Origin of the sequence: Janthinobacterium sp. ROICE36 (assembly GCF_002869965.1) — a bacterium.
GTDB lineage: Bacteria > Pseudomonadota > Gammaproteobacteria > Burkholderiales > Burkholderiaceae_D > Janthinobacterium.
On record NZ_PEBS01000005.1, the window covers coordinates 1 to 115,343 of the forward strand.

Consider the following 115,343-nt stretch of genomic DNA (forward strand, 5'->3'; position numbering starts at 1 on the left):
ATATTACTCACCCGTTCGCCACTCGCCACCAGAGCAAGCTCCGTGCTGCCGTTCGACTTGCATGTGTAAGGCATGCCGCCAGCGTTCAATCTGAGCCAGGATCAAACTCTTCAGTTTAATCTCTGTTTAATGTCATTTCTGACAGGTCGGACAGTATCACTACCATCCAAATCTTTTGCATTGCAAAAGATTTGCTCACTCAAAAAACTGACAGGCTACTTCCGAAGAAGTATCCTATTTCATTATTTCTTGTGAACATTTGATATTTTAAGCTTTACAGCAATCCGAAGATCGCTGCTGCACTTACATCAAATGCCCACACTTATCGACTGTTAATTGTTAAAGAACGGTATTCGGTGCTGCTTATTTACTGCTCTCGCGCTATGGACAAAGCGTTGTGTTTGTCAGCTGCGAAGAAGGAAGAGTATGAAGCTTTTTCAGCATTTCGTCAACCTTCTTTTTTACCCGCCTCACTCGGCATTTGCATGCATCGTTCAGCGAGGGGGCGAATTATAGCCCTGCCACGCACGCCCTGCAAGGGCTATTTTGATGCCACAGGCTTTCCTCACCGCCCAGCAAGCCTTGCCTTCACTTCAAGCGCCTTTTTGTGCAGCCTGTCGCAATCGACTGGCGTAGTTCGTGGTCTTTCGGCACAGTGGCAACATCAGACTCTGACGCTACTCAACAAGGGTTAAACTTGCCCGCTGCGTCGATTAACTCTTGTACTTGAAAGTGCCCCCCATGCTTCCGATTTCCAGCCTGCCCCACTTGTTGAAAACCATCCTCGCTTGGTTGCAACGGGCATTCGACGCGACGACGACCTGGGTTACCCAACTGTCCTGGTGGAAATTTTTCCTGTTCGCGGCGCTGGCCCTGATCGCCGGCTCCATTTTGCAAGATGAGCTGTTCTCGTCCAGCCAGGAGGAAGAAGTTGTCATCAAGTCGCATAAACGCAGCAGCAAAGGTTCGGGGGATACCAATATCCTGATCGACGATACCGGCATCCATTTCAACCCCCGCAACAGCAAGAACCGGCGCAGCAGCACAGCCGACGCCGCCAGTGATACGGCCGATGCCGCCGAGGCGGACGAGCAGGCAAAAGCGGTGCCGCCGACACCGCCCGAACCGCCGGCCGCCCCCGCCAAGCCCAGCTATCCGGTGACCACCAATGCATCAGGGGAAGAAGTCCATATTGGGTTGCCGCCGCAAATCGGTGAAGAGTTGTCGAACGCCATAGAAGAAGCGGTCGATGATGCGGCAGAACAAAAAGTGTCGCGCTACCATCAGCAAGCCTCGACCTGGTTCAAGAGCTTTGTCTCGCTGTTGGTATTGGCCCTGTTCGCCATGAAGGCGCTGGTCGGCGGCAAGAAACGCGCCGAAGCGGAGACCGTCACGGCAAACGAGGCTGCCGAGCGCGAATCCATGCAGCGCCAACTCAGCGAAGCGAAGATGCAGATGATGCAAGCGCAAGTCGAGCCACACTTCCTGTTCAACACACTTGCCTCCGTCGAGCACCTGATCCAGGTCGATCCGCCGCGCGCGGCCAAGATGCAGCGCAGCCTGATCCAGTATCTGCGCGCCGTGCTGCCGCAAATGCGCGACAACGCCCTGATTACCAACCTGGGCCGCGAAGCGGACATGGTGCAAGCGTACTTGAACTTGCTGAAGATGCGCATGGAAGAACGCCTGACCGTCGATTTCCAGATTCCCGACGGCCTGCGCAGCGCCGCCTTCCCGCCCATGATGCTGCAATCGATGGTGGAAAATGCCATCAAGCATGGCCTGGAAGTCAAACCGGAAGGCGGCACCCTACGCATCGTGGCCGAAGTGGCGCACAGCAAGCTGCGCGTCATCGTCACCGATGACGGCCTGGGCTTTGGCGTGGTGCCCAGCGATGGCACGGGACTGGGTTTGCCCACCATCCGCGAGCGCCTGAAACTGCTGCATGGCGACCAGGGCAGCCTGACCATCACACCCAACCAGCCTAGCGGTGTGTGCGCCGTGATCGAAGTGCCATATCAGCTGTCTAAATAAGACAGTTGATAAAAACGCTAAATCATTGAATAATCAATCTTCGCCTGTTCACACTTGAGACCTATGCCTACCGCTATTATTGCCGACGACGAAAGACTGATGCGCGACCAGTTGCGCCTGCGCCTGGGACAGGCCTGGCCTGAACTGGAAATCATCGGCGAAGCCAAGAATGGCGACGAAGCGATCGAACTGGTGGAGCAGCTCAAGCCTGACTTTGCTTTCCTCGATATCCGCATGCCAGGCAAGACGGGCATGGAAGCGGCGCAAGTGATAGGCAGCAAGACCCATATCGTCTTTGTCACGGCCTACGATACCCACGCCGTCGAAGCCTTTGAGCAGGGCGCCGTCGATTATGTGCTCAAGCCGCCCGAGCATGAGCGCTTGCTGGTGACGGTGGAGCGTCTGAAAATGCACTTGAACAAGCCGGCCCTGGACGTCAACAGCAGCGTCACGGCCATGCTGTCGCAGCTGGCGGAGAAAATAACAGCCAAGCCCACCTATTTGCAATGGATACAGGCCAGCATCGGCCAGGACTTGCGCATGATCCCCGTAGAAGAGATTTTATTTTTCCGCTCTGACGAGAAATACACCTGCGTGCAGACAGCCAAGTATGAGGCGCTGATCCGCAAGCCCGTGCGCGACCTGGCCGAAGAGCTCGATCCATCATTATTCTGGCAAATCCACCGCGCCACTCTGGTCAACGTGAATGCCATCGAAGGCGTGACACGCGATATCCGCGGCCGTCACCTGGTGCTCATCAAAGGAAAATCCGACAAGCTCGAAGTGAGCCGCAGCTTCTTGCACCTGTTCAAGCAAATGTAAGTCACTCGCCGCCGCCGGCCCAGGCCGGCACGGCGTATAGCTCTCTTCTTTCTCCTTCCTGCGCCACATCAAGCCGCGCCTCCCCAGCAGGCATAGGCTATATCAAGTCCCGCCCGCCATTCCTGCCCTGCATTCGTTCACGTTCGCAAGGAGAACCCATGCCCGACCGAGGCAGTCCCACGCTGCTGCGTATCCTGCCGTTGGGCATGGCAGCGGCGCTATTGCTGTGCTTGTTTCCTCCGCTGAAGGCCCGCCGACAACGGCAGGCGCGTGGTCAGGCCATTATCGACAGCGCCAGCGACGCCATCATCAGCATCGACAGCGGGCAACTCATCCTGCACGCGAACGCGGCGGCAGCCAGATTATTCGACGACACGCCAGCCGGCATGCGCGGCATGCGCCTGGGCCACTACATCCTGCGCGACTTGCGCACCCTGGACAGCCTGGGCAACCACGAGGGCGATCCGCCGTTTGGCGACATCAGCCAGGAGCTGCGCCTGACAGGCCGGCGCGCCACCGATTACACATTGACGGGACGGCGCAGCGATGGCGCCATGTTTCCCCTCGAAGGTTCGCTCTCCAGCATGCAGGAGGATGGCCAGAGCGTATTTACCGTCATCGTGCGCGACATCAGTGTGCGCCAGCAAATGCATGAACAGCTGGCCCGCTCCTTTTCACAATTGCGTGAATTGTCGAGCGCGCTGCAATCCATCCGCGAAGAAGAGCGCAAGCATATCGCGCGCGAACTGCATGACGACCTGGGGCAGTTGCTGGCCACCCTGCGCGTCGACCTGACCCTGGTGCGCCAGCACACGGACACGACCCCGCCCCTGCAGTCCCTGCTGCACAGCATGGACGGCTTGCTGGTGACGGCGATCACTTCGCTGCGGCGCATCGCCAGCAACCTGCGCCCGCGCGCGCTCGATGAAGGGGGATTGTATTTTGCACTACAGAAGCTGCGCCACGATTTCCTGCAGCGCCGGGCCGTGCATTTTGAGTTAATGGCCGACGAGGCCGACCTGGTGCTCGACGATGCGCGCAGCACGGCCATCTACCGCATCGTGCAAGAAGCGCTGACGAATATCGCCCGCCATGCCGAGGCGAACCACATTACCATCGCCCTGCACCGCATCGACTCTTCGCTGGCGATCACCATCCAGGATGACGGCTGCGGCATTGCCGAACACGACCTGGAAAAAGCCACGGCCCTGGGACTGCTGGGCATGCGCGAACGGGTGTGGGGCTTGAATGGCAGCATCCATATCGGCGCCGATAGCAAACTGAGCGGCACACGCATCGACATCTCGCTACCCATGCAGGCAGAGGCGGCTACCGCGGCGCACCAATAAAAAAGGCGCCCGCAGGCGCCCTTGTCATCCATCACATCAACTGATGCTTAGAATTTGTGTGCGATACCAACTTGGTACGAGGTCAGCGACTTGACGCGCTCGCGGCCAGCGTAAGCGTACACGTCGGTGCGCTTCGACAGGTGGTAGTCGTAGCCGACGCCGAATTCCTTGATGGTGTCCTGATCCTTGACCTTGTTGTTGCTTTGCTCTTGCTTGCCATACGACACTTTGGCATCGCCGCCGCCAACTGTATAGTTCAGGCCGATCAGGTAGGACTTGTATTCGCCGCTGGTAACCACCTTGGTGTCGCCTTTCGAGTAAGCTGCCGTGATCTTGGCTGGTCCGAATTTATAGCCGCCACCGATGGACCACAGGTCAGCCTTGGCTGCCGTTGCCGTTGCTTGCACGGCCTTTTCGTAGCCGGCGTGCAAGCTGATCGGGCCATTGTCGTACGTTGCCAGACCGATCACGCCAGCATCAGCGCTGTTGACTTCGCTCAACACGTATTGCAGGCTGCCCACGAAACCTTCAAAGCTTGGGCTGTTGTAGGTCACGGCATTGTTGACGCGCGAGGTGCCGACGCCCGAACGCAGCAGGGCTTCATTGTTCTTGCCGACCACGCCATAGGTGTTGAAAGGGTCAACGCGGGCGATGGTGCCATCCACCAGATTCTTGGTGCGGCCCAGGATGGCGGTACCGAAAGCGCCTTTCAAGCCCACATAAGCTTGACGGTCGAACAACACGCCTTTTTGCGCGCCGGTGTCGGCCAGGAATTCACTTTCCAGATTGAAAATTGCGGACAGGCCGCCACCCAGATCTTCCGTGCCCTTGAAACCGAGGCGCGACGCATTGTTTTCGCGTTCCATGGTCGGCTGGCCAGTGGTCTTGGCGATACCGAGGTCAACCAGACCATACACGGTGACGTTCGATTGTGCTTGCGCCGTAGCTGCTGCGAAGGTGCCGATGATCAATGCTGCCAGAGTAATTTTTTTCACTTGAGATTCTCTACATTAGGTTGGACAAGTTGAGCTGCTGCTGAGCTGCTGAGCTGCTGAACCGAATCATGCCCACGAAATACTTCAACAATATGACATCGACAAGATGTTGCTTTTTGGCACGATAGCGTGTTACATAAAAACAACAGGCAAAAAAAAACCGCCCGAGGGCGGTTGATGTTGCCGTTCCGGCCTTACTTCAGGCGGCAGCTCAGCAGCCAGTAATACTCCAGGCGTTTCATACGGATTTCGCGGGCCGAGTGGGCAAATTTCTTGCGCAGATGGCTATCCGACGGGAAATTCTTCAGCACTTCATAGCGCTCGCCCCCATCCGTCGTGCGGAACTGGTGGGTATTGCCTTCCAGGTCAGTGCGCGCGATGACGGTACTGCTGCCATCGACATAGGAATTGTCGATCAGCACCAGCAGGATGTCCTTGCCCAGCTTGCTGCGCAATTGCTTCAGGTATTTACCCTGGTCTTCGCGCTTGACGTGCGACCACCAGAAACCGGCGAACACGGCCGTGAACTTGCCCAGCAAGTCATCGGGCAAATTGAACGCATCGAGCTTGGCGAAGCTAACGTTGTCGGGCAAGTCGCGGGCCTGGACCAACGCCAGCATTTCATCGTTGATATCGGTGGCCAGCACGGACTCGGCCGACTCGGCAACCACGTCCGTCCAGTAACCGGTACCACAGGCCAGTTCCAGCACGGTGTGGCCTTCCAGCACGTCGGCGACCTTGTCGCGCAACACTTCCAGGTCTTCCTGGCGTTCGGGCTTGTCATAAACGCGCTCGTACTGCTGCGCGATGGTGGCGTAATATTTGGCAAGCTGATCGGTAATCATTGTTTCTTCTCTTCTTAAATAATCTTGGCCAGGCACATCGCCAGGCCGTGTCATGCATTGTTATAGTTCGTAGTGCTCTTTCTCACCGCTCATTGCCTGCTCGATGAGCTTGCGATTCAAGGTCGGCGTCAGCAACTCGATAAAGGTATAGATATAGCTGCGCAAATACGCACCCTGCTTGACGGCCACGCGCGACACATTCATGCCGAACAAATGGCCGACAGGGATGGAACGCAAGCCTTTATCGCGCTCGGCATCGAAGGCCATACCCGCTATGATACCAATTCCCATGCCCAACTCGACATAAGTCTTGATGACATCGGCATCGATGGCTTCCAGCAAGATGTCCGGTTTCAGGCCACGCATCACGAAAGCATGGTCGATCTTGTTGCGTCCGGCAAACGCACTGTCATAGGTAATCAGGGGGAAAGCGGCGATTTCTTCCAGGGTCACGGACTTCGACTTGAGCAGCGGATGGTCGACCGGCACCACCACCACGTGCTCCCATTGATAGCAAGGCAAGGTAATCAAGCCATCGATGGCGGCGATCGATTCCGTGGCAATGGCCAGATCGGCCTGGTCGCGCTGCACCATCTCGGCGATCTGGCGCGGGTTGCCTTGCAGCAATGATAATCTGACCTTGGGGAACTTCAGCATGAACGCTTGCACGACCTTGGGCAAGGTGTAGCGCGCCTGCGTATGCGTGGTGGCAATGGTAAAGCTGCCGCTGTCCTGCGCCGCGAATTCCTTGCCGATGCGTTTCATGCTGTCGATTTCCTGCATGATCAGCTCGACCGATTCCAGCACCAGGCGGCCCGGCTCCGTCAAGCCGCGGATGCGCTTGCCGTGGCGCGTGAAAATATCCACGCCCAGCTCTTCCTCCAGCTCGATGATGGCTTTCGACACGCCAGGTTGCGAGGTGAACAAGGCCTTGGCGGCGTCCGTCAGGTTATAGTTCTGCCGGACCGCTTCGCGCACGAAGCGCAGTTGATGGAGATTCATTGCTGGTTTGCCCTAGATTGCCGTGATTTGCCGAATTTCCGCCCCACCCATGATTTTGCGTTCATGCATATACGCATATCGCATATAAGCAAATGCGTACTTAGTAGTTTGGAATAAACACTAAGTTTATTACTATTGCGGGTACTTTGGGGGTGCAAGCATGACTTTGTCTTATATAGTCTCAGGATTTGCCGTAGGATTACTCGTAGGAATGACCGGCGTGGGCGGCGGCTCGCTGATGACACCGTTGCTGACCCTGCTGTTTGGCGTGCCACCCTCCATCGCGGTGGGCACCGACCTGGCTTTCGCTTCGATCACCAAGAGCGCCGGCACCCTCACGCACCGCCTGCGCGGCACCATCCGCTGGGATATCGTCAAGCGCCTGTGCATCGGCGCCCTGCCCGCCGCCGTCGTGGCCACCCTGGCGCTCAAATCGTTCGGTACCCTGTCGCCGCAAATCGGCCAGATCATCCGTTACTCGATCGCCGCCTCCGTACTGCTGACCGTCGTGGCGTTGATCTTCAAGGGCAGCATGTTGGCTTGGATTAATGCACACCCAGAGAAACAATTACAAGGCAACAAGCTTACCGCCGCCACCATCATCGCCGGCGCCGTGCTGGGCGTGCTGGTAACGGTCTCGTCAATCGGCGCCGGCGCCATCGGCGCCACCCTGCTGGTGATGCTGTATCCACGCATGAGCTCGGCCGAAGTGGCGGGCACCGACATCGCCTACGCCGTGCCCCTGACGGCCATCGCCGCCCTGGGCCACTGGTGGCTCGGTTCCATCCACTGGGAATTGCTGGCCTCGCTGCTGGTCGGTTCCCTGCCCGGCATCACGCTCGGCTCCTGGGTGGCCCGCTCCGTGCCGGAAAAGTTTTTAAGAGTGCTGCTGGCGGTGACCTTGACCGGCGTGGCAATAAAGCTAATCTATTAAAGACAAGAGCAGTATCAAGAACATCATCCCCGGCAATCTTCCAGTACCCCGGCTTTTTTAGGAATTGATATGTACCATTACGATCAGTACGACCACCTCATCATCAAAGAGCGCATCGCCCAGTACCGAGACCAGGTTGCGCGCCGTATCGCCAATGAACTGACGGAAGAGGAATTCATCCCGCTGCGCCTGCAAAACGGCCTGTACATGCAACGCCACGCCTACATGCTGCGCATCGCCGTGCCGTACGGCTTGCTGTCGGCCAAGCAGATGCGCATGTTCGCGCACATCGCGCGCAAATATGACCGCGGCTATGGCCACTTCACCACGCGCCAGAACATCCAGTTCAATTGGATCGAGCTGGAGCAAACGCCCGACATCTTGACGGACTTGGCGTCGGTGGAAATGCACGCGATCCAGACTTCCGGCAACTGTATCCGTAATACAACATCTGACCCCTACGCCGGCGTCGCCGCCGATGAAATCATCGATCCGCGCCCGTACGCGGAAGTGTTGCGCCAGTGGAGCACCTTCCACCCCGAGTTCATCGCCCTGCCGCGTAAATTCAAGGTCGCCATCAATGGCGCCGAGGAAGACCGCGCCGCCATCGCCGTGCACGATATCGGCTTGACAGCCGTGCGCAACGCCGCTGGCGAAGTGGGCTTCAAGGTAATGGCGGGCGGCGGCATGGGCCGCACGCCGATTCTGGGCAGCGTGGTGCGCGAATTTTTACCGTGGCAACACTTGCTGACGTACATACAGGCCATCATGCGCGTATACAACCTGCATGGCCGCCGCGACAACAAATACAAGGCGCGCATCAAGATCTTGCTCAAAGCCATAGGCGTGGAAGAATTCACGCGGCAGGTGGAAGCGGAGTGGGTGGACTTGAAGGACGGTCCGGAAACATTGAGCGCCGAGGAAATGCAGCGCGTGGCGGACTTTTTCAATCCGCCCGCCTATCTTGCCCTGCCGGAACTCGACTACCAGGCAGAGCACGCGGACAACAAGGCCTATGTGAACTGGCTGGCGCGCAACGTCAAGCCGCACCAGCGCCCCGGCTACGTGGCCGTGGTGCTGTCGCTGAAGAAAACGGGCGTGCCGCCGGGCGACGCGACGGCCGAGCAGATCGACTTCGTGGCCGAGCTGGCCGACCGCTACAGCTTTGGCGAATTGCGCGTGACGCATGAACAAAACCTGGTGCTGGCCGACGTCGAGCAATCGAAACTGTTCAGACTGTGGCAGGAAGCCAAGGCGCATGGTCTGGCTACGCCGAACATCGGTTTGCTGACCGACATGATCTGCTGCCCGGGCGGCGATTTCTGCTCGCTGGCGAACGCCAAGTCGCTGCCGATCGCGGCCGCTATTGCGGAACGCTTCGACAGCATCGACTTCCAGCACGACATCGGCGAAATCGAGCTGAATATTTCCGGCTGCATCAATGCCTGCGGCCACCATCACGTGGGCAGTATCGGCATCCTCGGCGTCGACAAGGATGGCAGCGAATGGTATCAAGTGTCGATTGGTGGCGCGCAGGGCAACAATGCCGCCATCGGCAAGATCATCGGACCATCGTTCTCTTCCCTGCAGATGCCTGAAGTCATCGGCCGCCTGCTGCACGTCTACGTGCGCGACCGCCATGAAGGCGAACGCTTCGTCGATACGGCCCAGCGCCTGGGGCTGGCACCGTTCAAGGAACATGTGTATGCAACGCCGATCACGATCGGCAACCTGGTGGGAGAAGACGAATATGTTTGAATTACGCGAAGAAATCATCAAGAACGCCGCCGTGGTGCCAAATAGCTGGGGCTTGCTGCGCCTCGATGAAGACGACACGCCGGAAACGGTGGTCGTGCCCGCCGGCAAGGTCATCGTGCCCCTGCCCGTGTGGCAAGCCCAGCGCGACACCCTGGCCGCCCGCCTGCCCGACATCGGCGTCTGGCTGGCCAGCGACGAGCGCCCGGAAGACCTGGCGGCCGACGTGGCGCAGCTGTCCGTCATCGGCGTGGATTTCCCGAAATTCACCGATGGCCGCGGCTATTCCATCGCCTTCAACCTGCGCGCCCGCCTGGGTTTCCAGGGTGAATTGCGCGCCATCGGCGACGTGCTGCGCGACCAGTTGTTTTCCATGCACAGGGTAGGCTTTGACGCGTATGCCACCCGGCCCGACCGCAGCATCCATGACGCTCTGAAAGGTTTATCGGTCTTTTCGGAAACCTACCAGGCGTCGTGGGATCAAAAATCGCCGCTGTTCCGCCGCCACCAGCGCGAAGGCCAGAATCCTGACCTCGACAACGCGGCTGGCATCTGAGGAAGCGTCATGAACGATCTGACTACTTTAATTGACGCCACCGAGCAAACGCTGACACGCATCGCCGCGGACTTTTCGCCGGCCGTGTTCGCGTCCAGCCTGGCAGCCGAAGACATGGTGCTGACTGACATGATTCTCAAGGCAAAGCTGCCCATCAGCATCTTTTCCCTGGAAACAGGTCGGCTGCACCAGGAAACCCTGGCCGTGCTCGACAAGGTCAAGGTCCGCTACGACCACGACATCACCCTGTACCGCCCGCAGCCGGAGGCGGTGGCCGCCTATGTAGAGCAGAATGGCCTCAACGCGTTCTACAACAGCGTCGAGATGCGCCGCGAATGCTGCCGTCTCCGCAAGGTCGAACCGCTGGGCCGCGCCCTGGCCGGCAACAAGGCCTGGATCACGGGCCAACGCCGCGCCCAGTCCACCACGCGCGCCGAGCTGCACGTGCAGGAAGACGACGCGGCACACGCGATGACGAAATTTAATCCGCTGGCCGACTGGTCCGAGCAGGATGTGTGGGACTATATCCGTGCCAACGACGTGCCCTATAACGCGCTGCACGATCAGGGCTACCCATCCATCGGCTGCGAACCGTGCACGCGGGCCGTCCAGCCGGGCGAAGATGTGCGCGCCGGACGCTGGTGGTGGGAAAACCCGGATTCCAAGGAATGCGGCCTGCACATGGTGGACGGCAAATTGATACGCATCAAATCCGTGGCAGCTTGAACAGACACAACAGACTCAGCAGAACAAGAAAGCACCTCATATGAGCAATATTTTGAACCAGCGTCACCTCGACAGCCTTGAATCGGAAGCCATCCACATCATGCGCGAAGTGGCGGCCGAATCGGCCAACCCTGCGCTGCTGTTTTCCGGCGGCAAGGATTCCGTCGTCCTGCTGCGTTTGGCCGAGAAAGCCTTCCGTCCAGGCAAGTTCCCATTTCCCCTCGTGCATATCGACACGGGCCACAATTTTCCGGAAGTCATCGCTTTCCGTGACAAGAAAGTGGCCGAGCTGGGCGAACGCCTGATCATCGGCTCCGTGGAAGACTCGATCCAGCGCGGCACGGTGCGCCTGCGCAACCCCGCCACGGATTCGCGCAACGCGGCGCAAGCCGTGACCTTGCTGGAAACCATTGCTGAATACAAATTCGACGCCTGCATCGGCGGCGCCCGCCGCGATGAAGAGAAGGCCCGCGCCAAGGAACGCATCTTCTCGTTCCGCGACGAATTCGGCGCCTGGGACCCGAAAGCCCAGCGTCCCGAGCTGTGGGACTTGTATAACACGCGTGTGCATCCCGGTGAAAACATGCGCGTCTTCCCCATCTCGAACTGGACCGAACTGGATGTGTGGCAATACATCGCCCGTGAACAATTGGAATTGCCGCCGATCTACTTCGCCCACGAGCGCCAGGTGATCCCGCGCAATGGCTTGCTGGTGCCGCTGACGGATCTGACGCCGCCACGCGAAGGCGAGACGGTGGAAACGCAAGTCGTGCGCTTCCGCACGGTGGGCGATATCTCGTGCACCTGCCCGGTGTCGTCCGATGCGGCGACGGTCGACGCCATCATCGCCGAAACGGCAATCACGCAAATCACGGAACGGGGCGCCACCCGCATGGATGACCAGACTTCCGAAGCCTCGATGGAAAAACGCAAGAAAGCAGGGTATTTCTAATGAACGCAGCACTCCAGAACACCACTCTCACCGATAGCGTTGAACGCGGCATGTTGCGCTTTATCACGGCCGGTTCCGTCGATGATGGCAAGAGCACCCTGATCGGCCGTTTGCTGTTCGACAGCAAGGGCATCTTCGCCGACCAGCTCGACGCCATGTCGCGCTCCAAACACAAGCGCACGGTGGGCGACACGGTCGACCTGTCCTTGCTGACGGATGGCCTGGAAGCAGAACGCGAGCAAGGCATCACCATCGACGTGGCTTACCGTTACTTCGCCACGCCGAAACGCAAGTTCATCATCGCCGACACGCCGGGCCACGAGCAATACACGCGCAACATGGTCACGGGGGCCTCGACGGCCGACGCCGTCATCATCCTGATCGACGTGTCGAAAGTCAAACTCGGCGACGATGGCAGCGTGGAATTGCTGATCCAGACCAAACGCCATTCGACGATTGCCCACTTGCTGCAGATCGAGCACGTAGTCGTCGCCGTCAACAAGATGGACCTGGTCGATTACGATGAAACGGTGTACAAGCGCATCGTGGCAGCCTACCGCGAATTCGCCCAGTCGCTGGGCTTGAAGGACATCACGCCGATCCCGCTGTCCGCCTTGACGGGCGACAATGTTGTCGAACGCGGCGACAAGCTGGGCTGGTACACGGGCCCGACCCTGATCGAACTGCTTGAGTCCTTGTCCGTCTACGATGAATCGCACGACACGCCCTTCCGCTTCCCGGTACAGCTGGTGGCGCGCCACAACGGCCACGAAGCGAACGACTTCCGCGGCTACATGGGTCGCATCGAGGCGGGCAAGGTCAGCATCGGCGACACCCTGGTAGTGCAGCCCTCGGGCCAGACGGCAACAGTGAAGGATATCGTCACCCTGGACGGTTCGCTGCCAACGGCCGTGGTAGGCCAATCCGTGACCCTGCTGCTCAATGAATACCTCGATATTTCGCGTGGCGACTTGCTGGCCGGAGCGGACCGCCCCGCCACCCTGCTGAAACAGGTGGTGGCCGACGTGTGCTGGCTGTCGGAAGACCCGCTGTATCTGCGCCGCAAGTACTGGATCAAGCACGGCACCAGGCAGACGGCCGCAAAAGTGACGGCAATTGAATCGATTCTCGATATCAATACGCAGCAGCGCCATCCGGCCGAAGGTTTGAAGCTCAACGATATCGCGCGCATCAGCCTGAACGTGCAGCAGGCGCTGGCGGCCGACGCGTATGCCGATATCCGCGCCACCGGTGCGTTTATCCTGATCGATGAAGTCACCCACCAGACCGTCGCCGCGGGCATGGTTCGGCTGTAACCCGCGTCTCGACTGAGGAAGGCAAGCACCATGAACAACTCCCCATCTCTGCCCGGCAAGGTTTACCTGATCGGCGCCGGACCCGGCGCGCAAGACCTGATGACCTTGCGCGGCGCGCGCCTGCTGGCGCAAGCGGACGTCGTGCTGCACGATGCGCTGGTCACCGAAGAGATGCTGGAGCTGTGCCCCCAGGCGCAAAAGATTCTTGTAGGCAAGCGCTGCGGCCAGTTGTCGACGGCGCAAGCTTTCATCAACAAGCAATTGGTCGACAATGCGCGCAAGCACGCCATCGTGGTACGCCTGAAAGGGGGCGACCCCATGCTGTTTGGCCGCGCCGACGAGGAACTGCGCGCGCTGGAAGAAGCGGGCATCGCCGTCGAAGTGGTGCCCGGCATTACCACGGCGCTGGCTGCCGCGGCGGCCACACAGCAACCGCTGACCAAACGGAGCGTGTCGCGCAGCGTGGCTTTCTTTACCTCCAGCACGGCGCCGGGCGAACCCGAGCAGACGCGCATTCCCGACTGCGATACCTTGGTGCAATACATGGGCGGACGCGAAGCCATCACCACGGCGCAGCGCCTGCTGGTCCAGGGCCGCCGTGCCGACACCCCGGTGGTGGTGATTGAAAACTGCAGCCGCCCGGAACAGCGCATCGTGCGCCTGACGCTGAGCGCCCTGGCGCATGGCTTGGGCGACACCCACGGCCCTGTGCTGGTGATGCTGGGCGACGCCATGGCCGCGCGCGCGCACCAGGCCATCGACGAAACGGCTGCCATTCTGGCGCGCCATGCCTGAATAAACACACCGCATTTTACCGACTTTAAAGTCAGTAACCGACGTCTTCGGAAGAAACATGATACGATGCTCGCGCATCTTTTCTCGAGAAGTTATTGCGTAATAGCAATGAAAATCACGCTACACCCCGCCATAGCGCTTGCCGTGCGGCTTCCCCGCTGAAGGAAACCGCGCAGCAGTCTCCCCGAAAAAAGCTGCGCCCGCAGGCTGCAATACCGCGCCGCGCAACTTTAGCCGTCACGATCTAACCATGAATTTCACTTCCATGCGCGAAGCCCTGACTTCGCTCAGCCGCAGCAATGTCGGCGTCGCCGGTGCCGTGCTGTTAAGCATGCTCGCCTCCATCGCCCTGTGGACGGTGTTCCCGAATATCGACGATGAAAACCATTTATTGGAATGGCTGCAGGCGCTGTTCCTGGCCCTGGCCTGCACGGTGCACGGCGTGCGCGCATGGCAAGAGCCCGATCGCCAGTGCTTGCGTTTCCTCATGCATGCCGGCTTGTCGGCCCTGCTGTTCGGCTTCCTGCTGCGCGAACTCGATATCGACCAATTCGGCACGGCGCCCGCCTGGGCTCAGGCTGAAAAAGCCTTGCGCGTGGTGGAGTTGCTGATCCTGATACGCCTGCTGATCTTTTTCGCGCCGCGCGCCCGCAAGGTGTTTGCCCATGCGCCGCAAATTTTCAGCATGCGCATCACCATCCTAACGGCCATCGGCGGCTTGCTGATGGTCGCTGGCTGGCCTTTCGACAAGAAGGTCTTTCACGGCATGCCGGACGCTTACGCGCTGCTGGGCGAAGAAGTGCTGGAACTGGGCGCCTATTTTCTGCTGTTCCTCGCGTCGCTGTCCGACAGCACGGCTGCCGCGCGCATCAGCCTGGCGCCCCGGAAGAAACAGGTCTAAGCACCTTCAAAGGAAGATGGCAGCGGCAGCAGCCGCTGCAAGGTAGCAGCCACGCGCAGCAGGCGCGGATCGTCATCGTCGGCCTCGTCGCAGGTGTCATTGATACAGAAAAACGGCAAGCTGCCGAAACGCGCCGCCAGCTCCTCGAGCTGGTGCGGCGCCTGCGCATCGCCGCTGGCGATATGCAGCGGATCGAGCATGCGTGCCCGCGCCATTCCCTGATGCACCATCCAGCGCGGTACCAGGTCGGGCAGCAATGCCGGCACCTGCCAGGAGCGAAACACTGTCGCGCGCACGCCGGCAAACATGGCCGGCGCCAACCCTTCCAGTGCATGCAGCGCGCTTTTCAGCATGGGCCGCGGCGCATGCGCATACAGGCGCGGTGCATGCCGGTAATCGGCGTATTGCGCCGACAGCCATAGCCGCGACAGGGTGGCGCAATTGACGGGCGCTGCCACGTCGGCGCGCAAGCCCTGCAAATCGGGCTGCAGCGCACTCTCCGTGAAAACACTCAAACGCCGCTCCCCTTCCCCGCCAAACCAGAATGCGGGCTCGAACGGCGCGCCAAAAAATACGTCGTCGTTCAGATACAGGAAGCGTTCGGACAAGCCGGGAATATGGTGCAGATACGATTCGATATGGCCGGAGTCGAACACGGGCAGGGATGCCCCGGGCATCAGGCTGGCGTGGTCGATCACCGTCAGGCGCGGTGAAGCGCACAGCCAGGCAGGCACCTGGCGGTCCGTCAGCAGATAGACCTGGCCGTGGCCGGGGAAGAAGCGCTCCAGCGCGCGCAGGTTGTAGCGCAGTTCGCCGTTGTCGCGGTAGCGCCCCGCCACGTTGCCATGCAGGGCCAGCTGGCCGGGATGCGCCTGCTCCCAGGCGGCATACGCCTGCTGCCGGCGCGCCTGCCACGCCGGGTCGGCGCCATCGACCCACAGGTAGACGATGTCGATGCGCGCCGCAGGCATCGCGCTGGCGGCGCCGTTCAAGTGCTAGGGTTAGGGCTGGAGCCTGGTGCCGCCACGCAGTAATCGGCGATGGCGGCGAGCACGCTGGCGTTCTCGCCCACCGCCTCGACCACCTTCAGGCGCAATGACGGATGCTGCTGGCGCAGCTCTTCCAGCAAGAGCGGCAAGTCGCGCAGCACATGCCCGCCCTGCCCCAGGAACACCGGTACCACCGTGACGTCCAGGGTGGCGCCGGCGGGCAGCTCGGCCAGCAAGGTCGCCACCAGTTCGGGCAGGCGCGGCGTCATCAGCTCCAGGAAGGACAGGTGCACGCTGGTGCCGGGCATGCGCGTCTGCGTCAGATCGCGCAGGCGCTCGAAGGGCGCGGCCCACGATGCGGCGCGCGCGCCATGGGCAAACAAGATCAGCGCCTGTTTCACGTTCGTCTCCATCAGTGCCGCTCCACCCACCACAGGGCGCCCAGCGCCAGCAGCAGATACAGGGTGCTCGGCGCCACCGCCGTCAGGAAGGCTGGCCAGGTGCTGAGCAGCCCAAGATGGGAAAACAGGGTATTGACCAGCATGAAGCTCACGCCGATCATGATGCCGATGAAGATCTTCAGGCTGATGCCGCCGCTGCGCGTGTGCATGTAGGCGAACGGCAGCGCCAGCGCCATCAGCACGAAAATGGCCAGCGGATCGATCAGCTTTTTCCAGAAGGCGATGCGAAAACGCTCGGTCTCCTGCTTGTTCTCGGCCAGGTGGCGCGTGTACACGGCCAGTTCGCTGGCCGACATGCGCTCGGGATCGGAAGCCGACACTGTCAGGATCTTCGGCGTCACTTCGGACGTCATGTCCTTGCTGGCGCTCTGTACCGTGCGCACCAGGCTCGTTTCCTGTCCAAAGTAGTTCGCCAGCTTCGGTTCGAAGCCGGGCGAGGTCGTCGCGCTGTTCGAGAACGAGGTTTCCGTCACGTCGGTCAGGCGCCAGATATTATTGCCCTGATATGTCGCCCCCTTGGCCACGGTCAGGGTGCGCAAACGCATATCGGTATCAAATTCATACAGCTTGACGTTTTTCAGCTGGCCGTCCGGACGCGCTTCACCCACATTGAAAAAGCGCGAACCGGTGACGGTGCCCGTCAGGCCGTCGCTCTTGACCATGTCCTTGGTCCACAGGCCGGAGCGAAATTCGCTCGACACGGCCGCGCCGCGCGACGTCAGCTTGAGGCGTTCGGCCAGCGGCTCGGTGCGCGGCGTAATCAGTTCACCGAAGATGAAGGTGATGACCACGAAGACGATACCGATGCGGAACAGGAAACCGGCCGCCATCGCCGTCGACATGCTCGATGCGCGCATGATGGTAAATTCGGAACTGGCCGCAAACTGCGCCATCGTGTAGATCGTGCCGATCAGCGCCGCGATCGGCATCACCTCGTACACATGCCCCGGCACCAGCACCAGCACATACAGGAAGGCATACTGGATGGTATAGCCGTTGCGGCCCACCTTGGGCAGCTCGCCCGTCAGGTCGATGAAGGCTTGCAGTGCCAGGAAGGCCAGCAGCACGAACAGCACCGCCTGGAATATCGAGACCGCAAAATAGCGCTGTAGAATCTTCATTTCGATGCCGCTTTACTTGGTTTGCCGGCGCGGCGCGCGCGCTTGAAGGACGCCAGCAGGACCAGCGGATGATAGCGGTGATTCACATTCAGGCGCCACGCAAACAGCGCCACCACGGCCAGCGCCGCCAGCAGGTGCAGCGGCCACCAGGCCAGGCCGAATGTCAAACGCCCCTGTTTCACGCTCGCTTCGACGACCTTGATCAGGTTGCTATATGTAAAGAAAATCAGCAGGGCCACGATCAGGTTGGCCGAACTGCCGGCACGCGGATTGACGAAGCCCAGCGGAATGGCCAGCAGGATCAGCATCAAGGCGATCAGCGGCGCACTGACGCGCCACAGCAATTCGGCCATGGTGTAGGGATTCGGCTCGGCGACCAGCGCCATGGTGCTCATGGCGCGCACGCCCAGTTCCGCGCCCAGTTCCTGCTGCTTGCTCTCGATGCGCATGATGTACTGCTCGAATTCCATGGTCTGGAAGTCCGCCTGCGTCGGCACGCCCTGGTAGCGGCGGCCGCTCTTGAGCACCAGGAAGCGTTCACCCTTGGCGTCGGTATTGATCACGCCTTCTTTGGCGACGACGACGACGGCGCTGCCTTTTTCATCGACGGTATTGACGAAGACGTTCTGCACCACATTCTTCTCGCCGCTGACACCCTCGACGAAGAAAATGCGGTTGCTGCCGGCCGATTCGCGGAACTGGCCCGGCGTGACTTTTTGCAGGTCTTCGCGCTTTTCAAAGCGCGCCACGTATTCATCGCTTTTCTTTTGCGCCCACGGCGTGGCGTACAGGCTCAGAACGCCGGTGGCCAGCACCAGCGGCAGACCGAAGCTCAGGACCGGCCAGATCCAGCGCGACAGGCTCAGGCCGGAAGCGAACCACACCACCATCTCCGATTCCCTGTAGCTGCGGGTAACGACCATCAGCACCGAAATGAAACCGGTGAGGATGATGATGGTGGGTAGCTGCATCAGGGCGGAAAAAACCATCAGCGACATGACGTCGGCCGACGCAATCTTGCCGCCCGCCGCCTTGCCGAGAATGCCGATCAGCATCCAGGTGAGCAGGATGCTGAACAAAACAGTGAAGGTGGCCCCGGCGGCACTAGCCAATTCACGTCGAAGGGCGCGTTGAAAGATCATTCGGAGTTTATAATTCGGGTCAGTTAGTTGAGTAACACGTTACTAGTAAATGAAAACGGAGAACCAAATGGACTTTAGCATAAAAGCATTCGATACCAAGAGCACCCTCGGCACGGCCAAAAGCGGATGCATCGCGGTTGCGGTATTCGAAAACAAAAAACTGTCGCCAGCGGCAAAATCGCTGGACAGCAAGGGTGCGATTTCGGCTGCGCTGAAGTCCGGCGACATCAGCGGCAAGCCTGGCAGCACCTTGCTGCTGCGCGCAGTCGATGGCGTCGCCGCCGAACGTGTTCTGCTGGTAGGCATGGGCAGCGATGAAACTGTCAGCGAAAAAAGCTTCGCTACCGGTGTACAAGCGGCCCTCAAGGCTTTCGGCTCGCTGGGCACTGCGGACGCCATTATCGCATTACCGCTGACGGAAGTGAAAGAGCGCGACGTAAATTGGGCAATCCGTTGCGTGGTGCAGGCCGCACATGACGGCGAATACCGCTGCGACTCGCAAAAAAGCAAAAAAGATCCGGCGCCAGCAGGCGTGCGCAAGATCGCCCTGGCGGCTCCAGCAACGGCAGCCACGCGCGGCGCGCTGGCGCAAGCCATCGCCATTGCCAATGGCTCCGACCTGACGCGCAAGCTGGGCGACCTGCCGGCGAACGTCGCCAATCCGACCTACCTGGCCAACACGGCCAAGCAGCTGGCCAAGGATTACAAGTTCGAAGTCGAAATCCTGGATCGCAAACAGCTCGAAGCGCTGAAAATGGGCAGCTTCCTGTCCGTCACCAACGGCAGCGAGCAACCGCCGAAATTCATCGTCCTGAAACACATGGGCGGCAAGGCCAAGGATGCGCCAGTGGTCCTGGTCGGCAAGGGCATCACCTTCGACACGGGCGGCATTTCGATCAAGGCCGGTCCTGGCATGGATGAAATGAAGTACGACATGTGCGGCGCCGCCTCGGTACTGGGCACTTTCCGCGCCATCGGCGAAATGAATCTGAAGCTGAACGTCATCGGCGTCATCGCCGCCTGCGAAAACATGCCGTCGGGCCGCGCCACCAAGCCGGGCGACATCGTCACCTCGATGAACGGCCTGACTATCGAAGTGCTGAACACCGACGCCGAAGGCCGTCTGGTGCTGTGCGACGCGCTCACCTACGCCGAACGCTTCAAGCCGGCAGCCGTGGTCGATATCGCCACCCTGACGGGCGCTTGCGTGGTCGCCCTGGGCCACCACAACAGCGGCCTGTTTACGCGCAGCGATGCGGCGCATGACCAGCTGGCCAATGAATTGCTGGCAGCGGGCAAACAGTCCAGCGACACGGCATGGCGCATGCCGATCGAAGAGGCGTACAACGAGCAGTTGAAGTCGAACTTCGCCGATCTGGCCAACATCGGCACGCCAGGCGGCGGCTCGGTCACGGCAGCGGCGTTCCTGGAAAACTTCACCAAGAAGTACACCTGGGCGCATCTGGACATCGCCGGCACGGCATGGAAATCGGGCGGCGCAAAAGGCGCGACCGGTCGTCCCGTCCCCCTGCTGACGACGTTCCTCATCAACCGCGTATAAGTTAACGCCTGCCGGTAGCGCCTGCGCTATCGGCATCGCGAAGCAAAAAAACCGCCATGGTCGCAAGACCTGGCGGTTTTTTCATGCGTGGCGTATGCCTCAGTAGACGACGGGAGTGGGCAAAGGAGATGGCGCCACCTTCGGCTGCACCACCGTCACGGGCACGGCGGCCGGGGGCTGTTTTACAGCGACGGGCGTGGGAGGCGGCGCTAGGCGCGCCGGGTCCTGCATGACGATGGTCAAAATCGACGGGTAGTCAAAGCCCGCACCCGTGTTGCGGTCGACGAAATAGCCGACTCCCAGGGTCAGGATGACATTGCCCCAGATGCTGCCATTGAGTTTGGGATCGATGTGGTCGTCCGTTGCGATGGCGGGCGAACCGTGCTTCCGGCAATCGACTGTCAAAGGCTCCTGGCTCTTGCGGATGGTGATGCGCCCCGGCGTGGTAACAAACCACTTGCCCACGTCGTTGCTGAGGATGCAGCCGGCGCCGTTCAGCTCGCGGTTATCCTGTATGGTTTGCACCAGCACCATCTGCTCGGTGTTGCCAGTCAACGTGGCGCAGCCGCCCAGGCCAAACAGCAGCAGCGTCCTGGCGGCAAGGGCGACAGACGATGGCACGTGCATGGCTGGCTCGCTTAACGGACGGGAATCGGCTGGTCGCCGGGCACGGCGACGGCGGTAACGCTGTTTTTCGGACTGCCCTCGATCAGGCGGTCGGAATACACGAGGTAGACCAGCGCATTGCGCTTGCTGTCGACCATGCGCACCACGCGCACATGCTTGAAGAAGATCGAGGCACGCTCGGTAAACACTTCTTCCTGGCGCGGCAGCTTGCCTTTGAATTGCAGCGGCCCCACCTGGCGGCAAGCCACAGCAGCATCGGACTTGTCTTCGGCCAGGCCGACAGCGCCCTTGATGCCGCCCGTCTTGGCGCGCGACAGGTAGCAACTGACGCCGGCGACACGGGGATCGTCGTAGGCTTCGACGACGATCTTGTGGTCAGGGCCGATCAGTTTGAACACCGTGTCGACCGAACCGATGGTTTCGGCATGCACCGCAGTGCAGGCAAAGCCCAGCACCAAAGCGGCAGGCAGCAATTGACGCATGAAATAATCCCGGGCACGCACGTAGGCGGCCATCAGTTGATGGGAGCGAAACGCTGGACCATGACGCCTTCGACTTCGATCAGTTGAAAGAACACGTCTTTCGGTCGGGTCCAGATGGAACCGTCCGCAGCGCGATACACGATCATCGGCGTCAGATCCGATTCCAGCGTGGCTTCGCACACCAGTTCATAAATGCCGCCCTTGTAGTGCCGATAACGCATCGCCATCCCCTCAAGCCGTTGAATCTTCGCTCTTGTCGTCGGCCAGTGCCTTCTGCTTCATCTTCAGGCCCTGGATCACTTTCAGTATGCCTTCCATGCCGGCAGCGCCATCGGCGCCGCCGAAGGCGTCGAGCACTTCATTGAGCACCTTGTTGCGCACGATCGCTTCATCGGAGGATATTTCCAGCGCGCGCTGGGCTTTCGCCGCCTTTTCGGCCGCGCTCACGCGCGGCTTGGCCGCCGTCTTGCCATGCGTCAGAGCTGCCTGCCAGATAACCCAGCGGCGCTGGGTCTCGAAAATCAGGTACTCATCCGGTTTGTCTTCTCTTCGCCGCACAATGTGGCCGTCACGCTGCGCCCACGCTTCAAATGCAGTTCGCATTTTCTTCCTTTGCAAATGCTACGCGCAAGTCTCACTATTAAAACTGCAACATTTCAAAATAGTACCATCTATTGATGTCGCAAAACAGTCTCATAGATATAGTACTGCAATTTATATAACAAGTCTGGCGGCGCCAAGAACGGAATTGACGCTCCGCCCCGGGCACAGTGGTCATGTAATCGGAATAGCAATTACAACTAATTACAACTGCTTCCTGTTCGGTTCTTAACTTGGCTGTCACAAAGCCGTGTGACACAGTTGTTACATTGTGCCATTTTAGTAGTTTTTATCGCGTTTTAGCGAGAAACTTTACACCTTAGTGCCGTTAAATGGCGAGACGCAGCCTGCCACGCCAGCCACTTATGCGAAATCAAACATAGGGATTGATCAATCATACACAAAAACATAATATTCATGCGCCACGATTGGTTAAATATAAATACTTTATTAACACTCCTTTTCCCTGCAAGAAAATAAAGCATATGCTCGGCAAGCGGGGAGCAGGACGCCGGCGACACGCATGCGGTAAGATTCGCGCCTATCGCCACCTATTCAAGCAAGGAATTTTCCCATGAAACTCGCCACCTGGAACGTCAACTCGCTCAAAGTGCGCCTGCCGCAAGTGCTGCAGTGGCTGACAGACAACCCGGTCGACATACTCTGCCTGCAAGAGACCAAGCTCACGGATGACAAATTCCCCGTCGCCGAGATCGAGGCGGCCGGCTACCAGGTAGTCTTCAGCGGCCAGAAGACCTACAACGGCGTGGCCATCCTGTCGAAGCTGCCGATCACCGACGTGGTGAAGAACAATCCCCGCTATGAAGATGCGCAGCAGCGCATCCTGGCCGCCACCATAGGCGGCGTGCGCGTCGTCTGCGCCTACGTGCCGAACGGTCAGAGCGTCGACTCGGACAAGTACGAATACAAGCTCGGCTGGCTGTCCGCCCTGCACGACTGGCTGGCCGAAGAAGCGCTGCAGCACCCGCAACTGGCCGTCGTGGGCGACTACAATATCGCGCCCGACGACCGCGACGTGCACGATCCTGTCGCCTGGGCCGGCCAGGTGCTGGTCTCGGACAAGGAACGCGCCGCCCTGCAGCGCTTGTTCGACATCGGCCTGACGGACGCCTTCCGCCTGTTCGAGCAGGCGGAAAAATCGTTCAGCTGGTGGGATTACCGCCAACTGGGCTTCCGCCTGAACAAAGGCTTGCGCATCGACCATATCCTGCTCTCGCCAGCCCTGGCGGCACGCTGCACGGCCTGCGTGATCGATCGCGTACCCCGCAAGTGGGAACAGCCGTCCGATCATGCGCCCGTCATCGCCACCATCGACTAAGCAGGCAACCGTTCCAGCAGCGATTGCGCATTTGCAGCTGGTACCGGCGCGGAAAACAGATAGCCCTGCGCATAGCGGCAGCCGTTCGCCTGCAGCAGGGCGAACTGCTCTTCCGTCTCCACCCCCTCGGCCACGGTCGACAATTGCAGGCTGTCGGCCAGCGCGATGATGGCCGCCACGATGGCGCGGTCTTCCGCGCTGTGTTCCAGGTCCTTGACGAAGGCACGGTCGATCTTGACCTTTTTCACGGGGAAGCGCTTCAGGTAGGCCAGGCTGGAATAGCCGGTGCCGAAATCGTCGATCGACAGGCGCAGGCCCATGCCATTGATCTGCCGCAAAATCTCCAGGGTATGCTCGCCGTGCTGCATCAGCGCCGTCTCGGTGATTTCGAATTCCAGCAGCACCGGATCGATGCCCGTTTCACGCACCACGGCGCCGATCGCCGCCACCAGGCCCTTGTGCATGAACTGGCGCGGCGACAGGTTCACCGCCAAGGGCACGGGCTGCAAGCCCTGGCGCTGCCAGGCCATGCTTTGCTCGCACGCCTTGCGCATGACCCATTCGCCCACCGGTACGATCAAGCCGTTTTCCTCCATGATGGGAATGAAGCGGTCAGGCAGCACCAGGCCATGGCCGGGACGGCGCCAGCGCAGCAGCACTTCCATGCCATGCAGGCGGCGCGTGGCGATATCGATGATGGGCTGGTAAAACAGTTCGAACTGCTGCAGCGCCAGCGCCGTGCGCAAGCTGCTTTCCAGGTCGAAGTGCAGGGCCGCCGCCTGGTTCATCGTCTGCGTGAAGAACTGATAATTATTGCGGCCACTGCCTTTGGCGTGGTACATGGCCGCATCGGCATGGCGCATCAGCGTGTCGACATCGCCGCCATCGTCCGGATACACGCAGATGCCGATCGACGGCGTGACGTGCAGCACATGGCCATCGAGCGGGAAGGCGGGCGTCAGTGCCTCGATGATCTTCTCGGCCACGCGCGACGCTTCGTCGGTGTCGCGAATGCCGGGCACCAGCACGACGAATTCATCGCCGCCCAAACGCGCCACCGTGTCGCTGGCGCGCACCGCGCGACAGAGCCGGCCGGCCACTTCCTTGAGCAGCAAATCGCCCGTCATGTGGCCCAGCGAATCGTTGATGGTCTTGAAGCGGTCCAGATCGATGAACATCACGGCCAGCTTGCGCCCGGAGCGCTGCGAGGACAGCATGGCCCGCTCCAGGCGGTCCGACAGCAGCGCGCGGTTCGGCAAGCCCGTCAGGTTGTCGTGGTAGGCCATGTGATGCACCCGCGCCTCGGCCTGGCGCCGCTCGGCGATCTCGCCCTGCAGCAGCAAATTGGCGCCGGCCAGTTCGGCCGTGCGCTCGTGCACGCGCAGTTCCAGTTCGTCGCGCGCACGGCGCACAGCCTCGGCCGCCTCGCGGCGCGCCGTCACGTCATCGACCAGCCACACGGAACGACCATGCACATGCGCCAGGTCAAACGGCCGGCCGGACAGGCGCGCCCAGAAGCGGCTGCCATCCTTGCGCACCAGCTGGTATTCCGACATGTGCACGCGGCCCGCGCCAAAATCGCGCGCCGTCTCGCCGCGCGCCGCTTTCCACGCCGCCGCGTCAGGATACAGGGCCTGCACCGACAGGCCGTTGATCTCGCCGGGGCCATAGCCGAAAAGCTCTTCCATCTTGCTATTGGCACGCAAATTGTAGCCGTCCTCCACCACCGAGATGCCCAGCACGGCGCTGTCGAGGATGGCCTGGTTTTCCAGCAGCGCATTGCGCAAGGATTCTTCGGCGCGCTTCGCTTCCGTGCGGTCCTCGATGATCCAGATGGTGCCTGCAGCGGGATCGTCCGGATTGACCACATAGGCGATCAGCTGCGCCCACAAGGTGCTGCCGTCGCGGCGCATCATTTCCACTTCCGTCTGGAACGGCTTGGCCACCGACAGGAAGGGGAAGGCTGCCGCGCCCAGCAACTCGTAGGACTGCTGCGACACGTACAGCGCGCGCCCGGGCAGGCCCAGCGCCTCGTCGCCGCGGTAGCCGAACATCGCGGCAAAGCCCAGGTTGTAGCGCGTGATCAGGCGGTTCTTGGTATACAAGATGCTCACCGAGGCATTCGTCATGATGGCCGCCACTTCCATCTGCGCCTGGCGACTGTCCGTGACGTCTTCGATTATCCAGATGGTGCCCTGTTCGTTGTGCGTCTGGTCGACGGCCTTGGCCCGAATGCGACACCAGAACAGGCTGCCATCGCGGCGGCGGAACAGCACTTCATCCTGCTCATACGGCAAACCCTGCCCCAGCAGTGGCGTGGCTTGCATGCCAAACTCTGCGTAGGCAGCAGGCGAGGGAAACAGCTCGGCAGCGGGCAAGCCCGTCATCTCTTCCTGCGCGTAGCCGAACATTTCGGCGAAGCGGGGATTGCAACGCAAGACCAGGCGCGAACGAGAAAACAGGATGCCAACGGACGCATTGTCGAGGATGGCCTGCTGCTCCAGCATCAGCTGGCGCGTGGCTTCCTCGGCCGCCTTCTGCGCGCTGCGGTCGTCAAAGAGCCAGATCGTGTCGCGCAGCCCGCGGTCGGTCTGGCTCTCGGGGTTCAGTACATAACCATACGCCAGCGCCCAGAAAGTGGAGCCGTCGCGGCGGCGCATCTCCATCTCGCCCTGGAACGGCTGGCCGCGCCGCAGCAGGGGCGACGCTTGCCGCACCACGTTTTCATACGCCGCGCGCGACGGGTACAGGTCTGCGACAGCCAGGCCCACGCCGCTGTCGCCATCAAAGCCGAAGCATTCTGCAAAGCGGCGGTTGTAGCGCAGCACACCCTTGTCGCGCTGAAAACCGATGGCCAGCGGCGCGTTGTCCATCACGGCCTGCATTTCCAGCATGGCGCGGCGCAGCTGGTCTTCATCGCGCCGATGGTCGCTGATATCTTCGATAATCCATACCGTGCCGTCATGCGTATTCAAGGGATCGACGGCGCGCCCGTGCAGCCGGCTCCAGAACAGCGTGCCGTCCTGGCGCCGCAATTCCAGTTCGGTGCGGTACGGCTTGCCCTTCGAGAGCAGTGGCGCCGCCTCCAGCCCCAGGAGGCGGCAATGCTCGGCAGAACGGTACAGCACCGCGCCCGGCATGCCCGTCAACTGGTGGCGCGCATAGCCGAGCATCTCGGCGGCGCGGATATTGCACTCCTCGATGAAGCCGCCCTTGGAAAACATGATGCCGACGGCAGCGCTTTCCAGGATGGCCTGCTGTTCCAGCAAGGTCTTGCGCAAGGCTTGCTGGTCGCGCTGCTGCACGCTGATGTCGGCAAACACCAGCGTCGCGCCCGGCAAGCCATCGCCCACCGGCAGCGGCTTGGCCCATACCTGCACGGCGATGGCGGCATCGATTCCCTCCAGACTGCTGTCCCAGTGCCGTTCGCGCCCGGCCGCACCCAGCGCGCCACGCAGCATGCTGGCACTCGACGCGCGGTAGGCGTCCGTAAAACAGTCGGCCAGCAGCCGGCCCGACACATCCCTGCCCAGCAAGGCGCTCAAGGCGCCATTCACCGCGACCACCATGCCGCAAGCATCGCAGGCGCAGGCGGGCAAGGCGATCAGCTGCAAGGCATCGGCGATGAAATCGGGACTGGTCGGTACGCGGTTCATGGACACCATGGGTCGGTTGTTAGCGGTCGGAATGCACCTGAGCAATATATTCGTCAGGCACCACAGTGCTGTTAGATCATAAACCAGTTTCCGGGGGTTTTTTCATATTCCTTATTGGCAATACCTGAAACGCCACAGACCACTTGCAACACGCCCGTTGCACCGGCGTTGCATGGTAAGAAAATGAAACAAATCGTTTAGAATAAAGCATGCGCCGCCCTCCCCAACCTCCGCTCGACCACCGCGACAAACCCATCATCTGGACCGTCTCCGTCTCGCGCCTGTTCGACCTGTTCCGCGACATCACGCTTGAATACGACGACCTGGCGACGATCGAGCCGATCAACCTGGGCTTCGACGACGCCGTGCGCCACATCCGCGAACGCATGGCCACCGAGCGCTGCGATGCCGTCATCGCGGCAGGCTCGAACGGCGCCTACCTGAAAGGCCGGCTGTCGGTGCCCGTCATCATCGCCAAGGCCAGCGGCTATGACGTGATGCAGGCGCTGGCGCGCGCGCGGCGCATCTCGCCGCAGATCGGCGTCGTCACCTACCAGGACCCGATGCCCGAACTTGCCGAATTTGCCGCCACCTTCGGCTTCCAGATTGCCCAGCGCACCTATGCCACCGAGGAAGACGCGCGCGCGCAGATCAACGAACTGAAGGCGGCCGGCGTCAAGGCCGTCGTCGGTGCGGGCCTCGTCACCGACCTGGCCGAAGAGGCGGGACTGGCCGCCGTCTTCGTGTATTCGGCCACGGCCATCCGGCGCGCCTTCGACGACGCGCTGGAACTGGCGCGCCTGACCCAGATCGAATCGAACCGGGGACGGCGGGCGGCAGTGGCCGACACTTTGCGCGCGCGCCATGGCTTGCACGACTTGCGCGGCGAATCGGAAGCGATGGAAGCGCTGCGCCAGTCGGTGGTGCTGTATGCCCGCTCGCCGGCGACGGTGCTGATCCAGGGCGAGACGGGCAGCGGCAAGGAGCTGGTGGCGCAGGCCATCCACCGCGAAAGCCCGCGCAGCCTGGGTGCGAACCGGCCCTTCATCGCCATCAATTGCGGCGCCATCGCCGAATCGCTGCTCGAATCGGAGCTGTTCGGCCACGAGGACGGAGCCTTTACGGGCGCGCGCCGGGGCGGCCACGCGGGCCTGTTCGAAGCGGCCAACCACGGCACCCTGTTCCTCGATGAAATCGGCGAAATGCCGCTGGCCCTGCAAACGCGCTTGCTGCGCGTGCTGGAAGAGCGCGAAGTGGTGCGCGTGGGCGGCACGCGGCCCATCGCCATCCATGTGCGCATCATCAGCGCCACCCATTGCGACCTGGAGCAGCGCATCCGCGAAGGACGCTTCCGCGCCGACCTGTTCTATCGCCTGGCCGTGCTGCGCCTGCATTTGCCCGCCTTGCGCGAACGCGCCAGCGATATTCCCGGCCTGGCCGAATGGACGCTGAAAAACGCGCTGGCCGCGCTGGGCGCCCGTCCGCACCCCAACCTGCACGCGGAAATCCAGGCCTGCGCGCCGCTGCTGCGCCGCTACGACTGGCCCGGCAACGTGCGCGAACTGCGCAACCTGGCCGAGCGCCTGGCCCTGTTCCTGGCCGCCGAACCGCTGCAGGCGCTGACGCCCGCCTTCGTGCTGGGCGTGGCGCCCGAACTGGGCAACGCTACCGGCACGGCGGCGCTGCTGCCGGCGCCCGCCGCCGCCATCGCGCCACGCCTGGAAGATGACAGCGCCAGCGCCGTACTGGCGCGCTTCGGCGGGCGCCGCGACGCCGCCGCCCATTACCTCGGCATCAGCCGCACCACTCTGTGGCGCCGCCTGCGCGCCGGTTAACTCCCACCCAACCACCCACCACAGCATGGACGACTGGCCTCACCTGCACGATTTATGGCAACACTGCACGGGACGCCGCAGCGCTGCCGGCGCCAGCGGACTGGCACGCGACCAGCAGGACATCAAGGCCCTGTACGCGCGCGGCATTTCGATGGAAGACGCTCTGCACTTCCTGTATCAGCAACGGCCGACCGTGAAAGCCTACAGCGACTGGATCGCCGCGCGCACGCGAGCGCGCCCCGCGCACGCCGCCAGTGCGCACCAGGATGTGCTGTCCGCCGCCGAGTTGCGTCATTTCGACGAGCACGGCTATCTGGTGCTGCGCGGTGCCGTACCGCGCGCACAGTGCGCCGCCGCCCGGGCGGCCATCTGGGAGTATCTGGGCGCCAGCCCCGATGATGCGGCATCGTGGTACCAGCCGCACCCGGGCAAGCGGGGCCTGATGCTGCAGTTTTCCGACCATCCTGCCCTTGAGGAAAACCGCCACAGCGCGCACGTTCACCACGCCTATCAGCAGCTATACGACACAAGCACCGGCGCCGGCACCGGCATCTACGCCAGCATCGACAAGGTAAGCTTCAATCCGCCGGAAACGCCGCAGCACCGTTTCCCTGGCAGCGCCCTGCACTGGGACGTCAGCCTGCAACAGCCAATTCCCTTCAAGCTGCAAGGCATGCTGTACCTGAGCGACTGTCCCGCGCAGCATGGCGCCTTTCATTGCGTTCCCGGCTTCCAGCACCACCTGCCCGCCTGGCTGCAGCAAGTGCCACAGGGCCGCCAGCCGCGCGAATGGGCCGTCGAAGACTTGCGGCCCGTGCCTGTCGAAGGCATGGCCGGCGATTTCATCATCTGGCACCAGGCCTTGCCACATTGCGCCACGCCCAACCGCGGCCCGGCGCCGCGCATGGTGCAGTACCTGACCTACCTTCCCGACCACTGCCAGGATCAGGATGCATGGGTCTGAACCGCTCATCCCGGCCTGCCGCCGCCCATCCCGCAGCGCTGGCTGCCGGGCGCCTGCGCCGCTAGCATGGTGGTCAAGGAGGAGTACCCCATGAAACGAACACTGCAAACATTGATCTTGCTCACCACCGCGCTGCTGGCAGGCGCCAGCCGGGCCGCCGCGCCCGCGGCATTCACGGTCGATGTCACGGGCCAGGGCCGCCCCCTGATCCTGATTCCCGGTCTGGCATCCTCGGGCGAAGTCTGGCAAGGCACGGTGGCGCGCCTGTGCGGCCCGCACGCCGCACGCCAATGCCACGTGCTGACACTGGCCGGCTTCGCCGGCGTGGCGCCCATCGAGGGCGACTTGCTGGCACAGGCAGAGCAGCAACTGGCCGACTACATCGTGGCGAAAAAACTGGGCCAGCCGGCCATCATCGGGCATAGCCTGGGCGGTTTCCTGGCGTTGAAAATGGCCATCGACCATCCGGCCCGGACGGGCAAACTGGTAATCGTCGACTCGCTGCCGGCGCTGGGTGCGACGCAGCTGCCCTCCATCACGCCGCCGCAATTGCAAGCCATGGCTACGCAGATGCAAACGGCCATGCGCGCGCAGGATGACGCCACCTACGCCGCCAGCCAGCGCCGCGCGGTAAGCAGCATGGCCAGCGCGCCGGCCGACGTGGAACGCATCATCGGCTGGGGCCAGCGCTCGGACCGCGAGACGGTGATCAGGGCCATGGGCACGCTGATGGCCAGCGACCTGCGCCAGGACGTGGCGAAAATAAAATCCCCCACCCTGGTACTGGGCACATGGATCGCCTACAAGGACTATGCGCCGCGCACCGCCATCGAAGCCACCTTCCAACAGCAGTATGCACAGCTACCTGGCGTAAAAGTCGCGCTGGCCGATACGGCGCGCCACTTCATCATGTACGACCAGCCGGACTGGATGGTTGCGCGCATCGAACAGTTCCTGGACTAGGCAATGAACGCGCCCTTGCACCGGCCGCCGCTGCTGGCCAGGATCAACTGGTACTGGGCCTTCCAGCTGGCCGGCTGGGGCGCGCTCGCCTTGTTCAACAGCGTGTATGGCGGCTCCTCGCAGTTGCGCATCGTCGTGACGATTGCCTGCTGGGGTTCCCTGGGCGGGCTGCTGCTGTCGCACCTGTGGCATGGCGTCCTGCGCCGGTACGGCTGGGCGGCAAACGGCTTGCGCTGGCAACGCATCGTGCCGTCGCTGATCCTGCTGGCAGTCATCCAGACGGCCAGCGTGACAACCGCCTTCCACATCATGTATCCCCCCGGCACCATCCGCGGCATAGCCTGGCTGCCCGGCGCGCTGCTGTTCTGGTTCGGGGTATTTCTGACCTGGACGATGTTCTACTTCACCGCGCTGTCGCTGCGCCGCGCCAGCCGCTTCGAGGCCGAGGCGCTGCGCCTGGAAGTGCTGGCCAAAGACGCCCAGTTGCGCGCCCTGCAGGCACAGGTCAATCCGCATTTTTTCTTCAATAGCCTCAATAGCGTGCGCGCGCTGATCTTCGAAGACCGCGAAGCGGCCGCGCACATGATCGACCAGCTGGCCGGCCTGATGCGCCACGCGCTGCAATCGGGCCAGCATGCCACGGTGCCGCTGTCGTCCGAACTGGACGCCGTGCGCGCCTACCTGGCGATCGAACAGAGTCGCTTCGAGGATCGCCTGCGCGTCAGCTTCGACATCCCCCCCGGCACCGATCATGTGCGCGTGCCACCCATGGCCCTGCAAACGCTGGTGGAAAACGCCGTCAAATATGGTGTGGAGACAAGCGCCGATGGCGGCGACATCCGCATCACGGCGCAGCGCGGCGCTGGCATGGACGCGCTGCAGATCGAGGTGGCCAACACGGGCGAGCTGCGCAGCGCGTCCGGCTCCACCGGCATCGGCTTGCGCAATGCGCGCCAGCGCTTGCAGCTGGCCTGCGGCGAGCACGCCAGCCTGGAACTGCGCCAGCAGGCGGGCTGGGTATATGCCACCATCCATTTGCCGGAACTGCCATGAACGGCCAGCCGCTCAAGGTACTGCTGGTCGATGACGAGCGCCTGGCGCGCGCCGAGCTGCGTCGCCTGCTGGCGCCGCATGTGCAGCGGGGCGCAGTGGATATCCTGGGCGAGGCGGCCAGCGCGGCCGACGCCGTCGCGCAGATCGGCAAGCTGCGCCGGGACCTCCTGCTGCTCGATGTGCAGATGCCGGGCGGCTCCGGCTTCGACTTGCTGGCCGCGCTCGACGATGCGCCCGATGTCATCTTTTGCACGGCCTTCGACCAGTACGCGCTGCAGGCGTTCGAGGTCAGCGCGCTCGATTACCTGCAAAAACCCGTGCAGGCGGCACGCCTGGCCACGGCGCTGGCGCGTGCCGGCGCGCGGGCGCAAGCCGTGCCGCCGCCGGCGCCGCGCAAGGTCTTCATCAAGGATGGGGAACGCTGCTGGTTTGTAGCGTTTGACGATATCCGCCTGCTGGAATCGGAAGGCAACTACACACGCGTGCATTTCGGTGCGCAGCATCCGCTGATGCTGCGCACCCTGAACCAGCTGGAAGAAAAGCTTGATCCCGCCCTGTTCTTGCGCGCCAACCGGCGCCAGATCGTCAACCTGGCGCAGGTGGCGCAACTCGCGCCGAACGCCGCCGATGGCCTCGAATTGCAGCTGCTGGACGGCAGCGTGGTCGAGGTATCACGCCGTCGCGCGCAGCAGTTCAAGGCCGCTTGCGGCCTGTAAGCGCACTATTTCAGCGCGGGGATCGGCTGCGCCTGGAATGCGGGGCGCGGCTGCTCCTTGAGTTTTTTCGCCAGCATGTCGAGCGCCACTTCCAGTTGGCGGTCGGCGCCGACGAAGGTGGCGTGCGGAGGATTTTCCACCTCCACGTCCGGCACCACGCCCACGCCTTCGATCAGCCACTGGCCATCGATGCCGAACTGGCCGTTTTCCGCCACGCGCGCCATGCCATTGTCGGCCAGACGCGTATTGTCGCTCAGCCAGACGCCGGCGCCGGCGGTGCGCTTGCCCACCAGCGGTGCCAGTTTCAATGCCTTGATGCCGGCGGCGAAGGTTTCGCCATCCGAATACGTGAGTTCATCGACCAGCACCACCAGGTGGCCGCGGAAGGTGTTCTGCATGTTCGACGATGGCTGGACGCCTGGCGGCGCCCAGTAGGCCCAGGCCTTGCGCAGCAGTTTTTCGATGATCCAGCTGTCAATATTGCCGCCGTTATTGCGTCGCACGTCGATGATCAAGCCTTCGCGGTTGATATTGGCGTAAAAATCGCGCGCGAACGAGGCGATGTCGTTGGCGCCCATGGCGCGCAGGTGCAGGTAGCCGATGCGCCCTTGCGAAGCGGCCGCCACCTGCTCGGCGCGGCTCAATTCCCAGTCGCCATAGCGCAGCGCCGTCTGTTTCGCCATATTGACAGGCGTGACGATGACGGCGCGCGGCGCGCCCTTGCCATTACCCCGTTTGACCTGCAGCAGCACCTGCTTGTCAGCCTGGTTCAGCAGCAGGTCGCTAATATCGCGTGCGGCCAGCACATCCTTGCCATTGACAGCCGTGATCACGTCGCCCGCCCTCACATCCACTTCGGGGCGCGACAGGGGCGAGCGCGCCGAGGGCAATTCCACTTCGCTGCGGTAGACATGCTCGACCCGGTAGCCGTCGCCGGTGCGCGCCAGCACGGCGCCCAGGCCGGCCGGCGCGCCTTCCTGCTCCGTGCGGCGCAATTCGCCGGGGCGGATCTGCGAATGCAGGGCGCCCACTTCGGCCACCATCATGCCCAGCACGTCATTGAGTTCGGCCCGGTCCGTGACCCGCTCGACCAGCGGCGCATATTTGTCGCGCGCCGCCTTCCAGTTCACGCCGCGCATCTTCGCGTCGTACAGGAAGTCGCGGTGCAAGCGCCAGGCGTCGTTGAACATCTGCTTCCATTCCAGGCGCGGATTCGAGACAAACGTCCAGTCATCGACCTTGACCTTGGCCTTCGTCAGGTCAGCCGGCAGCTTGGCGCCCGCCTCGATCACCAGCATCTCGCCCGGCCCAGTAGCCGCTGCTGTCCTGTAGTACAAATGCTTTTTATCCTGGGCCAGGTCGAATTCGCGCACATTGGCCACCAGCAGTTCCGGCTTGGAGCCGGTATTGCCGATGGCGACAGTCTTCAGGCTGGACTTGTTCTCGCCGCTGTCGCGCTCGAGGAAATACAGGCGCTTGTCATCCATGGCCAGCGCACCGTAATTGCCCGCCGCCAGCGGCACTTCATACAGGCGCTCGGCCAGTCCCTGGCTGACGATGGCTGGCAAGGCGGCCGGCGCCTTTTTCACTGCGCCCTTGCCGCCAGCCTTCTCCAGAGCCTTTTCCGCCGCCAGTTCGGCCGCTTTTTCATCGTCCGTTTCGGCCGGCTTGACGCCAGGTCGGCTCAGCTCATCATCGGGCTGGAACGGGAAACGGTTGCCCGGCTGCAGCGCCAGCGCATACACGCCGATGCGCTTGTCGAACACGGGCCCCATGTTGCGGTCGCCCCACGGCGACCCGTTGGCCAGCTGGAAATTACGCGCCGACATGAAATACAGCCAACGCCCGTCGGGCGAAAACACGGGCGAGCCGGACGTATAGCGGTCGCTGGTGACGAATTGCAACTGCTTCGAAGCGAGGTTGTACAAGCCGATCTGCTCGCGCTGCTCGTTGCTGGCCACGCGCACGATGGCCAGGTTGCGGCTGTCCGGCGACCATTGCACTTCCTCGTGCTTGTCCACGCCCGCCTTGCCCGCGTCGTCGATCAGCTGGTTGCCCTTCGTTGCCAGGTCCAGCAGCCAGAAGCGGCCCTTCTTGTCCGTGTGCGCCAGCCAGCGCCCGTCCGGCGACGGATACAGTTTCCAGCGGTGGTTGTCGCCCTGCGTCGTCAGTTGCTCGCCCTTGCCCGAGCCATCGGCGGCGTACTTCCAGATTTCATTTTCGCCGCTCGTGTCGACGATGGCGAACACGGATTTCTCGTCGCTGGAAAAGACGGCGTCACGCGCCCGCGCCCCTTCGGGAATGGCGATATCGACGCGGCGCAAACTGCCCGTGCCGGCGATACTGACGCGGCCTCGTGCTGTAAGGATGATGCGCTCATCCTTGCCCGACAGCTGCACATTGCTCAAGGTATCGAGCGGCGAGCGGATCTGGCGCGCGCGCTGCTGGTCGAAGTCGGATACGAGGTTGATCGGTAGCGGCGATGAGTCCGTCCCTGCCGCCAGGTCCAGCACCTGCAGGTCGGCGCCCAATTGATACACGATCTTGCCATCGCCCAGGGAAGCATTGCGCACGTCCCACTGCGTGTGCTTGGTCAACGCGCGGCGATCGGAGCCGTCGGGCAGCATGCTCCACAGATTGTCGCTGCCGCCCGCGTCGCTGATGTAATAGACGCGGCCCTGCCACCACATGGGGCGCTTGTTGTTGCCCGCCAACACGGCGGCTTCCGTGTGCATGTGCACGGCCTCGCCCTTGCCATCCAGCGCATAGCGCCACAGGGTGGCATGCGCGCCGCCCCGGTAGTTGCGCACATTATCGTTGGTCATGGCCAGGCCGAAACGCGTGAAAAACAAGGTCTTGCCCGCGTCGTCGAGCACGGCATCGTTGGCGTCGGCCACGGGAAACACGCGCCGCGTCTGCTTCACGGGATCGATGGCGGCGACGATGCGGCGCGAGGCGGGACCATCCGTATTTTGCGTGCTGACCAGCACCTCGCCCTGCGCCGTCCAGTCCAGCACCAGCACGCCGCCATTGTCATACGAAATACGGCGCGGCAAACCACCGGCCAGCGGCATCACATACGCTTCCTGCGCCCCTTCGTAGGCGGCGGAAAACGCCAGCCACAGGCCGTCGCGGGAAATCGCCGCGTTCGTTTCATAGCCGGGATGCGTGGTCAAACGCTGCGCCGCGCCACCGCGCACGCTGCTTTTCCACAAATCGCCTTCGGCCGTGAAGACGACGCTGTCGCCCCGTATGGCAGGAAAACGGAAATAACTGCCGGCAGGAACGGCGGCAGCGGCGCTGCCCAGCAGGCCGGCGGACAACAGGAGCAAGGCAAGACTACGGGAAATTTTCATGTGGGCATCCAGATAGCGGTCAGGGCGATGAGGTGGCATGGACATCATGTCGATACCGGACAGCAATTCTGGCATAAGCACGACCAAAGAAAACCTTCTTTATTGCCCACAAAAACGTAAAAAAACCCGCGCCACTTGCGTGGGGCGGGTTTTTCGACAAGAGCAGAAACGCTCTGAACGCCGAACAAAACCGTAGCGAGTGGCAGCGAGTTGCGGCCGAGACGCGGAACTGTGCTAAGCACGGGGCCGCCGAGGCAGTGAGCATCGGCGGCCGCAAATCGCGACGCGCAGTGGGTTTGGTTCGGTGTTCTTACTCCACTTCCACCGTTTCCGGTGCTGCCGTCGGCGCCGCGTCGGGCGGTTCCGGGAATTCCAACAAGACCTGGTCCTTGTCGTCGAGGTCGACCGTGACCCGTCCGCCGCTGACCAGGCGGCCGAACAGCAGCTCGTCGGCCAGGGCCTTGCGGATCAGATCCTGGATCAGGCGTGCCATCGGCCGCGCGCCCATCAGCGGATCGAAGCCTTTCTTGCCGAGGAAAGCACGCAGCTTCTCGGTAAACACGGCTTCGACCTTTTTCTCGTGCAACTGCTCTTCCAGCTGCATCAGGAACTTGTCGACCACGCGCAGGATGATTTCCTGGTCCAGCGCGCGGAAGCTGATGGTCGCGTCGATGCGGTTGCGGAATTCCGGCGTGAACATGCGCTTGATGTCGGCCATCTCGTCGCCTGCCTGCTTGGAATTGGTGAAACCGATCGAAGCTTTCTGCAAGCTTTCCGCGCCTGCATTGGTCGTCATGATGATGATCACGTTGCGGAAATCGGCTTTGCGACCATTGTTGTCCGTCAAGGTGCCGTGGTCCATCACTTGCAGCAGGATATTGAAAATGTCCGGATGGGCTTTTTCAATTTCATCGAGCAGCAAGACCGCATGCGGCTTCTTGGTGATCGCTTCCGTCAGCAAGCCGCCCTGGTCGAAACCAACGTAGCCCGGCGGCGCGCCAATCAAACGGCTGACCGCGTGACGCTCCATGTATTCGGACATGTCGAAACGGATCAGCTCGATGCCGAGGATGAAGGCCAGTTGCTTGGCCACCTCGGTCTTGCCCACGCCCGTCGGACCGGAGAACAGGAAGGAGCCGATCGGCTTGTCCGTCTTGCCCAGCCCCGCGCGCGCCATCTTGATGGCCGAGGCCAGCGCGTCGATGGCGGGATCTTGCCCGAACACCACATTGCGCAAGTCGCGGTCGATGGTTTGCAGCTTGCTGCGGTCGTCCTGGTTGACCGTTTGCGGCGGAATGCGCGCGATCTTGGCGATGATGTCCTCGATCTCGGCCTTGCCGATGGTTTTCTTTTGCTTGGACTTCGGCAAGATGCGCTGCGCCGCGCCCGCTTCATCGATGACGTCGATCGCCTTGTCAGGCAAATGGCGGTCGTTGATGAAGCGCGCCGCCAGTTCGGCTGCCGTCGTCAGGGCCGAAGCCGAGTATTTCACGCCATGATGCTCTTCGAAACGCGATTTCAGGCCGCGCAGAATCTGTATGGTTTGCTCGACGGTCGGCTCGTTGACATCCACTTTCTGGAAACGGCGGCTCAAGGCGTGATCTTTCTCAAACACGCCGCGGAATTCCGTGTACGTGGTCGCGCCTATGCATTTCAACTGGCCGTTGGCCAGCGCCGGTTTCAGCAGGTTCGATGCATCCAGGGTGCCGCCCGAGGCCGAGCCCGCGCCGATGATGGTGTGGATCTCGTCGATGAACAGGATGCCGTTCGGATTGTCCTTCAGCTGTTTCAGCACGGCTTTCAGGCGCTGTTCGAAGTCACCGCGGTATTTGGTCCCGGCCAGCAAGGCGCCCATGTCCAGCGAATACACGACGGCATTTTGCAGGATTTCCGGCACGTCGCTTTGCGTGATGCGGTAAGCGAGGCCTTCGGCGATAGCCGTCTTGCCCACGCCCGCCTCGCCGACCAGCAGCGGATTGTTCTTGCGGCGGCGGCACAGGATCTGGATCACGCGATCGACTTCTTCCTCGCGGCCGATCAAGGGATCGATCTTGCCTTCGGCAGCGGCCTTGTTCAGGTTTTGCGTGAACTGGTCGAGCGGGCTTTCCTTCGGCTGGCCCTCGACGGGCGCATCTTCCACGCCTTCGGAGGCTTTCGCGCTTTCCGTCGACTGGTCCTTGCGCACCCCGTGCGAAATGAAATTGACCACGTCCAGGCGCGTCACGCCCTGCTGGTGCAGGTAGTAGACAGCATGCGAATCCTTTTCGCCGAAGATGGCCACCAGTACATTGGCGCCCGTGACTTCCTTCTTGCCATTCGAGGCGGACTGGACGTGCATGATGGCGCGCTGGATCACGCGCTGGAAACCAAGCGTCGGCTGGGTGTCGACTTCGCCCGTGCCAGGCACGGTCGGCGTGTTATCGCCGATGAAATTGGTGAGGGTCTTGCGCAGGTCCTCTATATTGACCGCGCAGGCCCGCAACACCTCGGCAGCGGAGGGGTTGTCCAGCAGTGCCAGCAGCAAATGCTCAACCGTAATGAATTCATGCCGTGCCTGCCGAGCTTCGACAAACGCCATGTGCAAACTAACTTCTAATTCCTGCGCAATCATACTTCCTCCATCACGCACTGCAGGGGATGCCCCGCCTTGCGCGCATGCGTTAAAACGAACTCCACTTTGGTACACGCTATATCTTTAGAGAACACGCCGCACACTCCTTTGCCGTAGCGATGAACACTGAGCATGATTTGCGTCGCCGTTTCACGGTCCTTGTTGAAATACTCCTCTATGATGGCCACCACAAATTCCATCGGGGTGTAGTCGTCATTGAGCAAGGCCACCTGGTAGAGCGGTGGCGGCTTCAGCACTTGCCGCTCCAGCAGGGTTTCTGTGTCGTGCTTGGTTGCCATACGCTTATTCTAATGCTTTCACAGTGGTTGTCATGCGCAATATCTACGCCTTTCCAATTGTTTTCAATCTTACGCGTTTTCTTAATAGTGCGCAGATGGCGACCTTGCTGTCAAAATCAAGAGTTGCTTTTTTGGTTGCCGTGAAGAATTTGGCAATATCGATGGAAAAGCGCTTGACTTCATTATTTATTCCGCCAACAATGCTGTATCGACTGTTGCAGTAATGTACAGCTTGATAAGAAGTGAGACGTCGAGGAGGGGGCAAGAAGCTTCTTGCTTTTATGGCTCGTGTGATTTGTTTTAATTTTGAAAGTTCTTTTTATGGCAACAGGTACAGTTAAGTGGTTCAATGATTCCAAAGGCTTTGGCTTCATCACTCCAGATGACGGCGGCGAAGATTTGTTTGCTCACTTCTCCGCAATCAACATGAACGGTTTCAAGACCCTCAAAGAAGGTCAAAAAGTTCAATTCGAAGTCACGCAAGGCCCTAAAGGCAAGCAAGCTTCCAACATCCAAGCAGCCTAAGCATCGCCGGCCCTCAGATGTGAAAAACCCCGTTGTCAAACGGGGTTTTTTTTCGTCCGCAGGGTGTGCTGCCCCTCCTGCCCTGCCCCTCGTGTTACATGTGCTCGATCATCACGTCGCCGAAACCGGAGCACGACACTTGCGTCGCGCCTTCCATCAGGCGGGCGAAATCGTAGGTGACGCGCTTCGAGGCTATCGATTTCTGCATCGACGAAATGACCAGGTCGGCCGCTTCCAGCCAGCCCATGTGGCGCAGCATCATTTCCGCCGACAGGATCAGGGAACCGGGATTCACGTAATCCTTGCCCGCGTACTTGGGCGCCGTGCCGTGCGTCGCTTCGAACATGGCGACGGAGTCGGACAGGTTGGCGCCCGGCGCGATGCCGATGCCGCCCACTTGCGCGGCCAGCGCGTCGGAAATGTAATCGCCGTTCAAATTCAGGGTGGCGATGACGCTGTATTCGGCCGGACGCAGCAGGATTTGTTGCAGGAACGCGTCAGCGATGGAATCCTTGACGATGATGTCGCGGCCCGTCTTCGGATTCTTGAACTTGCACCAAGGACCGCCATCGATCAGTTCGGCGCCGAATTCTTTTTGCGCCAGCGCATACGCCCAGTCGCGGAAACCGCCTTCCGTGTACTTCATGATGTTGCCTTTGTGCACGATCGTCACGGATGGCTTGTCATTGTCGATCGCGTACTGGATGGCCTTGCGCACCAGGCGCTCCGTGCCCTCGATCGATACGGGCTTGATGCCCAGGCCCGACGTGGCCGGGAAGCGGATCTTGGTCACGCCCATTTCATGGATCAGGAAATCCATCAGTTTCTTGGCTTCGGGCGAGCCTTGCTGGTATTCGATGCCGGCGTAGATGTCTTCCGAATTTTCGCGGAAAATCACCATGTCGGTCTTTTCCGGCTCTTTCACGGGCGACGGCACTCCCGTGAAGTAGCGCACGGGGCGCAGGCAGACATACAGGTCCAGCTGCTGGCGCAGCGCCACGTTCAGCGAGCGGATGCCGCCGCCGACGGGCGTGGTCAGCGGGCCCTTGATGGAGACGACGTAATCTTTCAGTACGGCCAAAGTTTCTTCCGGCAGCCACACATCGGGGCCGTACACATTCGTCGATTTTTCGCCTGCATAGATTTCCATCCAGCTGATCTTGCGCGCGCCGCCGTAGGCCTTGGCCACGGCAGCGTCGATCACCTTGATCATGACCGGGCTGATATCGATGCCCGTGCCATCGCCTTCAATGAAGGGAACGATGGGATTATCTGGTACATTCAGCGAAAAATCGGCGTTGACGGTGATTTTTTGGCCGTCAGCAGGTACAGTGATATGTTGATACATCGTGATCTCCGAAGTGGGACACACCGCTGGCAGGCAACACACGCCAGCGACGCGCTCTGCGGTTGCAGAGTTTACAAAAACAAGTCCGAACATGGCGGCAACAACGCACTTTAGCAGGAAAGAACACCCGGGCCATCTGCGGCGTCAAAGAACTTTTGCCATACCGTTTCAAGTCTTCTATAAGACATAAGACCAGCGTTTCACATTATGCACCAGTATCTTACAGGGCGCCACGCTTTTGCGGCGCCAACCAGCGGCCGCCATCGTTTGCATCAATTCATTTATCAGCATGCCACTTATTCTCTTCAATAAACCATTCCAGGTCTTGTGCCAGTTTTCGCCGCAGGACGGCCGCCTCACCCTGGCCGACCATTTGACCATTCCCGGCATCTACCCGGCAGGCCGGCTCGACGCCGATAGCGAAGGCTTGCTGCTGCTGACGGACGACGGTCGCCTGCAGCACGAGATCAGCCACCCCGACCGCAAGGAAGCGAAAACCTATTTGGTGCAGGTCGACGGCGTGCCCGACGCGGCCAGCCTGGCGCGCCTGCAGGCGCCGCTGGACTTGGGCGACTTCATCACCAAGCCGTGCAAGGCCGTGCGCATCGCCGAGCCGGACTGGCTGTGGCCCCGCAACCCGCCCATCCGCGCGCGCGCCGACAAGCCGACCTCGTGGCTGGCGATCACCTTGAAAGAAGGGAAAAACCGGCAAGTGCGGCGCATGACGGCGGCCGTCGGCCTGCCCACCCTGCGCCTGGTGCGCAGCGCCATCGGCCCGTTCTCGCTGGCCACTCACCCGCTGATGCCTGGCGAATGGTGTGAAGTGCCGGCCGAGAACATTGGAAAAGCATAAGCAGGACAAGAAAAGTGGCTGCTATAGAAAAATATAGCCAATAAGCACTATTTATTTTTAGACAATGCATTAAAATCATCTCACCTTAACATGACGGAAAAGGAAAGATGATGACAAAAGCAATACTGACGGTGGCCGCCTCCCTGCTTGCCGGCGCCGCATTGGCGCAATCAGGTGCCCAGGTGCATGCTTCGGCCGCCACCGATGCCCTCAAGCCGGTGCCGCCGGCAGCGGCTTCCGTCAACGCGTCCGCTGCGACGGACGCGGCGCGTTCGGGTGCATCGATCAAGGCCTCGGCCGCAACCGATGCGCCGCGCCTGATTCCCCAGCCGCGCAAAACGAAGCAGCCGGCCGCCGAAGCAGGCAAGCCCGTGAAATAAGTGTCGTCCCCGGGGTTACGGCAACCATGTTGCAGTAACCCCACGCTTTCGGCGTGGCCAGGCAGCAAGCTTGACCGGGCGGCAGCCAGCATGGCTTAATCGCCGCTTCGCAGCCACGATCGCGCTCCATGAAAACTTCCCTACGCCGTCTCAGCCTGCGCATCACCCTGATGGCTTGCGCCAGCATTGCGCAAGCGCAAACATCGCAAGGCAAGAGCTTGCAGCTCTCGGCCGGCATGCATTTGATCCAGGCGGAAGTCGCCGCCACGCAAGAGCGGCGCGAACAAGGCTTGATGTACCGCGAAAAGATGCCGGCGAATGCGGGCATGCTATTCGTCTTTGGCAACCCATCAACGCAATGCATGTGGATGAGAAATACGCCGCTCCCCCTGTCGGTGGCCTTTATCGACGCCAGTGGCAAGATCGTCAACATCGAAGACATGCAAGCGCATACACTCGACAGCCATTGCTCCACCAGGACCGTGCCCGTGCGCTATGCGCTGGAAATGAACCTGGGCTGGTTCAAGCAAAAGAACATCAAGCCAGGCATGAACATCGGCAACTTGCCCGCCTTGCACTAAGCCGTGGCGGCCGGCAGCGGGCCGCTACCGGAAAACGCAGCCGAAGATGACCATAAAAAGCACGCACGCACGCGAAAAAACCCGCCAGAACGAATCGGCGGGTTTTTGCTTTTCAACCAGTGCCAGCGTACCGGCACAGGCAAGACCACCTTGATGGCTTGCCTGCTGGCGAATATTAAGCGGACAGTGCTTTCAAAGCAGCTGCCAGACGGCTCTTATGGCGAGCTGCCTTGTTTTTGTGGATGATCTTCTTGTCAGCGATACGGTCGATGGTCGACACGGATGCTTGGAAGATTGCAGCAGCTGCTGCCTTGTCGCCGCCCTGAATCGCTTTGCGAGCAGCTTTGATAGCCGTGCGCAAGGTCGAACGTTGGGACGAATTGTGTGCGTTTTGCTTAACTGCTTGACGAGCGCGTTTGCGCGCTTGTGCGGTATTTGCCATGGAATTTCCTAAAACAGGGTCAAAGTGCGTTTGCAAACATTAGTGTTTGCCAACCGGTGCGTTCTGTGCGTCTGCCGAACCATGTGTGCCAAACCAGTGCCTGTCAAACATTAGTGTCTGCGTAACAGAATTCTGTACAGCCTTCGATTATAGCGATATTTTCAAGCGGGGGCAAATCAAAAAACCATGTGTGACGCCAAAAACACCTGAAAATGGGCTAGGCAAGGGTGAATCAACAGCGATTGTTACCATATTTTAAGCGTTTTCCAGGGCCATGCGCGGCTATAATCTGCCCCCATGAACTTGCTTAAAACCCTCGCCGCCATCTCCAGCATGACCATGCTGTCCCGTGTAACCGGATTATTGCGCGAAAGCCTGTTTGCGCGCGCCTTTGGCGCCGGCGCCTACACGGACGCCTTCATTGTTGCCTTCCGCATCCCCAACCTCTTGCGCCGTTTGTTTGCCGAGGGTGCGTTCTCGCAAGCCTTCGTGCCGATCTTGTCGGAATACAAGAACCAGCACGGCCAGGAAGCCAGCAAACAATTGGCCGACCATGTGGCCACGACGCTCGTCTGGGCCACCTTGCTCGTTTCCGCCATCGGCATCGTCGGCGCGCCGTGGTTCGTCTACGTGATCGCCACCGGCCTGTCCAAGGACCCGGGCGCCTTTGACGCGGCCGTGTGGATGACCCGACTGATGTTCCCTTATATTAGCTGCATGTCTTTCGTGGCCCTGGCCGGCGGCATTTTGAATACCTGGCGCGAATTCAAGATTCCCGCGTTTACGCCAGTGTTGCTCAATTTAGCATTCATCGCCGCCTCGCTGTTCCTCGCGCCACACTTGAAACAGCCGATCTACGCCATGGCCATTGCCGTCTTCGTCGGCGGCTTGCTGCAGGTAGCCATCCAGATTCCCGCCCTGATCAAGATCGGCATGCTGCCGCGCCTGTCGCTCAATCCCGCCATCGGCCTGTCTGACGGTGGCGTGCGCCGCGTGCTGAAAAAGATGGGACCAGCCGTCTTCGCCGTCTCGGCAGCGCAGATCAGCCTGATGATCAATACCAGCATCGCGTCGCGCCTGATGGAGGGCAGCATTTCCTGGCTATCGTATGCGGACCGCCTGATGGAATTCCCTACCGCCATGCTGGGCGTGGCCCTGGGCACCATCTTGCTGCCCAGCCTGTCAAAGGCGAATGTGGATGGCGACAAGACGGAATACTCGGCCCTGCTGGACTGGGGTTTGCGCCTGACCTTCCTGCTGGCACTGCCCGCCGCCGTCGGCATGGCGACCCTGGCCACGCCGCTGATCGCCACGCTCTTTCACTACGGCAAATTTACGGCCGAATCCGTGACCATGTCGACGCAGCCGCTGGTGGCCTACAGCCTGGGCCTGATCGGCATTATCCTGGTAAAAACCCTGGCACCCGCGTTTTATGCGCGCCAGGACATCCGCACGCCCGTGAAAATCGCCATCGGCGTGCTGATCGCCACGCAGCTGATGAATCTGCTGTTCGTGCCCTACATCGCCGTGGCAGGCCTGGCCCTGTCGATCGGCCTGGGCGCCTGCCTGAACGCCAGTTTCCTGTACTGGGGCTTGCGCAAGCGCGGCATCTACCAGCCGAAACCGGGCTGGGCCAAATTCTTCCTGCGCCTGCTGCCGGCGCTCATCGTGATGGGCGGCGTAGCGGCCTTCGGCGCCCTGCGCATCGACTGGATCGCCATGCAAGCCCAGCCGCTGTTGCGGGCCGGCGCGCTGGCCCTGCTGGTGAGCCTGTGCGGCGTGGCGTACTTTGCCACCTTGTTCCTGTTAGGCTTCCGCTTCCGCGACTTCAAGCGCCACGCGTGACAATTGCTGCAGGACGTTGTTGCCGGCGTCCCGCCGCACTGAAGACAGACGAAAAAAAACCCGCCGAAGCGGGTTTTTTTCATTGCAGCGAAAGCTTAGGCAGCTTTCTTGGCGCGACGGCGTGCCATGAAGCCCAGCAGGCCCAAGCCACCCAGCAGCATGCCATAGCTTGCTGGTTCTGGCACTGCAGACACCGTGTAAGTACCGGTGTAGTTGGCGCCAGCCAGGGCGGTGCCGAACAGTTGCAGTTTGAACGGACCAACACCGTTGTATTCCACGCCGAAGAACTTCAGGCCGCCAAACGAGAAGGCTTCGCCCAGTTGATTGTTCAGGTTCGAGGTGAGCGCATTGAACGTCAGCTTCTGGCCGGTAATCGACAAGCCGATGTTATACGTGCCAGCATCCAGGCCGTTCAGGATGATCTCATCCAGACCACCGGACAAAATGCCATCACCAACAACAGCGTTGAAGGTGTGGACATTGCCGTCAGGGGTAATATCCAGGATCTGATCGCCTGCCGACGCGCTGAACGATGCTGCTGCCAAGATGCCTGCAGCGATAAATTTCAATTTCATAGTTTATCCCTTAAAAAGTAATTTATGGCTGCAATGCGCAGGCCACCAATAGTTTTAGTACCGGAAGTACTGGATAGAATGGTAGCATAATCACATCGAATTAATTATAAATATTTTATTGAAGTTTCATCCTAGATAACTATTTTCCAAATGAACTATTTTCCACTATCTATGAATTTCCGCAAAAGAATAGTTACCGGGGCATGCATCTATTTTCCCCATATTTAACGGTGATAACGCCTACTCGGCAGTGTTTTCAGCGGAATTTTGCGCTTCAGGCTGCTCAACTGGCTCGGGCGGCGTTTGTTCTTGCGGTGGGGCAATAGGGTGAGAAAACAACGGTGGCGCCGGCAAGGCGGGCGCAATGCCGGCCTCATCACTCGCTGGCACAGCTGCCGGTCCCGCGGACGGCACGGATGACACCCGGGAATCGAGCATGAAGCGCCATTCCGAGAAATGCACCTTGCCTTCGAAGCCGGTAAACCTGGCCTCAAAGTTAGCAACTTTTAATGGCGCAGCCTGCGACAGGCTGTGCACGCCGATGATGCCGGTGCTGCCCGGCTGATACAGCAAGCCCCATTCGGCGCGTCCCGTGATGGGGTCGACATACAGCTTGCGCAGGTGGCGGCGCACCTGTGGAAAGCGGGGGTCGCGCAGCAAGGCGGCCAGATTTTGCGGCTGCTGGGGCTGGCCGGCAGGCGTGGCGCCCGCGTAGCTCTGCAGCGCATCGGCAAACTGCGCGCCGATGTCGAGCAGCTCCTGCTCGGCCGCCTGGCGCTGCAGCAAGGAACCCATCTTCAAGCCAGCCGCGCCCACCAGGCCCAGGATGGCCACCAGGATGATCAGGCCCAGGTAGGTAAAGCCGCGCTGGCGGCGCGCAGAACGAGCCATCGCCGCTACCAGTCCGCAAACGGTGTGCCGCTGCGGTCCTTGCCGGGCGCGCCGCTTCTCACGTCATACACCTGGCCCGGCGTATCGTCGGGTGGCGGCACGATGAGCCAGCTGGCGTCGCTGTCCGTGATGGGGTCGATCGGCATGGCGCGCAGGTATTTCTTTTCCACCAGTTGCTCCAAAGTATCGGGATAGCGCCCCGTATCGCCGTGGAACTGGTCGATGGTGGTGCGCAGGTTGCGCAAGTTATCCGCCAGCACGGTTTCCTTCGCCTTGTCGAGGCTGGGAAAGTAACGGGGCACGGCCAGGGTCAGCAGCAGCGCCACGATACCTAGCACCACCAGCAATTCGATCAGGGTAAAGCCGCGCCTGCGGGCAGGAAGGATTTCAGCAGCCATGGTTCACCATAGACGGTAAGGCACGTTGTTCAAGCCGGTCTTGCCCGACGTGCAGTACACGTCGTACACATCGTCGCCTTCGCGCGGCGCGGCGGCCTCGCTGGCGTAGCTGCGCTTGCCCCAGGTCTGCGCATCGCTGAGGCCGGCGTCTGCGTTGAACGGGTCGCGCGGCACGCGGCGCAGGAAAAACAGCTTGCTGCGCTTCGGGTTGCGCTGGTCCGGCACGCCCTCGACCAGCAGTTCCAGGCTTTTCGGGTAGCCGTTGGCATCGGGCGTGCGCAGGATGCGGCCCTCGTCGCCGGCGCGTTTATAGGCATCGAGTCCCTGGCGGATCTCGCGCAGCGCGCGCCGCAAGTCCTGCTCCTGGCGTCGCTGCATGGCCACCTGCGTGACGGGCACCACCAGCGTGCCCAGCACGCCCAGGATGGCCAGCGTTACCAGCAGCTCGATCAGCGTAAAACCGCCGTGCGTGCGCGCCAGTCTCATTTGGCGACCGGCACCGGCTGGCTTGACGACAGCGGCAAGGGGGCCGCCTGCAACGGCACGGGCTGGCCGGACGATATCGGCAGGGGCGCCGCCGCCGGCTCGGGCGACGGCGCCACTTCCGGCGCGGGCACGCTCTGCGGCAATGTCTGTGGCAATGTCTGCGGCAGGGTCGATGGCACCTGGCCCGGCGTCATCAGCGGCTGCGGGGGCGCCGGCTGCATGCCGACTGCCGACGGTCCGGAACGCACGATCAGCGTGCCTGGCATCTGCGTGGGCGCCTTGGCCGCCATGTCGGGCCGGCGGCGGAAGCTGCCTTCCGTGCCGGCCGAGAATTCCGATTCCTTCGCCTCCGGACGCTGCACCGTGCGCACCAGGTGCGGCGTGATCGACAGCACGATCTCCGTCTTCTGGCTGTCGTCCTTGCTGCTGCCGAACAGGCGTCCCAGCACGGGAATGTCGCCCAGGCCCGGCACCTTGTTGCCCGAGCTGCGCTCTTCGTTGTTGATCAGGCCCGCCAGCACCTGGTTTTCGCCATCCTTCAATTGCAGCATGGTCGACGCCTGGCGCGTGCCGATCTGGTACAGGGTCGAGCCGCTGCGGGTGGTGGTGGCCGCCCCCAGGTTGCTCACTTCGAGCGAGATGCGGATGCCCACTTCATTGTTCAAATAGATGGTCGGCTCGGCGTTCACCGTCAAGCCGACGTCCAGGTAGCTGACGGATTCCGAAGCGAAGCCGCCCGTGCCCGGCGAAATGGTGGTGGTCACCACGGGCACCCTGTCGCCGATGACGAACTTCGCCTTTTCCCGGTTGCGCACGCGGATGCGCGGGTTGGCCAGGATGTTCGCATCGCCGTCCGTCTTGTTGATGTTGGCCGTCACGGACAGATCGCTCACGCCGATGCTGCGCTGGTTCAGCTTATTCAAGTCATTGATGGTCAGGCCCATCCCGCCCGAGGTGGAAAGCGGCGTCAGGGTCAGGTTCGTTGGCCAGGCCACGCCCAGTTCCAGCAGGCGGCTGCGCTTGACTTCGAGGATTTCCAGTTCCAGCACCACTTCCGCCTCTGGCACATCCTGCAGCGCGATCAGGCGCTCGGCCAGGCGGATCGCCTCGGGCGTGTCGCGCACGATGACGAGATTGAGCTTTTCATCGGCCACCACGTCGCGCGTCTTCAAAATGGTCTTGAGCGTATTGGCCACCTGCTTGGCGTCCGCATTGGCCAGGAAGAAGGTCTTCACGAGCACTTCCTGGTATTCCTTCAATTTCGCCGCCACATTGGGATAGATCAAAATGGTGTTCGCATCCATCACCTGCTGCTCCAGCTGGTTCGTCACCAGCAGGAAATAGACGGCCGATTCCACCGTGCTGTTTTTCAGGAAAATCGAGGTTTTCGCGTCGGCCTTGACGTCCTTGTCGAAGACGAAATTGAGGCCGGAGCGGCGCGCGATCAGCTCGAACACCTGTTTCAGGGGAGCGTCGCGAAACTCGATGCTGATCGGCTGCTTGTACGATTTGGCCAGGCCCGATTCGACGATGGGCGGCGCCGTCTTTTCATCGACTTCGCGCAGCAGCGCGCGCGCGCCCGCATGGTTCGGCTGCTCCGTCAGGATGGCGTTCAGGCGCTGGCGCGCCGGGTCGTAGCGCTTGGCCTCGATATCTTTCTGCGCTTCGGCCAGCAGCTTGCCCTGGCGCTGCGCGCGTTCGAGCGCGCGCAAGCCGCTGTTGGCCCGCTCGTTCTGTGCGTCGATTTCCAGCACGCTCAGAAAGCCCGCGCGCGCCAGCTCGCCCTGCCCCGTTTGCGCCTGGCGCTCGGCCTGCTGCAAGCGGCCGCCCGTGGCCCGTTCGCGCGCCTGCAGGTAAGCACTGCGGTATTGCGCATTGCCGGGGTCTTGCTGCAGTGCTTCCTGCAGCTTTTGCAGGCCGGCCGGGATGTGATCTTGCGCAATCAGCTCGCGCCCGTCGCGGTAGGCCTGCTGCCCGGCGCAGCCGGACAGCAGCACCAGCAGCGCCAGCAACGACGCCGATGAAAAGGAACGAGACATCAATCGAGTACTCCAATGTTGAGCTGCTGAACTTGGTTCAACGGCAGATAAGTGAGCGTCATGACGGGCGGCGCGATGGTCACGACCTTGTAGGCGCCATCGATGACGGTATTGGCGCGCACGATATACGTCTTGTCGGCGCGCGACAAAAACACTTCCCAGGCGCCGTCGGCGGCCACCTTGCCCAGGTAGACGAAGGGCAGCGGCGGCGCCATCGGCGGGGGCGGCGGCGCGGCAATCACCGCCATTTTCGGCGGCGGCGGGGTCCAGTTCTGGCTCTGGAAGACGCCACCGGCGCCGCCAAAGGTATCGCCATCCTCGCCCGCCACTTCCTTGCGCGGCAGCAGGGCCAGGATGACCGGCTGCGCGGCCTGCGGCCTGGTGGCCGCATGGCGCGCCGGCGCAACGGCCCGTTCCACCGCCTCGGCCACCTCGGCCACGGGCTGGCGCTCGCCGAACAGCAGCAAGGCGCCCGCGCCCAGCACGCCGGCCAGCATCAGATAATGGCGCGGCGTCATGGCCCCTCCCCCGCGCGGTCAGTCAAATAGAACGTCAGGCGCAAGCGCGCTTCAAGTTCCGCATCGGCGATCTGCTCGCGGCGAAAACTCAGTTCGTCGAGCGAAGCAAAGGGGGCGGCGCGCAGCGCTTGCAGCGCGAACTGCCACACAGCCGCATAACTGCCCTTCAGCGGCAAGCTCACCTGCCAGGTGGCGACTCCGCTGGCCTTGTCGTAGCCGCTTTTATATTCGCCCTGCGCCAGCAGCAAGCCGTTTTTTGCGGCCAGGTCGAACAGCTGCTTGACTTGCTGCTCCGCGTGGCGCTGCTGTCCCAGGGTGGCATAAAAGCGCGCCAGGTTCTCGCTGGCCGTCGCCGGCGGCGCCACGGCCGCCACGGCCAGCGATGGCTGCGGCAGGGGCCGCGCTTCCAGCTGCGCCGCCACCGCGCGCTGCTGCCAGGCCCAGGCCCAGGAAGCGATTCCCAGCACGAGCACGGCCACGGCCAGGCAGGTGGGCGCGCCCGCGCGGCGCAGCAGCAGTTGCGCGCGCAGGCGCAAGATATTCAGGTCGATGGCCATCATGGCGTGCCCCAACCGGCTTCCAACTGGAAGCGCAGGGGTTTGTTCGGATCGAGCGCATTGATTTCATGGCGCAGCAGCTGCACCCGCGTGCCGAACAGCTCCTGCTGCTTCAATTGCGCGATGTAGGCCACCATGGCATCGCTGCCCGTCGTCTCGGCCGTGATCTTCAGCACGCGCTTGCGCGCATCCGGCTCCAGCGCCAGCAGCGCGATGCCGGGCGGCGTGGCGCTTGCCAGCGCATCCTGCACGTCGCGCCACGGCAAATTCAATTGCAGGATGGCGGCATTCACGGCCGCCGCCTGCGCGGGCGCGATGGGCACTTGCGGTGTCGGCGCAGGCCCCTGCGTGGCGGCCATCACGCGCTGCTGCGCCAGATGCCAGCGTGCCTCGCTTGCCTGCTGGCGTTGCAGCGCGGCACTGCCAGCCCACGCCGCCGTGACGCTCAGCGCCACGCCCAGCGCGCCAACGCACCACGCCCACGCGGGCACGCGGTGCAGGCTGCGGCGCCAGCCGGGCGGCGCAAAATCGATATCGAGGCGCGTCATGCCAGGCCTCCGCTGTGGGCCAGTTGGGCAGCTGGCGACAAGGTACCGTCCCCGTCTGGCGTGAAGAAAATCTGGCAGTTGAATTGTCCCGCCTGCGCCAGCCAGCCCGCTGGCGCCGTGCCGCACAGCTGCAGCAGCGCGGGCGCCGATACGCCTTGCAGCAGCGCCTCGCGCGCCAGCGCCTGCAGCAGCCAATCCCGGCCCGCGCCCGGCGGCACGGGCAGCGCGCGCACGGCGCGCAGGCAGCCATCGTCACGCACGCCCAGGGTCAAGGTGCGCCCCTGCAGCTGGCCAAACCAGGCGCCCGGTTTCAACGCGCCGTGCCAGCGGTTCCAGTGGCGCGCGAATTGCGGCGTGATGAAGATCAGGGCCAGCTTGCGTTCAGCTGCCACGCGGGTCAGCTGCGCCAGCAACGCATGCGGCACGGCGCAAAAAAACGGCGCGCGCGCATCCCAGGCGCTGCTGCTATGCCACAAGCCTGGCGCATCGCCATACAGCGACTGGAAACGCAGCGCGGCGGCCGCCTCGATATCGGCCAGGCGCGCGGCGCCTTGCGGCACGTCCACCTGCCACAGTCGCGCCAGGGCATCGTCGAGTACCACGGAGAGTGGCCAGCCCGCGTATTCGCCGGCTGGCAGCAACTGCGCCAGCGCCTGCCCCAGGGCGGAAAAATCGCCATGCAAGGTGTCGTCCGGCCCATACGCAGCTTCGCCCAGCGGCGTCCAGGCGGGCGCGCGCCAGCGGCTGCTGCGCCACAGGCTCACCTTGCCCGCCGCCACGCCAAGGCGCAGTGCCTGTCCCAATCTCAACTTCGCAAAACCGCTACGCATGCAGGGTGACCCTCTTGATTTCCGTGATGGTGGTGGCGCCCCGTTTGACCAGTTCCAGCGCCGCAAGTCGCAGGCTGCGCGTGCCGTTCGCATACGCTGCCGCCTTGATCTGGCGAATCGGTTTCTTGTCGACGATCAGTTCGCGGATTTCATCGGTCAGCACGAGAATCTCGGCGATCGAGCGACGCCCCTTGTAGCCCGTGCCGCGGCAATCGCCGCAACCCTTGCCTTGCTTGAATTGATATGCATCAACGTCGGCGCGCGCCAGGCCCACGCTGGCCAGCTCGGCATCGTCGGGCGTGTAGTCGGTGGCGCAATGGGGGCAGTTGGTGCGGATCAGCCGCTGCGCCCAGATGCCGTTCAGGGCCGAGACAAACGCATACGGGTCGATGCCCATGTGGGTGAAGCGGCCAAACACGTCGAAGACATTGTTCGCATGCACGGTGGTCAGCACCAAATGCCCCGTGAGGGCCGACTGCACGGCGATTTCCGCCGTCTCGCGGTCACGGATTTCGCCCACCATGATCTTGTCGGGGTCGTGGCGCAAAATCGAGCGCAAGCCCTTGGCAAAGGTCAGGCCCTTCTTTTCATTCACGGGGATTTGCAAAATGCCGGGCAACTGGTATTCGACGGGGTCTTCGATGGTGATGATCTTTTCGCGCCCGTTGTGGATTTCCGTCAGCGCCGCGTACAGGGTCGTGGTCTTGCCCGACCCCGTAGGGCCGGTGACGAGCAGCATGCCGTAGGCTTCCTGCGCCAATGCGCGCAAGGCTTCCAGCGATGGGGCGTCAAAGCCCAGCGCTTCCAGCGTCAGCGCGCCATATGCTTCGATCATGGCGCGCTTGTCGAGGATGCGGATGACGGCATCCTCGCCATGGATGCTGGGCATGATGGAAACGCGCAAATCGATTTCGCGCCCGCCTGCCTCGACGCGGAAGCTGCCATCCTGCGGCACGCGGCGCTCGGCGATATCGAGTTCGGCCAGCACTTTCAGGCGCGAGATGATGTGTTCGGCCACTTCGATGCCGTTGACGGAGGTGGCGTGATCGAGCACGCCGTCGACGCGGTACTTGACGGCCAGGCCGCCGGCCGTGCTTTCCAGGTGGATGTCCGAGGCGCCCGCCTTCAGCGCGTCATATAAAGTCGAGTTGACCAGCTTGACGGCGGGGCTGGCCGCTTCCGACACGCTGGCGAACGACAGCACGGCGGCCGTCCGGCCATCGCGCCGGCCGTCTCCGGCGGCGCCGGGCAGCAGGTTGTCGACGGCGCGCGCCGATTCTTCCTGCTTCGACAGGTAGGCGGCGATGTCGGCCTGCAGCGCAAGGCGGATGCCCAAACCGCCCCGCCCCGCGCGCGCACTCAGCCAGGTTTGCAGGTCGAGGTCAAACGGGTCGGCGATCACGCCTACCAGTTGGCCGTCGGCGGCGCGCAGCAGCACGCTGTGGCGCGCCAGCGCCTGCGACAGCGGCAGCAGGTCGAAGGCGGGAGAAAACGCCAGCATGTCGGCCGTTTCCAGCACCTCCAGGCCGAACGGACGCGCCAGCTCGCGCACCACGGCGCGCGCCTCAATGCCGCTCAATTGCTGCAACTCCTCGACCAGGCTGCGCTTCGATAGCCGGCACAGGGCGCGCGCGTGCTGCAGCAGCGCAGCGTCGATGGCCACGGTGGGCTGGGATTCGGTTTGCATCATGAAATATCGCCGGCAAGGTCGAAGATGGGCATGTACAGCAAGATCACGATGGCGCCCACAAGCAGGCCGATGGCGGCCATCAGCAAGGGCTCGAAGGTGCGCGTGAAACGGTCGATCCAGCGGCTGATTTCGCCGTCGTAAAAGGCGGCCGACTGCGTCAGCATGGGGCCCATATCGCCCGTGCGCTCACCCACGCGCAGCATGCGCAAGGAAATGGGCGTGGTCAGTTGATATTGCTCAAACGCGGAGGACAGGGGCTGGCCCGCCTCGATGGCGCCGCGCGCCTGTTGCAACGACGCCTGCATGCCCGGCGAAACCATCGCCTGCACGGTGGCAATCGCCTGCACGATGGTGATGCCGCCTTCGGCCAGCATGCCCAGCGTCAGGTATAGGCGCGACAGTTCATAGATGCGCACGCGCTCGCCGATGCCGGGCAGTTTCGCCAGCAGGCGCGCCACGCCGCCATGGCGCAGCACGCGCCGCACGGCCGTCAATACGACGCTGCCGGTGATAAGCAGCCCGAACAACAGCAGCCAGCCGTGCTGCGTGACGAACTGGCCCCAGTTGAGCATGACTTGCGACATCCACGGCAGGTTGCGCCCGGCGCCCTGGTAGACCTCGGCGAAACGGGGCACCACATAACTGATCAGGAAGGCGCTGACGCCACCGCCCACGGCCAGCAGGATGGTGGGGTAGATGGCGGCGCTGACGATTTTGCCGCGCACCGTATCGATGCGCTGCTGGTAGTCGATGTAGCGCGACAGCGCGCGCGGCAAGTCGCTGGTGCCCTCGGCCGCCTTGACGATGCCGATGTATAAAGGGGGAAACAGTTCAGCCTGCTCCGCCAATGCGGCGGAAAAGCGCTTGCCTTCGCGCAAGCCTTCCAGCAGGCGCGTGAGCACGCTGCGGGTGGCCGGCGACGCTTCCTTTTCCAGCAAGGCTTCCAGCGCTTCGACGATGCCCATGCCCGCTTGCAACAGCGCCAGCAATTCCTGGCTGAACAGCAGCAGGGGCAGCGCCCGCGCGCGCTGGCGCCCGGCCGCGCTGAACGGCGTGGCCCGCAGGGGACGGATGGCGCTGACGAACAGTCCGCGTGCCTCGGCCTGGCGGCGCGCGTCGGCTTCGTCGCGGCCATCGATCACACAGGTGTGCAAGGTGGCGACTGTCTGGTCCGTGGAAAGCGCGCGTACTTCAAACTGCATGATGGCTTGTCCGTGGCAAAAGAGTGGGCGCGCTGACCTTATTGCGAGCTGATGTCGGCATTCTCGCCGCTACCGCCCGGCTGGCCATCCTTGCCCGTCGAGACGATGTCATACTCGCCCTTGCTGCCGGGCGCGCGGTACTGATAAGCATGGCCCCACGGGTCGAGCGGCACGGCTTTTTTCAGGTAGGGACCATTCCAACGCGTGCCGGCGGCAGACGGCGCGACCAGCAGCGCGGCCAAACCCTCTTCCGTGGTGGGATAGCGCCCCACGTCGAGGCGGTAGGTGTCGAGCGATTTTTCAAACGCCTCGATCTGCGCCTTGGCCACCGTCACTTCGGATTTGCCCAGCTGGGCGAAATACTTGGGGCCGACGTAGGCCGCCAGCAAGCCGATGATCACTATCACGACCAACAATTCGAGCAAGGTAAAGCCGCGCGCATGGCGCGTTGCCGCAAGGTTCTGCCTGTGTGCTGCATGCATCCGCTAACTCCTTATTGCCTACCTTCAATACATTGCGTCGCTGCGCGCGGCGGATGGCCACGCCCGGGCGACACGCGCTTGCCCGATGCTTATCAGCCTACCATGCCGCTTATGGTTAATACAATCTTTTGTTTGTACTGTGAACAACAAATTGCATGGGAAACCATCCACTGTGCACGAAACGGCCTGCGCCACGTCCGCGCTTGCCAGTCTGGTGAATGAATCAACTATTTTCAATGCGAAAAGCATCTACTAATGGTCACCAATTCATAGTGAGCGATGAATTTTATTCATTCATTATTTGTAACTTTCAAATTAAATTTGCAAGAATATCAAACAATACAATTATCTCTTTTGCTATAGTGAAAATTAATTTTCTGCACAGTGGTCTTATCCGTCCACGCAGGAAAGAGCATCCAAGACGCAAAACATATTGCATCCTACATAATCACCAAGGGAAAATTCATGACTCGTATTGTGCATCCGAAGGCAGCTTCCGCAACAAGTCCCTTCTCCGCAAAGCAGTTGACTGGTGCCGTCATCCTGGCCCTGTCCGCCGCCTGCGCCCCCGCCGCCATGGCGGACGTGATCAACTTTGATCATCTGGATAGCCAGTTCGTCGGTCATGGCGACGCTCTGGAAATCGGGAAATTCCTGCTGACGGGCGCCTCGAATGTGGCTGGCGCCAATTATGGCGACCTGGTCGGTGCAGTGTTCGACGGCAAGGACCCGGACGCCTGCGGCATGGCCTGCCCGACCAACAATACAAGCAATTACTATGCATCGCTCAACGACGGCATCGTCTACCTCGATCCACTCAACCCGGGCGGCAGCGTCAGCCTGCAAGGCTTCGACGCCAGCTTCATCGGCTACGCCCAGGGCATCACCTACCCGGCGGTGGCCGGCCTGTTGCGCGTGCAAGGCTTCTATGCTGACGGTTCTTCCCTGTACGAAACGTATCAGCTGGGCGGCCCCGTTGGCGGCAGCTTCCAGTTCCAGCGCTACAACACCAGCGCCAGCTTCGGCAGCCAGCAATTCGCTTCGCTGGCCTTCTTCGGTTTCACTTGTAACACGGCCGGCAGTTGCAACGCCTTCACTACCAACAAGGGCCAGTTTGCGCTCGACAATATCGTCGCTTCGGTACCAGAACCATCGACCTACGCAATGCTGCTGCTGGGCCTGGCAGGCATCGGTTTCGCGGCGCGCCGCCGCCAGCAAGCCTGATTTTCCCTTTTTCGCTACCGTTACAGGAAATCCTACATGACATTCCGTCCCGCTTTGCGTCCCATTTCGCTCGCCGTACTGAGCCTGTTTGCCAGCCTGAGTTTCCAGGCCCACGCCGATGACTTGCGCCGCCCTTACATCGTGCAACTGACCGATAAACCGATCGCTTCCTACGCCGGCTCGGTGGAAGGCCTGGGCGCCACCCAGCCTGCCGCCGGCGGCCGCCTCGATCTGGCCAGCGCGGAAGTGCAACTGTACGGCGACTACCTCGAGCAGAAACAAGCCCGGGTACAAGCGCTCGTCGCCGCCGCCCCCGTGCAATACCAGTACAAGATCGTCCTCAACGGTTTCTCCGCCCTGCTGACCGACGCCGAAGTGCGCCAGTTGCAGGCCAGCGGCGACGTGGCCAGCATCGCCCCCGACGAGCCACGCACCCTGCAAACGAACTACACGCCAACCTTCCTGGGTCTGGACCAGCCGGGCGGCCTGTGGAGCCAGTTGGGTGGCAAGGAGCATGCGGGCGAAGACATCATCATCGGCATCGTCGATGGCGGTGTGTGGCCGGAAAACCTGTCGTATGCGGACAAGGTCGATGCCAACGGCACCCCGACCTTCGACCCGAACGCCAGCCTGGCATACGGCGCCGCGCCGGCCGCCTGGAAGGGCAGCTGCCAGACGGGCGAAGGCTTCACACAAGACCACTGCAATAACAAGCTGCTTGGCGCACAATACTTCAACGCCGTGCGCCTGACCGAGACGGACAAGATTCAGCACTGGAGCGAATTCACCTCGCCGCGCGACTCCGTTGGCAACCCCAGCGGCGAAGGTGGCCACGGCACGCACACCTCATCGACTGCCGGTGGCAATGCGAGCGTGCCTGTCACGGCGAACGGTACGCCGCTGGGCGTGATTTCCGGCATGGCGCCACGCGCCCGCCTGTCCGTCTACAAGGTCTGCTGGTCCTACAACCTGGACACTCAGCCGACGGGCGCGAAAAATAGCTGCTACGGCGGCGACAGCGTGGCAGCGATTGAAAAAGCCGTGCAGGATGGCGTACACGTGATCAACTATTCGATCAGCGGCGGCGGCAGCGTCAACGATCCGGTCGAGCAAGCCTTCCTGCATGCCTCGAATGCCGGCGTGTTCGTTGCCGCTTCGGCCGGCAACTCGGGACCGGCGAACACGGTGGCCCACGTAAGCCCGTGGATCACCACGGTGGCCGCCTCGACGCATAACCGCGCCAATCAGGCCACCGTGACCTTGGGCAATGGCGCCAAGTACACGGGCGCCTCGCTCAACTACAACCCGCTGCCGGCCACCACCTTGATCCGTGCCCAGGATGCGGGATTGCCAGGCGCCGATGCGCAAAAACTGGCGCTGTGCTACCGCGCCGGCGACAACGGCGGCGTGGCCTTGCTGGATCCGGCCAAGGTCGCAGGCAAGGTCGTCAGCTGCCTGCGCGGCACTACGGCGCGCACCGACAAGGGCGTCGCCGTGCTGGAAGCAGGTGGCGCCGGCATGGTGCTGGTCGACACGGGCGTGGGCCTGGTATCGGACCCGCACGTGCTGCCAGCCGTGCACGTGAGCGCCGCCGACGGCGCGCTGATCAACGCCCAGGCACAAACGGGCGCCGCTACGGCCGCCATCTCGCGCTTCGTCACCAATAGCAACGGCCCAGCCGCCCCCGTGGTGGCCGACTTCTCGTCGCGCGGCCCGAACCTGTTCGACGCCAACCTGCTCAAGCCCGACGTCACGGCGCCTGGCGTGGACATCCTGGCCGGCGGCTCGCCTGCCCTGTCGCGCGCGCAGCGCGACGCCGTGCAGGATGGCAGCCTGGTGCCGGCGCAAGCCTACATCTTCCTGCAAGGCACCTCGATGTCCAGCCCGCATGTGGCGGGCCTGGCCGCCCTGCTGCGCCAGCAGCATCCTGACTGGAGCCCGGCCGCCATCAAATCGGCCCTGATGACCACCGGCAGCACCACCCTGCCCGACACGCAGGCAGGCGATGCGCGCGGCATCCTGCCATGGGGCCAGGGCGCCGGCCACGTGACGCCGAACAAGGCTGCCGATCCGGGCCTCGTGTATGACGCCGGCCTGACTGACTACAAGAAATACATGTGCGGCGTCGGCATGACGACTGAATGTGCGGGCGGCACCCTGGCCGGCTACAACCTGAACATGCCGTCGATCACCATCGCCAACGTGCTGGGCACGCAAACGGTGGCGCGCCGCGTCACCAACGTGGGCAGCGGCAGCGCCACCTACACGGCCAGCGCCTCGGTCAGCGGCTACAGCGTGGTAGTGGCACCTGCCACCCTGACGCTGGCGCCCGGTGAAACCAAGTCCTTCAACGTGACGCTGACGCGCACCACGGCGCCGGACAACACCTGGCAATATGGCGCCCTGGTGTGGAGCGATGGCGTGCACACGGTACGCAGCCCCGTCACAGCCCGATCGGGCCGCGCGGTGCAATCGCCGGCACTGCTGCAAGCCGACAAGGTCAGCGGCCTGCGTTCGCTGACCCTGTCCACCGGCTTCGCCGGCAAGGTCGGCGCGGCGACGGGCGGCCTGAAGGAAGTGGCGCGCAGCGCACAAACCATCAGCCAGGCCGCACCGGGCAGCGTCGACACGCTGGAGCAAATGGCTGCCGCGTGCAAGGCGGGCAGCAGCGGCGTGCGGGTGGTCAATGTCAGCATTCCGGCCAGCACGGTGGTGGCGCGCTTTGAAACCTTTGACCGCGACACCACGGAAGGCGCCGGCAATGACCTCGACTTGCTGCTGCTCAACAGCGCGGGTGCGACCGTCGCCACTTCGGCCTCGGCTGGCTCGAACGAGGCGATCACCGTGACCACCCCGGCGGCCGGCAGCTACAAGCTGTGCGTGATCGGCTACGAAGTGGCGAATGGCGTGTCGACCGGCTTCAGCCTGTCGTCAGCCGTCGTCACGACGGCCGACAAGGGCGGCAACCTGAAAGCCACCCTGCCAGGCAAGGTGTATGTGGGCGGCAGCGCCACGGCCGGCGTCAGCTGGTCGGGCCTGGAAACGGGCAAACGCTACCTGGGCGGCGTCGTCTTCCTTGATGGCAACAATACGGCGGCCTCCACCACCGTCCTGTCTGTGCAAACCAACAATCCGCTGCCGCTGGCCGTCCCCAGCATGCGCAACGTGAAAATGGACGCCAAGCTGTAAGCACATCGTGCGATTGGCAACACGACGCGCCCTGCGGGGCGCGTTTTTTTGTGCCGCCGCTACAGGCGTAGAATCGACATCACAACTGCCTCCCCAACGCCTGGAAAGCCTGCCATGCCATCGAAAAACTGGATATTTGCCGCCATTGCCGGAGTCAGCGGCTTGGCCGGCGCCGTGCCAACGGAGCAGCACAAACCGGCGCCGCTGGCGCGCCACACCTACATCGTACAATTGACGGATGCACCACTGGCCTCGTACACGGGGGGCGTGCCGGGCCTGGCCCCGACTTTCGTTCAGGGCCGGCGACTGGAGACGGACAGCGAGGCGGCGCGCCGCTATACGGCTTACCTGGAAGAGCGCCAGCGTGCCGTGCTGGCGCTGGTGGCCGAGGCGTCCGTGCAATACCGCTACACGGTCACCCTGAACGGCTTCGCGGCCATGCTGACGCCAGACGAAGTGGCGCGCCTGCGAGCCAGCCCGGACGTGGCCCAGGTATCGCTCAGCACCATCGAATACACGCACACTGATGGCGGCAATGGCAAGAAACAGGCGCCGCCGCAGGACCAGCGCTAATGGCTGAGCAGGCGCAGCGCGAGGCCGCGCGACACGGCTTGCGTGCGGTTGCTCACGCCGAATAATTTGTAGATGCGCTGCAAATGGCTTTTCACGGTTCCGCCGCTGATGCCGAGGATTTGCCCCACCTCTTCATTGCTCTTGCCGATGCTGACCCAGTGCAGCACTTCCAGCTCGCGCGCGCTGGCCGCGCGCGACGCTGCCAGGCCCGCCACGGGCACGCGCACGCGCTCTTGCAGCGCCAGCCAATGCAGGTGCAGATAGGGCAGCAGCAGTTCCAGTACATACGCCTGGCGCGCCGGGTCCGGCAAGGAGGCGCAGAACAGAGCAAAAAAACTGCCACCGCCTGCCATCACATTGCCATGCACCAAGACTTGTCCGATGACGGCCGCCTTCCTGCCGCCCGCGCGCCAGGCCTGCGCCAGACGCGCCACCTGGCCATCGCGCGTGTCGTTGATGTCGCGCAACTGCACGGGATCGAGCACGGCACTGTGCCATGCCTCGCTGCGCAGCACACTCCCATCGGCGCCCAGTTGCGCGCAAACGAGTATGGCGTGCGGCAACAAGGCTTGCAACGGGCCCTGACTCCACAGGAAAAAATCGCTGGACACGCTGATGCCATGCGCGCCGAGTATGGCGTGCAACAGATATTCCTGTTCCCGCCCCGTCAGCAGCATCATGCGCACATGGCGGCATCAAACGCCAGGTAACGGTAGCCGCTGCCGCGCACGGTCTCGATGCGGTGGCCACATCCTTCCGGCTGCAAAGCGTGCCGCAAGCGTCCCACGTGGGCGTCGACAGTGCGCTCGTCCAGATAAGCGCCATGGCCCCAGACCTGGTCCAGCAATTGCGCGCGACTATGCACCCTGTCCGGATGCTCCATGAGGAAATGCAACAGTCTGAATTCCACGCGGCCCAGGTTGACGGGCACGCTGCCGACGGTCACGCGCTGGGTATGCGGATCGAGGCGCAAGACGGTATCGCCAGCCACGCTTGAGCCTGAACTTGCGCGCAAGGCCGAAGGCGCGCGCCGGCGCAGCAGCGCATGCACGCGTGCCAGCATTTCACGTGGACCGAAAGGCTTGCAGAGATAATCGTCGGCGCCGCTTTCCAGCGCCAGCACCTTGTCCTGCTCGCTATCGCGCGCACTCAGCATGATGATGGGCAAGTCGCACAGCACGCCGTCCTGGCGTACCTGGCGCAACAGCCCGATGCCGCAGGCATCCGGCAATGCCCATTCCAGCATCAACAGGTCAATCGGGGTAGCGGCCAGCAGCGCCAGCGCGCCGCGCGCGTCCACGGCACAGCTGACCCGATAGCCGGCGCCGGCGAGATTATGCGCCAGCAGCGCTTGCATGGCGGGCGCTGGGTCCAGCATCAGAATGTGGCCAGGCATCGATGCATCCTCCCGAAAAAGTTGGCGGCAGCCCATGAAAAAACTAGACTGCCCGACAAGTTTTTCACTATGCATCAAGCGCAAAACGCTGACTAATACAATTTAGTTTCCTGATTTATAGCTATTTCAAATAAATAGATGAAAAAAAACACAGCGGGCCATGGGCGCGCTGTGTCCAGACTGGAAAGACTACGCTGGCGTGACAGACTGGCGTCGGCGCAGGGCAAAACCGATCAGCGCCAGGCCGCCCGTCAACATCATCCATTCCGACGCTTCCGGTACGGCCGAGATCGTCGCGATGCTGGCGTAGGTGCTGCCGGCTATGCTGGCGGGCAAGCCTCCGTTGAGCGGGGTCAGCTCGAATTGCAGCAAGTTGCCATTGATATTGCCCAGGTAGGACGTCGCCGTGGCGTCGAGCAAGCCCACCCCGAAGGTCGTGCCAGCGTTGCCGGACGTGTTCAGGAAATCGCCGCCAAAGACGATGTTGAAACCGAACTTGCCGCCCAGGGTCACATTGTGAAACCAGTCGTTGTAGGCACCGCTATTGCCGAAGGTCAAACTGCCGGGCAAGCTGCCGCTGACACTGCCTTCCTGCGATTCCAGCGCGCCGAACGCACCCGAGAAATGGCTCAAGGTGGCGCTGGCGCCCGGCGCAGGACTATTGCCAGCGATAAAGGCGAAGTCGAGGAAACCGGCGCCAGAGAATGCGCTGGTGTCGATTTCCACGTGGTAGCCGAGCGGGTCCGCCAGCGCCAGACTGCTGCTGGCGGCCAGCACGGCGGCCAGCACGGCGCGACGCAGGGTCAGATGTAATGTCGTAGTCAACATGATGCTTCCTTAGAAGTTGCCGGCAAAAATGCTGGCGGAATAATGGATCGTCACTTTGGACGGATTGGTAAAACTGACCGCGAACGAGGCTGTAGCACCGGGCGCCAGGCTGGCCGCATTGACGGTGACGTAAGCGGCGCCCGCATGGCTGCCCGTGGCATTGGCCAGGCTGACGCCGGCCGGCAAGCCGCCAAACACCACCTGGAACGGACCGCTGATGGCCGTCGTGCCCGTGTTGGTGAAAGCAAACGTCCCCGTGTACTTTTGCGTCACGCGGTTGAACGTCATTCCCGAACTGGCTTGCGCAACGTCGGCCGTGATGTCGCGCAAGGCGGGCTGCAAGTCCAGGCTGACGACGACAGGATCGTGATCCGAGGCGCGGTAGGGCAAGGCGTTGTACAGGTCTTGCGGCTTGGCCGAGTCGATGTTGTAATCGATCACCTCCGGCTCGTCTGCATTCACATGCCATTCGGCCACCCCCGCCACTTGCGGGCTCAGCGAAGCGCTGGCCAGCGCATGGTCGAGGTAGCCGCTCTGGCCGCCGAAGACATATGAATACGGCACGCCCGACGGACGCACGAAACGCTCGAGCTCATTGACAAAGCCGGCGCCCGTGATGACCTGGATCGGGTCTTCCGCGCCATACGAGTTGAGGTCGCCGATGACCAGCACGTCGGCGTCGCCGGCGGCGGCAGCCACCTGCGGCACGAAGCTGCCCACCAGGCGCTGTGCTTGCTGCACGCGGGTAGCGTTCCAGCAACTCTGGCTATCATTCTGGTCAGCGTCCAGCCCGCTCGACGGACAACTGCCCTTCGATTTCAGGTGGTTGACGACCAGCGAGAATTTCTCGCCATTCGCGGCACGGAAGGTCTGCGCCATCGGCGGACGGTTGTTGATGGCGTTGGCGTCCGACAAAGCGCCGCCCACCAGGCCCAGCTTGGCAGGCTTGTAGATCATGGCCACGCGGATGGCGTCCGTGCCGGTGGCGGCCGGTTTCGGCACCACGGCATACGTGACGCCGCCGATGGCCGCGTTGAGTTGCTCGACCAGATAGGTGACGGCTATTTCGCCATTGTTCTGGATTTCCATCAAGCCCACCACGTCCGCGTCGATGGCTTGCAGTTCGGCCACAATCTTGTCGCGCTGGCGCACGAACTCGGCCAGGTTGTCGGCGCCGCGGCAATTGCTCTTGGTGGTCGAAGTGCCCAAAGTACAACCCTGACCCGTCTGGCCAAAGACATTGCTGCCATTGGTAAAGGTCGTAAAGAAGTTCAGCACATTGGCACTGGCCACCTTGACGTTGCCGGACGGCAGTTCCGGACTGCCCGTGCGCGGATTGTCGCGCGAAAACTGTGGCGCCTGCGTCGGCTGCAGTTTATATGCGGCGCCACCGCCGCCGATGGCGCCAAAATCCACCACGCCCGTCAAGTCGGACAGCGTATCGCCGCTGCGCACGGTGCCATCCTGGCCGATGTACGGAATCGTGGGCGGCGTGACGAAAATGCCATCATCGAGCACGATCAGGTTGTTCGCATTAGCGGCGATCAAGGCTTGCGCTTCGTTTGATCCGGCTGGATAACGGTTGGTCGGCACTTCGCGCCGGCCCGCCGACAGGCTCAATTCGCCGCGCGCGCCCAGATAGGCGTTTTGCGACACAGTCAACGGTTGCGTAAAGCGCACCAGCATGCCTTCCACGGCAGCCAGATTGTCGTTCGGCAAGGTCACGTTGGCCGGTACGATGCTGTGGCCCGCGCTTTGCGTGAGGATGGCCGTCACGTCCTTCAATTCCGTGTAGGAATTTTTCGCGCCCGTCGGGGTGTACTCGAACACCGTGCCCGTCACGCGCACCAGTTCGCCCGGCTGCACGGTGGTGGCCGTCGCGCCCGTGTACACGAAGATGCCGTCTGAGGTCGAAGGGTCGCCGTCACCGGCCGCGTCCTGGATGAAGAAGCCCGTACCCACTTTCAGGGTCACCACGCCCTGCGTCGTCTGCACGGCATTGGCGTAGGGGCTGGCCGCGCCACTGCCCTGGATTTGCGGAATCGTGTGGCTGATGGCGGCCAGGCCTTGCACGGCGACATCGATCTTGCAGCTGGTGCTTTGCTGCTGGTCATTGCTGAAATTCACGATGACGGGATAATTGCCCACCGGCACGCCAGCGGCCACCAGCAGGCTGACCATGGCACTCTCACCGGCCACGCCGGCGGCACTGAAATTGGCCAGGCTGATGCCGGCCACGGCGGGTGACGTCACGCTTGCCGCGTTCACGATGCCGTCCACATCAGAGGCGCGCAGCACGGCGCTGCCGCCATTACCCACGGCCAGCGCCAGACTGGCGGGGCAGCTGGTTATGATCTGGTGCACAACGGGGCCACCGCACACATGCAGCGGCGATGCCGTATTGCGCGGCGTCACGCTGCCGCTGGCAAAGTCGGCGCCGTTGTCGTCCGTGTCGCCACAGCCGCCATTCGCGCGCGCTATCGACAGGGTATTCGATGGCGCGGGCGCCACGTTGCCCTCGAAGCCGTTGGCCGTACCAAAACCGACCAGGTCGACGACGCTGGCACCCGTGGGGCTCACGCCCGTTTGCGCCGTCTTGCTATTGCTCAGTAACACCTTGCCCGCCGTGCCCGACATGGCCACACTGCCGCTGGCGTCCGGTGTGGGCAGCGCCGCCGTACCGCCAGCGCCTTTGGCTTGCTGGACCAGCAGATACTGGCCGGCTTGCAAATCGATAGCCGGCAAGGCCGTCACGGACCAGCTCGAACCTGCAGCTGACGCGTATTGCACGCTCCAGTTATTCAAATTGACCGGACTGGCGCCCCGGTTGAAAACTTCGATGAAGTCATTGGTATATACAGCGCCGCCATTGCCGCCACCGCCATACACCTGGCTGATGACGATATCGGAAGCAGCCAGGGCCACGGTTGACAGGGACAGGCTGGCCAGCAGCGTGGCCATGACGGTCAGGCGCAAGGGCGTGCGCAAAGAGGAAAGCGAGGTGTGCATGGAGATCCCGGTCAGTAAAAAAATGGCGCCAGCTCCAACAGGCGGGCCGGCGCACCACAATGAACAAAAGCATTTCAGACTTGTTATTTGCATATTAAAGACCGGGGATGACGACTTGATGACATTTGATTAAGCCGAATGGCGTAAATACGCCATCTGCAGCATCTAGAAAAGTAACTGATCAACAACAAATAATTCATCTCATTCATTGAAGGAATGCATTGAGAGGAAAAATGTGATATATTTCAGGCAAATAAGTTTTAATCCTGACAAGGGATTAGCGCTTTAAAGTAATATGCAGTAAAGACCGCAGGAGCAGGCTCCACCCACGCCCGCAACTTGATTTTCCGATTCGGCGATGCCCACAAAGGCGGCATCGTTAGAGCCGGCAAAAATCCCATCCTGACAGCAGGCGCACTGGCGCACGGGATGCACTCTTAAGAGACCAGCTATGTTAAAACCCATCACCAGACTCCCCATGCGTGCCCTGGTTATTGCTGCGGCGCTAGCGCTGTGCGGCGGTTCAGCCCAGGCACAAAGTGCCCAACAGCAGTCAAACACGGACGACAAAGGCTGCCAGGCAAACACATCCGGCGCCAGCGGCAAGGCCAATGAGGCTGACTTCGACGGCACTTACAGTGCTTGCAGCCTAGTCAATGGCTTCATCGGCTTTGGCGCGCGCACCAACGATGGCACGAACCAGACGCCTGAGTTCAGCCTGGGTGAGTCAGACCAGGTGCTGCGCCACCCGCAATTCCCCAACAAGGACCATCGCCTGGCGAACCTGCTGGCGCAACAGGGCGGCAGCGGCAGCGAAGGTGGCTTGCGCACCGGTCGTGCCGGCGGCGAATACCGCTTCGGCACGCGTGACTTCGTATCTGTACAAGAAAGTCAACCAACAGATGGTGCGGACGGCTATCATGGCGCGCCACGCGCATATGCTGGCGCACGCAGCGAGTATGCGCCATTTGTGAGCTCATCCAGTCGCGAGGCCGGTTCGCCCGCCGGTGGCGGTGGCGGTGGCGGCGTAGGCGGTGGCGGCGTGGGCGGCGGCATTGATGGCGGCAGCAACGGCGGCAGCCTCGTGCCACCCGTCACTCCGGCAGTACCTGAACCGGAAACCTGGGCCATGCTGATGGTAGGGCTCGGCTTGCTGGCATTTGCCGGACGCCGCAAGGCAGCTCACAAAGCATAAAAAAAAGGCTTGCAAGAGCCTTTTTCTTCCTCTGTGGATGACGGCTTCAGCGCCGGTAAGCGGCGTAGGGCGCGGCCAGCGGATCACCGATGAACAATCCCTGCGCCGGCCACGCCACACTTCCCCAGTACGCTTCAAGCGCCGTCATGCCCGTCAGGTAGCGCCGCAGCAATACCGTCGGATTAGGGAACTTTTGCCAGTAATTGCACGGTTCACTGACGGTACCGTAACTGGCCGTCGCGCCCGCCTCCAGCCAGCGTTGGCTGCTCATCTGCGCCGTCCCCTGCAGATCGCCGCCATACGACGTCAAGTGATCCGCCAATGCGCCCGGCAAGAAGCGCAAGGTATCGAGTTTGGCGACCTTGGCCATACCGGTCTGGTACACCATGATGTCTTGCGCGCCATCGAGCACATCCGCCTTCAGGTTCTTGACCGTCAACTTGCGCTGGCGCACGATTCCTGCAGGTGGAAAAAAGGCGGCACGGCTGTTGCGCGCATTTTCGCTGGTGGTCAGATAATACGCGCTGGCAGTAGGCACGGAAAAACCGCTGACGGTCCCACGATCCACCACGGCCTTGGCCTCTTCCACAAAATCGATGGGCAGCAGGATGGACAGGCGCATGCCCATCTGCGTAAATGGTTGCGCAACATTGCTGTTGAAATATGTGCTGGGCTTGCCGGCGTCACACGTCTTCACGCACTGCCCAGCATCGTAGCCCAGGGTATAGGCGGAAGTGATGGAGTTGCATTCGACCGCGTACGGCGCGCTCCATATCATCAGCACAGCCTGGATATGGGGCTTCAATTGCGCGTCGATCCGTTCCTTCAACTGCGCGAACTGATCCATGCTGAGCTTGCGCGGGCGATTCGGAATATTCACGTGCACAACATTTTCAGGAGGGATGCTATGCGCCTGGCGGTAATATTCGCCCACCGCGATGCTGTTCGGTTCGGCGTCATTGATCACGACAGCCAATTGCAGCGCATTCAGTCCTGAGGACATGGATGGCGCATCGGCATGTGCGATGCCGGCGGTCAGCGCCAGCGAAAGGAAGAGAGCTTTATGCAAGGTCAATATCGTCGTTGAGGAAGGTCAAAGCAGCCATGCCGCAGCCACCAACTGAGCCTGACCATTATAGCGCCACGTCCACCCGCGGAAAAAAAACGGAGGCCGCAGCCTCCGTTTCATGTACAGAATTTTTTCTTCAGGCTTGCAGCTTGCGGCGGCGCGCCATGAAGCCGACCAAAGCCAGGCCCGCCAGCAACATGCCGTAGGTTTCCGGCTCCGGCACCGGCGTGACGGCCAGGATGCCACTATAACTGCCGCCAGTTGGCGAGGCCACATAACCGTCAATTTGCAGGAAGTAATTGCCAGCAGCCAAAGGCGTGGAACCGGACTGCAACGACCACGCCTGGTCTTGCGCCGTGAAATTGATCAGGTCAAGCGCGCCATGAAAAAGAATGCCGCTGGCATTGCCCAGGCTCAGACCGGTCAAGGTCAGGCCGGAATTGGCGCTCGGCTTGAGCGATGTCGCCAGCGCGCTCAGGTCGTTGAAGCCAGTTACGCTGAAGGTAAATTTGTCGCTGAAAAAGTTATTGCCCTCGCCGGCCAATTGGCCTGGCGCCAGCGAAAACGAGCCCAGCAGTTCGCTACTGGAATAATCAAGCAAGTCTTGCGTCAGATCTACCGTCGCGTGGCTGATGTCAACCGGCGCCGCTTGGGCTGCCACGCTGCTGCCGGCAAACATGGCGGCCACAAACAGGGATTTCAGGAATTTTTTCATACTTTTCACCAAGATGACTGCAACTGACTCAGGCCAGCTGCGGGATGGAAACGCAAACGAAGATGCCTATCAGCCAGGCAAGGCTCAAGCCGCCTTCTGGCGACGGCGCGCCATGAAGCCCAGCAGGCCCAGGCCCGCCAGCAACATCGCATACGTGCCTGGCTCAGGCACGGCCGAAATCAGGCTGCCGTTCGCGCTGAAGGCTGCGCCCGTATTCGAGACCACGTTGCCGCTGACTTTCAAATAATAGGAACCAGCAGTCAGATTGGCATACGACAGGGTCCATTTGTCATCGATGCCGGTCAGCAACTGATCGCCGCCCAGCGACAAGGTATTGCCGACGCTGCTGTACAAGCCGAAACCCGTCAGGTTCAGGCCATTCGTCGCGCTGCTGCTGCGCGAGTTCAGTACCACGCTCAGGTCGCTGGCCTGCGCCACGTTGAACGTGAACAAGTCATTGAAAAAATTGCTCTTTTGATTGTTTTTGAACTTATCACCAAAGGTCAGCGAACCGCCAGATGCCAGATTGACGGCGCCAGCCGTGGAACTGATGTCGACAGGCGCGGCAAAGGCTGCCTGGGCGAACAAAGCTGAACCGGCAAAGGCCAGCGCGGCCAGCACCGAATACGTATTTTTCTTCATGCTATTCCACTGAACGTGAATGCGGACGCGCCAGCGCGTCCGCATGAGTTATTTGATCAAACCAGGCAGAATCATAGCATAAAGTAATTTTTTGTGTTAACTATTGTTTAATTGAAAGTTACTTTATAGCATCATTCTTCAAGACAATAGTTTCACGGGGCGAATATCGTAAAAACCACGCGTCAGGCGCGCTGGTAAACATCCTCCAGCCGCACGATGTCGTCTTCACCCAGGTAGCTGCCCGATTGCACCTCAATCAGGTGCAAAGGCAACTTGCCCGGGTTTTCCAGCCGGTGCGTCATGCCAATGGGGATGTAGGTCGATTCGTTTTCCGTCAGCAAGGTCACCTTGTCGCCGCAAGTTACACTAGCCGTACCGCTCACCACCACCCAGTGTTCGGCGCGGTGGTGGTGCATCTGCAGAGACAGCTTGCCGCCAGGATTGACGGTGATGCGCTTGACCTGGAAGCGCTCGCCGATATCAATGCCTTCATAGCTGCCCCACGGGCGGTACACCTTGCGATGCTGCACGTGTTCGCTTCGCCCCGCCTGCTTCAAGTGATCGACCACCTGTTTCACGCGCTGTACCTGGTCCTTGTGCGCCACCAGGATGGCGTCGTCCGTTTCCACGACGATCAAGTCCTGCACGCCCAGCACGGCCACCATGCGGCGCTCGGCGCGCACCAGGCAATTGCTCACGCCATCGAGATACACATCGCCGCGCACCACGTTACCGTTGACATCTCCCTGCTGCACTTCCCACAATGCCGACCAGGAACCCACATCGCTCCAACCGATGGCAGCCGGCAGCACCACCGCATACGCCGTATGCTCCATGACGGCGTAGTCGATCGAATCCGATGGACAAGCGGCGAAGGCCTGCTCTTCCAGGCGGCAGAAATCGAGGTCGCGGTAGCCGTCGCGCACGGCTGCCTCGCAGGAGGCCAGCATGGCCGGCTGAAATTGTCCCAGCTCGCCAAGATAACGCTCAGCGAGGAACATAAACATGCCGCTGTTCCAGAAATAATTACCGGCGGCGAGGAACGACTGCGCCGTGGCGAGATCGGGCTTTTCCACGAAACGCTCGACCCGGCAGCCCGCCCCACCCGTGCTCACGGGCGCGCCACTGCGGATATAGCCATACCCCGTTTCCGGCGCCGTTGGCACGATGCCGAAAGTGGCCAGGGCGCCATCGGACGCGAGCAGCGCCGCCTTGGCGATGGCCTCGTGAAACGCAGCCACATCGGTAATGACATGGTCGGCCGGCAAGACCAGCATCAGGGCCTGCGGGTCGATGGCCAGCAGATATTGCGCAGCCACGGCCACGGCAGGCGCCGTGTTGCGTCCCACCGGTTCCAGTAAAATCCCCAGCGGTGTCAGTCCGATCTCGCGCAATTGCTCGGCCACCATGAAGCGGTGCTCATTGCCACATACCACCAGCGGCGGCATGACGTCAAAACCAGCCAGTCCGCTATCGCCGGCACGGCGGTTCGGCAGGCTGCTCACGCGTAGGGCAGTTTCCTGCAGCATGGTCTTGTCCGTTACCAGCGGCAACAACTGCTTGGGTAGCACGGCGCGCGACAGCGGCCATAAACGGGTGCCCGAACCGCCGGACAGGATGACTGGATAAATTTTCATGGTTTCATTTGGCAAACAGTTTATGAGGAAGCATACAAGGCCCGCGGCGTTTCTTCGCGGCGCTGGCTGCGCCGGTCGCGCGCATTGCCCCAGGCATCGCTCGTGTAATCGGAGACATGGCGCATCTGGCCGGCGCGGTCGACACTGTAATCCTTGAAGACGATCAGCTCATCGAGCAGCACATCGGGCAACACACGCGTGTATTCAAACAACACGCTGCGCACCACTTCGGCACCGCTACAGACATGGCTGCCGTGGCCGATCCAGGTGGGGCCGATGATAGTGGCCCCCGCTTCGATACGGCAGCCCGAGCCGATGTAGACGGGGCCTTCGATACGCGTGCCGCCACTCCAGTCGATACTGGTATTCAGGCCAGCCCACACGCCATCGGCAATCTGGGTGCCAGGCACCTGCAACTGTGCAACTTCCCCCATCAGCACGCTTTGCAGCACTTCCCAGTAATCCTTCACGCTGCCGATGTCGATCCAGTTGTATTGGCACTTTTGGGCATAGAAAGGCAAACCCTGCTCTACCAGCAGGGGAAACAGTTCCGAGCCAATATCGAACGGGCGGTCGCAAGGTATCAGGTCCAATACTTGCGGCTCGAAAATATAGATACCGGTGCTGACGCAATTGGACAGCGCATCGGCCTGCGCCGGCTTTTCCTGGAAGGCGCGGATGCGCCCATCGTCGTCGCTGACCACCACGCCATAGCTCGACACCTTGTCCCACGGTACTTCCAGGGTGATGACGGAGGCCAGCGCCCCCACGCGGCGGTGCTCGCGCAGGGCCGCTTCCAGGTCGAGGTCGATCAAGGCGTCGCCGCACAGCACGATCGTCGTTTCGTCAAAAAAGCCACCAAACTCCTGGATCTTCTTCATGCCGCCGGCCGAACCCAGCGGTTGTGGCACGACCTCACCCGCATCATTCGTATAACCTTCGAAGGAATAGCCGATCTGCACGCCAAACTGATGGCCTTCGCCAAAGTACTCTTCGATCTTTTCATGCAGATAGCTGACGTTGACCATGATGTCAGTCACGCCATGCTGCGCCAGGTGCTCCACAAGATATGCCATTACAGGCTTGCCCAGGATGGGGATCATGGGCTTGGGCAAATCGTAGGTCAAGGGCCGCACGCGCGTGCCCTTGCCTGCAGCTAATATCATCGCTTTCATCGTCGGGCTTGCTCCATCAGGGTTGAGGTTAGTTGGCCGGGCGGCGCATCTTAGCGACCGTCCTTGCTCAGCGTCACTGGCGCGGCCGGCGCGGCGGCGGGAAACAGGCGCGCATACGCGGCCAGCAGCTTGGGCGCTTCATATTCCCACTCCAGCTCATTGATCACGCGATGGCGGCCAAACGCCCCCATTTGCTCGCGGCGTGCCGGGTCGTCGAGCAATTCGACGATCTTGCGCGCCATGTCGACAGGATCGTTCTTCAAGGCATACAAAGATGCCTGCTGCGCGGAAACCTTGCCCTCGACCAGATCAAACTGCACGATAGGCTTACCCAGGGCCATGTATTCCATGATCTTGTTCATGGTCGACTTGTCGTTCATGTCGTTTGCCACGTCCGGGTTCACGCACACGTCCGAGGTGTTGAGCATTTCCAGCAATTGCTGGTCCGGCACGCGTCCCGTGAAGGTCACGTAGTCGGCGATGCCCAGGTCCTGCGCCATCTGCTTCATCTGTTCCAGCGAGGTGCCGCCGCCCACCAAGCCGAAGTGCACATCCTTGCGCTGCAAGGTCTGCACGATGTATTGCGCCGCCTGCAGCAGCAGATCGATGCCTTCCTGCGCACCCATCACGCCCACATAGCCGACCAGGTAGGCGCGGCCCTTCTTGAGTTCCGGCACGGGCGGCAACACGCGCAAGCGGTCCAGCTTGGGTCCGCTGCGCACCACGTAGACATCCTCGGGCTTCATGCCGCCGCGCTCGATGGCAATCTTCTTGTACGACTCGTTGGTGGCGATCGACACGTCTGCGCTCTGGAACGACCAGCGCTCGAACATCACCATCAGCTTGTAAAAGAAATCGCGCCGGCCGAACTTGGCTTCGTACAGCTCGGGGTTGATGTCATGGTGGTCGAACAGGAAACGCTTGCCCATCGTCAACTTGAAGAAGCCGCCGATGAGGAACAGCAAATCAGGCGGATTGCAGGCGTGAACCACGTCGAAACCATGGGCAAAATGGACTTTCCATGCCAGGCGGAAAGTATGGAACAGGGCCAGTGTATATTCCACCAGGTAACCCTTGGCCCCTTCCGCTTCCAGCGGCAAGTGGTAGCGGTAGATATGGATGCCGTCGATGGCTTCGTAGCGCGCTTCATAGCCCTTGCCCGTCGGGCAAATGATCGACACTGCATAGCCGTTCGCATGCAGAGTGGTCGCTTCCTGCCACACGCGCCGGTCGAATGGCGAAGGCAGGTTTTCCACCAGGATCAGCACCCGCTTTGCTTGGGCGGCCACGTTGTTACCAGCAGATGCCGTCATATTGCTCTCCACTTTGTTCCTTGCTGATGCGCACCAGGTCGACGATCTGCTGGTGCGGCTGCAGGCTGGCGGGTACAGTCTTGAATTCGGCCGCGCCGTTGCCGATGACGATGGTGTCGGCAAAATCGAGCACGTCCTGCATGCTGGTGACCATCAGCTTGGAGATGTGCGGGATGTGGTTCAGGATGTAATCCTGGTTGGCGCCCGTCAGGGCGGCCAGGTTGACGTTCTTGTCATACAGCTTCAGTTCGTAGCCTTTGCCCAGCAGATACTCGATGACATCGACCAGCGGCGACTCGCGCAAGTCGTCCGTGCCGGCCTTGAAGGAAAAGCCCAAAATGCCCACCTTGCGCGCACCTTTGTCAACGATCATCTTGATGCCCTTTTCCACTTGCCGCTGGTTCGACGGCAGGATGGAATTAAGCAATGGCAGATCGAGATCCAGGCTGCGCGCCTTGTAAGTGAGCGCGCGCACGTCCTTCGGCAGGCAAGAGCCGCCAAAGGCGAAGCCCGGCTTCATGTAGTACGGTGACAGGTTCAGCTTGGTGTCCTGGCAAAAGATTTCCATCACCTTGTGACCATCGATGCCGACGGCCTTGCAGATATTGCCGATTTCATTGGCGAACGCCACTTTGACGGCGTGCCAGGTGTTGTCCGTGTACTTGACCATCTCGGCCGTTTCCACGTCCGTGCGCACCAGTGGCGCGTCCATCTTTTCATACAGTTGCACCAGCAGCGCGCCCGCCTTTTCATCGGATTCGCCGATGACCGTCTTCGGCGGATGGTAGTAATCGTAGACGGCCGTGCCTTCACGCAGGAATTCCGGATTGTTGCAAACGCCAAAATCGACGCCGGCCACCTTGCCCGAGGCCTCTTCCAGGGTCGGAATGACGAGCGAGCGCATGGAACCGGGCAGCATGGTCGAACGCGCCACGACGACGTGGAAGCTGTCCTTTTCGCGGATGGCGGCGCCGATTTCCTGGCACACCTTGCGCACATGGCTCAGGTCCAGGTTGCCATTGAGCTGCGAGGGCGTACCCACGCAGATGAGCGACATGTCCGAGCCAAAGACAGCGTCACGCACGTCAAACGTGGCGCGCAAATGGCCGCTTTTCACGGTAGCCGCGATCATTTCGCCGATGTCCTTCTCGATGATGGGCGTAGTGCCCTGGTTGATCAGCTCAACCTTGGTCCTGTTCGGATCGACGCCGATCACTTCATGCCCATCCGTTGCGAGGCAACCTGCCGATACTGCACCCACGTAGCCGAGGCCAAAAATACTGATTTTCAAAATATGCTCCTTTAATAATTAGCCGGCGAATTTGCCGACGACGCCTGCGGCATCAGCTCGATGTGCGTCACAATTTCAATTGTTCCCTGCACCCTCATGCGCCAGGCGGCGCTGGTAATCGGTGTTTTCTCGTCGAAGCGGCGCGATATCCAGCCCCCAGGCGGTGTATCGCTGCCGCGCAATAGGTCCAGCGTTCCATGCGAACAGCGCATGCGCAAGCCAGACCGCAGTCCCTGCGCCTGCAATTGCCCCTCGTCGACGGTGACCACGCAGTGGTCGCCGAACTGCCAATGCACGGAAATATCATGTACATTTGTACATTGTAATATGTCTTTTACAACAATGCATTTATTATGAAAGTTGAACTCGATACGGCGCCGGTGCAGCAAAGGATCGGCCAGGCGGCCATAGCCATCATGTTCGCCCTCAAAAACTTGCACTTCAGAATTCGTTTCATGAGCAATCATGCGCGCATTGGCTTTTTTCAGCCACATGAAATTGCCGCCAATTTCAGACTGGTCCAGACCATCGACGGATACGGTGTTATGCGCGGGTGTGCTGCGGAAGTAGTCGCGCCATTTTTTTTGCGTGTGATAGGCGTAGGTACCGGGATCGGTGAGCAACTCTTCCCCGCTCACGGAAAGGGTAAATGCCAGCGCATCGGCATGTCCGTGCGCGGCAATCGACAGGTAGCCGAGCGGCGCGCAATCGATGACCATGCGCACTTCCTCTGGCGTGCCAAAGGCGCTACCGAGAAGGAAATAGCCGCCTTCAGGAAACGCCAAGACCGGCGCTTCGGACGCGCTGGCATCGAGCGCCTGCCACTGTTGCAAGCCTGCCACACCAAACAGCCAGCGATTCTTGTCGTCAAAATGGCCTGCCTTGCGCTTGAAATCGGCGCGACCAAACAGCACGGCGCAACTGGCCAGCAATGATTTATAGGGGGTCCAATCAGGCTCATGCGACAGGCGCACCATCTGGGCATCGTCTGCATCGCCTATCATCGGAATATTCCCCCCAACATCCATCAAGGTGGCGATAAAGTCGGCAAGGCGCTCAAGGCGCTCCAGATATGCAGCAGAAAAACCGGCGTTGTTGGCGAGACCTATCAGTTGGCACAACAGCATCATGTCCATCACTTCATGCTGATAATAGACAGCCTGTTCGCGGTTCACGCCATCGGGTGTGTTTTGCTTGAGCGCCTCTTCTTCAAGTCCCCTGTGCGCCAGGCTCTGCCATTTTTCACTTTCCTTCCAGTATGGCCACACCAGACTGCCAACGAACAAGCCCATATATTCGCCGAACAGGTGGTTATTGGCGGAAGAGTGACGCGAAAAATAACCGGCGATAAAGTGGCAATGCTGGTAAATCGCGGCCAGCCACTGCTGCAGGAAGCGCTGGCCCGCCTCGCCCTGGAACAGCGGCGAGGCCAGGCCGCCCAGCAGCTCCCAGGCACAGGCCCAGTTCAGCAGGCGCAGCGCCAGCTCAAGCGAACTGGTCCAGTGCACGCCTTTCGGATAGGGGCATTGCGCGAACCACGATTGCAGCAAGGTACGCGCGCCTTCGGCGTAGCGCGGCTCGCCCGTCACTTTCCATGCCTGCGCCAGCGCCACCAGTTCCAGGTGGCGGTTCGGCTCCCACAAGTATTTGATGTCGCCCACTACTTTTTCGCTGCGGTAATCGATCTGTTTCCCCAGGCTTAGCGGCGCCAGCGTACCAGTCTTGGGGTCTCTATTCCATTGCGGCGGAAAACTCAGATCGGCACCATGCATGGCAAATACATTCCAGCGTCCCGCCAGGATCGCATCGGCGGCGGAGCGTAACGGAGAGAGCTGAAGCACGGGCAGTTCACTTGCCAGAAAGCCAGATACCGGCCGCGACAACACCGGAGCGGGCACTTTTTCAATCAAACCGACACCCAGCTTGCTCGCCTTCTTCTCGACCATCTGTATGACACGCCAGCAAATTTCGGCGGAACCCATCAGGCGCAGGCGATTCAACTTCCAGATCAGAGAACTCATGTCGGCAGGAATCCAAATTGAGCATACAGGCGTTCGACGCGAGGCATGACAGCCTCGCTGGAAAACGTGCTTTGGATTTTTGCGCGCGCTGCCATTCCCATGCGGCTCGCTAGCGCATCGTCGGACAGTAAACGTTCGATACGGTCCCCTAGCGCATCGATGTCGCCCGGTTCCACTAGGAAGCCTTCCACGCCGTCACTGAGCGCCTCTGGAATACCGCCGACTGGCGTGCTAATGACGGGCAAACCGGCAGCCATTGCTTCCAGTACACTCATGGGCAAACCTTCATTATAAGAAGGCAGACAATAGACTTTTGCGCGATTGAGCAATGCAGTCCTGGCAGGCAGGTCTACCCAGCCAAGCAACTGCACATTGGTGCCCATGCCGAGCGTGTCGGCCATCGCCCGCGTTTGCTCGACCTCGCCATCCCCGCCCAGCAGCAGGCACGGCCTGTGTACGCTCATCCTGGAAACGGCATTGAGCAAGTCATACGAGCCCTTGCGCTTACCCAGGCGCCCCAGGAACAAGACCTCGCCAGATACGCGCAGCAACCAGTCCTGTGCGGCGGACGGCACCATGACCGGATTGTAAATGGCCTCGATCTGCGGATTGCGCGAAATGCTCTCGACCCAGGTCTTCCAGGCAGAGGACAGGACAACCACGCAGCTGACCTGATCAAACAGGCCGCGTATCAATCGCTGCCGGAGCCGCCCCATTTCTTGCTGATAGAAAATGGCAAATTCAGCACCGTGCAAATGCAGGATGACAGGAATGCGAAACAGCTTCGCAAGGAAAATAAAGCCCATTTTCCGCCAGCAGCTGCTGCGCGACGCCATGTGGCAATGAACCAGGCCAACCCGGCCCCTGACCAGCAAACCGAGTAGGGAGCACCAGGAGGCCAGCATCAGCGCCAATTTCTTTGCTGCGCTGCCATCGCAATGCGTGGCGAGATAAATAATGGAAAACCGATCGAACAGACCAGCAGCCCGGTATACCTTGACGACAGAGGCAATACCGCCCATGGTTCCGGTATCCGTCCCAAGCATCACTATGGAGCGCTTGTTTTTCATCATGCCCTTATTTAACAAATATCATCGTACAAAAATTGCATCCTTGCCAGCGTCAGCCATTGCCCCCTCACGCGGCGTCGACCGCCGCATGCACCGTTTCATCGCGGATCAGGATAAAAGCGAACTTACCGTTCGGTCCACGCTCGATTGCATCGACCACATCCAGGGTCACTGTCACATCGGGTACCAGTCGCAGGAATCCAGCGAGCAGCTGTTCGCCGTCTTCCCGGCAAAAGGCCGGTGCCGGAACGACCTTCAAGATAAATACAGCCTGGCCGCAATAAATGATCTGCCCCTCGACGACATGACGCGCCTTTTTAAAGACATGGTCTAGCCGCCCCAGGTAACGACCATCGGGCAAGGTGATAACTTTCTCCTTGCGACCGGAAATGGCGCTCACAACAGGAAATATCCTGCCGCAAGCACACGCCTCATCGGCGAGGCTAACCGTGTCGCCTGTGCAATAGTGCCGCAAGCGCATTGCCCCATTATTCAAACTTGTTCCAATAAGCTCATGGGTATCCCCATCTGGCAACAATTCGACTATGCCATAGTCGCTCAGCAAGTGATAATTGCCCTGTTCACAAGTGCCAATAGCGGCAACGCGTTCAGCCTGCCCATACCAGTCGAATACAGTCACGCCAAATGCCTTCCTGACATTTTCCCGCACCACGGGATCGAGCGTTTCCGAGGAGGTCATCACACCTTTGAGGGCAGTGCCACCGTAAGCATGGCCATTCGCCAGCATCCATGAAGCCAGTGCAGCGATCGAGGACGGATAGGCATGAATGACCACAGGATCGAATCGCGCCAGTTGTTCCAGATAACGTTCAATCGTGCCAGACGATATGTGATAAGAGGACATCATCAGAAAATTGCCCACCCAGTCGCGGCACCAGAATACACCGCCAGCTTTGGTGGGATGGCAAACAACGTCGCCACGTATCCACGCCCGACGCTGCCCATGCGCAAATCCCATCCAGCGCAATTGACGATAGATGAACGCTTCTTCGCGCACAATGCAAGCGAGGTCTTGCAACAGTGTCAGTGGCGAACCGCTGGTACCACTTGTACTGATACGGCTGCGAATGAAGGAGCCTGGGCGCCGTGGACGCACATACCGCTGGAAATGCGCCTGGATATCCTTTTTTGAAATCAAGCCGTGATCATCTGACAATACTCGTGGACGCAGGCCATGGCCAATGTCGCCGAGTTGCAAGGCGCGGCCGCGCTCTTGCAGAAAATGGCGCAACGCCGCCGGCGTACGCTCATTTTTTTCGAGGCGGGGATATACAAAATGCCGGGCCCACATACCTCTGGCCAGCTCCCTGAATAGGGAGCGCAAGGAGAATTTTAAAGAGTATCGCCACATAGTACCGTTACCGCTCCAGACTGGTCATTTATTTAACGGCGTTGGATTTACCATGCCGACTTCCCGAAATATTTGCATATATTGCTGTGAGACAATTTCAGCGGTATGTTCAGAAACGTAGCGGATGCGCCCCCCCTCCTGCATGCCCTGATAGTAATCAGGATCCGCATACAAACGGCGTATATTGGCAATAAGCTGGTCTGGCGAGCGCGGCATCATGCCTGTCCATCCAGGTACGATGCTGAACGTCGACTGAGGACACAGCAAAGGAGTATTGGTTGACCAGGAGTCGCACAGAAAACCCCAGCCAGACGTACTTTCCGTATAGGAAAAATACGCACCCGACATCCTTTCCAGCGCCTCCTGCCGGCTCACACCGGCGATATGATTGATCCTGTCGCCATACCTTTTTTTCAAATCGTCGACAACATGCTGATAAGCACCACGGCCTATAATGGTAAAGCGCTCAACCGGTGTATGGTCAAAAATGAGGGGCACGGTTTTCAACCAAGCCTGGCAATTTTTATGTCGGATCAAAGAGCCGATATAAATCATCTCGCTCTTGTCACGCGCTGCTGCCAGTTGCAATCCGTCAGGACGCTGCGCGCAATGAGCCGAATAATAAGCCTGCTTCTGCCGAACAGAAAACCGTCCCAGATCGGGCAGATCGGCGGGATCATTCGTCATCAATGCATCGACTTCTCCCGCAATGCGCCACCACTTCATGCGCCCCACCAGGCGCCCCAGCGCAGGCCAGCCGAGATAATAGCGGCGTTGCAAAATGATCAGGGGATCTGCCGACTCCACGCGCAGCACGGCAGGGATGCGGCGCCGTTTCTGCAGCATGCGCATCAACGGCAGGCAGTGAAAGGAATTGACCAACAGCAAATCCGGATTGAACTCTTCCAGCAATTTCATTACTTCATCATGCAAGAGCTCGGGGGCATGAGACATCTGCTTCAAGTCGCGAAATAAGCGAAATATTTGTACGCCCATGAAGTTATCAAAATCGCTGCCTTCTTCGGTACTTTTCAGGGCCGAAATGCGCGATGTGATGACGCGCACGCTAACGCCATGCTTCAACAATGGCGGCAATGCGTAAGCAACTTCGTCAAATTTTGGATTCAGGCCGGGATAGAGAGCAAGTACTTTCAATGACAACTCCATGAAATTTATATAGAAAAGCCTGATTGATGCTCAAGATACCTTGAAGACATTCCGCCCCAATCCGCGATTTACAAACGTACGATCATTCTTGTCGAATACCTGGAAGGCAAGCAAACCCACGAGCAACAGCAAATTCAACAATACAATGCCTGCAATCAACAACGGTGTCCCCTCACCCTTCACCAGGTAGGCCGGCAAGCAAGCCAGCGTCAGGATCACAACGACTTTTGCTATCCAGCCCCAACCGATATCCCAGACGTATCCACGCCGACGCATGCCCGCTACCACTAGAACATTGACTATCAGCTCATTGGCAAACAGGGCAATCACCACAAACCAGACGCCCAGTTGTTCATACAAGAAAAAGTACATCAATGGCAGCACAAGAACCGATACCAGCGAGGCGCGCACCCAGACTTGCGTCAACTCGATCGCGTTACAAACCGTACCGAGTATCATGCGATGTAGGCGAAACGCGAGCCAACAGCACAGGGAGGAAAACACCATGTTGAATTCGGCATACTGTTTTCCGCCAGCGAACACCAGCACTTCGCTGCCATACACGAAGATGATGCCAAAGATCGGCACCAGGGTCAGTACGCTGATCTTGAAAACAAAACCGGCCCAACCGCCAAGCTCGCCATAATTCTGGTTGCTGGCATAGGCGCCGATCATCCTGGAGCGCACGACGCCGAAAAGCATCATGCCAGGCAGGTAATTACGAATGATATCGGTCAGGCGCAGTACAAAACCGAGACCAGCCAGAGCCTCCGCCGTCTGTACACGCGAGAGCACCACCAGCAGGAAAGAAGGCGAATACAGATATTCGACAATGCCGCTGCCATAATTATTGAACGCAACTTTCCTGATCTGCCGCCAGCTAGGCTGGCTCCACTCGCTCTGCATTTCGCCTATCTGACGCAACAAGCCGCTCACGATCACCGTTGCCAACAGCAGCGACACCAGGGCGGCCATGATTTCAACCAGCAGCAGATCTTGCGCAGTCGCCATCTGATGTTGTTTCAGATAGACCAGCGCCGCCACGATCAGCCCTCCTTTGATACTGATGATGACCTGCAGCCATCGCTGCATGGCCATGGCTTCCAGGGTATTGTCACGTAATATACGCATCACTCCTTCGACGACCAGCAAGACGGCAAACAGCGGCAGCAGGTCAAACGGAAAGTCACTACCGATCAGCGAAAAAAACTTATCGCGCAATAAAAAAATGACGCTGGCGATCATTGCAAGCACACAAAATCTGCTCAGCACTACCATTAGTATCATCCGCACCGCGCCTGAACGACATTGATTCATCCGATATGCAGGCAGATAACGCAAAATCACCCAATCGAGTCCAAGAGTACTCAAACCCAAGGTAATTTCCAACATTGCCATAGAAATAATATAACGCCCGAACTCGGCCACAGGTAAGAGGCGTACGGAAAGGCCCAGTATCGCTGCCGTCAGAATGGCAGTGGGTACCTTGCCAATCAGAAAAGCAAGAATGTTCTTTCGGGTATTAGATCCTGAATACGGCGTTTTTGACATAGTGTTTCAGACAAGATTAGCAGTCGATAAATTTGGTGCCGCATTGCTGGAAAGCCCGCACGCATGATTTGTCAGGACCTTGACGGCAAGAACTGGCGATAGGCGAGTGCCAGTTGTTCGGCCAATATCTGATAGCTGCGCACCGAACGAATAAAATCCGGCCCCCGCGATGCTTTTTCCCGAGCCGCTGCCGGATCTGCCAGAACTTCCGTCAAGGCTGCAGCCAATGCTTCTACGGAACTGCCGCTCAGCCATCCGGCGGCACTGCGTGTCAGGACCGCTTCCTGGTCCGGATTGTCGTTTCCCACGCACGGTAAGCCCAACGCCAGATATTCCAGCAATTTCGTCGGCGAACTCACATCATATAGCTGGCCTCGCGGTATATACGACACGGCCACATCAGCAGCTGCAAGTAAGGACCAAGCCTGCGCCTTCGGTAACCAGCCAGTGATGCGTACATGTTCTTGTAGTCCTAGCCTGGCACAGTATGCCCGAAGCTGTTCGGTGTCCACGCGATTGGGCGAGTCGCCGATCAGCAACAGACACGCTTGCGGCTGAGCATGACGAACAAGGTACAGGGTATCGATCAGACGGGGGATGTCGCGCGCCTTGTCCAGTGTGCCGAGGTAAGCGATCAATGGCACGTCACTCCAGTCGGCAAGCCGCTGCCTGACCACCTCATCGGGCTGAAATGCCATATCCACGCCCATGGGTACAGCCGAAATCTTCCCAGCTGCAATACCTCGTTCAATGAGGAACATCCGCATCGCCTCGCTTTGAACAAAAATATGCCGCGACTGTGGCAGGATAAATTTGTACAGCAACGCTTTCTCGATGCAGCCTTTCAGCAATACCAGACGGCTGCGCAATCCAGCGCCCGCACGGATTTGTTCTGTCGCACGTTCGATACGCCCTTCGCTCATCAGGAATGACATCCAGTAAGCAAATGGAATGCCCTTGAGCCGCGCCACGATCACACCGAGCAGGCTGATGCTGACCATGTCACGTACCTGGATCAGATCACAATCTGCTTTACGTACAGAAAACAATGTCCGCACGCACAGCCAAAGAAAAGCCATTTCCCTTTTCAACCTGCTGACATGAAAGCGGGGACGCCGTACCGATGCAAAAGCTGCCTGATCGATATCGGCGCTACCTGCCATTCCAACCATGTCGCAGACGATGCCCTGCCCTGGCAAATATATGCCAAATAAGGTTTGCACGTCGGCACGGAAAGTTGGCAGGGATTCAGGAACGAACTGCAGCAAACGCAAAGGCAATGGAAGAGAGCTCAATTTTTTACATTCAATTATGTGAATCTCGTCGACCGCGCAGATCAACCGGCTGGCCAGGCAGATAGGCAGCGTGGCTAGCTAGGTCAGCGCGCCCGCCAAGCTTATCGTACTGTTGATAGCGCACAGTGATAGCGACACCAACATTCATTGGAATAATTATAACAAAAAAAGGCGATTACTCATATAGTAGTCGCCTTTTCTAACATCTCCCTTGGGAATTGTCTACAGGAAACAATATTTCACTACCATTTCGGTAGCGTAATAGTCTGACCTCCGATAAGCACGGTGCGCGAGGTGGCGTTCGATGTCAGCGAGACGGCCGGGTTCTTGCAATCGACGTCGAGCAATATCAAAAACTCTGTCTTCTTGTCGAGCGGCCGTTTATACGCACCGTGGCTTTCCGTGGTACCTGCTTTTGGAGGTGCGCCGGTCAGTCTGACAAACGGAGCACCACCGATGATAGGCCGCATGCAAACGGAACTGTCGCCATTCTGAATTTTCATGCCGCCATTCGGCAATCCGGTCATTGGTGTCGGCGAGTGGACGTTCCATTCAAAAGCTCGGGCCGTAGCCGATTCAAGCGTATCCCACACAACAAAGGCGTTCTGCCCACGCAAATACCATACCTTGCGCGTAGCGGTTTTCAATTTGCCGTCATAGGCAGGCACTGCCTCGCCGGCAGCATAATCAAGCGTACTGGTGGTAGAAAATGCCGTTATGTTGCCAGTGCGTGCAAGGTTGATATTATTGCCATCCGTTCCCTGCCCAACGCCGCCGTCAAACGTGATGCCATTATGCGACTTGGTCTGGCGATACCAGCTATTCCACAATGGCGAACCGTACCAGTCATAATAACCAGCCTCGATCATAAGCGGCTTGCCGCCGCTGACAAGCACTATGCTGTTCTGGTCCCCGTGGCTGTGGTTATAGGCACCGAATGGACTTGATTTGAAATAGAGCGAAGTGCGCATGCGGTCTGCGAGGTCGCTATGCATGGCAACCCATCCTATGCTCCGGTACAAAGCCGCATTCGCGGGTGGCTTGCTCACTACAATCTGATTGACCGGCAAAGGCGATGGCGCCATCAACAAGGTCAATGGGTCTTCGGTGCCGACAAGATTGCTGTAGTACCACTTAGCCTCGGGCGTGGCAAAACGTGAAGCATAGCCTTTCAATATATTCGTATTGGGCTTGTCTTCATGACCATCACCGAATACATGGGTAAGCGAACCCGGTGGCACAAAATGCATGAAAAAGCGGGAAAATCCGGAGGCCCAAGGCTTTTTGTATAGATTGAGGCCAATCGCCTGCCCGAGCGGATCCCAAATTTGCAAGGAATAGTCCACAGCAACTTGCCCGTATGCGCTACCGTTGGCGTAACCACCTTCCGGACCGCTCCACGCATAGATCTGGTGAATATAAGTACGCACCGAAAAATCAAACCAATTTTGCGCTGCGGGGATATCGCCCACCGTCAAGGCGGAGATCAGGGCAAGGAAACCCAAGGTATTGCCGCCATGGGAATCAAACGGATATTGATCCAGGCGACCATTACTGCCAGACAAATCTTTGTAGATAGCATCAGTGCGAACACTTACCACGTCCAGCCAGCGATTGCGCTGCGCGAGCGTCAGGTCGTTCCACAACAAGTCAACGGCTTTTGCGAGCGACAGGGCAATGGAGCGGGTAGCCTGGTCCTGATTCACATAGCTGGTGGCGCCTGTCGGCGACAGCGCCGCCAGCTCTTCGCCACGCGCTATCGCTTCTGCCAGATACACAGGTCTCTTGGCGTCGCCTTGCATCAGCCGGTATAACAATGCCGACGCGTCGAGTTGGTGCGCCGCCCGCGTCACGCGTGTCCGGATATCCGTGTTTTGTACGGCTGCAGCGGCAGTCAGCGTTGTCGAGGAATTACCCCAGTCACTGTCGCGGACGGGAGCCATGACGCCTATGCGCGACGTCACGTCGGCAATCAGATTTTTTACCGCCGCACCGCGCTCGGCGATCATTGCCGCATCCCACTTTGAATAGGGCAGAAAATTGGCAGGAAGCGAACGGGAGCGGCCATGCGCAAGCACGTTGCTTTTCAAGCCCTCACTTTCGACCACTTCAAAACTGCCGGAACTGGCATCGACCACAAAATTACGCAAATCCGACCAGTCTGTAGCGGCTGCCTCTGCGGCCGGCAAGATCGCTCCCATTGCCAATTGCTCTGCCGACGCGGCAGAAAAGCCAGCATTCTTGGCACGGGTTCGCGCAGCAGACTCGTCTTCCGCCATTTTTGCCGTCTTAAGAAAGGGGCTGACCTTCCAAGTATATTGCCCGGTAACCAATGTTTTCGGTGGCAAATACCAATTGCGTGCCGTCACGCCTTTCGTCAGCACTCCGTTGCTCGACGTCATGACGACGATATACCAGGTATTGCTTACGGCTTTCGGATGACGCGACCAGGTAAATCCAGGGGGATTCTGTGCCTGTATCTGGAACTGCTCTGGTCCAGGCCGCACCGCGGCAAGATCAGTAGAAGTTGTCCAATCAGCATGGCTTTGACCACTGACGGCTAAACAGAGGAGTGTCGCGATATGCAAAGCGCTGATGGGATGTGAGCTCATTGAAAATCTCCGGAAGGTAAGTTCGTGTACGCTGGAAAACGATGCAAAAAAGATTTTTTTGCACATCAGACTAGACAAAATTTTTTAATATGCCCTAAAAAACAATATAAAAAAACCCACCTTTATATTGCCAAAAAAAATAAAAAAGGCGCCAAGCAAGATTATCTTACACCCATTCCCATCCAGCAATATTACTTTTACAAATTTTTCATTTATTCTTTTAACGTTGTAAATATGCAGATATTTTTCTCAATGCCAGCCATGGAAAATAATTACATTTAAAGAAAAAAAATTAACGATCACTCAACAGGAATTTACTTTGCTATTCAAAAAAACAGTGAAGGTTGACGCTCGCGTGCTGACATTACTGGGTGCACAGGCAAACCCAAAAAACACTAGCCAAGGGGGGGGTATGACGTCGGAAATTACGACAAAGGCAACGTCCACTCCGCACTGCGGCGGCCGGAACGCGCGTTGCCTTACCAGGGTTGCTGGCGCAGTGGGAAGCATTCTGTAGCAGTCATACTGCCGTCTTGCCTTTATACCAGCATCGTGGACAGCTCGAAGCAAAATGTATGAAAGGGCCCGCTGGTCCTGCGTCTCTGGCCACTAAGACTAATAACGAGAAATCGTCCTGCCACGGGCCGCCATCGATGGCGAATCGGACATTTCCTCTGCCACGTCAGCCGGAGTTGAAAACCTGGATAGTTGCACCACCGTACCAAGCGTCAGCATGAACAAAAGTTGCGCAGTTGGCTCATCCATCAAAGCGCGGTTATAGATCAGCATGGACAGATAAAGAACCAGCATCGTCACGCAGGCCTCCATCATGGCCCGCTCGACAGCCGTACCGCGTTTTTTGGAAATGAACCGCCAGCCAGCGAAAATCCCGGCTAACAGCATCAGGATATACGCCGCCGTGCCAAGAAGGCCTACGTCCCACAACAGGATAGCCAGTGTCGTGGCGTCGATATGCAAAGGCGCATAACGGCGTGCAACGTCACCAGCGGCCAGCAAACCGGTCAACTTACTTGAACCAGGGCCAAATCCGACCAGGCGCTTCGGGATCGTGGCGGTATGGTCGTTCACCCATAATGCGATCGATGCTCCCCGACTAACTTCACCTGTAATATAGTTAACATTTGTCGGATCAAAGAAATATCCTCCTCCGGCGTTCAATTTCTCGGAAATAGTATGTCCCTTATCGACCACTTTACCCCAATACAATGCATTATATACCATGTAAGTTGCACCCATAAATACAACAATCAACATGCAATAAGCAAACAGGGAAAATACATTCTTGAATATTCTTTTTCTGAGAACCCAGAAAGATGCAAGTGGAACCCAAATAAAAGCAGCTTTGACTTCACCCAATAAAATAATGGCTAGACCTGTCAGACAGATCAATATAAGACGCACACCCGGCATTAACTTATGATCCCAGCGCGCAAAGCAATACGTCATGACGGTGATGACGAAGAAAACAAGAATTGCGCTATTTCCGCCACCTTGCGGAGTACCACCAAAAGTGCCGACAATCGAGTCAAACGAGCGTGCCGTAGCGATAAAGAAATGTTGGTACACAACGACAGGCAGTTGCAGCAACATGATCAGGGTGAAAAACTTCCACATTTTTTCCAGTTGGATGCTTTCCCAACGAAAGCAAAAGAAAGCGAATAACACGCTGAACATTGGCAGGCCGGCTTTGATGGCGGCGGCTGTCTGGCCGATGGAAACTCGATTGAATACGATGCTCATGAAGAAGCAGGAGACATACAGTAATGCACATACGGCCAGAAAACCGCAACGCGCGTCGGGCGGCATTTTGACCATCCCCTTACGTCGTCCGGTCAATTCCAGCAGCGCTTTAAAAAAGTAGAGCACGGAAAATCCGACGGCAACCCATGTAGCCGAGCGCAGGCCAAGAAAGTACATCGCACTACCCTGGATGATAAAGGTAATCAGGATCAGAACAAATAACATGTTCTGAAGTTTCATTAGAAAGAACAGCAGTATCGCAAATACAGCACCACCAGCCATTGTCAACAGGATGGGCGAATCCAGTCCACCAATGAGACCAATAAAAAGTGCCACAAAACCGAAAGCCAGGGTCAACGCCCAGGACAATCGCTGACTGTTATCCTGCCGATTCCGCTGCGACCGCCACTGCTGCGCCTCGCCAGCAACTGCCTTGGCAGTGAAAGGAATTTTCATATTTTCTCTTTTAAACTGCAGCACTTAGTAATCTTCGGAAAATTATTGTGAATTAATTGCGACCAGAAGCAGATACAATGTAAGGCGCTAGCCACTAGCAGTGCCAGCACTGCTAGTGCTGGCAGCACAGCAGAACGCCGATTGTGGAAGCTATAAATCAAAAGAATTTATTGGGGAGGGGTACTTAACTACCAAATGTACCAATTAATCTGACACGCGACACTTCGTCCAGTGCTTCCAACATATCATTAACAAATTTTGCCTGTACCTTATAAGCGCCTTCGACATCCGTATCAATGGTCGATACCCTAACCAGCATGCCGTCAGGCACAGAGCCCATCAGCCCATAGCGCAATTGTTGCATGCGCTGTTCAAATCCAGGCAGCGTTGCTTTTTTCCCAATCGTGATCCAATAAGTGATGGGTTCATTGCGACCGCCACTCACGGCAAACAGGCGCTTTACAGGCAAATCTCCATAGTCTGTCCGGAGTGCGCCATTCGCAGCATGGCTGACTTCAAATCCCTGAGCCGTATAACACACCTCAGGCTTGTGCACACCCATGTTATCGCTCTGATCGCCACCATATGCCATGGAAAGCATCACGCGCTGTCCATCCTTACTGATATACGTGCGCGTCAGCGTCTGGTTATAAATCTTGTTAAGCTTGGCTTGCGTCTCTGGGTCTACCTGCAATGGAGCCAGGCTCGAGTCCACCGTCCAACCACCAAAATCCTTGGGAATGATTTTTTCCAGATTAAACTTTGCCTGGGCATCAGCCATTTTTACTGATGGCGTAACGACTTTAGTCACCGCTGCAGAAGAAAACATCAGCAGGCCAAGCGCGATACTGATTTTCATCGATTTATTCATGATTTTCCTGTCACCTTGACATTTTTTCGCTCATGCCACCGTGCAATCCATTGCAACAGACTGTCGATGGAAAGAATCAGTGTTAACGCAGTGATAAAAAGTACCATTCCGGCAAAACCATGCAAAAAACCCTGGCCAGCAGCGTCGCCGAAGTAATAGGTAATCAGCGAGAGCACGATCACACGTATGACATTGGCTGAAAACGAAATAGGAATAATCAACACCGCCAGCCCGACATTTCTAAACACAGAGGTGTGCCGCACGAGATTCAGATAAAACAGACCGAGCGCTTCCAGGGTCAGCAGCGTCTGCAAACCGGCACAGGCATCTGCCACCAGCAGTTGATACTGGCCGATTTGCAGAATGACGCCGGTACGCGCTATCGGGTAACCTGCCATAAACAACAAATACTCGGTCGCATAGGAAACCGCCATTTTCATCGGCATGGTTAACATGCTGACCAGCGGACCCGGCAGCGGGATCATGAACAGCATGAAGAAAAACGGAAACCACAAGACGTTTAGCGCAGCATTTCCTCTTTTAAGCAACAGCACTGACGCCAGCGATAAGATAAATGAAAAAATTTCGAGTGCCAGTATCTGCTGGGAGCGTCCCAGGATGTACATCGCCATGGCCATTACCATAACAATCCATCCCATGTTGGATGGTGTGCCAAGACGACTTTTTTCCAGCATTACGGGCGATTGGCGATACATCAGCCACAGCGACAGGCTCAGGATGATCGGACCATGAGCCTGTTCTTCCGTTTGCCAAATACCCGTCATTAATCCATAGAATGTCGGTATATACAATACCAGTAAGCCCGCCAGTACCGGCCACCATTCTGGCAATATTTGGCGCACACTTTGCAGCCTGCCCGCTGCCATGCCCGCGCGGTCCATTAGAAATCAACCAGAACCGAACCAACGAGCTCGGCACCCGCGCTGGCAAGCTGTTCACTTACTGCCGCCACGTCTTCAAGCAAGGTCTTGTTTTTTCGCACGACCAATAATACTCCGCGTGCACGCCCGGCAATTGCCAGCGCATCGGCGCCGCTGGTAAAGGCGACAGTATCGTATAGCACAATATCGTGTGCCGTCTCAAATTCTGCGCTCATGTTACTGAACACTGTACGGCTAAGCAATTCCTGTGGATTTGGCGGCAACGTGCCTGCGGTCAGAACAGACAGGGATACGAACGAGTCGATCTTGGATATAGAGCGTGCATCCGCACGTCCAGCCAGTATGTCGGACAATCCTTGTTTCGTCTGCAAATCAAAGATTTCTTGCTGTCTCGGCTCACGCAGATTTGCATCCACCAGCAAAGTGTTTTCACCCAACTGGGAAAACACGACCGCCAGGTTGGCAGCGAACAGGCTGGCGCCGTCATCCTGATCAATACTCGCAATCACCAATGATTTGTGGCCGCGCGCAAACCAGCGTAGCATCAGTTGGCTACGCACGGCACGCAAGGTCTCAACCTGACGACTGAATGGTTGATAAGCGGCGACCAGCTTGTCTGAAAACTTGGCATCGCCCGGCTGCAGATAAGGATAGTCAAATTGGCGGGCCAGAACTTGCTGAATATCTGCTTCGGTAATCAGGCCAAGCCGTAGAGCCGCCTCGCCAAAACGGATACCAAGCTCTTTCTGCATGCGCAAGACACGCTCGGCATTTTCAGGCGTAATTTTTCCCGTCGAAAGCAGCAAGCCACCGATACTGGAATCATTATGTGGTGGCATGGCCTTCGAAGGCGAGGCTGGAAGTGATGTCTGATTCATCGTGGTGTCCATAAAATTCTTAACTTAAGCGAAGGCGACGCTGTGGCGCTGACTTGAACAAGCCAAAACGCTTGCGCGGTTGTTCGTTCCATTCGATCACGCCCAGCACTGGAATCTGTGCCACGTCAGCCAAGTCACTATACGAACGCACTCGGCGGTCCAGCATCTCCGCCAGAATGGCCAATCCGAGGCCTAGCATGGTTCCCAGGAATAACGACAGTACGGTATTGAGCAATACCTTAGGACCGGCTGGTTCGATTGGAGGCGCAGCAGGATTTAGCACCGCAATATCGGATTGGTCCGACTGACCTTCGATACGAGTTTGCGAGAAGCGCTGGGAGGCGATATCGAAGGCGCGCTGCGCGTTCTCCACATCCTTGCTAAGCACGTTCATTTCATCGCGAGTACGGTTCAGTTCCAGCACCTTGGCCTTCTGTTCTTGCATGGCAGAACGAATGGCGCCCTCGCGCTGCTGAAATATCTGTGCATTGTTACCTACGCTACGCGAGGCGATGGACAGCTGATCGCGCAGATCCATACGCAATTTATCGACCTCCGCTTTTGCGCTTTGATACTGGGGATGATTGTTGCTCAGGCGCTGAGATACTTCGGCAAACTTTGATTCCGCATTCCCCAAGCCGATTTTCAAATTCTGAATCAAGGGATTGGAAGCAACATCCGGCGACTCGGCGTAACCACTACCACTCGCCATGCGCTGCCGTGAACTCGCTTCCATGGTTTGCCCCTGTGCCGCCACCAGTTGCGCGGACAAGTCATTGAGGCGATTCGATTCCACATCAAGACGATTGTCGAGGCTGACAATGCCATTGTCCTGCTGGTATTTGGACAATTTGCTTTGAGCTACTTCGACATTATCACGCAACAACTTCAGTTGCGAATCAAAATAGACGGCTGCCTTTTTCATGGGATCAACTTTGAGCTGAATACTAATTTTTTGGTACTCATCAGCAAAAGCATTTGCAATAGCGGCCACGAATTGCGGATCGGCGCCTTTGAAGCTGATATCGACTACGCTGCTTTCTTTCGAAGGTACCACTTCGAGTTTTTTCAGCAGCAAATCAGCTAGCCAGTCACGTACCGTGCCCTTTCCTTCGGTAGCTTGATGGAACTGCTCTATTACTGCAGGACTCTGCGCCAAGCCAAGGCGATCAACGACACGCAAGGAAACATTCTTGCTGCTGATAATATCAATCTGAGTGGCCATGTAGCCTGGCAGTAATTGCCCAGGCATCGACATACCAGTCAAGGGATCAACACCCTTGTAATTCAATACAAGCGAACTGGTTGCCATATAGCTTTTTGGCAGTACCAAACTGACAGCCAGTGTCGTCAGAACAGTAATGAGCAAGGTGATCAGCACAATTTTCTGACGCGCCCGTAGTATTAACAATATTTGGGAAAAATTCATGGTCAAACTCACAATCTTAAAGGGCTAGCCAGAGAGCGGCATTATTCCTGCTCATTCCTGATCAGAACAAACTTTCCTGCACATATACAACATCGTCTACCTGTAACAAGTCATCATGCTTAGCACTGATAATTTCCATCACGCCTTCAGCCGTACGACGCTTGACTTTCACGCCACGTTCCGTACCACGCGGAGTCAACCCACCACCTACGGATAGTGCCTGCAGCACCGTCATGTTACGCTCGAGCTTGAAGGCACCAGGGCGCTGAACTTCGCCATAGATGTAAAACCTGGGAGCTCGCTCAACATAAATGACATCATTACCCGCCAAATCCAGATCTCGGCTCAGATTGGCATTGCGTACCATGTCGATCACATCAATGACTTCCTTGCTGGCCGTGCCAGCGCGCTTGCGGATCAAACTGACCAAATCGCCGCCATCCTGGCTAATACCGCCGGCCATTGCCAGTATGTCCATGACGCTGCGCTTGCCTTCGATGGGATAGCGGCCGGGACGATTGACCTGCCCCAGCACGGATACCTGCTGGCTTTGCAGGGACGTGACAATGATGTTCACCTGCGCCTTGCGCAGGAAATTGCCGCTTTCAAGCAAACCACCGATTTTCTTTTCCGCCGCCGATACGGACAGACCGCCCAGCGCCACATTGCCTACAAGTGGAAAAGTGATTTCGCCCGCCTCGCTCACACGCGTTTCCAGCGCCAGGTCGGCATTGCCATACACGGATATCTTCAGCACATCACCAGCGCCCAGCAGCACGTCGGCGGCACCGGCGAACCCGGCGCTCAGCGTCAGCAAGCACGCCATACACCACATCGAAAGTCGTTTCATGATTCACTCACTTAATAATAAATTGACAACCAAAAAAGCTGCGACTTACTTCAAGCCTGCAACGCCACGATCATTGGATTCCGTGGAAGCGGACGCCGCTGGAGCTGGCGCCGCTGGTTCGGGCGCGCTGACCGGCGCCGACGCGGCCGCCACCACCGGGACGCTGGCCACAGGAGTGCTGGCTGCCGCCTTACCGATCGCATCCTTGTTCAGGTACTCGATCTTGGCCGCAGCGCGCAGGCGCTTCAATTCGGCGTCGGCCGTATCCTTGTTCTTTTTATTGAACAGGAATTGTTCGATCTGCGGCGTTGCCAGTGCCAGGCTGACAGGGTTATCGCGCACGTCCGAGAGAGAGATTAGCAGCGTACGGTCTCCCTCGCGAATGATGAACAATTGCCCTTTCGGCATCGCCAGAAGCTTCGTGCTCAATTCGGGTGCCAGGTCGGCGCTGGTACGCGACAACTGCGTGCGCGCATACTTGACCTTGTTCGCGTCCAGCCAAGAAGCAACGTCCTCCAGTGATTTGGCGGTATCCATGGCGGCCTTCAGTTGGTCATTCATGTCGGCGCTGGCAATCACCAGTTCCTTCATATCAAACTGCTTGCGCTGGCTAAAAAACTGCGGATTCTTCTTGAAGTAATCTTCCACTTCTTCTTTAGTCGGCCGCGCAATGGTACCAATGCGTTTTTGCATGTAAGCTTGCGCGACGATCAGTGCCTTGGCGCGCTCGACAGCCTGCACCACTTTCGGATCGCGGTCGACCTTTTCCTTCGCCGCTTCATTCTGCAGCAACTGGCGGTCGATCAGGGACTCCAACAACTGCTTGCTGGCTGCTTCCTGCTGAGACCCCTGAACGTTGGCGCGCTGCATTTCTTCATTGAGCTGCAAAACGGTAATTTCCTCGCCATTTACACTGACCAGTGACTGGCCAGGCTTTTTCTCCTTGTCGCCGCAAGCTGACAGGCCAGCAGCAGTCAACAAGACCAAGGCCGCACACAGCAAACGGGGATAAAACACTGGTTTGTGCGCGATCAAACACGCCTTGTGCAAATGGTTCAAAATTACTCCTTTGGTTCATGTAAGGAAATCAGGCACTGCCAACTATAAGCATTGACACAATATTCATGCAAAAAAATATTGTAAAAATAGGCAGATTTCGGACGAAATTATGCGGTTCGGCCACACAATTGTCAATATTATAAATATGATACACAATGTACAAGCCACCTTGGAAAGTATTTGCTTAAAAATCTATTAAGAAGGTTTAAAAACAACTGTTTCCAAAGAAAACTTGCCATGATGAAACATTGTTCACCGCTGCATAGTTTTAATAGAATAGCATTTCTTGTGAATTACATGAGTGAAGCTTGCTCGCCTGCTGGATGCTGGCAGCAAATCTTTTGCTCAAGACCGGCGGGGATAAGGCCTGATCCTAATTGGTAGCGCTGATGAAAACACACTCCATGAACCTGGAGGGACAACATACCTGTCCGGCCGGTGTCCAGCAAGATTGACATGACTGGCCCGATGCGACAAAAAACTCGCCGCCAAGTGTCTTCATACTATATTGCAATGCATGTCTCATGTCGGTTCTTGCATCACCGCCGGATTTGACCTGTGCGAGCCAGGCTCGCACTTCGAACGCTTGCTTTATTCTAACGCGTATTGATCTTGCGCAAAAAATATTCCAAAGCGGCATTGTTGGCCGACTTCACGTCAATGGGCATTGTCCCGTTTGAGCACAACCTTGACGGTACGCAAGATGATCCATAAATCGAGCCACAGCGACCAGTTACGTAGGTAATCCAGGTCAAAATGAATACGCGCTTCCATCTTGTCCAAGGTTTCCGTCTCACCCCGCAAACCGTTGACCTGTGCCCACCCTGTGATGCCAGGTTTGACTTTATGCCGCAACATGTAGCCCTTGATTAGCTTACGATACTGCTCGTTATGCGCCACCGCATGGGGGCGAGGGCCTACGATACTCATACGCCCTTGCAACACATTAATAAATTGTGGCAATTCGTCAAGGGAGCTGCGCCGTAAAAATCCACCAATGCGCGTCACCCGCTGGTCGTTCTTGGTTGCCTGGGTCACCGTCGCCCCATCCTCGCTGACTGTCATCGAGCGGAATTTATAGACGATGATTTCCTCACCATACAGACCGTAGCGGCGCTGGCGGAAAATCACAGGCCCCTTTGAGGTCATCTTGACGGCGATCGCGATGATTAGCATCACTGGCAACAACATGATCTGGATCAGCAAGCCCAGCACGATATCGCTGCCCCGCTTGACCATGCTGTTAAATCCCGTGAACGGTGATTCGCGGATGGCGATCACCGGCATACCACCCACATTATCGAAACGCGCCTGCATCAGGTCGAAGATATAGATATCGGGCAAGAAGTACACGGACGCCGTTGTATCCTGCAGTTCATCGAGCATCTTGCGGATGCGCGGCTGGGCAGAAATAGGCTGGCTGATGAATATCATCTTGATATTGTATTCGCGTACATAGGCGGCAATATCGGCCATTTTTCCCAGCATCGGTTCGCGCATTGTTTCCGGCCAGCGGTCATCCGTGCGGTCGTCAAAAAAACCGCGCACACTCATGAACAGATTCGGGTTGCGCTCCACGGTGGCGGCAAATTTCAGGCTGGCATCGTTGGCGCCAATAATCACGACGGAGCGCACTTCACTGTCGCGCCCAGGATCGGCCACCATGCGCCGTGCGGCTAGATGACTGAGCAGCAATATGAATGGCGTCAACAAGAACCAGGCCAGCACCAGTTCGCGGTCAAAATGAAACGCCAGTCCTGTCGCCGAACCCAGGAATACCAGGATCAGGGCCGTGATGCCCCAGCTGACAAAAATATCGCGGGCGAACGCCAGCATGCGGCCGCTGCGCCAGGTGCGGTAGGGATCGACATACTGGAACACGGACGAGGAAATGAAAAACGCCAGTATCATCAATACCAGCGAATAGCCGGTAAAGGGCGAGCCCGACAAAGCGGACAACAAGTACAGCGTGCCCATGATGATCAAGGGGTCCAGGATGCGCTGGAAAAATGAAATCAAGGGTATATCATTGACCGTCATGATGCTCTTCAAAACTGGGCATTGGCACTAAAGGAAAGCCCTTTAGCCCGGTAACTACCTGTGTTAATAATAGGTGCGCCATTACGCGCATCATGGAAAGCATTGACGCCTAGCTGTATATTGGGGCGCGGCGAATAAGTCACACCGACTGATGTAGAACGCGTCGTGTCGCTGACATCACGTGGCAGCACCAAGCCCTGGGCTGCAGAAAAGTCGCGCTTCTCATGGCGCAATTGCGCATCTACACGCACCTTGGCGGAGACATCCCAAGCCGCTGCGATGCTGGCGCCGTTATTCAGGCTGCTCGAAATCAAGGAGTTCTCTACCGACGCAAACTCGTGCCACAGACTGCCTGTAAACCGCACTTTCCCCAGCGGCGCCCAGTAAACGATCAGGCGTCCATTGGCCCCGCTAGCATCCCGCCCAGAAAACAATTCATTCTTGCGCTTGACCCAGCCCGCCAGCAGTTGCGCCTGCGTGATGCCGCTGAAACGCCAAAAAACATTGGCCTTGATCTCGTCCTGCTCATAACCTTGCTCGACGCCAAATGCAGCAAGGTTGGCGCGATTTGGGTAGCGGCCCTTCACATGACGCAACTGCACGCCGATGCGACTCTCGCTAGCCGGCAAATAATCGAGGCCGAGTTCTGTCGCATCTTCCTGACGATTGGAAATTCTCTGGGAAATGGAATCATAAGAATAGCGGTCTCTTGTGAATCCGCCGCGCACCCGCCAGCTGGGGTGGAAGCGCCAGCCGCCGTTGGCGTATTCGCGCCGAATCACCCGCAAATTCCGATCCGTAGTCTGTAAATCGCTAAATGGGGTCAAACTCTGCCCGTAACTGATGCCCACATGACCGTCCAGGTGATTGGCGATGTGCCATTCAATATCCGCAAAAAAGTCCTTGCCACTGTAATCGAGTTGATCAAAATGGTCGAAGTACACGCGCGACCACTTTGCCTGCCCTGTCAGCACTTGCCGTCCAATCGGACGATTGAACAGGAACCCGGCCTGCACCTGTCGCGAGGTATCCGAACGTTGGCCATTAAAACCGGGAGAATTATCGTCAAGCCGGAATAAATTGTCATCATACGAGTATGAAGTCGCAACAAACGGCGCAATCGTATCGCTGATGGCCGCAGTTGCGGGCAGACTCAAGGTCACGCCGCCAGCAAACAACATGGACACCGGCAAGGCGCGGGCCAGTGCCTGCGTCAGGTGAGCTGGCTTGATGACAGCTCCCGGCATCGGATAAAAATGTTTACGCAGGGAATTCAACATGGGATATCGTCTTTGAAAGAGCAAACAGTTGGTTGGCAATATTACCAGTAAGTCCAGTGTCCACCAGAAATAATCCAGAGACCCAGCACGCCATTTGTCACGCCATGCGCAAGGATGGGCGACCACAGGTTCTGGCTACGCATGTACAACAGGCTATAGGCAACGCCGGCAACAATGCCCGCCAGCCACAAATTATGTTCAAGGCCGAACAACACGACGCTGATGACAAACGCCTTGGCGCTGGCCAGGCGGGGCTGGAAGGCGAGAAAGTCCGGAGAGTCGATCCAGCGCAGCAGGAAAGAGCGCCAGAACAGCTCTTCCATCACAGGCACCACGAGCGCCGCGCCAGCGATGCGCAGCACCACCAGCGTCCACTCGATACGGCCGTCATTGCGGGGATCGAAGCCGTCGGCGCTGCCGATGCTCATCCAGCCCGCATTCAAATTAATCCACAGCAAAAAAACAACAAGTCCGGCGAAAATGGCAACGGCAGTGGCGCGCGCGCCCAGTCCTGTCCAGGCCAGTTCCGTATAACTGCGGCGCCAGTACAACAACATGCCCAGCACGACGCCGATCTTGACGGCATACAGCCAGCGCACATCCTGCGCGGTAATGCCCAAGCGACCGAGCATGTCGGCAATGAAAATGAAGGAGAGATAGGCCAGGAAGGGCGCTACCCGGGGCAAGGCGGCACGGTCACACATATTGCCGCGCATCGGAGGAAGAGCCACGCGCCGGACGCGGTGGTCCGGAGCGCGTGTTTTTCATAACAAACATGCATCCCCCGATGTAATAAATATAATTATATAATTATATCAAGCTGGACGGTTGCCGTGGCAAGTAATCCTGACTTAATTACAACAGGTTATGCAAAAAAGCATCAGCCGTTGGCGCGTGCCTCGATCTGTTCCCACTTTTCCAGCGCTTCCAGCAGTTGGCCTTCGATCTCGGCCACGCGCGCGTTCAGACGCTTGCCTTCGGCCGGCGTCTTCTTGTAGAAGTCAGGGTGAGACAGCTCGGCAGCGAGCACCGATTGCTCGTCTTCCAGCTTGGCGATCAGATTCGGCAACTCTTCCAGTTCGCGCTGCTCCTTGTAGCTGAGCTTTTTCTGCTTCGCGGCCGGTGCGGCAGCGTCGACCTTCACGCCCGGCTTGCTGGCTGGCGCCGTGGCGATCGGCAAGGTGCGCACGCGCTCCCAGTCCGTGTAGCCGCCGACGAATTCGCGCCACTTGCCCTCGCCTTCGGCGACGATCACTTGCGTGACCACGTTGTCGAGGAAGGTGCGGTCATGGCTGACCAGGAAGACGGTGCCCGTGTATTCTTCCAACAACTCTTCCAGCAATTCCAGGGTATCGATATCCAGGTCATTGGTGGGCTCATCGAGCACCAGCACGTTGGCCGGCTTGGCAAACAGGCGTGCCAGCAGCAAACGGTTGCGCTCGCCGCCGGACAGCGACTTGACGGGCGAACGGGCGCGTTCCGGCGCAAACAGGAAGTCGTTCAAATAGGTCATCACGTGGCGGCGCTGGCCATTGATCTCGACCCAATCGCTGCCCGGTGCAATGGTTTCCATCAAATTCGCTTCTTCGTTCAGTTGCGTGCGCATCTGGTCGAAATACGCCACTTGCAGCTTGGTGCCCAGGCGGATGGTGCCCGTGTCCGACTCTTCCTGGCCCAGGATCATCTTCAGCAAGGTGGTTTTGCCGGCGCCGTTGGCGCCGATCAGGCCGACCTTGTCGCCGCGCAAGATGGTGGCGCTGAAATCCTTGACGATGACCTTGTCGCCATAGATCTTCGAGACGTTTTCCAGGTCCGCCACGATCTTGCCAGAGCGTTCGCCGGCCGACACGTCCAGTTTCACTTGTCCCTGCTGGTCGCGGCGCGCATTGCGCGTCAGACGCAGCGCTTCCAGGCGGCGCACGCGGCCTTCGTCGCGCACGCGGCGCGCCTTGACGCCCTTGCGTATCCACACTTCTTCCTGCGCCAGGAACTTGTCGAACTTGGCGTTTTCCACTTCTTCGATTTCCAGCTGCTCCGCCTTGCGGGTCTGGTAAGCCGTGAAGTTACCCGGATACGACAGCAAACGACCGCGGTCGAGCTCGATAATGCGCGTGGCGACGTTGTCGAGGAAGGAGCGATCATGGGTAATGAACAACACGCTGCCCTTGAAGTCACGCAACAAACCTTCCAGCCACAGGATGGAGCTGAAGTCCAGATGGTTGGTGGGCTCATCGAGCAACAGCACGTCGGGCGCCGACACCAGCGCGCGCGCCAGCGCCACGCGCTTTTGCATCCCGCCGGACAGGGTTTTCATCAGCATGTCGCCCGTCAGGTTCAGACGGTCGAGCACGGTTTCCACCTTGTTCGGCAAGCTCCACGCATCGGCCGCATCAAGTTTGACCTGGATGTCGTGCATGCGTTCCATCAATTCGTCGTCATTGCCCTGGCCAAACTGGCCCGTCAATGCATCGTATTCCTTCAGCCAGGCCTGCGATTCGCCCATGCCGGAAGCGACGGCGTCGAACACGGACATGTCCGGGTCGAATTGCGGCTCTTGCTCCACATACGCAATCTTGATGCCTTGCTGCATCACCAACAAACCGTCATCGAGCTTGAACTTGCCCGAAATAACCTTCAACAGCGAGGATTTACCCGTGCCGTTGCGGCCGATCAAGCCGACCCGTTCCGTGGTTTCCAGTGAAAATTCCGCGTGATCGAGCAGCGCGACGTGACCGAACGCAAGTTGCGCCGATGAAAGAGAAATGACAGCCATAATGAGTAAGAGTGCTCGGGCGCCGTCTCGCGCACACCGCGTGGTGTGCAAAACAGCCGCCGATTGGATGAATGAAGCACGCATTGTACCGATAACTCGGACTTCAATCGCCATCGACCAGTAACTACCGCCTGGAATATCACAGGCTGCCGACGCGCGTTGCGTGGAAACGTGGTGTCGCCAGCAGGAATCGAACCTGCATTTAAGTCTTAGGAGGACCTTGTACTATCCATTGTACGATGGCGACACGCGCAGCGGCATTATACAGGCAAGCGCTGACCATTGACAGCCTGGCAAACGGGCCGCGCCACTTCAGACGGAGCGTGCCGCAGCCCTGCCACGCCTGCGCGCCACTATCAGCAGCAATCCTGCCATGAGCATTCCATATGTTCCCGGCTCCGGCACGGCGCTGATGGCAAATACCTGGATGGCGCCGAAGGTTACATCGTTACCATGCCAGACTGAACCGTCGAGCAGACTGACGCCGCTCGATGGCTGGCCCAGATAATTATAGGTATAGAGGAAGGAACTGCCGCCATGCGTGAGGTCCTGCGGCACATACAGATCATGGCCGACGCCGAAGGTGGGGCCATAGTCATGGCTGTTAAACGTCTGGCCGCTGCCGATGCCATCACCGCTGAAATATTGCTTCAATTGCGGCAGCATGAAGCCCGCCGTCAGGTTGAACAGAAAGGCGGTACGCTGGCTGTCATCCATGGTCACATGCATGCCATCGGTGGAACTCCAGCTTTGCGGGTTGTAGCCGCCGACAAGCCAGGTTTGCCCCGAGGCATTGGTCGCTTCCATGATGGAAAAGGTCCGCCCCTTGCCATCGGATGCCTTGTGAAAATCCAGCGAGGTGTCGCCTGCCGCCTTGCTGTAGACATTCGTCAGCGCCACGCGGCCTTCACCAAGCCAGCTTTCCAGCTGCGCCTGATAGCCGGGAGAGAGTAACGAAGTGCCAGTTCCAGCCTGCGCACCCAGGCAAATACCCATGCCGGCCACGGCCAGCACCACGCTTCTTGCTGCTCTGAAATTATTGTGCATCCTCTACCTCGACTGTCAGTATTTAAAACCGATATATTTTCCGGTTGCCAAATATAACACGATAGATAATGTTTTTATATTTATTCTTTAGATACCAATATACAATGTTTCATAGCAGAAATTCAGTCAGGCAACACCGCCGTCACTTCGATCTCAACCTTCGCTCTGTCCTCGATCAATCCGGCCACCTGCACGGCCGTCATGGCCGGAAAATGCTTGCCGATGATTTCCCGGTAGGCTACGCCGATTTGTGGATATGCCGCCACATATTCCCTCTTGTCCAGCACATACCAGTTCATGCGCACGATGTGCTCGGGCAAGGCGCCCGCCTCGGCCAGCACGGCGACGATATTCTGCAGCGCCTGGCGCACCTGCCCCGCGAAGTCGTCAGTATGGAACTGGCCCTGGGCATCCCAGCCTATCATGCCGCTGACGTACACCGTGCGCCCGCTAGCGGCCACGCCGTTCGCATAGCCGCGCGGCCTGGCCCATCCCGGTGGTTGCAGCACTTGCATTACGTTCTCCTGATTATTCATAGGTGGCCCGCCTCGCGCAGCAGTTCGCGCGCGATGACCAACTGCTGTACCTCGCTGGCGCCCTCGTAGATGCGCAAGGCGCGAATTTCCCGGTACAGGCGCTCGACCGGATGGTCGCTCACCACGCCCATGCCACCGAACAGCTGCACCGCCGCGTCGATCACCTGCTGCGCCGTTTCCGTGGCCGTCAGCTTGGCCATGGCCGCTTCCTTCGTCACCTTGCGGCCCTGGTCGCGCTGCCAGGCGGCGCGGTAGGTGAGCAGCGCGGCCGCGTCGATGCCGGTGGCCATCTGCGCTAATTTTGCCTGCGTCAGCTGGAAGTCTGCCAGGGTCTGGCCGAACATGTGGCGCTTTGTCGCGTGGCGCAGCGCTTCATCAAACGCGCGCCGCGCAAAGCCCAGGGCGGCGGCGGCCACCGAGGTGCGGAACACGTCAAGTGTCGCCATCGCCACCTTGAAACCCTGCCCCGCCTCGCCCAGGCGCTGCGACACAGGCACGCGGCAGTTGACGAACCGCAGGCGCGCCAACGGATGCGGCGCGATGACGGCAATGCGCTCGGCGATTTCCAGGCCGGGATTATCGGCATCGACGATGAAGGCGCTGATGCCGCGCGCACCGGGCGCCTCGCCCGTGCGGGCGAACACCACGTAAAAGTCGGCGATGCCGCCGTTCGAGATCCACGTCTTTTCGCCATCGAGCACATACTCTTCGCCGTCGCGGCGCGCCGCGCACGCCATGGCCGCCACGTCGGAGCCGGCCTGCGGCTCGGACAGGGCAAAGGCGGCGATGCGCTTGCCGCTGGCCACGTCCGGCAGATAGCGCGCCTTGTTCTGCGCGCTGCCGAACAGGCCGATGGCGCCCGAACCCAGGCCCTGCATGGCAAAGGCGAAATCGGCCAGGCCGTTGTGGCGCGCCAGCGTTTCGCGCATCAGGCAAATGGCGCGCGTGTCGATCTTGCCGTCGATGCCCGTGGCATGCGCGAGCCAGCCGCCCTGCCCCAGTTGGGCCACCAGCGCGCGGCAAGCCGCATCGACATCGGCGCCATGCACGTCGTCCAGGTGCTGCGTCGCCCAGGCATCGAGGTCACGTTCAAGTTCGGCGTGGCGCGCTTCGAAAAACGGCCAGTCCAGGTAAGTCGTATCGCGTGTGCTGCTCATCTCAATCGCCCTCGAAGTGCGGTTTTTCCTTCGCCACGAAGGCGTGATAGGCGCGGTGAAAATCGTTGGTGGCCATGCAAATGGCCTGTGCCTGCGCTTCCGCCTCGATGGCTTCATCGACGCCCATATTCCACTCCTGCTGCAGCATTTTCTTCGTCATGCCATGCGCAAACGTGGGGCCGCTGGCCAGGCCGGCGGAGAACAGCTGCGCCGCCTCCGCCAGTTCTTCCGGCTCGACCAGGCGGTTGAGCCAGCCCCAGCGTTCAGCCTCGGCTCCGGCCAAGGAGCGGCCCGTGTACAGCAGTTCGGCGGCGCGCCCCTGGCCGATCACGCGCGGCAGCAAGGCGCAAGCGCCCATGTCGCAGCCGGCCAGGCCCACGCGCGTAAATAGAAAAGCCGTCTTGCTGCGCGCCGTGCCGATGCGGATATCGGAGGCCAGCGCCAGCATCGCGCCGGCGCCCGCGCAAATGCCGTCGATGGCGGCGATGATCGGTTGCGGGCAGGCGCGCATGGCTTTCACCACGTCACCGGTCATGCGGGTAAACGCCAGCAAGCCGGGCATGTCGAGCAGCGTCAACGGACCGATGATGTCGTGCACGTCGCCGCCCGAACAGAAATTGTCGCCGCTGCCAGTGATGACGACCGCCTTGACATCATCGGCGTAGGCGAGTGCGCGAAACAGTTCGCGCAACTCCGCATAGGAATCGAAGGTCAGCGGATTCTTGCGCTCGGGGCGGTGCAAGGTCAAGGTGGCAACGCCGCCTTCAACGGAAAACAGAAAATGCCGCGCAGCGTAGCCAGCCAGGCTGGCGCGGTTGCCTGGCAGGTCTTGCGGCTGGCCCGATAAATGGCGCATGCTCAGTCCTTCAGAGAAGTGTTGTTCAGCTGCTGTTTCATGTGCGACAGCAGGTCGATCAATTGGGTTTTATCATCCGGCGTCACGCCCTGCAGCAGTTCGGCGATCCAGCCTTCGTGCACCCTGGCCATTTCGTCGAAGGCGCGCCGGCCGGCCGGCGTCAGCTTGACGCTGTAGGAGCGGCGGTCCTTCGGATCGACCACGCGCAGCACCAGTTTTTCCTGCTCCAGTTGATCGGTGATGCCCGTGATATTGCCGCCCGTGACCATCATGCGCTTGGACAGTTCACCCATGCGCAAGCCATCGGGAAAGCGCTCGAGCTGCGCCATCAAATCGAAGCGGGGCAAGGTGATGCCGAAGCTGGCGCGCAAGCGCGTGCGCACCTCGTTTTCGATTTTCACCGTGCACGAGAGCATGCGCAGCCACAGCTTGAGCGACTGGTGGTGGTCCTGCGTCAGGCGGCTGGCCAGATCCAGCACCGGTTCGGCCTGCGGGAGGTCGCGTTCATTGTCCATTTTATCCATTGTCTACATGACTTCACCGCCGGCGACGGCGATCGATTGTCCATTCATGGCGGCCGACGCGGGCAGGCATAGCCAGGCCACCGCATCGGCCACTTCGCGCACCTGCACCAGTCGCTGTTGCGGATTGGCGGCGGCCAGTTCCGCGCGCGCCGCGTCTTCGCCGCGCCCCGTCTTGCGCACGATATTCTGCACGGCCTGCGCCACCATCTGCGTTTCCGTGTAACCAGGGCAGACGGCGTTGACGGTGACGCCGCGCGGCGCCACTTCCAGCGCCAGCGCGCGCGTCAGGCCGATCACGCCGTGCTTGGCGGCGACGTAGGCGCTGACATAGCGATAGCCTTTCAAGCCCGCCGTCGACGCCACGTTGACGATGCGCCCCCAGCCCGTTTCCAGCATGCCAGGCATGGCCGCCTGGCAGCAGTGGAACACGCCCGTCAGGTTCACGGCCAGCATCTGCTGCCAGATCGCGGCGTCCGTCTTGCCGAACGGCGCCGCATGCGCCTGGCCTGCGTTATTGATCAATATATCGATGCGGCCGAAATGCGCGGCGGCCTGCGCGAAACCCGCTTGCACGGATGTTTCCACGCTCACGTCGAGCACGCAGATGGCTACCCTGCCCGCGTGACCGTCCTCTTCCAGCTGCATGCGCGCGCGCGCCAGCCGCACGCCGTCGCGCCCGGCCAGGGTGACCCGGGCGCCCGCGTCCAGCAAGGCGCGCGCGCAGGCCAAGCCAATGCCGCTGCCGGCGCCGGTCACCAGCGCGTGCTTGTCGGCCAATGCGCCGACCAGTTGTTCCTTGTTCATGTCATCCTTCCAGCAGCCGCGCGGCCACCTGTTGCGGGGTGAGGCCCGTACTGGCGGCAGCCAGCTGACGCTCGCGCTGCAGATTGCGTTCCAGCTGCTGCTGGCCCGGCCGGTACTGTTTCGGCCAAGCAGAGCCCGCGCCGCTGTAGCCGATGCGCGCCATTTCCGTCAGGGTCCAGGCCGGGTTGGCCAGGTGCGGGCGGCCCACGGCGCACAGGTCGGCGCGGCCGGCGGCGATGATGCTGTTGGCGTGGTCGGCTTCGAAGATGGAGCCGACGGCCATGCTGGCGATGCCCGCCTCGTTGCGCACGCGGTCGGCGAACGGCGCCTGGAACATGCGCCCGTATACGGGCTGTTCGAGCTTGCTGACCTGGCCCGAGGAACAGTCGATCAGGTCGGCGCCGGCCTGCTTGAACAGGCGCGCGATGTCGACCGCATCGTCGGGCGTGATACCGCCTTCGACCCAATCGTGGGCCGAGATGCGCACGCTCATGGGTTTATCTTGCGGCCAGGCGGCGCGCATGGCGCGCAACACGCGCAAGGGATAACGGCAGCGGTTTTCCAGGCTGCCGCCATACTCGTCCGTGCGGCGGTTGGTCAGCGGCGATATAAAACTCGACAGCAAATAACCATGCGCGCAATGCAGTTCCAGCCAGTCGAAACCGGCGACGGCGGCGGCCAAGGTGGCGCGCACGAAATCCTGCTCGATGCGCGCCAGGTCGCTTTCCGTGGCCGCGCGGGCCACCTGCGACACGCCGGCCAGATACTGCTGTTCCGAAGCCGAGATCAGCGGCCAGTTATCTTCCTTCAAGGGCAGGTCGATGCCATCCCACATGGGGCGCGTCGAGCCTTTCGCGCCCGCGTGCCCCAGTTGCAGGGCGATCTTCGCGTCGCTGTTGGCATGCACGAAATCGACGATGCGGCGCCACGCCTGCGTGTGCGCTTCGCTATACATGCCGGGGCAGGCGGGCGTGATGCGCGCGTCGGCCGACACGCACGTCATCTCGGCAAACACGAGCCCCGCGCCGCCCATGGCGCGCGCGCCCAAGTGCATCAGATGATAGTCGCCCGCCACGCCATCGACGGCACTGTACTGCGCCATCGGCGAGACGGCGATGCGGTTTTTCAGCAGCACGCCGCGCAGCCTGAAGGGCGTGAGCATGGGCGGCATGGCCACCTCCGGCAAAGGTTCTTGCGGAAACACAACACCAGTCTGTTCGGCCGCGCGCCGCGCCAGCCACCGTTCGTAATCGGCCACATATTGAGGATCGCGCAGGCGCAGGTTTTCATGCGAAATGCGCTGGCTGCGCGTCAGCATGGAATAGGCGAACTGCGGCGCTTCCATGGCGCTGTAGCGTTCGACGTTCTCAAACCATTCCATGGAATTGCGCGCCGCGCTCTGGATTTTCAGCACCTCGATGGCCCGCAGCTGCTGGTAGGCGGCCAGCGCCGCCTCCGTATCGGCATGCAGACCAAAGCAGCGCGCCAGCTCGATGGCGTCTTCCAGCGCCAGCTTGGTGCCCGAGCCGATCGAGTAATGCGCCGTGTGGGCCGCGTCGCCCATCAGCACGACGGGTACGCCATCCTGGTGATGCACCCATTGCCGGCAAACGATGCGCGGGAAGGTGATCCACTGCGCCGAGCCGCGCAAGTGCGGCGAATTGCTCAATAAACCATGGCCATCGAGTTCCTCGGCAAACAGCGCTTCGCAAAAGGCGATGCCCTCTTCCTGGCTCATGGCATCGAGTCCAGCCGCGCGCCACACGTGTTCCGGCGTTTCGACGATGAAGGTCGAGGTATCGCCGTCATATTGGTAGATATGCGCCTGGAACCAGCCATATGGCGTCTGGCGGAAGGCAAACGTGAAGGCTTCGAATTTCTTGCGCGTGCCCAGCCAGATGAAGCGGCAATGACGCTGCTCGATTTCGGGCTGGTAGCTGGCCGCATAACGCGTGCGGATACGGCTGTTCAAGCCGTCGCTGGCGATCACCAGGTCGGCGCCGTACTGGCGCGCGATGGCCTGGTCGTCCTGCACTTCCGTCTCGAACACCAGTTGCACGCCAAGCTCCTCGCAGCGCGCTTGCAGGATGTTGAGCAGGCGCTTGCGGCCGATGCCGCAAAAACCATGACCGCCAGAGCGCACGGTCTCGCCCTTGAAGTGGATCTCGATAGCGTCCCAGTGGTTGAACGCCTGCAGAATGGCGCGCGCCGTCGGCTCGTCCGCGCTGGCCAGGTTGCCCAGGGTCTGGTCGGAAAACACCACGCCCCAGCCAAACGTGTCGTACGGGCGGTTGCGCTCGATGACGGTGATGCGGTGCGCGGGGTTCTGCTTTTTCATGAGCAGGCTGAAATACAGGCCGGCGGGGCCGCCGCCGATGCAGACGATATTCATGGGGTGTCCGTGCGAAGTTTGAAGCGCTGCAGCTTGCCCGTTTCCGTGCGCGGCAAAGAAGGCAGGAAACGGATGGCGCGCGGGTATTTATACGGGGCGATCTGCTGGCGCACGAAGTCCTGCAGTTCGGCTGCCAGCGCGTCGCTGGCCTGGCAGCCATCCTTGAGTACCACGTGCGCCTCGACGATCTGGCCACGCTCGGCATCGGCGCGCCCGACCACGCCGCATTCGGCCACGGCCGGATGGCGCAGCAGCGCTTCCTCCACTTCCGGGCCGGCGATGTTGTAGCCGGCCGAGACGATCATGTCGTCGCTGCGCGAGCGGTAATAGAAGTAACCATCAGCATCCATCTCGAAGGTATCTCCCGTCAGGTTCCAGCCGTTCTGCACATACTCGCGCTGGCGCGGGTCGGACAGGTAACGGCAGCCCGTAGGCCCTTTCACCGCCAGGCGGCCCGTCACGCCGGGCGGCTGCGGTACGCCTGCATCGTCGACGATGCAGGCCTGGTAGCCGGGAATGGCCTTGCCGATGGCGCCGCGGCGTATGCCCTCGCCCGTGGCGGAAATGAAAATGTGCAGCATCTCGGTGGCGCCGATGCCGTCCGTCATGGCCAGTCCCGTCGCCGCCTGCCAGGCGTCGCGCGTGGCCAGCGGCAGCGCCTCGCCGGCCGAGACGGACAGGCGCAGGCTGCGCAGGTCGTGCTGCGCGGCCAGCGGCGCCATCTGGCGGTAAAAGGTGGGCGCCGTGAAGCAGATCGTGGCGTGATAGGCAGCGATGGCGCGCAGCAGACCCTCGGGCGTGAGTTTTTCCAGCAGCACGGCGCAAGCGCCAAAGCGCAGGGGGAACAGCAGCAAGCCGCCCAGGCCGAAGGTGAAGGCCAGCGGCGGCGTGCCGATGAAGATATCGTCGGCGCGCACCTGCAGCAGCGAGCGGGGAAAGCAGTCGCAGATGGCCAGCAGGTCGCGCTGCATGTGCATGGTGCCCTTGGGCACGCCCGTGGTGCCCGAGGTAAAGCTGATCAGGCAGACGTCGTCGGCCGCCGTGTCGCATGCGGCAAAAGGGGCATCGTGGGCGGCCATGCGCTGTTCCAGTTCGGCGCCATCGGCGCCAAAGCACTGCATCGGCGGGCATTTCGACACGCCATCGAGTTCCGCGCGCAAACCCTGCGCGCACAGCACGGCGTTCACTTGCGCCCTGGCCAGGATAGTAGACAGTTCACGCACGCGCAGCAGCGGCATGGTGGGCACGGCGATGCAGCCGGCCTTCAGCACGGCCAACAGGCAGGCAGCCATCATGGGGGTATTCGCGCCGCGCAGCAGCACGCGGTTGCCGGGGATCAGGCGCAGGTCCGTCCGCAGCACGTGGGCGATGCGGTCAACCTGCCGCGCCAGCTGCGCGTAAGTCCAGCGCTGGCCGTCGGCAAGGATGGCGGTGCGCTCGCCGCCACCGTTGGCCACGGCCGCATCGAGCAGCACGGCGACGCAATTGAGACGCGGCGGATACTGCAGCCCGGGCAAGTCCAGGCATAGCTGCGGCCAGAGTGCGCGCGGCGGCAAATGCGCGCGCGCAAAGTCGTCCTGGGGAGATGCGGTGCTAGGCGAAAGGTCGCTGCTCATGCTCATCCTGGCTGGTAGCGGGCGCGTGCACAAGGCCCGGAAGCAGATACTTTAAACCTAAAGTATTTTCCAGGCAAGCGGAAAACAGCAGATTCAGTCGATGCCGTCCTGCTGTCGCAGCCGGCGCGCCTGCTGCGACACGCTGCGCGCCAGCGCGGCCAGCGCCGCCTGTATCTGGCCGCCATCGAGCACCGCCGACTGCAGTAGTGCGCTCATGCCAGCCTCCGCGCCATGCAAACCCAGGGTGCGGCAACCGAGGTGCAGGCGTTCTAGCTGCTGGCGCGCCTGGGCCGGTTCGCCGCGCGCCAGCAAGGCGTCGACCTGTTCGCTGGCGGCGCCGACCTGCCCCTGGAAACCCGTCAGATAGGCCAGCAGGCGTTCGCTGTCGATGCCCAACCGCTGCAAGGTGTCGCGCGGCGCCTCGGCCGGCAAGGCCGACACGTCGAAGCAGGCGTCGATATGCTGGCGCACCTGCTCCGGCTGGAAGGGTTTGACGATATAGCCCGCAGCACCGGCCTGCACGGCGTCACGCACCGTGTCCTGGTCATTCGCCGACGACACCAGCACCAGTGGCATGGCATCGAGCGCGCTGTCGGAGCGGATTTTCTGCAGCAGTTCCATGCCGGACAGGCGCGGCATGCGCAAATCGCAGAAGCACAGCGACGGGCGCAAGCCCCCTTCGAGCTGCTCCCACGCCGCCGCGCCATCTTCGGCTTCTACGATATCGTGCACGCCGCAGCTGTCGATCAGATGCATCAATACCATGCGCGACACGACATCATCGTCAACCACCAGTACTTTCATTGCTTTCTCCATTGCCGGCAGCGTGAGGGGCCTGGCCGTATTCTACCCAGTTTCGCCGCGCGCTCCATGGCCGGCATTGCCTATTTTACATCTCCTGGCCCGTCACGGCGATTTGCGCCAACAGTGCGCGCAATTGTGGCAAATGCAAGGCCACCTGCATCCAGCGTCCGCCATCCGCCGCCTCTTCCAGTTCCGTGCACAGCATGTGCAGCTGCATTTCATCGAGATAGGCGGCGCTGCCCTTCAAGCCGTGCAGCAGGCGCCCGGCATTGTCCTTGTCCTGTGCCGCCAGCGCGGCGTCGAGTTCCCGCAAGCGTCCCTCCAGATCGGCGACGAAGGCGACACGGATACGCCGTTGCAGTTCGCCGCTGCGGCCGGAGGGGGACGGCGCCGCGACGGGGACTGCCGGCGCGATGCCGAACAAGGCATCGAGTTCGGCCTGCCCTCGCAAAACGCCGCGCGGCACGTGAGGCGGCATGCGCGGCAACATGAAACCGCGCTGCAGCTGGCGCTCGATGGCGCGCGCCAGCAAGCCATGCAGCGCCGCATCATCCACCGGTTTGCTGAGAAAATCATCCATGCCGACGCCCAGGTAGCGGCTGCGGTCTTCTTCGCTGGCATTCGCCGTCACGGCCACGATCATCAGTTCCTGGTCGCGCACGGGCTGGTCCGGCCAGCCGCCCACGCGGATCAATCGCGTCGCCGTGGCGCCGTCCATCTCTGGCATGCGCCCGTCCATCAGGATCAGGTCATAGCGGGTATGCACGCAGGCCGCCACCGCCAGCGCGCCGTTGGCGACCACGTCGACTCTGTGCCCCAATTCTTCGAGCATGACGCGGATGATGATCTGGTTGGTGGGGAAGTCTTCGGCGCACAGCACGCGCAACTGGTGGCTGTGCGGCGCCAGCGCCACCTGCGGCACCTGCGGCGGTGCCACGCCATCGGCCAGCGGCAAGGTGAAGGCAAAGGTGCTGCCCTGCCCCGGCGTACTCGCCACCTCGATCTCGCCCTCCATCAGTTCGACCAGTTGGCGGCAGATCGCCAGGCCCAGCCCCGTGCCGCCGTAGCGCCGCGTGGTGCTGGCGTCGGCCTGTTCGAACTTCTGGAACAGGCGCGCCATCGCGTCGGCATCGATGCCGATGCCGCTGTCGCTGACGGTGAAGCGGATCAGGTTGACACGGCGCCCGCCGCTGCCGCTGGTCACGCCAGCTCGCTCGACGCACACGCTGACGCCGCCGCGCTGCGTGAACTTGAAGGCATTGCCGACCAGGTTGACCAGTACCTGGCGCAAACGGGTCGGGTCGCCCACCACGAAGGGCGGCAGGTCGGGCGCGAAATCGATGGCGAAACCGATGCTGCGCGCGGCCGCCTGCTCCTCGAACAGGCTGACGACCGTCTCGATTGCCCCGCCAAGCGCGAAATCGATATTTTCTATACTCAGCTTGCCCGCCTCGATCTTGGAAAAGTCGAGCAAGTCATTGATGATCACCAGCAGCGACTGGGCATTGGCCTGGCCCCGCAAAATCTGCTCGCGCGTGGCGTCGTGCAACTGCTCGTCGCGCAGTGCAAAGCCCAGCATGCCGATCACGCCGGCCAGCGGCGTGCGCATCTCGTGGCTCATGTTGGCCAAAAATTCCGACTTCTGGCGCGTCGCGTCCTCGGCCTTGCGCTTGGCATGGCGCAGGCTTTCCTCGTTTTTCGTCAGGCTACTGTTCACTTGCGCCAGCTTTTCCGACTGGGCTAGTACTTCGATTTCCTTGCTCTGCAACTCGGCCGTGCGTTCGCTGACCTGCTTTTCCAGCTCGTTCTGCTGGCGCCGCAGCGCGCGCACGCGCTGGCGGTAAGCGCCATACACGGCGCCCAGCAGCAGCGCCGCCATCAGGCTGCGGAACCACCAGGTTTTCCAGAACGGCGGCAGGATCGTGATGGCCAAGGTGGCGCCGCTCTCGTTCCACACGCCATCCTTGTTGGCCGCCTTGACGCGAAACACATAATTGCCCGCGTCGAGGTTGGTGTAGGTGGCAAAGCGCCGCCCCGCATCCGTCATGACCCAGTCCTGGTCGAAGCCTTCGAGCCGGTAGGCGAACATATTGCGCTGGGGTGCCGCGAAATGCAGGGCCGCAAATTCCAGCGAAAAGACGCTTTCGCGGCTGGTCAGCACTAGCTGGCGCGTATGCTCGATCGCCGTCCTGAGCACGTGCGCGAACTCGCCGCGGCCGATGGCCACCGGCTTGTTAAAAATCTGCAGCTCCGTGATGGCCACCAGCGGCGGCACGCGGTTGTCGTGGATATCCTGCGGCACGAACGCCGTCATGCCGTTAAAACCGCCGAAATACATGGTCCCATCTGCCGCGCGCAGGGCCGCGCCATCGAAGTACGAGCCTTCCACGGTGCCATCGGCGCTGTCGTAGTTGCGGAACAGGCCACTGCGCATGTCGAGCCGCGTGATGCCGCTATTCGTGCTCAGCCACAGCTGCTCGTTATCGTCGCCCAGGATGCTGGCGACGGCATCGTCGGCCATGCCATCCTTGCGCACGAAGCGCCGGAAGCGGATCTCGCCCTTCGCATCGACGTCCATGCGGTTCAAGCCATTGGCCGTGCCCACCCACAGCCCGCCGCGCTTGTCCTCGTGCAGGAAATGCACCTCGTCGTGGCTGAGGCTATGCGGGTTTTGCGGATCATGGCGGAAATGCCGGAACTGGCCGCTGGCGCGGTCCAGCAAGTCCAGGCCATGGAAAGAGCCTATCCACAGCCGCCTCTTGCCATCTTCCAGCACGGGCCGCACCATGTTGTCGGACAGGCTGTTCGGGTTGGCCGGATCGTGACGGTAGGTGGTAAAGGCCCGGCTGACGGGGTCGAAACGGTGCACGCCGCCCCGCGTCGACACCCACAGCATGCCGCTGCGGTCGCTCACGACATTGCGGATGGTGTCGCTGTTCGGATCGCCGGCGGCAAAGCGCATGGTAAAAAAACGCCCGCGTGCCGGATCGAAGCGGTGCAAGCCCGTCGAGCCGCCCACCCACAGGGTGCCGTCCGGCGCCTTGTACAGGGTGGTGACCTGCTCGTCGCGCGACATGCCGGGCGAACTGCGCAGGTCGAACAAGCGCGAGCTGCCGTCGCGCGTATCGTACAATTTCAAGCCTCCCTTGGTGGCCAGCCACAGCTTGCCATTGCCCGCGTCGGCCACGGCGCGCACTTTCTTGTCCGCCAGCGCGCCCACATCGCCGGGCGCCCGCGCCATGCGCGAAAAGCCGCCGCTGCCCAGGTCGACCCGGCTCACGCCGTTGTACCAGGAGCCGACCCAGAAGGTGCCCGCGCGGTCGCGGTATAGCGACGACAGCTGGTTGTCGGCGACGCTGTATTTATCGCCCGTCTGGTGGCGATACTGCAGGAAGGTGTCGCTCTCGGGCAGCCAGCGGAACAGGCCATCGGCATTGCTGCCCAGCCAGACGGTGGCGTCGATATCCTGGTACAGGCTTGCCACGCGGATGGCAGAAAAGCCCTGTTTTTCATTCAGGCGCAGGCGCGACTGCGGTGCCTGCCTGGCGCCGCCCAGGCGCCAGCGCTCGGCGCCGGCCATGGTGCCTATCCACAGATTCTGCTGGCGGTCCACCAGCAGCGACTGGATCACGTTGTACTTCGAACCGGGCTCCGTGTCGACGGCGAAATGCTCGAAGCGGTCACTGCCCGGCGCCAGCATGTCCAGGCCCGTGACGGTGCCTATCCACAGGCGCTGTTGCGCGTCCAGCACCAGCGCCTTGATTTCATTGTCGCCCAGACTGTGCGGATTGCCTTCTTCATGGTGCCAGGTACGGAAGGCGCCTGTGGCGGGGTCGAAATGCTGCAAGCCGTCCGAGGTGGCGATCCAGAAGCCGCGCGCGCCATCGTCAAGAATGGCGTGGATATGCCGGTTGCCGTTGCCGCGCTTGCTCTTTTCGGCCGGGACGTAGTGAACGAAGGTCTGGCTGGCGGCATCGAAGCGGTCCAGGCCGTTGTCGGTGCCCACCCACAGCTGACCCTGGCGATCGACATGCAGTTCGCCGACCCAGTTGTCGGCCAGGCTGGTCTTGTCGCCCTCGATATTCTTGTAGATGACCATGCGGTAGCCATCGTAACGGCTCAGGCCAGACTGGCTGCCAAACCACATATAGCCCTGCCGGTCCTGGGCGATGGCCAGCACCGACTCCTGCGCCAGACCCTGTTCAACGCTGAGCTGGTCGAAACGCAGGGTGGGCGCGGGCGCCGCCGCAGCCGGGACGCCAGGCAGCAGCAAAGACAACAGCAATACCACTTCGCAAGCACGTCGAAATACCAGCACAATCGTCCTGTCAAAAAAAACGCGAAAACTCCGGCTACTGTTCCGGGGGCCGTCTCAAGAACCAAAAAACGCCAGTACATCGTCCTTGCGGGCCTGCGTATCGCGCTGTCCAAGACGGATCAGCTCATTAGTATACGTCGATTCGAACAATAAATACGATGCCAATGCCGCGCCGCGCGCTTCTGCCGCGCCGATGCCCGACAACATGGTGCGGATGGGACGGGGCAAACTGCCGATATGCCGGCTGGCGATGGCGTCGAGCCGCTCGGACGGCGCGATGACCAGCAACTCCACCGGTTTCAATGCCGTCTTGCCCAGCAATTCAGGCGGCAGCATCGACAAGGTGAGGTTGATGCGGTTCAGGCGCTCGATGTCGACGGCCAGGCCATCGAGGAAAATCGACGACAGCGCGTGGCCGGCGATCTGCGCCAGGCTGGGGTAGCGCGCCGAATCGGCCGCAGAGGGCGCCGGTTCCGTCATGCGCCCCGCGCCCACCACCAGCACCTTGTTCGCACCCAGGTGAATGGCCGGGGAAATCGGTGCCAGCTGGCGCATCGATCCGTCGCCGCAGTACTCGCGCTGGCCACCTATGTACAGGGGCACGGCGGGAAAAATAAAAGGGATGGCGGCCGAGGCGAGCAAATGCTCCACGTCGATCTGGTCTTGCAAGGCCAGGCGCTGCGTGCGTACCCACGGCGCGATCTCGGCGGCCGTCTGGTAAAACGTCATGTGGCGGCTGCCCGAATACGACGATGCCGTCACGGCCAGCGCATGCAGCAGCCCATCGGCCAGCGCCGCGTCCAGGCGCGGCAGGTCGAGCATGCGGTGCAGCAGGCTGACCAAAGGAGTATTGTCGAGCAGGGAATTGGGCGGCGAGGCATGCCACTGGCGCAGCAGCCAGCCGAACGACAGCAGCGACAGCCAGCGCGCACCCGAGCGTATCACGCCCAGCGAATCGGCGCGGTAGACTTGCTCGACCTGGATATGCTGCCACACGTCGAGCAGCTTTTGCACGCCTTCGCCGAAGTTGTCGGCCCGGCAGGCCAGCGCCGTGGCGTTGATGGCGCCGGCCGAGGTGCCGCAAATGATGTCGAACGGGTTGCGCGCAGGCGCCCAGCCCGCTTCCCACAATATCGCCGAAATCGCCTGCAGCACGCCCACCTGGTAGGCGGCACGGGCGCCTCCTCCCGTGAGTATCAAGCCTGTTTTATTTTGCATTCCCATGCCGGCAGATTAGCAGGGTCTTGATACTTTGTGGAAAAGATTCAATCCCCTCTGACCATGCCTTCCCTGCGCGGATCGGCACCGCCAAACCAGAAATCCTTGCCGTGCGCGTTCAGGCGCATGATGCCCTGCAAGCCGGAATTCTGTTCGATCACGCGCACCTCGTGGCCCATCGCTTGCAGCGCCTCGACCTGGGCTGCCGGCGCGCGGCCCTTTTCCAGCTCCGTCGGGCCGTTGCGGCTGCCGAAGTTCGGCAGGTTGATGGCCTGCTGCACGTTCAGGCCCCAGTCCATGGTGCCGACCAGCACCTTGGCCACATAATTGATGATGGACGAGCCGCCCGGCGATCCCGTCGCCAGCACCAGCTTGTGCGTGCCCTTTTCAAATACCAGCGTGGGCGACATGGCGCTGCGCGGACGCTTGCCAGCCTGTACGCGGTTGGCGATGGGGCCGTCCGCATCGCGCGAATCGAACG

97 protein-coding genes, 1 tRNA gene and 1 rRNA gene (1 of these 99 running past the window's edge) are annotated in these 115,343 nt (G+C 60.3%); 27 read left to right on the forward strand and 72 right to left on the reverse strand.

Annotation, left to right across the window (positions count from 1 at the left end; all coding sequences use genetic code 11):
- Positions 1-117, reverse strand: a 16S ribosomal RNA gene (locus CSZ94_RS03335); the annotation flags it as partial.
- 624 nt (positions 118-741) lie between these two features.
- On the opposite strand from CSZ94_RS03335, the gene CSZ94_RS03340 reads away from it, so the two are divergent.
- The 3 genes from CSZ94_RS03340 to CSZ94_RS03350 all read left to right on the forward strand — a co-directional run bounded on the left by CSZ94_RS03340 (position 742) and on the right by CSZ94_RS03350 (position 4,205).
- Complete coding sequence (locus CSZ94_RS03340; RefSeq protein ID WP_102120207.1) at positions 742-2,034, forward strand: sensor histidine kinase; 1,293 nt, start codon at positions 742-744, stop codon at positions 2,032-2,034.
- Positions 2,035-2,097: 63 nt separating this feature from the next.
- Positions 2,098-2,856: a LytR/AlgR family response regulator transcription factor gene (locus tag CSZ94_RS03345; protein WP_102120208.1), complete on the forward strand. Its 759-nt coding sequence runs from the start codon at positions 2,098-2,100 to the stop codon at positions 2,854-2,856.
- 158 nt (positions 2,857-3,014) lie between these two features.
- Positions 3,015-4,205, forward strand: coding sequence for a PAS domain-containing sensor histidine kinase (locus tag CSZ94_RS03350; protein ID WP_102120209.1), 1,191 nt, complete (start codon positions 3,015-3,017; stop codon positions 4,203-4,205).
- A gap of 47 nt (positions 4,206-4,252) precedes the next feature.
- On the opposite strand, the gene CSZ94_RS03355 is transcribed toward CSZ94_RS03350, so the two are convergent.
- The 3 genes from CSZ94_RS03355 to CSZ94_RS03365 form a co-directional block, all read right to left on the reverse strand.
- Positions 4,253-5,200: a porin gene (locus CSZ94_RS03355; RefSeq protein WP_102120210.1), complete on the reverse strand. Its 948-nt coding sequence runs from the start codon at positions 5,198-5,200 to the stop codon at positions 4,253-4,255.
- 194 nt (positions 5,201-5,394) lie between these two features.
- Positions 5,395-6,045: a class I SAM-dependent methyltransferase gene (locus CSZ94_RS03360; protein WP_102120211.1), complete on the reverse strand. Its 651-nt coding sequence runs from the start codon at positions 6,043-6,045 to the stop codon at positions 5,395-5,397.
- Between the two features lie 60 nt (positions 6,046-6,105).
- The gene (locus tag CSZ94_RS03365; protein ID WP_102120212.1) at positions 6,106-7,047 is read right to left on the reverse strand and encodes a CysB family HTH-type transcriptional regulator; all 942 of its coding nucleotides are present in this window, start codon (positions 7,045-7,047) and stop codon (positions 6,106-6,108) included.
- A gap of 160 nt (positions 7,048-7,207) precedes the next feature.
- Between CSZ94_RS03365 and CSZ94_RS03370 the strand changes: the two genes are divergently transcribed.
- The 8 genes from CSZ94_RS03370 (at position 7,208) to CSZ94_RS03405 (ending at position 14,982) form a co-directional block, all read left to right on the forward strand.
- Complete coding sequence (locus tag CSZ94_RS03370; RefSeq protein WP_102120213.1) at positions 7,208-7,981, forward strand: sulfite exporter TauE/SafE family protein; 774 nt, start codon at positions 7,208-7,210, stop codon at positions 7,979-7,981.
- A 69-nt stretch (positions 7,982-8,050) separates the two neighbouring features.
- Positions 8,051-9,739: a nitrite/sulfite reductase gene (locus tag CSZ94_RS03375; protein ID WP_102120214.1), complete on the forward strand. Its 1,689-nt coding sequence runs from the start codon at positions 8,051-8,053 to the stop codon at positions 9,737-9,739.
- The gene (locus tag CSZ94_RS03380) at positions 9,732-10,292 is read left to right on the forward strand and encodes a DUF934 domain-containing protein (protein ID WP_102120215.1); all 561 of its coding nucleotides are present in this window, start codon (positions 9,732-9,734) and stop codon (positions 10,290-10,292) included. The genes CSZ94_RS03375 and CSZ94_RS03380 overlap by 8 nt, the downstream gene beginning before the upstream one ends.
- 9 nt (positions 10,293-10,301) lie before the next feature.
- A complete protein-coding gene (locus tag CSZ94_RS03385; protein ID WP_102120216.1) occupies positions 10,302-11,018 on the forward strand; it encodes a phosphoadenylyl-sulfate reductase in 717 nt (238 codons plus the stop codon).
- Between the two features lie 40 nt (positions 11,019-11,058).
- Positions 11,059-11,970 carry a sulfate adenylyltransferase subunit CysD gene (gene cysD / locus CSZ94_RS03390; protein ID WP_102120217.1) on the forward strand — a complete coding sequence of 304 codons (912 nt, stop codon included), beginning with the start codon at positions 11,059-11,061 and terminating at the stop codon, positions 11,968-11,970.
- Positions 11,970-13,286, forward strand: a complete 1,317-nt coding sequence (locus tag CSZ94_RS03395; RefSeq protein WP_102120218.1) for a sulfate adenylyltransferase subunit 1 — start codon at positions 11,970-11,972, stop codon at positions 13,284-13,286. The genes cysD and CSZ94_RS03395 overlap by 1 nt, the downstream gene beginning before the upstream one ends.
- A 30-nt stretch (positions 13,287-13,316) precedes the next feature.
- A complete protein-coding gene (cobA, locus tag CSZ94_RS03400; RefSeq protein ID WP_102120219.1) occupies positions 13,317-14,081 on the forward strand; it encodes a uroporphyrinogen-III C-methyltransferase in 765 nt (254 codons plus the stop codon).
- A 250-nt stretch (positions 14,082-14,331) separates the two neighbouring features.
- Positions 14,332-14,982 carry a hypothetical protein gene (locus CSZ94_RS03405; RefSeq protein ID WP_146009725.1) on the forward strand — a complete coding sequence of 217 codons (651 nt, stop codon included), beginning with the start codon at positions 14,332-14,334 and terminating at the stop codon, positions 14,980-14,982.
- Here the strand turns inward: CSZ94_RS03405 and CSZ94_RS03410 are convergent.
- Genes CSZ94_RS03410 through lptF form a run of 4 tightly spaced genes read right to left on the reverse strand, consistent with a single transcriptional unit; the run spans position 14,979 to position 18,695 of the window.
- Positions 14,979-15,974 carry a stealth family protein gene (locus CSZ94_RS03410; RefSeq protein WP_102120221.1) on the reverse strand — a complete coding sequence of 332 codons (996 nt, stop codon included), beginning with the start codon at positions 15,972-15,974 and terminating at the stop codon, positions 14,979-14,981. The genes CSZ94_RS03405 and CSZ94_RS03410 overlap by 4 nt on opposite strands.
- Positions 15,971-16,384 carry a sirohydrochlorin chelatase gene (locus tag CSZ94_RS03415; RefSeq protein WP_102120222.1) on the reverse strand — a complete coding sequence of 138 codons (414 nt, stop codon included), beginning with the start codon at positions 16,382-16,384 and terminating at the stop codon, positions 15,971-15,973. Before CSZ94_RS03415 ends, CSZ94_RS03410 begins: the two co-directional genes overlap by 4 nt.
- Positions 16,384-17,553: an LPS export ABC transporter permease LptG gene (gene lptG, locus CSZ94_RS03420; RefSeq protein WP_102120223.1), complete on the reverse strand. Its 1,170-nt coding sequence runs from the start codon at positions 17,551-17,553 to the stop codon at positions 16,384-16,386. Before lptG ends, CSZ94_RS03415 begins: the two co-directional genes overlap by 1 nt.
- Positions 17,550-18,695 carry an LPS export ABC transporter permease LptF gene (lptF, locus tag CSZ94_RS03425; RefSeq protein ID WP_102120224.1) on the reverse strand — a complete coding sequence of 382 codons (1,146 nt, stop codon included), beginning with the start codon at positions 18,693-18,695 and terminating at the stop codon, positions 17,550-17,552. The genes lptG and lptF overlap by 4 nt, the downstream gene beginning before the upstream one ends.
- A gap of 67 nt (positions 18,696-18,762) precedes the next feature.
- Here lptF and CSZ94_RS03430 point away from each other — a divergent pair, with 67 nt between their 5' ends.
- A complete protein-coding gene (locus CSZ94_RS03430; protein ID WP_102120225.1) occupies positions 18,763-20,256 on the forward strand; it encodes a leucyl aminopeptidase in 1,494 nt (497 codons plus the stop codon).
- A 99-nt stretch (positions 20,257-20,355) separates the two neighbouring features.
- Here the strand turns inward: CSZ94_RS03430 and CSZ94_RS03435 are convergent, their stop codons facing one another.
- From CSZ94_RS03435 to CSZ94_RS03450, 4 genes are read right to left on the reverse strand one after another with little or no spacing between them, the layout of a single operon-like run.
- Positions 20,356-20,883: a hypothetical protein gene (locus CSZ94_RS03435; protein WP_180977346.1), complete on the reverse strand. Its 528-nt coding sequence runs from the start codon at positions 20,881-20,883 to the stop codon at positions 20,356-20,358.
- An 11-nt stretch (positions 20,884-20,894) separates the two neighbouring features.
- Complete coding sequence (locus CSZ94_RS03440) at positions 20,895-21,365, reverse strand: CreA family protein (protein ID WP_102120303.1); 471 nt, start codon at positions 21,363-21,365, stop codon at positions 20,895-20,897.
- 32 nt (positions 21,366-21,397) lie between these two features.
- Positions 21,398-21,586 (reverse strand): DUF1653 domain-containing protein, encoded by a 189-nt coding sequence (locus CSZ94_RS03445; RefSeq protein ID WP_065306721.1) that lies wholly within the window; start codon positions 21,584-21,586, stop codon positions 21,398-21,400.
- A gap of 10 nt (positions 21,587-21,596) precedes the next feature.
- A complete protein-coding gene (locus CSZ94_RS03450) occupies positions 21,597-21,968 on the reverse strand; it encodes a hypothetical protein (protein WP_102120226.1) in 372 nt (123 codons plus the stop codon).
- Positions 21,969-22,539: 571 nt separating this feature from the next.
- On the opposite strand from CSZ94_RS03450, the gene xth reads away from it, so the two are divergent.
- Entirely contained in the window at positions 22,540-23,304 is a 765-nt protein-coding gene (xth, locus tag CSZ94_RS03455; protein WP_102120227.1) for an exodeoxyribonuclease III, read from the forward strand.
- Here xth and CSZ94_RS03460 read toward each other — a convergent pair.
- Positions 23,301-26,960: a sensor domain-containing protein gene (locus CSZ94_RS03460; protein WP_102120304.1), complete on the reverse strand. Its 3,660-nt coding sequence runs from the start codon at positions 26,958-26,960 to the stop codon at positions 23,301-23,303. The two genes, xth and CSZ94_RS03460, sit on opposite strands and share 4 nt — an antisense overlap.
- Positions 26,961-27,169: 209 nt before the next feature.
- Here CSZ94_RS03460 and prpR point away from each other — a divergent pair, with 209 nt between their 5' ends.
- The 5 genes from prpR to CSZ94_RS03485 all read left to right on the forward strand — a co-directional run bounded on the left by prpR (position 27,170) and on the right by CSZ94_RS03485 (position 32,491).
- Positions 27,170-28,795, forward strand: a complete 1,626-nt coding sequence (prpR, locus tag CSZ94_RS03465) for a propionate catabolism operon regulatory protein PrpR (RefSeq protein ID WP_102120228.1) — start codon at positions 27,170-27,172, stop codon at positions 28,793-28,795.
- Between the two features lie 25 nt (positions 28,796-28,820).
- The gene (locus tag CSZ94_RS03470) at positions 28,821-29,759 is read left to right on the forward strand and encodes a phytanoyl-CoA dioxygenase family protein (protein WP_180977347.1); all 939 of its coding nucleotides are present in this window, start codon (positions 28,821-28,823) and stop codon (positions 29,757-29,759) included.
- A gap of 90 nt (positions 29,760-29,849) precedes the next feature.
- Positions 29,850-30,722 carry an alpha/beta fold hydrolase gene (locus CSZ94_RS03475; RefSeq protein ID WP_102120230.1) on the forward strand — a complete coding sequence of 291 codons (873 nt, stop codon included), beginning with the start codon at positions 29,850-29,852 and terminating at the stop codon, positions 30,720-30,722.
- Between the two features lie 3 nt (positions 30,723-30,725).
- On the forward strand, positions 30,726-31,775 hold the full coding sequence (locus CSZ94_RS03480; RefSeq protein ID WP_102120231.1) for a sensor histidine kinase: 1,050 nt from the start codon (positions 30,726-30,728) through the stop codon (positions 31,773-31,775).
- The gene (locus CSZ94_RS03485; protein ID WP_102120232.1) at positions 31,772-32,491 is read left to right on the forward strand and encodes a LytR/AlgR family response regulator transcription factor; all 720 of its coding nucleotides are present in this window, start codon (positions 31,772-31,774) and stop codon (positions 32,489-32,491) included. Before CSZ94_RS03480 ends, CSZ94_RS03485 begins: the two co-directional genes overlap by 4 nt.
- A 5-nt stretch (positions 32,492-32,496) precedes the next feature.
- On the opposite strand, the gene CSZ94_RS03490 is transcribed toward CSZ94_RS03485, so the two are convergent.
- The 3 genes from CSZ94_RS03490 to clpS form a co-directional block, all read right to left on the reverse strand.
- Positions 32,497-35,847 carry a S41 family peptidase gene (locus CSZ94_RS03490; RefSeq protein WP_180977348.1) on the reverse strand — a complete coding sequence of 1,117 codons (3,351 nt, stop codon included), beginning with the start codon at positions 35,845-35,847 and terminating at the stop codon, positions 32,497-32,499.
- Positions 35,848-36,157: 310 nt separating this feature from the next.
- Complete coding sequence (gene clpA, locus CSZ94_RS03495; RefSeq protein WP_102120234.1) at positions 36,158-38,458, reverse strand: ATP-dependent Clp protease ATP-binding subunit ClpA; 2,301 nt, start codon at positions 38,456-38,458, stop codon at positions 36,158-36,160.
- Positions 38,455-38,757, reverse strand: a complete 303-nt coding sequence (gene clpS / locus CSZ94_RS03500; protein WP_096234388.1) for an ATP-dependent Clp protease adapter ClpS — start codon at positions 38,755-38,757, stop codon at positions 38,455-38,457. Before clpS ends, clpA begins: the two co-directional genes overlap by 4 nt.
- A 321-nt stretch (positions 38,758-39,078) precedes the next feature.
- Here clpS and cspE point away from each other — a divergent pair, with 321 nt between their 5' ends.
- Positions 39,079-39,282: a transcription antiterminator/RNA stability regulator CspE gene (gene cspE / locus CSZ94_RS03505; RefSeq protein WP_010395943.1), complete on the forward strand. Its 204-nt coding sequence runs from the start codon at positions 39,079-39,081 to the stop codon at positions 39,280-39,282.
- Positions 39,283-39,376: 94 nt separating this feature from the next.
- Here cspE and icd read toward each other — a convergent pair whose 3' ends face one another.
- Positions 39,377-40,630, reverse strand: coding sequence for an NADP-dependent isocitrate dehydrogenase (icd, locus tag CSZ94_RS03510; RefSeq protein WP_102120235.1), 1,254 nt, complete (start codon positions 40,628-40,630; stop codon positions 39,377-39,379).
- Positions 40,631-40,919: 289 nt separating this feature from the next.
- Here icd and CSZ94_RS03515 point away from each other — a divergent pair, with 289 nt between their 5' ends.
- From CSZ94_RS03515 to CSZ94_RS03525, 3 genes are all read left to right on the forward strand, one after another.
- The gene (locus CSZ94_RS03515) at positions 40,920-41,483 is read left to right on the forward strand and encodes a pseudouridine synthase (protein ID WP_102120305.1); all 564 of its coding nucleotides are present in this window, start codon (positions 40,920-40,922) and stop codon (positions 41,481-41,483) included.
- Between the two features lie 110 nt (positions 41,484-41,593).
- Positions 41,594-41,863, forward strand: a complete 270-nt coding sequence (locus tag CSZ94_RS03520) for a hypothetical protein (protein ID WP_102120236.1) — start codon at positions 41,594-41,596, stop codon at positions 41,861-41,863.
- Positions 41,864-41,991: 128 nt separating this feature from the next.
- Entirely contained in the window at positions 41,992-42,444 is a 453-nt protein-coding gene (locus tag CSZ94_RS03525; RefSeq protein ID WP_102120237.1) for a DUF192 domain-containing protein, read from the forward strand.
- Positions 42,445-42,619: 175 nt separating this feature from the next.
- Here the strand turns inward: CSZ94_RS03525 and rpsT are convergent, their stop codons facing one another.
- On the reverse strand, positions 42,620-42,886 hold the full coding sequence (gene rpsT / locus CSZ94_RS03530; RefSeq protein WP_010395935.1) for a 30S ribosomal protein S20: 267 nt from the start codon (positions 42,884-42,886) through the stop codon (positions 42,620-42,622).
- A gap of 297 nt (positions 42,887-43,183) precedes the next feature.
- Between rpsT and murJ the strand changes: the two genes are divergently transcribed.
- Positions 43,184-44,731, forward strand: coding sequence for a murein biosynthesis integral membrane protein MurJ (murJ, locus tag CSZ94_RS03535; protein WP_102120238.1), 1,548 nt, complete (start codon positions 43,184-43,186; stop codon positions 44,729-44,731).
- Positions 44,732-44,826: 95 nt separating this feature from the next.
- Here the strand turns inward: murJ and CSZ94_RS03540 are convergent, their stop codons facing one another.
- The 12 genes from CSZ94_RS03540 to gspG form a co-directional block, all read right to left on the reverse strand.
- Complete coding sequence (locus CSZ94_RS03540) at positions 44,827-45,306, reverse strand: FxDxF family PEP-CTERM protein (RefSeq protein WP_102120239.1); 480 nt, start codon at positions 45,304-45,306, stop codon at positions 44,827-44,829.
- A 240-nt stretch (positions 45,307-45,546) separates the two neighbouring features.
- Complete coding sequence (locus CSZ94_RS03545; protein WP_102120240.1) at positions 45,547-46,197, reverse strand: type II secretion system protein; 651 nt, start codon at positions 46,195-46,197, stop codon at positions 45,547-45,549.
- A gap of 5 nt (positions 46,198-46,202) precedes the next feature.
- A complete protein-coding gene (locus CSZ94_RS03550) occupies positions 46,203-46,595 on the reverse strand; it encodes a type II secretion system protein (protein WP_102120241.1) in 393 nt (130 codons plus the stop codon).
- 3 nt (positions 46,596-46,598) lie between these two features.
- Entirely contained in the window at positions 46,599-47,081 is a 483-nt protein-coding gene (locus CSZ94_RS03555) for a type II secretion system protein (RefSeq protein ID WP_102120242.1), read from the reverse strand.
- Entirely contained in the window at positions 47,078-49,120 is a 2,043-nt protein-coding gene (locus CSZ94_RS03560) for a secretin N-terminal domain-containing protein (RefSeq protein ID WP_102120243.1), read from the reverse strand. Before CSZ94_RS03560 ends, CSZ94_RS03555 begins: the two co-directional genes overlap by 4 nt.
- Positions 49,120-49,638: a hypothetical protein gene (locus CSZ94_RS03565; RefSeq protein WP_102120244.1), complete on the reverse strand. Its 519-nt coding sequence runs from the start codon at positions 49,636-49,638 to the stop codon at positions 49,120-49,122. The genes CSZ94_RS03560 and CSZ94_RS03565 overlap by 1 nt, the downstream gene beginning before the upstream one ends.
- A complete protein-coding gene (locus CSZ94_RS03570; RefSeq protein WP_102120245.1) occupies positions 49,635-50,198 on the reverse strand; it encodes a hypothetical protein in 564 nt (187 codons plus the stop codon). The genes CSZ94_RS03565 and CSZ94_RS03570 overlap by 4 nt, the downstream gene beginning before the upstream one ends.
- Entirely contained in the window at positions 50,195-50,743 is a 549-nt protein-coding gene (locus CSZ94_RS03575; RefSeq protein WP_102120246.1) for a hypothetical protein, read from the reverse strand. The genes CSZ94_RS03570 and CSZ94_RS03575 overlap by 4 nt, the downstream gene beginning before the upstream one ends.
- Entirely contained in the window at positions 50,740-51,573 is an 834-nt protein-coding gene (locus CSZ94_RS03580) for a hypothetical protein (protein WP_146009726.1), read from the reverse strand. The genes CSZ94_RS03575 and CSZ94_RS03580 overlap by 4 nt, the downstream gene beginning before the upstream one ends.
- Positions 51,566-53,260: a GspE/PulE family protein gene (locus tag CSZ94_RS03585; protein WP_102120306.1), complete on the reverse strand. Its 1,695-nt coding sequence runs from the start codon at positions 53,258-53,260 to the stop codon at positions 51,566-51,568. The genes CSZ94_RS03580 and CSZ94_RS03585 overlap by 8 nt, the downstream gene beginning before the upstream one ends.
- Complete coding sequence (locus tag CSZ94_RS03590) at positions 53,260-54,465, reverse strand: type II secretion system F family protein (protein WP_102120248.1); 1,206 nt, start codon at positions 54,463-54,465, stop codon at positions 53,260-53,262. The genes CSZ94_RS03585 and CSZ94_RS03590 overlap by 1 nt, the downstream gene beginning before the upstream one ends.
- Before the next feature lie 38 nt (positions 54,466-54,503).
- Positions 54,504-54,947 carry a type II secretion system major pseudopilin GspG gene (gene gspG, locus CSZ94_RS03595; protein WP_102120249.1) on the reverse strand — a complete coding sequence of 148 codons (444 nt, stop codon included), beginning with the start codon at positions 54,945-54,947 and terminating at the stop codon, positions 54,504-54,506.
- A 465-nt stretch (positions 54,948-55,412) separates the two neighbouring features.
- Between gspG and CSZ94_RS03600 the strand changes: the two genes are divergently transcribed.
- The 3 genes from CSZ94_RS03600 (at position 55,413) to CSZ94_RS03610 (ending at position 59,933) form a co-directional block, all read left to right on the forward strand.
- On the forward strand, positions 55,413-56,171 hold the full coding sequence (locus CSZ94_RS03600; protein WP_102120250.1) for an NF038120 family PEP-CTERM protein: 759 nt from the start codon (positions 55,413-55,415) through the stop codon (positions 56,169-56,171).
- Positions 56,172-56,207: 36 nt separating this feature from the next.
- Entirely contained in the window at positions 56,208-59,360 is a 3,153-nt protein-coding gene (locus CSZ94_RS03605) for a S8 family peptidase (protein WP_102120251.1), read from the forward strand.
- Between the two features lie 114 nt (positions 59,361-59,474).
- Positions 59,475-59,933 carry a protease inhibitor I9 family protein gene (locus CSZ94_RS03610; protein ID WP_102120252.1) on the forward strand — a complete coding sequence of 153 codons (459 nt, stop codon included), beginning with the start codon at positions 59,475-59,477 and terminating at the stop codon, positions 59,931-59,933.
- Here CSZ94_RS03610 and CSZ94_RS03615 read toward each other — a convergent pair.
- From CSZ94_RS03615 to CSZ94_RS03630, 4 genes are all read right to left on the reverse strand, one after another.
- A complete protein-coding gene (locus CSZ94_RS03615) occupies positions 59,930-60,577 on the reverse strand; it encodes a LuxR C-terminal-related transcriptional regulator (protein ID WP_258000750.1) in 648 nt (215 codons plus the stop codon). The genes CSZ94_RS03610 and CSZ94_RS03615 overlap by 4 nt on opposite strands.
- Positions 60,578-60,609: 32 nt before the next feature.
- Positions 60,610-61,329 carry a winged helix-turn-helix domain-containing protein gene (locus CSZ94_RS03620; protein WP_102120254.1) on the reverse strand — a complete coding sequence of 240 codons (720 nt, stop codon included), beginning with the start codon at positions 61,327-61,329 and terminating at the stop codon, positions 60,610-60,612.
- 189 nt (positions 61,330-61,518) lie between these two features.
- Positions 61,519-62,157, reverse strand: coding sequence for an NF038129 family PEP-CTERM protein (locus CSZ94_RS03625; RefSeq protein WP_102120255.1), 639 nt, complete (start codon positions 62,155-62,157; stop codon positions 61,519-61,521).
- A gap of 9 nt (positions 62,158-62,166) precedes the next feature.
- Positions 62,167-65,166: an ExeM/NucH family extracellular endonuclease gene (locus CSZ94_RS03630; protein WP_102120256.1), complete on the reverse strand. Its 3,000-nt coding sequence runs from the start codon at positions 65,164-65,166 to the stop codon at positions 62,167-62,169.
- 478 nt (positions 65,167-65,644) lie between these two features.
- Here CSZ94_RS03630 and CSZ94_RS27880 point away from each other — a divergent pair, with 478 nt between their 5' ends.
- Positions 65,645-66,361, forward strand: a complete 717-nt coding sequence (locus CSZ94_RS27880) for a PEP-CTERM sorting domain-containing protein (protein ID WP_180977349.1) — start codon at positions 65,645-65,647, stop codon at positions 66,359-66,361.
- Positions 66,362-66,407: 46 nt separating this feature from the next.
- On the opposite strand, the gene CSZ94_RS03640 is transcribed toward CSZ94_RS27880, so the two are convergent.
- The 38 genes from CSZ94_RS03640 to ggt all read right to left on the reverse strand — a co-directional run.
- Entirely contained in the window at positions 66,408-67,436 is a 1,029-nt protein-coding gene (locus CSZ94_RS03640; protein WP_102120257.1) for a TIGR03790 family protein, read from the reverse strand.
- Positions 67,437-67,566: 130 nt separating this feature from the next.
- Positions 67,567-68,145: an FxDxF family PEP-CTERM protein gene (locus CSZ94_RS03645; RefSeq protein ID WP_102120258.1), complete on the reverse strand. Its 579-nt coding sequence runs from the start codon at positions 68,143-68,145 to the stop codon at positions 67,567-67,569.
- 84 nt (positions 68,146-68,229) lie between these two features.
- The gene (locus tag CSZ94_RS03650) at positions 68,230-68,787 is read right to left on the reverse strand and encodes an FxDxF family PEP-CTERM protein (RefSeq protein ID WP_102120259.1); all 558 of its coding nucleotides are present in this window, start codon (positions 68,785-68,787) and stop codon (positions 68,230-68,232) included.
- 182 nt (positions 68,788-68,969) lie between these two features.
- Positions 68,970-70,424, reverse strand: coding sequence for a mannose-1-phosphate guanylyltransferase/mannose-6-phosphate isomerase (locus CSZ94_RS03655; RefSeq protein ID WP_102120260.1), 1,455 nt, complete (start codon positions 70,422-70,424; stop codon positions 68,970-68,972).
- Between the two features lie 20 nt (positions 70,425-70,444).
- On the reverse strand, positions 70,445-71,599 hold the full coding sequence (locus CSZ94_RS03660; protein WP_102120261.1) for a sugar phosphate nucleotidyltransferase: 1,155 nt from the start codon (positions 71,597-71,599) through the stop codon (positions 70,445-70,447).
- Positions 71,600-71,649: 50 nt separating this feature from the next.
- On the reverse strand, positions 71,650-72,912 hold the full coding sequence (locus CSZ94_RS03665; protein ID WP_102120262.1) for a glycosyltransferase family 4 protein: 1,263 nt from the start codon (positions 72,910-72,912) through the stop codon (positions 71,650-71,652).
- The gene (locus CSZ94_RS03670; RefSeq protein ID WP_102120263.1) at positions 72,893-74,203 is read right to left on the reverse strand and encodes a nucleotide sugar dehydrogenase; all 1,311 of its coding nucleotides are present in this window, start codon (positions 74,201-74,203) and stop codon (positions 72,893-72,895) included. Before CSZ94_RS03670 ends, CSZ94_RS03665 begins: the two co-directional genes overlap by 20 nt.
- Before the next feature lie 11 nt (positions 74,204-74,214).
- Entirely contained in the window at positions 74,215-76,224 is a 2,010-nt protein-coding gene (locus CSZ94_RS03675; RefSeq protein WP_102120264.1) for a heparinase II/III family protein, read from the reverse strand.
- Entirely contained in the window at positions 76,221-77,297 is a 1,077-nt protein-coding gene (locus CSZ94_RS03680) for a glycosyltransferase family 4 protein (RefSeq protein ID WP_102120265.1), read from the reverse strand. Before CSZ94_RS03680 ends, CSZ94_RS03675 begins: the two co-directional genes overlap by 4 nt.
- 64 nt (positions 77,298-77,361) lie before the next feature.
- Complete coding sequence (locus CSZ94_RS03685) at positions 77,362-78,606, reverse strand: phenylacetate--CoA ligase family protein (protein ID WP_258000751.1); 1,245 nt, start codon at positions 78,604-78,606, stop codon at positions 77,362-77,364.
- An 84-nt stretch (positions 78,607-78,690) separates the two neighbouring features.
- Positions 78,691-79,821 carry a glycosyltransferase gene (locus CSZ94_RS03690; protein ID WP_146009727.1) on the reverse strand — a complete coding sequence of 377 codons (1,131 nt, stop codon included), beginning with the start codon at positions 79,819-79,821 and terminating at the stop codon, positions 78,691-78,693.
- Between the two features lie 42 nt (positions 79,822-79,863).
- Positions 79,864-81,384 (reverse strand): lipopolysaccharide biosynthesis protein, encoded by a 1,521-nt coding sequence (locus CSZ94_RS03695; protein WP_146009728.1) that lies wholly within the window; start codon positions 81,382-81,384, stop codon positions 79,864-79,866.
- A 71-nt stretch (positions 81,385-81,455) separates the two neighbouring features.
- A complete protein-coding gene (locus CSZ94_RS03700; protein WP_146009729.1) occupies positions 81,456-82,679 on the reverse strand; it encodes a glycosyltransferase family 4 protein in 1,224 nt (407 codons plus the stop codon).
- Between the two features lie 242 nt (positions 82,680-82,921).
- The gene (locus tag CSZ94_RS03705) at positions 82,922-85,291 is read right to left on the reverse strand and encodes a heparinase II/III domain-containing protein (RefSeq protein ID WP_258000752.1); all 2,370 of its coding nucleotides are present in this window, start codon (positions 85,289-85,291) and stop codon (positions 82,922-82,924) included.
- A gap of 615 nt (positions 85,292-85,906) precedes the next feature.
- The gene (locus tag CSZ94_RS03710) at positions 85,907-87,508 is read right to left on the reverse strand and encodes a hypothetical protein (protein ID WP_102120270.1); all 1,602 of its coding nucleotides are present in this window, start codon (positions 87,506-87,508) and stop codon (positions 85,907-85,909) included.
- Positions 87,509-87,692: 184 nt separating this feature from the next.
- Positions 87,693-88,379, reverse strand: a complete 687-nt coding sequence (gene epsI, locus CSZ94_RS03715) for an exosortase-associated protein EpsI, B-type (protein WP_102120271.1) — start codon at positions 88,377-88,379, stop codon at positions 87,693-87,695.
- Entirely contained in the window at positions 88,376-89,281 is a 906-nt protein-coding gene (xrtB, locus tag CSZ94_RS03720; RefSeq protein WP_219725959.1) for an exosortase B, read from the reverse strand. Before xrtB ends, epsI begins: the two co-directional genes overlap by 4 nt.
- Positions 89,281-90,159 carry a chain length determinant protein tyrosine kinase EpsG gene (gene epsG / locus CSZ94_RS03725; RefSeq protein WP_102120310.1) on the reverse strand — a complete coding sequence of 293 codons (879 nt, stop codon included), beginning with the start codon at positions 90,157-90,159 and terminating at the stop codon, positions 89,281-89,283. Before epsG ends, xrtB begins: the two co-directional genes overlap by 1 nt.
- Before the next feature lie 19 nt (positions 90,160-90,178).
- A complete protein-coding gene (gene epsF, locus CSZ94_RS03730) occupies positions 90,179-91,588 on the reverse strand; it encodes a chain length determinant protein EpsF (protein ID WP_102120311.1) in 1,410 nt (469 codons plus the stop codon).
- 61 nt (positions 91,589-91,649) lie between these two features.
- Complete coding sequence (epsE, locus tag CSZ94_RS03735) at positions 91,650-92,438, reverse strand: polysaccharide export protein EpsE (RefSeq protein WP_180977351.1); 789 nt, start codon at positions 92,436-92,438, stop codon at positions 91,650-91,652.
- A gap of 45 nt (positions 92,439-92,483) precedes the next feature.
- Entirely contained in the window at positions 92,484-93,473 is a 990-nt protein-coding gene (locus tag CSZ94_RS03740) for an EpsD family peptidyl-prolyl cis-trans isomerase (RefSeq protein WP_258000753.1), read from the reverse strand.
- A gap of 681 nt (positions 93,474-94,154) precedes the next feature.
- Positions 94,155-95,537, reverse strand: a complete 1,383-nt coding sequence (locus CSZ94_RS03745) for an undecaprenyl-phosphate glucose phosphotransferase (RefSeq protein WP_102120273.1) — start codon at positions 95,535-95,537, stop codon at positions 94,155-94,157.
- An 8-nt stretch (positions 95,538-95,545) separates the two neighbouring features.
- Positions 95,546-96,817, reverse strand: a complete 1,272-nt coding sequence (gene epsL / locus CSZ94_RS03750) for an XrtB/PEP-CTERM-associated polysaccharide biosynthesis outer membrane protein EpsL (protein ID WP_258000754.1) — start codon at positions 96,815-96,817, stop codon at positions 95,546-95,548.
- Between the two features lie 41 nt (positions 96,818-96,858).
- Entirely contained in the window at positions 96,859-97,521 is a 663-nt protein-coding gene (locus tag CSZ94_RS03755) for a CAAX prenyl protease-related protein (protein WP_180977352.1), read from the reverse strand.
- A gap of 176 nt (positions 97,522-97,697) precedes the next feature.
- A complete protein-coding gene (locus CSZ94_RS03760) occupies positions 97,698-99,590 on the reverse strand; it encodes an ATP-binding cassette domain-containing protein (RefSeq protein ID WP_102120275.1) in 1,893 nt (630 codons plus the stop codon).
- 172 nt (positions 99,591-99,762) lie between these two features.
- Positions 99,763-99,837 (reverse strand) — tRNA-Arg (locus tag CSZ94_RS03765).
- Positions 99,838-99,902: 65 nt separating this feature from the next.
- Complete coding sequence (locus CSZ94_RS03770) at positions 99,903-100,637, reverse strand: PEP_CTERM-anchored TLD domain-containing protein (RefSeq protein ID WP_180977353.1); 735 nt, start codon at positions 100,635-100,637, stop codon at positions 99,903-99,905.
- 122 nt (positions 100,638-100,759) lie between these two features.
- Positions 100,760-101,152: a RidA family protein gene (locus CSZ94_RS03775; protein ID WP_102120277.1), complete on the reverse strand. Its 393-nt coding sequence runs from the start codon at positions 101,150-101,152 to the stop codon at positions 100,760-100,762.
- A 17-nt stretch (positions 101,153-101,169) separates the two neighbouring features.
- Positions 101,170-102,330 (reverse strand): acyl-CoA dehydrogenase family protein, encoded by a 1,161-nt coding sequence (locus tag CSZ94_RS03780; protein ID WP_102120278.1) that lies wholly within the window; start codon positions 102,328-102,330, stop codon positions 101,170-101,172.
- Position 102,331: 1 nt separating this feature from the next.
- Positions 102,332-103,186: an enoyl-CoA hydratase family protein gene (locus CSZ94_RS03785; RefSeq protein ID WP_102120279.1), complete on the reverse strand. Its 855-nt coding sequence runs from the start codon at positions 103,184-103,186 to the stop codon at positions 102,332-102,334.
- Between the two features lie 2 nt (positions 103,187-103,188).
- The gene (locus CSZ94_RS03790) at positions 103,189-103,701 is read right to left on the reverse strand and encodes a MarR family winged helix-turn-helix transcriptional regulator (RefSeq protein ID WP_102120280.1); all 513 of its coding nucleotides are present in this window, start codon (positions 103,699-103,701) and stop codon (positions 103,189-103,191) included.
- A gap of 12 nt (positions 103,702-103,713) precedes the next feature.
- A complete protein-coding gene (locus tag CSZ94_RS03795) occupies positions 103,714-104,514 on the reverse strand; it encodes an SDR family NAD(P)-dependent oxidoreductase (protein WP_102120281.1) in 801 nt (266 codons plus the stop codon).
- A gap of 1 nt (position 104,515) precedes the next feature.
- On the reverse strand, positions 104,516-106,906 hold the full coding sequence (locus tag CSZ94_RS03800; protein ID WP_102120282.1) for a bifunctional salicylyl-CoA 5-hydroxylase/oxidoreductase: 2,391 nt from the start codon (positions 106,904-106,906) through the stop codon (positions 104,516-104,518).
- Positions 106,903-108,522, reverse strand: coding sequence for an AMP-binding protein (locus tag CSZ94_RS03805; RefSeq protein ID WP_102120283.1), 1,620 nt, complete (start codon positions 108,520-108,522; stop codon positions 106,903-106,905). Before CSZ94_RS03805 ends, CSZ94_RS03800 begins: the two co-directional genes overlap by 4 nt.
- 93 nt (positions 108,523-108,615) lie before the next feature.
- Positions 108,616-109,326 (reverse strand): response regulator, encoded by a 711-nt coding sequence (locus tag CSZ94_RS03810; protein WP_102120284.1) that lies wholly within the window; start codon positions 109,324-109,326, stop codon positions 108,616-108,618.
- Between the two features lie 85 nt (positions 109,327-109,411).
- A complete protein-coding gene (locus CSZ94_RS03815; protein WP_258000755.1) occupies positions 109,412-113,644 on the reverse strand; it encodes a hybrid sensor histidine kinase/response regulator in 4,233 nt (1,410 codons plus the stop codon).
- Between the two features lie 54 nt (positions 113,645-113,698).
- Positions 113,699-114,868: a patatin-like phospholipase family protein gene (locus CSZ94_RS03820; RefSeq protein WP_102120286.1), complete on the reverse strand. Its 1,170-nt coding sequence runs from the start codon at positions 114,866-114,868 to the stop codon at positions 113,699-113,701.
- A gap of 41 nt (positions 114,869-114,909) precedes the next feature.
- Positions 114,910-115,343, reverse strand: partial view of a gamma-glutamyltransferase gene (gene ggt / locus CSZ94_RS03825; protein ID WP_102120287.1) — the 3' end only. Its footprint extends 1,342 nt past the window's final position; only the last 434 of its 1,776 coding nucleotides appear in the window; its start codon lies beyond the right edge, outside the window; it ends in the stop codon at positions 114,910-114,912.

Coding starts and splice junctions, on each gene's coding strand:
- CSZ94_RS03620 (WP_102120254.1), bottom strand. CDS start 61,329: ATGCCTGGCCACATTCTGATGCTGGACCCAGCGCCCGCCATGCAAGCG.
- CSZ94_RS03790 (WP_102120280.1), bottom strand. CDS start 103,701: ATGGACAATGAACGCGACCTCCCGCAGGCCGAACCGGTGCTGGATCTG.
- CSZ94_RS03795 (WP_102120281.1), bottom strand. CDS start 104,514: ATGAACAAGGAACAACTGGTCGGCGCATTGGCCGACAAGCACGCGCTG.
- CSZ94_RS03350 (WP_102120209.1), top strand. CDS start 3,015: ATGCCCGACCGAGGCAGTCCCACGCTGCTGCGTATCCTGCCGTTGGGC.
- CSZ94_RS03540 (WP_102120239.1), bottom strand. CDS start 45,306: ATGAAATTGAAATTTATCGCTGCAGGCATCTTGGCAGCAGCATCGTTC.
- CSZ94_RS03770 (WP_180977353.1), bottom strand. CDS start 100,637: ATGCACAATAATTTCAGAGCAGCAAGAAGCGTGGTGCTGGCCGTGGCC.
- CSZ94_RS03395 (WP_102120218.1), top strand. CDS start 11,970: ATGAACGCAGCACTCCAGAACACCACTCTCACCGATAGCGTTGAACGC.
- CSZ94_RS03820 (WP_102120286.1), bottom strand. CDS start 114,868: ATGGGAATGCAAAATAAAACAGGCTTGATACTCACGGGAGGAGGCGCC.
- CSZ94_RS27880 (WP_180977349.1), top strand. CDS start 65,645: ATGCGTGCCCTGGTTATTGCTGCGGCGCTAGCGCTGTGCGGCGGTTCA.
- CSZ94_RS03650 (WP_102120259.1), bottom strand. CDS start 68,787: ATGAAGAAAAATACGTATTCGGTGCTGGCCGCGCTGGCCTTTGCCGGT.
- CSZ94_RS03345 (WP_102120208.1), top strand. CDS start 2,098: ATGCCTACCGCTATTATTGCCGACGACGAAAGACTGATGCGCGACCAG.
- clpS (WP_096234388.1), bottom strand. CDS start 38,757: ATGGCAACCAAGCACGACACAGAAACCCTGCTGGAGCGGCAAGTGCTG.
- CSZ94_RS03655 (WP_102120260.1), bottom strand. CDS start 70,424: ATGAAAATTTATCCAGTCATCCTGTCCGGCGGTTCGGGCACCCGTTTA.
- CSZ94_RS03675 (WP_102120264.1), bottom strand. CDS start 76,224: ATGAGTTCTCTGATCTGGAAGTTGAATCGCCTGCGCCTGATGGGTTCC.
- CSZ94_RS03380 (WP_102120215.1), top strand. CDS start 9,732: ATGTTTGAATTACGCGAAGAAATCATCAAGAACGCCGCCGTGGTGCCA.
- gspG (WP_102120249.1), bottom strand. CDS start 54,947: ATGCATGCAGCACACAGGCAGAACCTTGCGGCAACGCGCCATGCGCGC.
- CSZ94_RS03375 (WP_102120214.1), top strand. CDS start 8,051: ATGTACCATTACGATCAGTACGACCACCTCATCATCAAAGAGCGCATC.
- CSZ94_RS03570 (WP_102120245.1), bottom strand. CDS start 50,198: ATGATGGCCATCGACCTGAATATCTTGCGCCTGCGCGCGCAACTGCTG.
- CSZ94_RS03565 (WP_102120244.1), bottom strand. CDS start 49,638: ATGACGCCGCGCCATTATCTGATGCTGGCCGGCGTGCTGGGCGCGGGC.
- CSZ94_RS03705 (WP_258000752.1), bottom strand. CDS start 85,291: ATGAGCTCACATCCCATCAGCGCTTTGCATATCGCGACACTCCTCTGT.
- clpA (WP_102120234.1), bottom strand. CDS start 38,458: ATGATTGCGCAGGAATTAGAAGTTAGTTTGCACATGGCGTTTGTCGAA.
- xrtB (WP_219725959.1), bottom strand. CDS start 89,281: ATGGACCGCGCGGGCATGGCAGCGGGCAGGCTGCAAAGTGTGCGCCAA.
- CSZ94_RS03775 (WP_102120277.1), bottom strand. CDS start 101,152: ATGCAAGTGCTGCAACCACCGGGATGGGCCAGGCCGCGCGGCTATGCG.
- CSZ94_RS03660 (WP_102120261.1), bottom strand. CDS start 71,599: ATGAAAGCGATGATATTAGCTGCAGGCAAGGGCACGCGCGTGCGGCCC.
- cysD (WP_102120217.1), top strand. CDS start 11,059: ATGAGCAATATTTTGAACCAGCGTCACCTCGACAGCCTTGAATCGGAA.
- CSZ94_RS03440 (WP_102120303.1), bottom strand. CDS start 21,365: ATGCGTCAATTGCTGCCTGCCGCTTTGGTGCTGGGCTTTGCCTGCACT.
- xth (WP_102120227.1), top strand. CDS start 22,540: ATGAAACTCGCCACCTGGAACGTCAACTCGCTCAAAGTGCGCCTGCCG.
- CSZ94_RS03810 (WP_102120284.1), bottom strand. CDS start 109,326: ATGAAAGTACTGGTGGTTGACGATGATGTCGTGTCGCGCATGGTATTG.
- CSZ94_RS03610 (WP_102120252.1), top strand. CDS start 59,475: ATGCCATCGAAAAACTGGATATTTGCCGCCATTGCCGGAGTCAGCGGC.
- CSZ94_RS03755 (WP_180977352.1), bottom strand. CDS start 97,521: ATGTGTGACCGTGCCGCCTTGCCCCGGGTAGCGCCCTTCCTGGCCTAT.
- CSZ94_RS03520 (WP_102120236.1), top strand. CDS start 41,594: ATGACAAAAGCAATACTGACGGTGGCCGCCTCCCTGCTTGCCGGCGCC.
- CSZ94_RS03485 (WP_102120232.1), top strand. CDS start 31,772: ATGAACGGCCAGCCGCTCAAGGTACTGCTGGTCGATGACGAGCGCCTG.
- CSZ94_RS03405 (WP_146009725.1), top strand. CDS start 14,332: ATGAATTTCACTTCCATGCGCGAAGCCCTGACTTCGCTCAGCCGCAGC.
- icd (WP_102120235.1), bottom strand. CDS start 40,630: ATGTATCAACATATCACTGTACCTGCTGACGGCCAAAAAATCACCGTC.
- CSZ94_RS03385 (WP_102120216.1), top strand. CDS start 10,302: ATGAACGATCTGACTACTTTAATTGACGCCACCGAGCAAACGCTGACA.
- CSZ94_RS03415 (WP_102120222.1), bottom strand. CDS start 16,384: ATGGAGACGAACGTGAAACAGGCGCTGATCTTGTTTGCCCATGGCGCG.
- CSZ94_RS03585 (WP_102120306.1), bottom strand. CDS start 53,260: ATGCAAACCGAATCCCAGCCCACCGTGGCCATCGACGCTGCGCTGCTG.
- CSZ94_RS03460 (WP_102120304.1), bottom strand. CDS start 26,960: ATGAACCGCGTACCGACCAGTCCCGATTTCATCGCCGATGCCTTGCAG.
- lptG (WP_102120223.1), bottom strand. CDS start 17,553: ATGAAGATTCTACAGCGCTATTTTGCGGTCTCGATATTCCAGGCGGTG.
- CSZ94_RS03745 (WP_102120273.1), bottom strand. CDS start 95,537: ATGACGGTCAATGATATACCCTTGATTTCATTTTTCCAGCGCATCCTG.
- CSZ94_RS03605 (WP_102120251.1), top strand. CDS start 56,208: ATGACATTCCGTCCCGCTTTGCGTCCCATTTCGCTCGCCGTACTGAGC.
- CSZ94_RS03470 (WP_180977347.1), top strand. CDS start 28,821: ATGGACGACTGGCCTCACCTGCACGATTTATGGCAACACTGCACGGGA.
- CSZ94_RS03550 (WP_102120241.1), bottom strand. CDS start 46,595: ATGGCTGCTGAAATCCTTCCTGCCCGCAGGCGCGGCTTTACCCTGATC.
- CSZ94_RS03370 (WP_102120213.1), top strand. CDS start 7,208: ATGACTTTGTCTTATATAGTCTCAGGATTTGCCGTAGGATTACTCGTA.
- CSZ94_RS03665 (WP_102120262.1), bottom strand. CDS start 72,912: ATGACGGCATCTGCTGGTAACAACGTGGCCGCCCAAGCAAAGCGGGTG.
- CSZ94_RS03695 (WP_146009728.1), bottom strand. CDS start 81,384: ATGTCAAAAACGCCGTATTCAGGATCTAATACCCGAAAGAACATTCTT.
- epsE (WP_180977351.1), bottom strand. CDS start 92,438: ATGAAACGACTTTCGATGTGGTGTATGGCGTGCTTGCTGACGCTGAGC.
- CSZ94_RS03480 (WP_102120231.1), top strand. CDS start 30,726: ATGAACGCGCCCTTGCACCGGCCGCCGCTGCTGGCCAGGATCAACTGG.
- epsL (WP_258000754.1), bottom strand. CDS start 96,817: ATGTTGAATTCCCTGCGTAAACATTTTTATCCGATGCCGGGAGCTGTC.
- CSZ94_RS03630 (WP_102120256.1), bottom strand. CDS start 65,166: ATGCACACCTCGCTTTCCTCTTTGCGCACGCCCTTGCGCCTGACCGTC.
- CSZ94_RS03710 (WP_102120270.1), bottom strand. CDS start 87,508: ATGAAAATTCCTTTCACTGCCAAGGCAGTTGCTGGCGAGGCGCAGCAG.
- CSZ94_RS03525 (WP_102120237.1), top strand. CDS start 41,992: ATGAAAACTTCCCTACGCCGTCTCAGCCTGCGCATCACCCTGATGGCT.
- CSZ94_RS03435 (WP_180977346.1), bottom strand. CDS start 20,883: ATGCACGTGCCATCGTCTGTCGCCCTTGCCGCCAGGACGCTGCTGCTG.
- lptF (WP_102120224.1), bottom strand. CDS start 18,695: ATGATCTTTCAACGCGCCCTTCGACGTGAATTGGCTAGTGCCGCCGGG.
- CSZ94_RS03590 (WP_102120248.1), bottom strand. CDS start 54,465: ATGCAGTTTGAAGTACGCGCGCTTTCCACGGACCAGACAGTCGCCACC.
- CSZ94_RS03340 (WP_102120207.1), top strand. CDS start 742: ATGCTTCCGATTTCCAGCCTGCCCCACTTGTTGAAAACCATCCTCGCT.
- epsI (WP_102120271.1), bottom strand. CDS start 88,379: ATGAATAAATCGATGAAAATCAGTATCGCGCTTGGCCTGCTGATGTTT.
- CSZ94_RS03560 (WP_102120243.1), bottom strand. CDS start 49,120: ATGTCTCGTTCCTTTTCATCGGCGTCGTTGCTGGCGCTGCTGGTGCTG.
- CSZ94_RS03555 (WP_102120242.1), bottom strand. CDS start 47,081: ATGAGACTGGCGCGCACGCACGGCGGTTTTACGCTGATCGAGCTGCTG.
- CSZ94_RS03780 (WP_102120278.1), bottom strand. CDS start 102,330: ATGAGCAGCACACGCGATACGACTTACCTGGACTGGCCGTTTTTCGAA.
- CSZ94_RS03360 (WP_102120211.1), bottom strand. CDS start 6,045: ATGATTACCGATCAGCTTGCCAAATATTACGCCACCATCGCGCAGCAG.
- CSZ94_RS03445 (WP_065306721.1), bottom strand. CDS start 21,586: ATGCGTTATCGGCACTACAAGGGCGGCATTTATGAACTGGTGTGCGAA.
- CSZ94_RS03680 (WP_102120265.1), bottom strand. CDS start 77,297: ATGATGAAAAACAAGCGCTCCATAGTGATGCTTGGGACGGATACCGGA.
- epsG (WP_102120310.1), bottom strand. CDS start 90,159: ATGAATCAGACATCACTTCCAGCCTCGCCTTCGAAGGCCATGCCACCA.
- CSZ94_RS03785 (WP_102120279.1), bottom strand. CDS start 103,186: ATGCGCCATTTATCGGGCCAGCCGCAAGACCTGCCAGGCAACCGCGCC.
- CSZ94_RS03515 (WP_102120305.1), top strand. CDS start 40,920: ATGCCACTTATTCTCTTCAATAAACCATTCCAGGTCTTGTGCCAGTTT.
- CSZ94_RS03760 (WP_102120275.1), bottom strand. CDS start 99,590: ATGGCTGTCATTTCTCTTTCATCGGCGCAACTTGCGTTCGGTCACGTC.
- CSZ94_RS03645 (WP_102120258.1), bottom strand. CDS start 68,145: ATGAAAAAATTCCTGAAATCCCTGTTTGTGGCCGCCATGTTTGCCGGC.
- CSZ94_RS03625 (WP_102120255.1), bottom strand. CDS start 62,157: ATGTTGACTACGACATTACATCTGACCCTGCGTCGCGCCGTGCTGGCC.
- CSZ94_RS03365 (WP_102120212.1), bottom strand. CDS start 7,047: ATGAATCTCCATCAACTGCGCTTCGTGCGCGAAGCGGTCCGGCAGAAC.
- CSZ94_RS03450 (WP_102120226.1), bottom strand. CDS start 21,968: ATGCGAACTGCATTTGAAGCGTGGGCGCAGCGTGACGGCCACATTGTG.
- CSZ94_RS03575 (WP_102120246.1), bottom strand. CDS start 50,743: ATGACGCGCCTCGATATCGATTTTGCGCCGCCCGGCTGGCGCCGCAGC.
- CSZ94_RS03805 (WP_102120283.1), bottom strand. CDS start 108,522: ATGAGCAGCGACCTTTCGCCTAGCACCGCATCTCCCCAGGACGACTTT.
- CSZ94_RS03685 (WP_258000751.1), bottom strand. CDS start 78,606: ATGTGGGCCCGGCATTTTGTATATCCCCGCCTCGAAAAAAATGAGCGT.
- murJ (WP_102120238.1), top strand. CDS start 43,184: ATGAACTTGCTTAAAACCCTCGCCGCCATCTCCAGCATGACCATGCTG.
- CSZ94_RS03600 (WP_102120250.1), top strand. CDS start 55,413: ATGACTCGTATTGTGCATCCGAAGGCAGCTTCCGCAACAAGTCCCTTC.
- prpR (WP_102120228.1), top strand. CDS start 27,170: ATGCGCCGCCCTCCCCAACCTCCGCTCGACCACCGCGACAAACCCATC.
- CSZ94_RS03475 (WP_102120230.1), top strand. CDS start 29,850: ATGAAACGAACACTGCAAACATTGATCTTGCTCACCACCGCGCTGCTG.
- rpsT (WP_010395935.1), bottom strand. CDS start 42,886: ATGGCAAATACCGCACAAGCGCGCAAACGCGCTCGTCAAGCAGTTAAG.
- CSZ94_RS03580 (WP_146009726.1), bottom strand. CDS start 51,573: ATGCGTAGCGGTTTTGCGAAGTTGAGATTGGGACAGGCACTGCGCCTT.
- epsF (WP_102120311.1), bottom strand. CDS start 91,588: ATGAATTTTTCCCAAATATTGTTAATACTACGGGCGCGTCAGAAAATT.
- cspE (WP_010395943.1), top strand. CDS start 39,079: ATGGCAACAGGTACAGTTAAGTGGTTCAATGATTCCAAAGGCTTTGGC.
- CSZ94_RS03545 (WP_102120240.1), bottom strand. CDS start 46,197: ATGGCTCGTTCTGCGCGCCGCCAGCGCGGCTTTACCTACCTGGGCCTG.
- CSZ94_RS03800 (WP_102120282.1), bottom strand. CDS start 106,906: ATGAATATCGTCTGCATCGGCGGCGGCCCCGCCGGCCTGTATTTCAGC.
- CSZ94_RS03490 (WP_180977348.1), bottom strand. CDS start 35,847: ATGAAAATTTCCCGTAGTCTTGCCTTGCTCCTGTTGTCCGCCGGCCTG.
- cobA (WP_102120219.1), top strand. CDS start 13,317: ATGAACAACTCCCCATCTCTGCCCGGCAAGGTTTACCTGATCGGCGCC.
- CSZ94_RS03430 (WP_102120225.1), top strand. CDS start 18,763: ATGGACTTTAGCATAAAAGCATTCGATACCAAGAGCACCCTCGGCACG.